The following is a 115343-nucleotide window of genomic DNA, read 5'->3' as shown; positions in this document are numbered from 1 at the left end:
TCCAACCCAAAAGAGATGATCATTACCATGAAACTCAACAAACTTTGCCCCCTTTATTCGCTCAGCGATAAAATGCCCCTCCTCAATTTTCACATCCACATCGTGGGTGCGCTGCATGAGTAAGGTGGGTACTTTTATGGAGCTTAATATATCAATGATATCCACCTGGGTGTTCATCTTGGTAAGCACCATGGCTGCACTTGGACTGGCTCCCGACCGAAAATAATTAGCCAGCCAGTCCATAAATATCTTGTCATTGGCCTTGGATGGAGCGAGTGACTCCAGACCCATCTCCCCGCTGCCCCAGCTATTTTCGATCATGTCGTAGACTGCCTGCCGTTCTTCGTCGGTAGGTGCCCATGGGTAATCCGGAGCGTATCTCCGCTTGGCAAATACCCCAAATGTGATCAAGGAAATGGTCCGGTTTGGATAGGTGGCAGCGAATAGGGCCGAAACTGACCCCCCTTCGGAATGTCCGAACAATATGGCTTTTTCCGAACCTACCGCATCCATTACAGCTCGAATGTCATCCATTCTTTCCTCCAGTGTAGAAAGCTCTACCACACGGTCGGAAAGTCCTGTTCCACGCTTGTCAAACAGAATTACCCTCGATATTTTGCCCAACTCCTGTAAGAAATCTACCAATTCGGGGCATGCCCACATCCAGTCGATATTAGAAACCCACCCGGGAATGTACACCAGATCCACCGGACCCGAACCAAAAACCTGGTATGCTATGTTGATACGACCGCTTTTTGTGTATTGAGTGAAAGGCTTCATAAAATGATAAAAGTCTGCTGTGTTGATAGTTGAATCGAACGATCAAAGTTGAATTAATTATTTCATTTTATCTTCAAACTTGTGGTCAATATATGTATTGTGTATGGCTAGATATTTTTTTGAATAAAAGAAAAAGCATGAGCAGAATCTTGTATCTCTCCATATCGATTTTGCAATACTCGAGCTTGCATCCTTCCGGACCGTTTCGAAAGACTACACACGCTAAGAGGCAATACTAATCCCCTTTTGGCACTACTTAAGTTACCGCATTATTCCGGTATTTGAGCGCTGATCAACACCCTTTAAAAAAAATTTGGCATCATTTTTACTTAGGATGGTTTACAAATCAAATGTTGCTATCTATGAAAAGTCTAAAATCACTTCTATTGGTCATTGGAATTATTTTTACCAGCTGCATAGGTCCTCAGGGCCTTGAAGGCCTGCCCGGAAGAGATGGGCTCGATGGAATAGATGGTACCAATGGTGAAGAGTCATTTGTATTTGAATATGAATTTAGCTTCACTGCTACCGATTACAGCGTGCTTTTGAATTTGCCTACCGACTTTACCATGCTGGATTCTGATGTGATATTGGTTTATCTCTTATGGGAGATCAAGGATGACATTGAAATTTGGAGAGCCCTACCGCAAACACTTTATTTTGAAGATGGCCTTCTTCATTATAACTACGATTTTACAAAATTTGACGCCAATATATTCCTGGATGGTACCGTAAATCTAGATGGACTTGGTGCAGCCTACACAGACAACTGGGTGGCCCGTATTGTAGTGGTTCCTGGTCAGTTTGCTAGCGGAAGGACAGCCATCGATTTGTTAGATTACAATCAGGTCAGGGAATATTACGACCTTTCTCCTTCAAAATTGGCTACTGCGGAGTACGCAACCAGGCCAAATTAAGGTTTCTTAGAAACACGTGATTATTCAAAGGATGAACAGCTAGCTGTCCAAAGTCCGCTTGGACGTAACTTCCCGTATCAGAAAAGTACCAATCTGGAAGTGTTTGACGCTATAGACATAGGCATCGCGTTCAGAACCGAATGAGTCAGCTACCTGCTCGTCATGTATCACAATAAACTGCCCTTCATACTTTTCCAGGAGCATCTCCTCATTGTGGAGGAAATATTTATTTTGTTTGTCGAGCAGTTCACCCATGATGGTTGATTAGCATTTTATCTTTATTTATTATACGTTGAAACTTCTTAATCAGCCGGATTCGTACCGTGAAACCAAGGTAACCTAATTAAAATTTATCCAAATTCTCGGCATTTGTGTCAAACTCATTGTCGCCTCTGACGGAACTGGCATGGTATGGACGGTTTCAGCCTTTCACTAGGTTCATCCAGATGAGTATCCGGTTCTTTTTAATAAACGAGGCCGATGTCATCTAATACTTTACCCAATCCTCTCCTTTCGAATCCTGAGCATTAGGGGTTCGTACGTATGGAACTCTTTCTCTATCACACGCTCCGAATCCCATGTAATTGACTTGTCCTTCTGCCAAACTCACATTGTTTGCACCAGTCTCTTTTACACGATCTCTCTGATAGGGATCGTCTTCCCAAAAGCAGATGGAGCAAATTTCATATACTCGTGCTTCCGATAAGGTCTTATATCCACAACAAGGACAGGTGATTTTTCCTCTTAAACCCATTGTATCAGAAAATTTTCTTGCGAGACTTTTACCAGCATCTAAGTTAACCAAAACAACCCGGAGTATTCAGAACTATTGTGGCTGTCGCTCCTGCGCCGCAGCGATGATAAACTTAATCAGAAAGTAAAATTGGTCGAGATATCCTTGAGACTAACAGGCCGTGTGATACTAATTCACATGATAGGCAAGATCTGAACAACGATCTTGTAATAAAATCGGACCCAGAGCCCTTACGCAGCGTACCACTTTCATTTGATACCGTGCATTTTTTTTGACAAACCCTTTTTATTCCTGCGGCTCATATCTCACAAATTGTTGGCTCATTGTTTGTAAACAATTGATTAACAATAAGTTATTTATGAATTAAAGGTGTCAAATTATAAACTAAGGTAAAGGAGCACGGCGTATTTCTCCCGTTTTATAAAGTGAAGCGATTCTGAACGGCGGGGTCTCTACTTTGTGCAGATGTTTTGAGCAATTAATCCAGAGGTGGAAAACTAGCTCAAGTATATCAACGATCAAAAACAAACTACATGAAAACAATCTACCTAACGGCATGCCTCATGGCAAGCATTTATTTGCTTCCAATGGCAGCGCATGCCCAGCAAGACTTTCGGGAAGAAAGCATCTATTTTTTATTGACCACTCGTTTTTTTGATGGTGACCCATCTAATAATGTTCCCAACGAGTGGAGTTCGTATCACCCTGACCCAAATGTAAATCCTAATATCACGGACCCCAATGATGTGACCTGGAGAGGAGATTTCAAGGGGCTGATTCAAAAACTGGACTACATTCAGGATCTCGGCTTTACCGCAATATGGATAACGCCAATTGTCCAAAACTGGAGCCCTCTGGATTATCACGGCTATCATGCCTATGATTTCACGAAAGTGGATCCCAGGCTGGAATCTCCGGGAGCCACTTTTCAGGATCTGATCGATGCAGTACATGCCCGAGGCATGAAAATAGTCCTAGACATAGTCACCAACCATTCAGGAAGATTTGGAGTGAAGGGATTGGCAGAGATCAAATACAACACGGACCCTTCCCAACCCTGGGGACAAGACAGCAATGGGAATCCATTGCAACCCAACCCTGACTGGGAATATGACGGCCTGACACCGAATCCGGACGATGGTAAAATATGGAGTAGAGCCAATCTTCCGAATTTGCCTCCACCCTATAGCAATGACTTGTCCGCATACAACTGGCCATCGACGCAGTCTTACGTTGACAACACTTCCATCGATTGGTATCACCATTCGGGCAACGGATTTGCTCAAGGATGGGATGACACTGAAAACCTGTACAACCGTGCCCTGGCTGGCGATACGCCTGATTTTAACACGGGAAGCCAAGTGCTGCGTGACTATCTCGTAGCCGCTTATACCACTTTCATTAATATGGGTGTGGATGCCTTCAGATGGGACACCATGAAACACATGAGTAAGGAAGATGTGCTCTATTTCAAAGACGCTTTTCACGCAGTCAATCCTGATCTTTTCATATTTGGTGAGGTGGCCCAATTGAGGCATGAATTGCACAATGTAGAAGAAATAAATCCGCACTGGTATACCTGGAGAGGGGAAGTGAATAATTCGGAAGACTCCGAGATTGCCATACTGGATTTCTACGCAGAAGCCACTTTTCACAATATTTTTGAAGAAGGGCAAGGTTTTTCCGGGGTGACTGCTGCCGCCAGATATGATCATTTGTACGCTGACCCTTCTACCAACCTGCTCTGGTTGGACAATCACGATTTTGGTCCAAACAATGATTGGAATCGAAGATACGGCGGCTCCGAAGAGAACCTGGCGGCATGCATGAATTTCATGTTCACCTGGCGTGGAATACCGGTGGTATATTACGGCACTGAAATCCAGTTCATGAAAGGTGAGTATGCGGATATTCATGATGCATCGGGCATCGAAAAATCAATTAATTTGACCGGCAGGGCCTATTATGGAGATCAATTTGCCGATGCTCCAAATCACACCCTCTATCAGCATCTCAAAAAACTGAATGCCATGAGACGTGAGATACCAGCACTACAAAAAGGATCCTGGAGGTGGGACGGCAATCACGGAGGAAATGCTATCGGATATGTAAGAAAACACAACGATAGCGAAGTGGCCGTAGGCCTATCTAAGGATGGTGGATCTAATTTCACATTCAACGGAATGACTAACGGCATATACAGAGATGCGGTAACCGGGGCAGAAATTAGTGTAAACAATGGATCGATCAGCTTTTTCGTTGAGTCTGGCTCAGCAGGATTGTATGTATTGAATGGTCCTGGTATGATCGGTGGCAATGGATCCGGTTTTTTCCAACCCGGTGTAGGAGGAGGTAATCCGGTGGTAACAATAAGTCCGGATGCCGGTGTGTATTCGAACCCGGTAAGTGTGGCACTATCTGCCAGTTCGCAAAACGACCCTACCACCATCTACTTTACCACCGATGGCAGCAATCCTAATACCGGTAGTACGAGTTACGCAGATCCCATTACCATTTCCACATCTTCTACGCTAAAGGCCCTGGCGGTAGATGCACAAGGCAATCATTCCAATATAGTTTCAGCCGCTTATACAATCGGTGATGTGGGTGGTTTTTCTGTCTACTACAAACAAACCAGTGGTGCCAATTCTACCAACATACACCATTGGAATTCTCAACCTGCCGGTTCGCTTGCTGAAAGTAGCTGGCCTGGCCCATTTATGGTAGCCGAAGGCGACGATTGGTATCGTTTTGATTTTGTAGGTGTCGCGAGCAGCAACTTGCTGTTCAATGATAATGGTGGTTCTAAAACTGCCGATCTCTTCAGAGACAAAGACGGATGGTTTGAAAATGGTAGTTGGTCTGACACAGATCCAAGAATCACGGTTAACCAACCTCCTGCATTAAGTATGAGCCCAGGCGGTGGTAGTTTCATTATTGGCGATGTAGTCAGCGTAGAAGTCATCGCTTCAGATGATACGGACCCAAATCCCGCCATTTATTATACCTTGGATGGAAGCATGCCTTCGGCTGGCTCAGCCGTCTATTCAGATCCCATTACGATTTCGCATGATGCTACGCTAAAGGTAATTGCCATCGATAATCAAAATGCGGCATCGGAAATACAAACAGGCGTATTCAATTTCAACCCTGCTCCCTCCGGCCTTACCGTACATTTCAAACCAGAAGGTTATTCAAACCCTTCCATGTACTATTGGAATGTGACTCCTTCCGGACAAACCATCGGATGGCCAGGTATAACTATGACCGATGAGGGTGATGGCTGGTATGCGCATACACTATTGGGTGCGGACTGTTCAAATATCATTTTCAGCAACAATGGTAGTTCGCAAACTGCCGATTTGAACCGATGTGGTGAAGGATGGTATGAAGGCGGAATTTGGTATGACGAAAAACCCCAACCGTCCGCCGGTCTGACCATTCATTTCAAAAAACCAACCAGTTGGAACGGAGCTAACATGCACTACTGGAATGTCACGCCTTCCGGTGCCGGTAGTTCGAACTGGCCGGGACCAGTCATGATTGACGATGGTGGTGGATGGTATAGCTATACTTTGCCGGAAGCCACTTGTACCAATCTTGTATTTAACGATAGTGGGAGTAGTCAGACTGCTGACTTATACAGATGCGGAGAAGGATGGTATGACAATGACTGGTCGAATGCATCGTCCAGAAACTTGCGTAAAGAAGATGTGCTGAACTCCATTTCAGAAGATGGTTCGCACACAGCATGGAGCGTGTATCCAAACCCCTCTAACGGAGCCGATGTGAAGGTACAATTCTATTTAAAACAACGGGAAAGTGTATCGTTCAAACTCATTGACCTAAGTGGAATGATCGTAGATCAATATAAATTGGGCATACCCGCAGAAGGACATCATCAGTTTTCAATAGATACAGAAAAAATAAATACCGGTATCTATATTTTGCAATGGTCGAGCGAAAACCTGATGTTGAGAAAACGAATCATCATAAACAAAAGATAAAATCCAATTTTCAGTCAATAGCTACCTGTTTCTCTGCAGGTGGCTATTTTTCTCCTCATTGAAAGTCAACTGAGGATAAATACAGGGATTCTAAAGCTTGTATGCTGGATATTATGAAATTTCATAGGCTTTCAGCTTTACCCGCGAACCGAACTTATCTCTAGCGATTCTGAGAAGTGCTGACAACATATGCTTTCTTGATTTTGATTCTATGATATGATCTACAAAAAATGCGAAAAACTTATTGTTTCTAATCCTATAGGCCACTTTAATTTCAGGCCCCTCTGCTTTCTTTATTTCCATACTTATTTCTATTATAGTATGGATATAACGTTGTGAGATCAAGAATGTTGGAAGTCTAGGGATGTAAAAGTTACAGTAAATATGGATTGCCGGGTTCAGGTGGACTATCCTGAAAGTCATTTATTCGTTTCTCTCAATGCTTTTCTTGAGGCTCGATCAACCCGTGCAAATAACTTGTCAATATCTCCTTTTTGGCTGGATGACAGGTGCCCCTTTACTTTTATCAATTGACAATCCATTCGGTCCATTATTTTAAATAACTCACGATACAGCTCATGATTGTTGAGGAGCTCATTTCTTCTGGAATGGTAATCATTTTTTTCGAGTTGATCGCGTCTAGCGGGCAATCCAATGATGTTTTGAGAATCAGTATATACAATTACCTTTTTGCCAGCTGGTCGAATTTCGGTTAAGGCCCAAATTAATGTTTGAAGTTCCAATTTCGTTGAAGACGTGTCTTCAAATCTTTTCACTTTTACCTGAACTCCCTTTGGATCAATTGGCAGTTCATCTTCGTCTACAAACATGTAAGCCCCATATCCTATTTTAAGTAGTGCATCCACACTTCCATCGGTGAACAGCATTTTTGGATTGGTCATATTATCAAATTCTAATGACCTTCTTTACCAGAAATATCTCAAAAATTAGCAATCCCAATATAGGAATAGCCCACAAGACAAGTGAGTAATTAATTTGACTTGAAATTTCCTGACTCTTAGTTGGGTGAAAGATGGAGCTTACGGCCAGAACGGAAAAGGATACAGATGCAAAATACACCAATGAAATTATGATCAATATATTGGTTACGACAATTGGCCAAAGAGTTTGTTTTGATTTGAATCCCTTAAAAAATCCATTGATTAAGAAATACAAAAATGACAAATAAATCCAGAACACTATTCCTAGTACTATCGGACTTACGACAATATAAGCGTCATGAACGCTAACTTGAAAACCTTGTGTATATTCAAAATTGATCAACATTCCTATTGCAATCATTGTGGCAATCAACAAGGCTATCGCTTTCAGCAGTATGCTCTTCATTTTATCTAATTTGTGAGACTTCTATTTATTTATTCGCTTAGCTATCGGATGATCAGCATTTAGCTCCAACAAATCCCATAGATTTCCATACAAATCTTTGAACACAGCAACTATTCCATAATCGGCTTCTTTGGGCTCTCTTACGAACTCAATTCCTTTCGAAACCATGTTATTATAATCTCTCCAAAAATCATCTGTATTTAGGAAGAGAAACACTCGGCCACCGGCTTGATTCCCAACAAACTCTTCTTGTAAGGGCTTAGATGCTCGTGCAAGCAATATGGTAGTTCCTACCGATCCAGGTGGTGATACCACCACCCATCGTTTGTCTTGCTCAGGTTGATAAGTATCTTCTATCAATTCAAAATTCAATTTTTTGGTGTAAAATGCGATGGCTTCATCGTAGTCTTTGACCACCAATGCGATGTGAACTATGGATTGTTTCATTGTTTATTATTTTCTTTGATTAAGACAGTCAAACGTCATTTCGAAAAGACATAACCATCGTAAAACCCTGAATCCAATTCAAAGGTGGAATGTTTTACCAATTTCATTTCCCATTTTATATCTATCAGCTCGTTAGGCATCAAACAAAACTCTTTTTTGAATTTCCCTGCTTCCACTTGTTTCCAATTGTGTGTGCATATCAACAATACCCCACCTTCATTTAAAAGCTTGGGCAGCATTAATAAAATCTCTTGTGAAGGCTTGTACATATTGATAATTATGTTGTCACAAGGGCCGAGATTTTCCAGCTTGAGTTCATTGGTCAAATCAACTTCCAGAGTTCTGATTACAACATGACTTTCTTTGGCTGAAACTTTCAGCCGGAGCAGCCCTATATCAGAAATATCTGCACCAGTCACCTCAAATCCCATTTTCGCCAACCATATAGAATTGCGACCGGTACCACATGCAAAATCCAATACACTTCCTTCTTTTAGAAGCGCAACTTGATCCACAAGAAATTGGTCGGGCTCTGTCGAAAAAGAAGATTTAGAGCTGTATTTGGTATTCCATTTTTCTTTTGAATCTGGCATATAAAGTTCATTATATCAAAATCACCGTACTTTCGAAGAAGGCATGTTGAAGATAACTTTTATCTGCCTTTAGCCAAGCTACAAACAACAGATTTTTTCGGCGATTCCGCATGTTCAGGAGCCATATTTTTATTTTTTAGCAGCGGTTTTACTTAGGATAGCTCAACCATCAAAAGAGACCACTTATGAAAATCTTAAAATCACTCCCGTTTATTGTTGGAGTATTCTAGCTAGTTGTCTGGATCCTGAAGGTATACCCGGAAGTGATGGAACAAATGGTGAAGAGTCTTTTGTATTCGGATGTGATGATGGTGTACTTTTTATGGGAGATTAAGGATGACGTAGAAATTTGGAGAGCGCTACCTCAAACGCTCAATTTTGATGATGGCATCTTGCACTACAACTATGATTTTATAAAATTCGATGCAAATGTCTTTCTGGACGGTACGGCGATGCTCGATGGACTAGGAGCGGCCTACGCGGATAACTGGGTGACTCGTATTGTAGTAGTTCCCGGTCAATTTACGAATGCAAGAACAGTGATCGACCTTTCGGATTACAATCAAGTAAAAGAATACTACAATCTCTCCCCTTCTAAATTGGCAACTGAAACTTATCCTTCCCGACCAGAATAATAGCTGCTATTCTGGTATCAACTGGTTTTGTTAAGCTTTTGTTAAGCTAGAAGAAAGAGAATCATCCGGGGTTTGAATGGCTTAAATTGCCAAAATAATTTACCCCATGAAAGCATATATATTAACCCTTCTATTGTCTGTCAATTCTCTTCATCTCCTTTGGTCACAGCCGTTTCTTGGTCAAACCAAAAATATTCAATCTGAATCGCTGGCAAGTGATCAACAAATTCAAGTCTACCTACCCGACAATTATGAAAAAGGAGATAAAAAGTATCCGGTGCTTTACATCCTTGATGGTCAGTGGTTTTATCTTAATGGGATAGCCATTCAGAAAACCTTAAGAGGGGAAAATGTACTTCCAGAGATGATTATAGTGGGTGTAGATATGAAAAGCCGTCAGGTTCATGACAGCATTCTCAATAATAAGTGGGATGAATATGCCTCTTTTATCAAGAAAGAACTGGTGAGCTATGTTGATCAGACCTATAGAACTAATCAGGATAGGGTACTATTTGGCTGGGAAAATAGCGCATTTTTAGCTTCGGAGTTGATCATTCGCGAATCATCACCATTTACCGGCGCTATAGTCTCCAATGGAGGATCAATGGACGAAAAAATGGTTGAATCGTTTAATAAATATTCGAACGATCAAAAACCCAAATATCTATTTATGGCCAATTCAGATAAGGACATTTATACCGTTCGATATTCAAACAATTTTGCTAAAGATCTCACTGAGCAAAATTTTGCAAATCTCACATGGGAGTATAGAAAGTTCAATGAAGAAACCCATGAGTCCCTGCCTTATTTGTCGATGTATCATGGACTAAGGTTCTACTATCACAATTATGGTTCTATAGTCTATGCCAGTATCGATGATTTTCACCAAAAAGGTGGAATCCCTTATCTCAGGGAATATTTCCGACAAAGAGGTGAACGGTTCGATCAGGACACTGAAATTGACAATTCCACCAAAAACACCCTCATCTGGATGGCCTGGAAGGAAGATAACTTCTCTTCCTTCGATCTTTTCATGAAAGAATTTGCTGATGTGCTGGACACCAAACGCTATGCCTCTGCCTATTGGCAAAATCGATTGGCTCAGTTCTATCTGAAATATGGTGATGTGGTAAATGCTATTACGTATTTTAATAGAGGTATCCAGAAGTATCCCGATCCAAAATATTTGGCAAAAATGCACGCCGGACTGGGTGAGGCGTATCGCAGTAAAGGTGACCGAAAACTAGCAGTGAAAAATTTTAAAATGGCTGTATCATACGCTACCCAAAACAACGATCCAAAACTCGCCGATTATGAGTCTCTATTGAGTAAAAAGTAGCGACAATTCATAGTTGCCCTTTTGGCTCAATCTTGCGAATAAATTCATTCGTTTTGTGAGACTAAGTGGCCTGTTACGATGTAAGTTTTGAATGAAACAACGATTCCCGAAAGTTCAGTAGCGAAATAACTAACTTGAACATCGGATGCATTTACCATTGATACCAGATATCGTAATCATTTTAGGGTCTTCAGTTCTGATTATCCTGTTGTTTCAAAAGGTCAAATTACCTCCTATCATTGGTTTTCTGGTCACAGGTGTGGTGGTCGGCCCCTATGGTCTGAGCCTGATCGAAGCCAGACGTGAAGTTGAGCTTTTATCTGAAATTGGAGTGATATTCCTTTTGTTTGTCATTGGTATTGAGTTTTCCCTCAAAAGACTCGCAACTATTAAAAAAGCCGTCTTACTGGGAGGTGTCATTCAGGTCGGATTGACCACATTAGTTACAGCGCTGGCCTCTCATTTTATTGGACTAAGCTGGCCACAAGCTGTCTTTATTGGTTTTCTTTTTTCTTTGAGCAGTACGGCCATTGTATTAAATCTCTTACAGGCCAATGGAGAAATTACAGCTCCTCACGGATTGCTTTCCGTCGCGATACTAATCTTCCAGGACATTATTGTGGTACCCATGATGTTGTTCGTTCCTATATTGGCTGGCCAGTCGGATAACACATTAATGACTCTGGCACTCTTACTGGTTAAAGTGGTTGGGCTGGTGCTATTAATCATTGTATTGGCGAATTATGTGGTTCCATTTATTTTCAGACAGGTGGTACAAACCAGGAGTCGTGAATTATTCATTCTTACCACTATCGTTATTTGTTTTGCAACAGCCTGGCTAACCTCTTCAATCGGTCTTTCTCTGGCCTTAGGAGCTTTTTTTGCTGGCATGATTATTTCCGAATCGGATTACAGCCATCAGGCTACCGCCAATATTCTTCCTTTCCGCGAGATTTTCATCAGCTTCTTCTTTGTTTCCATTGGGATGCTGCTTGATATCCAATTCCTTTTAAATAATTTTCTCCAGGTGCTTCTTATGACCTTTGCTGTTATAGTAACTAAATCTGGTGTGATTGGAATTGCAGTGATTGCACTACGATATCCTTTGCGTACAGTTATTCTTACGGCGCTAAGTATTTTCCAGATTGGTGAGTTTGCTTTTATATTGGCTAATACCGGCATGCAATACAGCTTGTTGCCAGAGACTATTTATCAATATTTTCTTGCGACCTCAATCATGTCGATGGCCTTGACCCCTGTACTTTTCAAGTTTGCACATCAGCTGACTGATTTGCTGGTAAAGGTACCCGGAGCTAAGCACCTGGAGCCAAAAACCATGGCTCACAACCAGGGTACATCACCGTCGAAAGAGTTAAGTGACCATCTCGTCATAATTGGATATGGCATCAATGGGAAAAACCTGGCTCGAGCTGCTGACAATACTGACATCCCGCACGTCATAGTAGAGCTCAATGCCGAAACGGTAAGAAAGGCTAAGGCGGACGGCGAACACATTTATTTTGGTGATGCTACGGAAGAAACTATTCTCACGCACCTGTTTGTACATAAAGCACGTGTGGTTGTAATTGCTATATCTGATCCCAGGGCGACAAAAAAGATTGTTTCCCAAATTCGAACGCTCTCTAAAACGGTTTATATTATTGTAAGGACACGATTTGTAACAGAGATCGAAGAAAATTTACAAGTAGGAGCAGATGAAGTGATACCTGAGGAGTTTGAAACCTCTGTAGAAATATTTTCCAAGGTGCTTCTGAAGTATCTCATTCCTATCCAGCAAATTCAGGAGTTCACAGACCTCATAAGGTCTCAGAACTACGATATGTTCCGAAATGCCGGACATCTGGCTGCTCGTCAAAAGGGAGTACATTTGGATATTCCTGATGCGACCTTCGTGAGTCTGCCGGTTATTCAAAGTGCCAACAAAATAGTGGGAAAGACCTTGCGCAAGTCCAATTTGAGAGAAAATTTTGATATCAATGTGATTGCCATTAAGAGAGAAGATAAATTCATTTCCAAAATCAAGCCAGATGAGGTGATTTCTCAAGGGGACATTCTCTATGTATTTGGTACGAATGAAGCAGTTAGCGCATTGAGCGAGCATCTATGCCTATAGCTGAAAAGGTCGTCTTTTTGTACTGGTGACAGATGTCCTTTCACTTTATCAATTCGCAATCCAGTTGATCTAGTATTTTATAAAACTCGCGACACAGCTCATGATGAGTGAGGAGCTTATTTTTCGCGAAACGGTAATTATTTTATTCCAAGTGATTCTCCTTCCATATCCTTTCCCAAAAATACTAATTGCATTATGCAACTAGTTTAAATCAAATTCGTACTGGTTGCATATTACAATCAGTTCTTGAAAACTCAGAACTGAATCTGATTATTTAACCTTTTAATTAAACAAAATGAAGAATCGATTACTTGAAAACAAAACAGCTGTAGTATTTGGTGCTGCTGGCAATTTAGGAAAACAAGTCGCCTTGTCTTTTATTGACCACGGTGCCAAAACGTATTTATCTGATGTGAATATTTCCAAAATTTCGGATATAGCCGATGCCGCAAGCATTGAAAAAGTAGATGCTCTGGATGAAGGTGCCATTGCTTCCTACATGCAATCAATAGCTGAAAAGGAGCAAACCATTGACATTGTGATCAACTTGAGTGGCTCTAATCCTGCCGCATACAATCACGGTAAACCAGCCGTCGATGTATCTATGGAGCAATTGCTTATTCCTATGAAAACAGCCACGGCCACACAATTTATCACTGCTAAGGCTGCCTACAGGTTTATGTCTGCACAGAAAAGCGGTGTCATTTTATTCATCACATCTACGCTGTCGAAGATAGCCCCTGCCTGGACAACGGCTTTGACGGCCTCTCATGCGGCTACCGAAGCATTGACTATGACGCTGGCCAATGAATGGAGCCCGGAAGGCATACGGGTTGTCTGTATCCGATCCGAAGCCATGACCGAATCGCCTACTATCGATTACACGTTTGGAACGATGGGAGCGAACATAGGCCTTTCCCGGCAGGAAATGCAAGCCACAGTGGAGGAGAAAGTTCCGCTTCGCAGGTTAACTCAAGGTTCCGAAACCGCGAAGGTGGCGGTAATGGCGGCGTCTGACCTCGCTGAATTCATGACCGGTACTGTTTTGAATCATTCAGGTGGGCATGTTTTACAGTAATCTATAACTGGATGATATCGCAAGTATCATTGGCGCTTGCGATATCATTTGACCAATAAGGACATCCACTCTTTTTACTTGCCTGGTCATTAACTGACTTTTGGGAAAAGTTGGGTATCGAAAAAGAAACACTGACGTTTTATTTTGCGTTGAGCGATATCAAACAAGGAATACTGGCTTTTACCTGCAATACTACCTCCTATCGTGACACAGGTGTAACAGCATTTTCCACTCCAATGAGGTCAATTGAATGGACCTGAAATTCCACTCCCATTTTCATTAGTTCGGCAATTCTCCCACTGTCATTTGGGGATTGCTTCAGGTTCTTTGATGGTTTTCCTTTTAGAAAGTCCAATATATTGGACACAGGTGTGCTGTTGGAAAATTTTACATTTTCATTTTCAATTGATAATCAAATAGTTAAGGAGTATTAGTAGAAAATCAGGCAGGAAGAAGCACTGTACTATTTCCTGCCTGAGATGTGGGTTTACATATTGTGCAGGGCCATTCTGTTGCCTTCTGAGTCTTTGAAGATGGCCATGTCGCCTCCAGGCGAGGCTGTTTTGGGCATAAGAATTTCACCGCCGGCCGGAACAACTTTGTCAAGAATGACTTGCAGATCATCGCCTCCGTTTAGGTAAACCATGAGTCCGTTGTCTGATGGTTGGATATCAGGGTTGGAGCTGATGTGGCCCCCGACTCCTTCGCCTTGTGAGAAATTGGGTAACATGCCCATCAGCATTTCACCACCCATATCAGTTACCTGCACTTCTCCATCCAAAATTTGACTGTAAAACTTACAAGCCCTATCGAAATTTTTTGATGGTATCTCAAACCAGTTGATTGAATTTGCCATAGTATTATTTTTTTGAACAACTAAAATTATTTGATACAAACATATCCTTCTGATAGAATTTAATAAAGTCAATAATTTCAATTTATTAATATTCAAATTTTTATATAAAGTGATTTAAAACTTAATCAGCAGATATAAATCTAATTTTGTATTAGATTTTATTAAATTTCATCATGCAAAAGAAAGCCAACTTATTCAAGTTGATTAAGTCACTCAGTCAAACCGAAAAACGATACTTCAAGTTGTTTTGTGGACTCCAAAAAGGGAATTCCAACTACCTGAAGTTATTTGAGATTATTGAAAATCTGGAGGAATATAGCGAAGCCAAAGTGTTGGAACCGACCCAGGGCGAGACTTTTCATTCCCATTTGGCTGTCACTAAGAGTTATCTACAGCAACTCATACTCAAAAGCCTGAGAAATTATCACGAAAAGATTTCCAAGGACGCAGAAATTGGAAACCTATTGCTCAATGCAGAGATTCTTTTCAGCAAGGAGCTGTTTGATCATTGCCTGAATCATTTGGCTAAGGCCGAGGTGTTAGCAAAAAAGACGGAAAATTTCACAGCTTTGGTCAGTATATATGAATGGCAGCGTCGCGTTTTTACCACAAGGTTCGGCCCAAACCATGACCAGTTTAAAGAAACGGTACAAAAACAAGGGACAACGATCAATGAAGTGCAAAAGATCAACAACTACTGGGATTTGCTAGCAGACGTCTCTAGTTTTCGGTTTCAGCCAGACAACGAGAAGGATTTGATGAATCATGCGTTGATCATTGAAAATAATCCGGAAACGCTGACAGCTAAAATTTTACATAACCATGTGCTGTACGGCTACTTTTTAATCAATTCGCAACCAGATGACGCCGAGGAACGCATCAGTGACATTATCTCATTATTGGAAACTCATCCGGATAAAATCATAGAAGAGCCAGGCGTTTATGCTACCTCTTTGGGTAATAAAGCTTCTCTATTGCTTTTCCAGAAAAGATGGCAGGAGGCCATTAAGTTGTTGGCTCAAATCAGAAATATTCCGGTCACCTATAAGCTTAAAAGAAACAACAAGTTCTCCGTCCGAACGGTATGCAGATCTTACAACCTGGAGCTCGAGGTATACCGGGATAAAAAAGAAGCCAAATTAGGCTGTGAGCTGATCAAGGAAGTTCAGGTCTATATGGACCAAAATCAGTCCGCCATCCCGGAAGATTACAGGGTTCTTTTTTGGTACCAGTTCGCCAATATTTATTTCTTAAATGCAGAATATTCCCAAGCGCTTCAATGGGTCAATCAGTTGATGGATTACAAGAAGGAATCCTGGTCGGCCCTGGCCTCTTATGCCAGGATACTCCACCTGATGATTCACTTCGAGCTGGGCAATCTTGTATTCATTAAATATGCACTAGAAAGTCATAAGAGATACTTCAAAAAGAATAAGCGCTATACCTCTTTTGAGAAAATATGCCTGAATTTTTTCCACAGCATCTCTGACACTCCTGAATCCGAACAAAAACAAGCATTCCAAAGACTACTCAATCAACTGTTTGTTGAAAACAAAGAAACGATCAGCAACAGTGCCTTAGATGCCATTGATATCAGGTTTTGGATTGAGCAAAAGCTGGAGGTGGTTTGATCCGTCAACTTTTTTCAGGACGCCACAAAAAACGCGTTTGTGTCATGGGAAAATGCATTTGTGTCACTAGAAAGTGTGATTGTATCGCTTGGAAACGTGATTGTACCGCTAAGAAATGTATTTGTACCACGAGAAAATGCGATAGTACTATAGAAAAATGCATGGGGACCATTACAGTCTAAACGGACTGAGAGGATAGAGGAGCAGGAAGAGGCAAATTCAAAGATTTTTGAGAATTAACTAGTGAAGAAACAATGACTGCTCAAATGCCATGCTTCTTCCGCGCTTGTGAGTGAAAACACTAACAAGCACTCGGTCCCAACCGGCGCAAGTTTGCAACTTGTGCCAGTTTTTCTTATTTTATTCTTGGTCCAGTTGGGCTCAAACGGAGGACCAGCGGGATTCTAAGCCTAGTGGGTTTGACAAATTTTTAAAGCTTCTTCTAACTCTTTGATTCTATCTGAATACTCGTAATTTTTTACCTCTAATTTCTGATAAATTTCTAATTCTTTATCACGCCTTTTTCTTCGTTCATCCAATTTAGACTTCACATCTTCAAGTTCTCTTGATTGATCTCTCTGTTTAACCCAAAACAATATTGATAAAAAAATTAGAATAGAAAATAAAGCTAAAAATGCTTTCATACATTGTTTTTTCATAAGACTAATTTTTAGTTAATACAATTTTATTTTTTATTCAGGTAAAATCAAGTAAGTACTATCATCAAAAGGCTCTTCTGATTTAGACTTACCATCCATTAATAAGTTTGATCTTATGTCTGTTTCAACCTTCCTATTACCATAAGAACGCCCCTCTAGGTGTAGTTGCAAGCTAGGCCTCAATATCAATCAGCCAGGCCAAAATAAAAAGGTGTAGATACAATATACACCTAGTAACAGGAATTTATTTTATTCTACGCCTAGAGGGGGATGAAGTATTTCACCACCTTAGCACACATTGCACGTGTTACGCCGAAAAAGCTAAATGTGAGCCAGCTGGTTTCTGTATTAAAAATCCCATTTACCACAAACGCGTTGCAAACGCGCCCGATCGGTTTCTATGGGCACAAGTTGCAAACTTGCGCCAGATGTGGGGAGGGGTACCTCCGAGGTACCCCTCTAGTTGCAGTATTGTAGGGTAAAATATTTCATCACCTTAGCACACATTGCACGCGTTACGCCGAAAGGCTAAACGCGTGCGGAGACCGAGCGGAGGCTCCAATCACACCTGATATTGTTCTCGCCAAAGAAAAAGGCACAAGTAAACACTTGCGCCAGTTTTCTTATTTTATTCTTGGACCAGTTGGGGGGCCAGCCTCCATCTCAATTACAGCATGTAAAGAACTATTTATTATTCAAGCCCATCTTTACTTCTCGGCACACCTTGGACCAGATGGGTATTTACTGCACCCTATACTTCTTCCACTCAGCAAGCCTCTTATTAGATATTCTTACATAATCTTCTTTAGATGTCTTGGCATCCAGTAATTTCAGCTCATCCTTTATGTATTCCTCTGTATTTACTTGTGGGTTTATTGACATCTTGAGATTTTCATTGGAAAGATCATATCTAAAGATTATCTCATTATCCATATTAGTAATTTCTACTTTCGAATTGGAAATCCAGCGCAGTTTTCTAGCAATAACACCGAAATCATATTCCAAAATCGATAACTTGAACAATTCAATTATCTGTTTGTTATTAATTTCCAGCGAAACTACATTTTCAAGCTCTCCAAACTCAAGTGTCACAAAAGCTAAATCCTTTTTATTTGGAGATGATTGTTCTCTAATTAAAATAAGCTTTTTTGTATAATTTGACTTAATCAGTGATGATTTTGATTCCTTTAAAGCGTCTGTTGATTTCCAATTAAGCTCTTTAGCCGCATAAAGAAGTGCCTCCATTAACCTTTCCAATAAGAAAGAATATTTCTCCTTCTTCTCGTCAAGCAGTTGGTATTTCTTTATGTCAACAAACCACCTTACCTGACAAATATTTACAAATTTGTTTGGCGGTATGATATTCACATCAATAGAGCTATCAAGCAATTCTACAGTTATCCTATCTAACTTAGGAAGCCTTGAGCCATCCAGATTTTCGCTAAACAGGGTTGAAACAAAGTTTGCTTCATAATTTGCTTCTTCGTTCTCAAACTTTGTTGTTCCAATATTTTTAAAAGCTAGTGTTATTGGCAATTTTTTCATTTTGGTAATTTCTGTAGTGGTAAACTTGTTGGTCCATACACCCTTCTATGCAATCGCACGAGCGTCTTTTCAAGTTCTAGTGCTTCTTCTCTAGTAGAAGTTCTGTAAAGAATATTGTACCCATATAACTCCGTTCCACTTCCATAGGTAAACTCAAAAGCATTCAAACCTACAACCTGATATTCAGGCCGAGGATTACCGTTTCTTCTTATGAAATCACGCCTGCTAGATACTCCGTATTTCTTTGTCTGAAACTCACCTGAAAGAACATTGAAAGACCAAATTTCATATACAATATTTGGTTTCTTGCTCTGTTTGTTATTTCCGTGAAGAATGGTTGCAGCTACACCTGTAATTATTCCGAGTTCGACCAATCCTTCGATAGCTATAGGTAAAAGGCGTAAAACCCCAACAGCACTATTAGCTTCAATTACATCACCTCCTCCATTTGAGTTATTAATAGCATCAAAAACTTTGTAACTGTTTAGATAAGTTCTTTCTCCATTAATCACACCATTCACTCTAGTGTAACTGTGTGCAAGGGTGTTATTACTTATTCCTCCATCTGCATCTACAAAAGCATTAATTCCAAATATCTGACTTATTGTAAATGCATTTTCTGCTGTCCATTTGCGTTCGCCATGCCTTCTTCCATATTCTTGGGTTGCTGCCGCATTTCCATTTTTAGCATCCCTGCGAATATCTTCCTCACTAGATGCAGAATAATCACCAGTTACAGAAGCTAAATCCCTTTTTGCTGCAGCTTCCTGTGCATCTAAGAATGGGTCACCAATGATCTTGTAATTCCGGTTAGGACCGCTACCACCGCCACCAAATCTTCCGCTTGGCGCCCATTCATAAGTTGGTGCCGCCTTGTCCCCCAATGGATCATTAAATGTAATTGGATTGCTATAACCATAATGATACGGAGTCCAGGAAACAAACTGACTCGCCAATGGATCAATTGCATTAAACCTGCCTAGGACAGGATCATAATGGCGATAGAAAGTCTCGTAATTGCCTGAAGTCTCATTAAGCTCCGCCCCAGCGTTGTAGAGGAACTTATTAGGGATGTTAGAGGTCCTTGAGAAAGATTCGGCGTTCAGGCCAAAGGGATAGAAGTCATTAGACTGTACCACCTTGCTCTCGGTATGCGTCACTTTGAAATCATCAAAATACACCTCCGCATTGTTGGTGCTCTCGTTCGAGACATAGAGATAGATATACCCTTCTTCGGTGATGGGCAGATCAAAACTTAGCTTTTCATGGCTGTGAGCAGTCGGATTGGTACCCGGAATCTCTGCTGCATCACTCACCTGTTGAAAACCAAAATCCACCATCTCAAAGTTCTTGTCCATCAGGATGTAATTGAGGTAGGCTCGAGGCACGGTTTCATCTACATCATTCCAGGCAGCCAGACCTAAAAAGCCCGCCTCTTCCATAAAACTAAATACCTGGGTGGTCTCTCCATTGATGGTCGGCAAGCCAAACGCACTCGTCATAAAACCTGCCATCTGACCAATAGCCGCATCGTTGGTGGAAGAGAAGTTTGCATACTTGGCAAACACTTCCGCTTTGATCGTGTCACCCGGGAATACCTGCAGCGGGATGGCTGCACCAATCACCTTTTGTGGGTTGTCCACTGCATTGTTGATACGGATCGCACGATTCGGCGAGGATACTATCGTAGTGTCTGTATGATTGACATAGTTGGCAACTACGACCCCAGTCACATCAATATTAGAAAAATAGCTCTCTTCTTCGGTAGACCGGGCAGTTTCCATCGTGGCCAGATACTCGAAGGTATTGGGCTCGGTGGTGAAGGTGAGCCGGATGTTGCCCTGGTGGTCTTTGATGTGGTATTGGTGCTCGTAGCCGAACCCACCCCCAGCCCCTCCAGGGAGGGGAGTTGCGATGATACGGCCGTCGGCATGTTGGATGCTTTGTAAGACACTGTCTTTGTAGAGGAATGCGCCCAGGTAATCGGTGCGATCCAGCAACACATCAGTTTTACTATACGAAGCTACAGCCAGCTTGGTACCCGAAGCGGTATAGGTATAACTTTGATACGTACTGTCTGCTTTGGTTACTTTCACGGGCAGGTTGAGATGATTATAAGCAATGCTGTCCAGCCCCTTGTTCTTGTCTTCTGTCAAGTTGCCGTTTGCGTCATAAAGATAATCATCCCCGGTAGTATTCCCATCTTTAAAGCCCAAATCTACGGCTGCATCGGCTACGGTGAGTAGCTGGTTGCCGTTGTAGCTATAAGTAAGACTGTCCAGCGTAGTACCATCCCAGTGGTTTCGCTCCAGTGCCTCAATATTGCCGTTGTGATCATAGCTGATGGCCTCTACTGAGAAGGCATCATCGCTAGCCCAACTGCTGGCTTTATTGTAGTACTGTGCAGCGGTGAAGCGATTCATTTTATCGTATTCATAGGCATATCCCTTCTCATCGGTTTCACCCATTCCTTGCGCACTGCTCCATTTCACACCGCTGATGTTGCCGTTGTAGGCTTTGGTGGTGGTCATTCCGGTCATGGCTTGCTCATAGCCCAGCTCCATGCCCCAGAGATCTTTACCACTATCGGTTTCTACATCGGTCAGGGCCGCATCATTCAAGGCAGTGAGCCACCCACGGATGTTGTAGGTGAAGTCGAGGCTCTGCTCGAAGGTGGTGCCGTTGTCGGTAGAGTGTATTTTCTTGTCTATAAGTTGACCCAGGTCATTGTAGCTGTAAGAGGACAGTAGGATCTCGGCTTCGCTGTCCAGTTGCTGGTATTGCTCCAGGATACGCCCCGCATGGTCATAGTCAAATCGATTGGTGATCAGTATGGTGTCGGTAGCGGTATGATGGCGCTGCCAGGATTTGAGGGCTCTTCCTGCAAAGTCGTATTGGGTAGTGGCCCTATCGGTGCCCCCAAAGTGGTTCTGGCCTTGTGCCTGGATGGCACGCCCATATTTATCATAAAAAACCACACTGGCCAGCCAGTCAGTGGCGCCCAGAATCCTGACCTTGCCACCAGTGCTTAGCCCACGGGTACGGCTAAAGGGTGTGGGTTCGCCGGTGTAGTTTTCGGCCACATAGCTGTAGTCCGCTGTGCCATTGTTGTCAAAATCATAGTCATCAAAGTAAGAGACCGTCAGTACTTCTATACCTGTGGTAGGAAAGGCCAGATTGGTATAACCATGATTCGTGGTAGCGTCCGCCTCGTGATATGCAGTTTCCGCATCCAATAGTGCCTGTATACCGGCAGCCGTAGTTGTCGTCGTGTTGGTATACAACCCGGTCATCACCACTCGGTTGAACTGATCGTATTTCACATACGTCCATTGATCGTCGGCCCTCAGATTACCGTCCTGGGTTAGCACGATCCGATCCAGGTTGTCATAGATAAAATACTGCACCTCGGCGCCCGGTACTTTCTTTTCTGTGACCCGGCCTAAATCGTCATAGGCATAGGTAAACACCCAGTCGTCGATAAAGGCGGCACTGAGACTCACCGACCCTGTTGGGGCCAGGGCTTCCATGCCTTCGGGTGAGATGGTATATTTCATCCGACCCAGCAGGTCGTAAACCGGCGTAGTGACGGCCCAATCATTGGTGCCCAACTCACGACGCTGCATTACAGTTCTTCCGGATTTATCGCTAAAAGATTGAGTTTTATGACCATTTTCGTCGGTAACCTCTGAGACCCAGAGTACGTCTGCAGGGTAAAACCCTGCAGACGTACCATCTGATTTCCACTGGCGCACTTCATTGGCCACATTGGTTCGGTAGGCATACTTTACTGTATGCCCGCTACCGATCTTCCAACTGTCGCCCGGCGCAGCTGCTTCGGTGATGCGTTGCAAAGGAGAGTCCTCGAATATCACCTCAGAAAAAGGCACATTACTATCGGCTATATCATCATTGACATTGTTGTAAAAAGCAGCCTGCTCGGTCAGTAGCTTAGAGATATTGAACTGATGCGTAGCCATGGTACTGGTCGCATATGGCATATACTGCTTTTGCTGACGACCATACTGGTCATAGACATTGATCTGTGTCAGGTCGTTTTGGGTAGGACTGGCACTTTTGGTGACCGTCTGCAAAGTCCGGCCCAGTCCATCGAAATAGGCTTGGCTGACCAGCGTCGTGTCAGTGCCTAGTGGGATCTGAGCTTCCACAGTGATGGGTTCCAGTACAGCGGTTCGTTTCACCTGGTCGTAATTGGTTTTTGGTGTAGCTACTTCATTTACAGTAACGGTGACTGTATCAGAGTAGTAAGTACCCAAATCGGTCACGTCCAGCAGTGCTCTGAACTTAGTGTCTTCCAGCAAGGTGAAGGGATAAGTCTCATCGACATCGGGAGTATCATAGTTTGGGTCTAGTACTTCAAAGTTGGTACCGCCATCGAAAGATACTTCCCAGTCGATGATCTTTCCGTCCAGATTGTCAATATCTATCAGAATGTCTTCACCATAGGCCACGCTCGACTGTGCCGTTGTGATGGTACCGCGACTCCACACATCGATATGAATGGGATTAGAAACATCCCAGGGGCAATAGTAATTGGTAGCCTTGAGTCGGTAGCTAATGCTATCTGTTATATTAAAAGATAAAGTATCATTTGTTCTGTTGGCCATGTCGATCCAGGAACTACCATCATAAAACTGCCACTGCTTGTCACCAACGGCAGTGCCTGCCACCTCCAGGGTATCGATACCCTGATCCAGGTAGATAGGGGTTGTGCCGTTAGTCAGTCGGATGGTATCTGCCTCAGAGTCGGGCCTTGATTCGATCTGCACCGCATTGGTATAGACCACAGGGCAATCATCGAGTTGCACTTCTGCGCGGTAATATTTTCGTTCGTTGTAGACACTGTAATCCACCGAGTCTTCACCAAAATCATTGCCCGAATGAGGCAGTACCAGTTCTCCACCCCAGGTGGCCCAGTTGACTGAATCGGTTGAAGTTTCAAACTTATTGATGTTACGATTAGCCCCTGTAACCCTGAGCAGCCCCGAAGCGAGGCTCCCGCACTTTTCATAGGAGTTGCCTACAACATTATCGATAGCTAGTGTGCCAGGCACCGAGGATTTAATATCAACGGTAACTGTGGCTTCTGCAGGCAAGCATACGCCATTCTGTACGGTTGCTTTGTACTGGGTGTTGGTTGTTAGATTATTATAGTCCAGGATTGGTGACGCCGAGTTTGCGATATTGGTCCAATTCGAACCTCCATCTTCGCTATAAGACCACCAAACTACGGACCCGGTATGGCCAGAAAGGGTAAGCGTGCCGTTGGCACCAGTACAGAAGGTGCCACCTCCTGAGATGGTCCCTGCTACCGCTGGGTTGTCTACATTGACTGTAGCGGTTGCAGAATAATTGGGGCAGTTGCCGTTTTCAACATAAGCCCTAAGCTGCACGTCATTAAAGGCAGAAAAGGAATAAGTAGTGGTGGTATTGGCAATGGTCGTCCAGTTGTTGCCCCCATCGCCACTGCTTTCCCAATGTAGCACATTTCCTACTTGGTCAGTGATAGAGGCAATCACATTAGTAGTTTTACAGACAGAAATACTGGTTTCGTCGCCACTGCCTGGTGTGATTTCCTGTGTTACTCTCGTGATGCCGGCTACGGTCTCGGCGTTGACAGTCACTACTTGTGTAGTGGAATAATCCGAAGTACAATTGGAATTTTGCACTTCGGCCCGATAGGTATAAGTACCCACACTGTTGTTGCTGTAGTCGTAGGTGGTCATGCCAGCTGTATTTGCAATATCGGTCCAGCTTCCACCATACGTATGAAATTGCCATTTTTGTACCGCACCTGTATGGCCTGAAAGTGTGAGTGTGCCACTGGCACTGCCACAGGCAGTAGTCCCACCACTGACCGATCCACCATCAGAGGGTGTATACACCGGGATGATCCCTGCTGAAGGATATGCATAGCTGCAATACCCATTTTTTACTATAGCTCGGTATTCGGTAGCCACCGATACCGGAGACACGGTAATGGTAGCAGAAGTGCTGCCTACAGCGGTCCAGCTTGAGCCGCCGTTTGTCGATTTGTCCCAGCCAATAATGGAGCCGGTGTGCCCGGAAAGGGTCAACCAGGTATCCCCACTGTTGCAGACCGAGATATTGCCTGATATCGAGCCCGCTACAGTAGGTGCATCTACGTTGACCATGACCGTGTTGGAGTAGACCGCACCGCAAACACCGTTTTTCACATAGGCGCGATAGTAAGTGTCAGTGGTCACATTGCTATAGCTTTGGGTGGTAGAAGTATTGGTGATATTGGTCCAGCTGCCTCCAGAACCTACTTTTTTCTCCCATTTCTGCACATTGCCTCTTTTGCCTGATAGGGTGAGCGTGCCACTGCCGCTCTGGCAATGGTTGCCCGCACCAGAGATCGTTCCTCCTATGGAAGTCTGGTTTACATAGACTGTTTTGGTTGAGGAGTATTTAGAACTACATAATCCGCTTTTTACCTGGGCCCTGTACATGGTGGCCTGTGTGACTCCAGACACATTGTAGGTAGTAGAAGTATTGGTAATGTTAGTCCACGAGATACCTTCATTGGTAGTTTTTTGCCATTTCAGTACACTTCCGGTATGCCCACTCAAAGTCAGGGTTGTCGAGATGCTGCCACATCCGGTGTCGCTACCAGAGTTACTGATACTACCACCTACTGTAGTAGGATTGACGGTCACCGTGGTGTAGCTTGAAAAAATATTACAATTGCCATATTCTGCTCTGAAGCGAGTGGTTTGCTGGATATTGCTGAAACTGTAAGTGTTGCTGGTTCCGGAGAGATCGCCCCAGGAAGACCAGGAGCTGCCATTCCAGGTTTGTTTCTGCCAGTTGGAAGGGCCTGTAATGGCGCCACTTATCGATACCGAACCGCTGCTGCCCTGGCATTTGGTCTGGTTGCCGCTGATATTGCCTGCTGCAAGCAGGTAAATGGTCTGGGTGAGTGTAACCCAGCCCTGGCCTTGCTTAAAGTATTTGAATTTAATTTGCTTGCTGCCACCGGCCGTACTCCAGTTGACGCTTACACTTGGGCTCGTGGAAGATCCATTGATGGTACCACCAGTAGCAGTCCATTTGTATCCAAATCCACCCACTATTTCAACAAAGTAGTAGTAAGGCGTATTTGGGCAAACATTAAAATATCCATCAATGCTTTGCGCATTGGAAGTAAAAGCTACACTTACTAAGAGTAGAACTGTGACGAGTATGTTTTTGTTTATGCTTTTCATGGCTCAGTGATTAGTAAGTGATTTCGTTTGGACAAGTAGAGAAACTCTCATAGATCACCACCGTTTTGGTATTGGAAGTAATCGTTTCAGGCGAGGCACAACTGGTAGTGACCTTGCAGCGTACCTGGTAGGTGCTCAGGTAGCCCAGTGATACTGAGGTAGAAGTAGAAGTTCCTACATCGCTCCACGTACTGCCACTGTCCTGGCTGACTTCCCAGTCGTAACTCAGGTTGGTACAGTCGTAGCAGTTTTCGATTTCCCCGATGGTGAAAATGGTCTCGGCCAGCTGCGTGCCGGTCGGGCTGTAGCAGCCATCATCGAAAACCTGGTGTACAGCGCCCGTGCAGGCATCGATCCTTTGGGGGCCTGCCGCACAGATGCTTACCGATTTTACACCGGGATCCCATTCCAGGGTCTGGTATGAGTCAGCAGATTTTCCATTGTTGGTAGCGCGCAACCGGACCGTATAGGTATCGTTGGCGCTGTAGTCGTGGGTAATGGTGGTGCCTCCTGAGGTGTCTGTGACCGGAACCAGGTTAGGAGCCTCACCAAAATACCATTGATAAGTATAGCCCGTGGGGTCAGGTTCGTCGTATTCGAAAACCGCATCGCCGTTGCAGTCGCTTCCTTTGTAATGGAAGTAAGGGTTGACTGGTTTGGCGACCTGGCGATCGGTGTACTCGTTCACGCTCACGATGTTTTTGTCATCATCGCGTACGAGGGTGTTTCTCAGCAGGCCATCGTATTCCAGATATTGGGTGATACCCAGGGGTGAGGTGGCTGAGAGCACTTCAGATTTGCTGCCCAAGCTGCTGTAGCTGACCCTGGCGTTTTCAGGATATAACAGGATGTCATCGAGGGTCATGGTCTGGTCTGTGACCAGTTCCACTGTAAATTCATTAAGACTGGTGTCACTCACATTGATTGCCGCCTCGTAGTAGATCCATGAGGCATCACTGGTGAAACTGATAGTGGCCGTGTCATAATTGGTCGTCAGTCCCAAATTTTTCAATGTGGCCGTCAATGTACCGGCAGCGGCTGGATCGCTGATCCATAACGACAATAGATAAGTATCGGTATTGCCTTTCTGAAGTGTTACAGACAACTTTTTTGCAGATCCGGTAGCAAAAGACAAGGCCTGGAGCCCGGTACGCCCAGCGGTGTAAGGGTCAGGTGGATATTGCGTCACGTCAAAGTTCATCTCATGACCAGTTGTGGTTTCAAAACCGGTGTAGCTCACTTCTTCTGCTTTGGCGTTGGCCATTGTAGCATGAGGGTAGGTCTTGTCGTAGCCCCAGTGTACCCCGCTGTAAACTTGATTTCTCCCTACAGTGGTAGTCGGGTTGTCATTGGCATCATAGCCTTCAATTGTACTGATCAACTCATAATTGGCATCGAAACTAAATACAGCGGAGTCTCCACTGTTGTCCACACTCGATGTCACCAGGGTGTTTTGCGGGGTTTTGAGTACGTATTGCTTGCGGGGCAGAACTTTTCCAACCGAGAAGTCACTGAATAGGGTTAGTGATCCGGAGGTTATTTTTTCTGATTCTCCTACTTCCTGGGCAGTTGTATATTGCTCTATAGGTAGGGCCAGAATGTTTCTGGCAATCATACTATCGAGTACTGCTACCTGGTCATCTTTAGCTGGCTTGGTGATGCTATAGTCCTGAGGATAGATGAGGTGTTGCTTTTGGACGGTGCCGTCGCTATTGGTGGTTGAGATTTTATTCACCTTCTTGTGAGTGGAGCTGTAAGTGTAGTCGGTGACGGTCTCGATCATCTTATTAATGCCTGCCGGATCATAGATGCGATCTATTTTTTTATCCAGCACATTGGCCAGATTGGCAAACAGCTTGTATTTACCAAAGACATAAAAGTAATCCGGAGTTTGATTAGCTGCTGGCGTGCTGTCGGCCAGGTGTGTTGGCAGTTTGTCATAGTCCAGGCCGTAAACAAAATCAGCGCCTGAGCCGGTATAGATGCGGGTGTATTCATAGAGGGAAGCAGAGATCAGGCTGTCCTGCTCATCGTAAACCTCGGTTTTTTCCAACAGGCCTCTTTCAAAGTCATAGTTGGGATTGTAGCTCAAAGGAAAGACGTTAAATCCGCTCTGGGTAAGACCGCTTACATGACCAGCAGTATCACGTGCGATCTGGATGGTAGTCGGGCTCCATTCTCCTGCGTTGGCGGTGATATCACCAATCATGGCAGGCAGGCTGTAGTCGTAGCTCACTTTACCATTGCCGGTCTGACTGACTTCTACATGTGCATAGCGAACACCGCTGTTGGCTCCGCCATTGAGATCGAAGTTGGTGAAGATGGTATAGTAGGATGGATTCGCTAAGCCTGCAGAATCTGTATAGGCCTGTACCCAAGTAACAGTCTGTTGATTAGAATTGATATTAACATCATGTCTGTAAGGGGTGCCAAAGGCAAACTTGGGTCTTTCAACAATCAGTCCTGAGGTGATGGTGTCATTGTCAGCCTTGTGATAATTGTAGCTAGTGGTGATGTTGTTTTTGTGACTCACTCCGTCGTGAGTGACTGTCTTGTAGACTCTTAAGCCACTGCCCAGATAAGTAGAATCTTCATCCATGTATTCATTGGGCTCATAATACAACCGGGTGTTGCCACCGGTGGGATAGGTGACTTTGCGCAGGCTGCCGTAATGGATGGTCTTGGGATTGACTGTGCCGTCTTTTCCCGGGACTACTTTTTCGGCACTTTTGGCATCGTGTTCAGAATGCAGGGGCTCCATGCGGTAGCGGCTGTCCTTAGCGAGTACAGCAGCAGTAGTATCATAAACGTAGCACTTCATGGCCCCCTCAGATTCCTTTCCATTGTAATACCCCCAGAAGTCTGTGGCCGTTGATGAGGATTCGGGCAACAGGGTGAAAATGTCGTCTACGCCATAGTAATTAAAACTATAGCCCGGCAGCACATCACTGCCACTACGCTGGTGGATAGAGGTTAAAAATTTTCTGCCCAGAAGTTCCAGGTCAGCATTTGTAGGATCTTCAATACTGATCTCGGTGGGTATGGCTCTGGTGTAAAACAAGTCATATACTTTGACGAGCTGATCATTTCTTCTGTAGAGCTGGATACCGGTCAGCTTGTTGTCCGTGATAGAATCGTTTCGTGAGGCAATTTCAAATGTAGCCCGGTCACCTGACGGTGCCAGGATTTCTTTGAGTATATAGTTGGAAGAGAGAATGTACTTTTTACCAAAAGCACCGCTGGCACTACCTGTAAATTCGTAAGTCTTGGCCGCCCCTGTAAACCATGATTTTTTAGCTTCAAAATTGTTACCTGATAGTGTTTGGTAGTTGAGCTTGATCGAACTGCCATTGGGTAGTACAATGGAGGTCAAATGCCAGTTGGTGCGGTAAGAGACCGCTGTGCCATATTGCTCCTGCGTTCTTTTGAAATAGACTTCGGCCGGATCAAAGTCAACTGCCTCACTCATCGTATCAGAGAGATCGAATATATATTGGATCCCACCTGCATCGGTGATGGTAAACCAGGTAATATCACTTGTTGATGTCGAATCATAGGCTATCCTGATATCCTGGTGGCCTTGTAGCTTGATTTTTCCGTTGTGGTCAAAAAAGAACTGACCAGACACAAAAGGAGTGTTGATATAGAAGACGTCTGGATCAGTATCGTGGCTTGCATCCAAAGCTTCCAGATTCTGGAACAGGATGTTTTCAGCGTTGGTAGTGACGAAGTTTTTTATGGTAGTCCCTACACCATTATGCAGCCAACCAGTGGTGGCTTTGTCATCGGGCAGGCCTCTGACTTCCCTTGAGATGCTGCCTCCTGCGCTAAGATACCAGTTCATGCCTACCACACCCGATACGTCTGTGACCCTAACGCCACTGGCGCTATAGCCTAATGAGATTGGCACACTAAAGCCACCTTCCTGGATAATGTGGATCGGGATAGAGACGGAGCCGGTGCCGGTATGGGTGTCTACATTTACATTGGGCTGGGCCGTAGCCTGATGCATTAGCATCAAACTCATCAGGGCCATACAAGCGGCGATTGATTTCATTGTTCTATTCATGAGTACTTCCTTTTTTATGGGTAGGGAATATTTTTTCTAGATTTTGGATCTCAAATCCCAGGCGTAAAACCCAGGGACTGGAGTAGATTTGACTGGTGTCATCATAGGTAAAGTTGTATTGCAACAATAGATTACCACGCAGGTTGCCGGTCAGGCTAAAAGTCTTACCCACCCCGGCCATCAGGCCCCAGGTGGTCTGGCTGCTGCTCTGAACAAGCTCGCTTTTTTTGGACACCATCGTTTCGGACTCTGCATGGGCATAAAAGCTTTTGAACAGTCCGTATTCGGTAAAAAGCCTGCCCCCGTAGGTCTTTGAATCCAGGGAATTGTACCATTCCTTGCCATTGCCAAACTCAGCGCGATAGGCAAAGCCCAGGCCTGTGGACAGGCGCCGGGTCCATCGGTAGGCAATCGATGGGGAAAAATCAATGTTGAGGTATTGGTCATGGGTCAGTTGCAGGCTGCCACCCACCTTCAGTCTTCTTTTCAGAGGAAGTGAGGCCATCGAGTTGCGGGTTTTTACTTTACCGATATCTTCAATGGATACCAGGGACTCGTATTTCTTTTTGTAGTTTTTGATGGTGTTCTCCACGCCGTTCAAAGAAGTATTCTGTGCAACGGTCTGTACTTTGGTCAGCTTGAGAATGCTGTTTCTGCCCATGGCCGGTTTGGAGGTGACCAGCGAGGCACTTGCTTCTTCCATTTGCTCTTGTCCGGAGGCCATTTGTGTCTGGTAGCCATCTATTTGGGCCTGTTGCCCGGTGATGAGATCGCGCTGGGTGTTGAAGGTTTCCAATTCCCGAATTTGTGAGGAGAACAAGTCACTGTTTTCAATTGACTCCAATGAAAGCTTGGGTAAACCTTGATTGGGATATGGAGCAAGGCTATCTGCACTCCACTGGGAACCTGTGTCTTTGTTTAGATATAAGGCCTCGTAGTAGGCATACTCATCCTGGAGGGGGGATCGGTAGCTAAGTGTGCTATCAAAACCATAGGTCGGCTCTTTATAGCGATGGGCGAGGTGACTGGCTAAAAATAGGGAATCGGTCTTTTTTTCATAGTAGCGGTCTAGCCGCCTCATGTTTTTCAGACTGTCTCGGATGGCTTTTTTCTTTGACTGATAGGATGCTCCAGTCTGTGAAATATTATTGAACCACCGGTTGTTGGAGGTTACAGTAGTTTTGATCTGCGCCCATCCACAAACGGGTGCCGCGGTTAAAAGAAGTAAGATCAGTATGGTTTTATAATCCAACCTCAAGACTTAAAATAGGTAGGTATGATTTGTGCAGATACGCTGTGCGCAAAAAAGCATAGGCATGATTATAGGCATGATTAAATAAGTTAGGTTCATCTGAATGGAGTCGGTTCTTTGATTCTATATGTTTTTAATAATTGTGACCATTAATACCCAGAAGGAAAAAAAGTCAACAAAATAGTTTTTCAACAAGCCTTTTCTTTTGACTCGTATACTACTTGGTACCACATTTCTGATTTGGTAATCATCTTTTTGAAAAAAAGATTTTTTTAGAATTCTGAGTACAAAATCAAATGGCAAACGGGACTTGCAGAAATAGGAAAATGGTATTATTGTCCTGAACAAATGGAGGACGCTTGAAGGGGTATGAACTGTTTGAGACGCATAGGGACTTTCCTTTTAAGTATCCTAATCCATACAGTTCATGTAGCTAAGGCAGTAATGGTAATGTGAAATGATATTTCAGACGACTGCCTTAGACCTCTTTCTTCTAAAATAGAAAAAAGCAGTGGTTGCCAATAATAATAGAATCACAGCATAGATTGTGAGATTGTCATCGGAGTCCAGGTCCAATTCATTGGTATCACCAAGCAAGACAAATGAACCCCAGTAAAATGGGCTGGCACTTAGCTTATCAGCCAACTTCAAATGATTGAGCTTGGCCTGGCGAAGGGCCTCATCTTTGTTGAGCCCATCCTTCAGTCCTTGATAAAAGGAGGCCATGATGTGCGGTGTGGTGGCATCCGGAACTTCCCATTGGGTGAGCACCAAACTTTTGCAACCTGCATAGGTAAATGCCCGGCCCAAGCTCATGATCCCCTCTCCTCTTACTAATTTCCCTGAGCCGGTATTGCAGGCACTGAGTACGGCCATTTCGCTGTTAAGCGACATGTTATACAATTCATAAGAATACAGATAGCCATCTTCGGTAGAGTCATTGTTTTGGGTAAAAAAGAGCTTTGAATTGTTGGGATTGACGTCATCAATTTCTCCATGCAAAGCCAGGTGTAAAACCGAAAAATCCTGCACATTAGTCTTGAAATTAGATTCGCTGGCTAAATCCCCATAATAATATTGGCCATCAAAAATATTGGCAATGGCTCTTACCTCTTCTCTACTACCTGGTAGATCTTCGGCGGCTGAGCTCCTTATTGTTTCCATAGACACCTTATCCCCTTGTGATTGACTTTCCTCGGAACTAAATGAAAAGGCCAGTAGCGGTTGTTTATTGCTCTTCATTTTTTGGTTTGCTGATTTCTGAACTAACATATTGGCCGTATGAGCATAACTCACCGCATATTGATTGAGCAGATAGTCCAGTACTTTGTAATTTTCTGATTGAGAAGAGGTCAATAAAAGATCAAAGTTGACATGCCATAGTGCTCCGTCAGGTACTATGATCAGTCGATCTCCGACGATGCGATTCTTTACCGGTTCAATTAGCTTTTGGTACAGCGAACTGGCATAACTTCTATAGGTTTCAATATTTCTGTCGGTGATAGAGTTCTGGAAAAAACGAACCGTGCTATCCAGATCTATAGGTTTCTTTTGCTGGTGTACAAACAAGTCGTTCGCTGTGACTACAAATGCGAATAGCGTACTATCACTAATAAAATATTCGAGCAGGCTCGCTCGCTCAGGTAGCGCTCGTTGAATGTCTTCGATAGGTATTTGAGCCGTTTTATATTTGAGATTGTAGTAGTTGGGATAATCGGATTCGAACTGTTCTATCAGCGCTTCCCACTTTCTCTGACTTGTAAATAGGTTATTCTCAAGCGTTTGTAGCCTGATAGTATCCTGCCTCTCTTTTTTTAGTTTTTCTCTTATGATTTGGCTCTTATAAAAAGAGATGTCCGCTTTCAATTTAGTTTCAAAAATGAGTAAGGTATCAGGTAGATTCGAGAACTGCTTGGCTTCAACTTCAGACGTGGCTTCATTCAGAATGATATTTTTGCTTTTTCCTGAAAAGTAGAAGGCCTCCCTGAAATGGAATTGATCATTATCCTCTTCATAGAGCTGAAAGTGTAATTCAACGATTTCCTGATAAACGTCTTTTGCGGTACTGCTCAACAGAATTTTATCTTCAGTCACTTTCCGAGATTGTCGGATTTTGGTAATTAGAGAGTCTATTGACAAATTAATGTTGAGAGATGTCTGAAGATCAAGTACGTCATTGCTTGTGGCATATTTACGCCTGAGCATTTTTGCCTTCTTGTAAAGGGCTGAGTACAAGATTTCATGATCCTGATAATCTTTCAATAGGGCCGGTTGGTAAATATCGTTGCTGCTAAACCCTAATAAATTTGCGCCAATACTTTGCTGATAAAAAAACAAAGCCGAGTCTATGGCATTTTGGTCCCGGAATAGATCACCTAGATTGATGTAGAATTTAGCCAATTTCACACTCTTCTCCCCACTCACTTTTCTTTCTACATCCACAGCCTTTTGCATATAGAATCTCGCTGAATCCAAGCGCCCCAACTGCTGATAGTTGCGTCCAATACTATTGTATGACTCTCCAATGTAGGGATGAAATTCTCCATAAGTCATTTTTCTTAATACCAGTGCCTGACGATTATACTTGAGAGAAGTGCTATACTCTTTCAGATCGTAATACACACCGGCTATGTTATTGAATGTGCCAGAAATAGTTCTATGCTTTTTTGGTAGATATTTTTCGAGAATTGGCAGTGCCTTCAAATAGCTTTCCAATGCCAGATCCAATTGGCTCAATCGACGATATACCAGTCCAAGATTCATATAACTATACGCTACAGCGACATGCGATGCACCAAGTTCTTTTTTTCGTATGAGCATCGCTCTTTTATAGTATTCCAGACAAAGCTCGAATTGACCCTGATACTTATAAACATTGCCCATATCATTAAAACTTGAGGCTGTTTTTATATGCTGATCGCCATACACAAGAATCATATTATCCAGGCTTTTTTTAATCATTTCTTCAGCCTGATCATAATAACCCAATCGCACAAGCAATCTTCCTTTTAGATTAAGAGTTTTACTCAATTCATGCTGATTTGGGTCTTTTAGAGCTTCAAACAATTCAAGTGCTTTATCTATATAATCTAATGCCAGCCTGTAATCTGCCTTGGCTTCAGAAATATCAGATAGCTTAAAATAAAATCGTTGTAACCAAAACGGATGTTTATCCAAAGTTGGGTCTAACATTTCCAATGCTCTTGCACAAAGGATCCTCGCAGATTCATAGTCTCCCATGTTATGATAAACTCCTGCCAATTTATCGTAAGACCAGATGATATCGAGGGTATCCTTCGGCTCTGCTTTCATCCGAATTTGATGTGCCTTTTCCAGATTTATTTTTGCTCCTTCTAAATCTTGTAACTTTTCAAGAGAATCTGCAATGGCCGTATATTCACCCGCTGACAATGAAGCCGCTTCCTCCTGGGAGTAGCCAGTTTGTGCTGTAAGTCCAAGGAAAAGTATTAGTGTCAATTTCTTCATTGCTGCAGGTTAAAATCTAAAATGAAAGTGTGAAATTACTTATTTTAGCCAAATAACTATTTCAACAATAAAAACACATCTCAACCAAAAAAACTAACCCTGCCATTGAACCTGGAAAGCCACCGAATGAACTCAAAGCTCATAATTTCAAATAATGGTTACTTTTTTCTTTTTTGGGCACTAATTAATGACTGCAGTCTATAGCGATCAGGAACTCACCAGCTGGATTTTATCAGGTACTCAGGAGGCGCATGATCGTGCGCTCAAGCATCTGTATAAGACCTATTATCCCTCTATTCAAACCCTAATATTAAAAAATAAAGGTGATGACACAGATGCTGAGGATGTTTTCCAGGAAGCCTTAGTCGTACTCTATCATCACATCAAAGAAAAGCGGTTTAGAGGAGATGCCGCCATAAAGACCTATTTGTATGCAATAGCAAGAAATATATGGCTAAAAGAACTAAGAAAACGTTCTCATCAATTGTCAATAGAAATTGATACTGAGACCTACACCGAATTGGAGGATGGGGTTGAAATGGAGAATGAAAAGAAAAGCCATTTACTCAAAACGCTCATTAACAAATTGGGCCAGGGCTGCCAGGAAATATTAATTGATTACTACTATGCTAAATGCTCCATGAAGGAAATCATGGTTAAATTAGGGTTAGGGAGTGAACAAGCAGCAAAAAACAAAAAATACCGATGTATGCAGCAATTAATAGTGTTGTGTCAACAAAACGGCTTGAGTAAAAATTGAAAGACAGTCTAAACGATATCGCCCGAATAGAGAGATACCTGGAGGGAAAACTGGATTCTGGAGAACATCAGGCATTTGAGAAGGAGCTGGAAACCAATACTGAACTGGCTGAGCTTGTGGTTCTTCAAAAAGACATAGTTGATGGTGTAGTAAGCGAGGGGTTAAAAAGACAGTTAAAGCAATATCATACCGAGCTTTTCGAAAGACCGAATAAAAAAAGTAGGTGGTATTATATTGGGGCTGCGGCTTCATTAGCATTACTCGTCACCTCAATCTACCTTTTCTTCGATAGATCAACTTCCAATGAAGAGCTTTTTGTGGCTTACTTTGATCCCTATCCCAATCTGGTGACCACTCGCGGAAACATCACCAACAATTTTAAAAAGGGGATGGAAAACTATTCTAATCGCAACTACAATGAGGCTATCCTGGATTTTGAGGAAATCGACAAAAACGAACCAGAATATACAGAAATGATTTTCTACAAAGGAGTTAGCCATTTAGCCTTGAACCAACCAACCAAAGCGGTTGAGTTGTTCGAACAATTTCGTGATTTTGGCGAATATAATGAGCAAGCCATCTGGTACTTAGGTATGGGATACCTTAAACTGGGCAATATAGAAAATGTGCAAAAACAACTCCTGCAACTCAAATTCGGTGACTTCAAATACCGTGAAGCTCAAGAATTGCTCGAGCAATTGGGAGACTAAGAAGTAATATTAGTACTCAATTGGGTTCTTAGAATATACCATTGGAGGTTAAAGACACCATCCTCTTTCATCTTATTACTCCCCACACATAATTTTTTTAGCTAAAAACGCGTTCTTCTATTAGAAATAATTGGACGAGAAGAGGACTGATTAGTACAATTCACAGTACATCAGAGAATAATCCCTTTTTTGCTTTTTCACCTAAAAAATCTTTTTGAATTTACGTAAGGTTTATTCCCCAACAATCCTAATGAAAAAACTGTCAGCTTATATCCTGATTGCATTATTATGCTGTGGATATAGCTATGCCCAGCCTAAAGATTCCCTTAAATCATATTTGGAAGAGACTAAAACAGACTCAGCGCGCGTAGCGCTATTAGCCAAATTGGGGTTTGAATACGCCTTCATCGACCTTGATTCCTCCAGACAATTTTCCTCGCAAGCGATTCAATTAGCGGATGACATTAATTATACTCACGGTAAGGCGGATGCATTGAATAGTCTGGCCATATCGTATGATATAGAGGGCAATCATGAAATAGCGATTACATATTGGCTTGAAGCGCTTGATTTATATAGCTCAATTCAGGCAAAAGAAGGTCTGGCCAGAATCTACAACAATTGCGGTATGGTCTATCAAAGCTTGGGCGACACCACAAAATCTCTGGAGTTTCACAGCAAATCTCTGCAGATTGAAAAAGAGCTCGGAGATTCACTCGGTATCGCTTACTCCATGACGCAAGTTGCCGCCCTGCATCTACAAATGGCTGATTATGACCAGGCACTTTATTTCTATTCGACTGCACAGGAGCTGCTGGAAATACTCAATGATAACCAAGGTCTTGCCTACGTACACTGGGGACTAGGAGAAATGTACCTGTATATGAAGGAGGCTGACAAGGCTCTGTCACATTCACAATTTGCCTTTGACTATTTCGAATCTGAGGAAAATACAAAAGGGATGTCTGAGACTTCTCTGATTATGGGAAAGACCTATTTACTACAACAAAACACAGCGAAGGCAGAGGAAAAACTACTTCTGGCCCTGGAAATCAGTGAGCACCTGGATGCGAAAAATGTAATTCTGGAGTCCCTGATTAACCTGTCCTCACTTTACAAAACCACCGCGGCGTATGCTAAAGCGCTCGACTATCACGAAAGATTTACGGCCTTACAAGACACCGTACTAAAAAATGAGATGACTAGCAACATCAAAGAGATAGAAGCAAAATACAACTACGAAAAGCAGCAACAGCAAATTGAGTTGTTGAGTCAGGAGAATGAATTTCAAACCACGCTGAGAAATGTTTCAATTGGGGTAACCCTAGCGATTACAGTTTTTCTTATCCTCCTGTATTGGGCCTATCTTTCCAAGGCACGAACAATGGATGTACTCAGAAACAAAAACGAGGAAATTGAAAAGAAGAACGCAATTATTGAGATAGAAAAAAAGAACGCCTTGGCGGCCGCCCAGGCCAAATCGGATTTCCTCTCACTGATGAGTCATGAGATCAGGACGCCTATGAATGTGGTCATTGGCTCTATCTATCTTTTGATGGAGGATGACCCGAGTCCGGAACAGGCAGAGAATTTGAATATGCTGAAGTTTTCGGCAGAGAACTTACTTACCCTGCTGAATGACATCCTCGACCTGAACAAGCTTGAATCCGGGAAATTAGAATTGGAGTCAATTCCATTCGATATGAATCTCCTTATCAAAGGAATAAGTGATGGATACGGCGTTCAAGCTCGCAGCAAAGGAATAGATTTCTCGCTGGACGTTGATGACGACATTCCAAAACAACTGATTGGCGACCCGGGAAGGCTTTCTCAGATATTGAATAACCTAATAAGCAATGGAATCAAATTTACCGAAGAGGGTGACGTAAAATTAAGAATTAGAATGCTGAAAAAGGGGCATAAAAAGGTTAAGCTAAAATTCATTATTGAGGATACAGGCATTGGCATACCACCGGATAAGCAGGAGGCTATCTTCGAGAATTTTACCCAGGCCAATTCTAATACGACTCGTAAGTACGGTGGTTCCGGTCTGGGGCTTGCCATCACTAAGCATGTACTCAATCTATTTGGTAGCGACATCTCTCTTGAAAGCGAATTAGGTAAGGGCTCTAAGTTCTCTTTCAAACTAAGCTTCAAAACGAATCACATTCTTGAAACCAGCGATATGTCTTAAAACCAGAAACGGTAAAAAATGAAGCGCACCTACCCTTCCCATCAGAAGTGCACCTCATATTTGACAGACTAGTTGTTTTGCCGATCTATTTTTTCCTTTTTCCAGGTAAATGAAACTAAAATGGCAGTAATTACACAAGAGGCCACGCATGAACCATACATGGCTCCCCAACCAAAATGCTTGGTAATGTAGGCCAATCCTACTCCTGAAAGCGCCGCTCCTATATAGCTAAAGAGGCCTCCAAAACCACACGCAGTACCCATGGCTTCATTGACTGTAACACGAGAGGCCTGAACCCCGCTGACCAAATTCTGGGGGCCATCTACAAAAAAGCCCATGGCCAAAAGAAAGACTCCGGTAAGAATATAATGATCCGGTCCGGCATAAAAATAGAAGCCAGTAATGCTCAACGCCAAAAGTGTCAGATAAATTAGATTGATTGGCGTGCACCTTCCCTGATAAAATCGATCGGCTATGTATCCCGCAATGATGCCACCCGGCATTCCCGCTAATGGCATCAACGTCCAAAAAATAGCTACGCTAATTTCATCCATGCCTTTGACATCGTACATAAACTTAGTGCCCCAATCGAGGGTACCAAATCGAATAACATAAATAAAAGTACTTGCAATGGATAGAAGCCACAGGTAGGGATTCGTAAAGATGTGTTTCTTAAGAATTTGCCAGTGAGACATCGTCTTTTCAATGATTTTGACGGGAAGCACATCGTTATTGTATTTTTCTATTTCGGGGAGGCCAAGGGATACAGGCCTATCCAGTAGATTGAAAAGCAGGAATACAGAACAGACCATTCCTAAAATACCCGGTATATAAAAGATCGATTGCCAGTTCACCCATCCTTGATGATACAGGGTTAGCAATCCTGCTACGATCACTCCTATCAAAAAGGTGCCCGCAGTATGTGAAGACGACATTATCGTCCACTTGGTCGCTCGCTCTCTGGGCGAAAACCAGTGCACCATGCCTTTGGCAATGGGAGGAAATCCCATAGATTGAAAAGCGGCGTTTAGACCCCAAAAGAAAATCAGAAGGTAAAGGCTATTTAAAAAACCAAAAAATAAATGAATGAAAGAAGCACAAAACAGGCCTAAAGCCATAAAGGTTCTGATATTGGCCCTATCGGCTAATAATCCGCTAATGAATTTTCCTATTCCATATACCACGTAGAATACGGTACTCAATATGCCCAATTCAACAATATCAACCTCCAACTTATCGCTAAGCAATGGTAAAGCCGGGGTCATATTCTTTCTGGTAAAGTAAAATACGGTATAGCCCAGATACATGCTGATAAACATCTTGCGTCTACCACGTGTATACATTTTAGAAATCTCGGTCTTATCAGTGATCTTATCTTTTGCAGGTGGGATTTGTTTCAACCCCAATTCTTTATAAATCATATGTTTTGTTCAGTTTTTTTGAAAAGGCGCTATTTGGACAATAGAGTCTTGTTTGCTCGGTGTACCGAGCGGATGATTTAGTAGGCTTTTAAAGCGAGCCTTCTCTCTTTACAATGACTAAGGATTTGAAATTACGGGTTCGGATCAGCTCATAGGACTCCTAAAGTCTTCAGTTCTTGTTTGAGTTGTGCACTATGGTCAAACCATATCCCTTTCATTCCCAAGAGATTGGCCGTATCAATATTGTCTCGATTGTCATCTATAAAGATGGATGATTCAGGAGTGACCTTGAATGTTCTGAAGGCATGTTGAAATATATCTTTTGCCGGCTTGGTCATTTTTACCTCACCAGAAACAATAATACCTTCAAACCAGCTTAAAAACTCATACTTCCTTTGGGCAATCGGAAAGGTCTCAGCACTCCAATTGGTAATCGCATACAATCTATATCGTTGTGATGCACTGAGCGATTCTAAAATATCCACCGTTCCTTGGATCGCACCAGACAGCATATCTTCCCACTGATCATAATACATTCTGATTAGGTCTTCATATTCAGGGAATTCATTGATTTTCAGCTCTGTTGCATCCGCTAAACTTCGTCCAGCATCTTGCTCTATATTCCAGGAGGTGGTACAAATGTGCTTCAAAAACCAATTGGCCTTTTCAATATCTCCATTAAATGCTTTTGAATATACATTTAAGGGATTCCAATCGATTAATACGCCACCAAAATCAAAGATGATATTTTTTATCTCAGCCATTTTTAGTTTACAATGAGAAAACAAGCGGTTAGCGCTCACGCACTCACCACTTGTTTTTGCTAAAATCTATTGATTACCATCCCTCGTTTTGTACCAGGGTACCATTGCTTATTTCAACTTCGTTGAAAGGCACTGGCCAAACATCGTGTATGTTGGGATCAAAATTAGTTCTGGCTGCACCAGTTCTTGGGGGAACAATTAAGGTGTAAGCTGCTCGATCAAAACCTGGGTCGGTGGGATCGGTAATAGCATACGATCGGCCGTGTAAATCCTGATGATAAACCGCCTGAGCATCATTCCATCTGATTAAATCAAAATGGCGATCACTCAGCTCCCCTGCTAGCTCAACCCGGCGTTCGTTTTTCAATTGTGCCAACGATGCGTTGGCCAATGAACTAAGTCCCGCCCGATTTCGGATCATATTAATCTCTACGTCTGCATTTTGCCCTTGCATAATCAAAGCCTCGGCCTTCATCAAAATCACATCAGCCAAACGTATAATAGGCACATTTAAAGTAGTACTTGGATTAGAATCTCCATTCGGGTGCAGCTGGCTATCATCTGCATATCCACACCAGGGATCCATATACTTATTGAATTGCAATCCTGTAGTACTTGATGTAGAGGCATAGGTCATTGTGTTTCCCAAGAAGGTAAATACATCTCCATATTCCTGAAGGGTAACTTTTAGTCTTTCATCTCCTGATTCAAAGGCCTGATACAGTTCTTCAGTTGGGTGAAAATAGCCCCATCCCGCTACTCCATTTTGATACCCGCCGTTTTCAAGCATTTGACCAGGTATAGGAGTACCTGAGCCATTGACAGAACCTGTGGCCGACCAGATATATTCAGACCCATAATTGTTTACTACTTTAAATACATCCGCATAACTTGCTTCCAAAGCCCTGCCCTCTTGTCCTATGATCTTATTGGCTGTAGTAACCACACTAGCCCATTTTGTATCATCGTATTCTGCCCAATACAAATAGGTTTTAGTCAAAAAAGCGTAAGCAGCCAAGCGATGCGGCGCACCTTCTTCTGCCGTAGATAAAGTAGGCAATAAGTCAGCCGCTCTTTCCAGGTCGGCAGCTATAAAGTCATAGTTATCTTTCACATGGGATGCTCTTTCTACAAAAAAGTCCAATGTGTTGCTTTCATCTTTTATTGGAACACCCATTTTTTGATTTCCATATCGATAGGCCACATTGAAATGTGCCATGCCTCTATAAAAATAGGCAACACCAAGCGCAGCATTTACTTCGTCCTGACTTAGGCCCGGAACTTCGGGAGCATTGATTATTACATCATTGGCACGTTTAATGATCAGGTAATTTCGAATCCACAGCACGTCTATGTCCTTTTCCGGACCAGCTATTTCAAAATTATGAATCCGCTGTGCCGAACTTTTTGATTTCCCTACTACCATATCATCTCCTGCAGCTATTGGCCACATAGAAGGTCGGCCATAGTATAAATTTCTGGTGTCCAAAGACCCATCATACATCACATTGTTGATAGCCGCCAATGCAGCATCCACATCATCCTCAGACTCCCAAAACTTAGCTATTGAAGGCGAACCGGTTGGTTCTTTCTCCAAAAAATCATCACACGAAGGAAAGATTGCAAGTCCTATTAATAATATTATAAAATTTTTCATCTTAATCTCTTTTAAAACCCAACATTTAAACCAAAAACAACAGACCTGGACGCTGGATATCTTCCGTTATCCACACCCAGACCACCGACCTCAGGGTCGAGGCCATCGTATCCTGTCAGGGTGAGTAAATTCTGACCTGTGACGTATAGTCTTAAATTAGAAATATTCGCCTTTTCCAATATCTCTGCTGGAAGCCTATATCCCAATGTGATATTTTTCAATCGCAGATAGGAAGCATCTTGTAAATACCAATCCGATACCGTATCAAAATTTGTACTGCCATTTTGCTTGGTCAATCTAGGAATATCGCTGTCGGTATTAGTAGGTGACCAAGCGTCTAAGATTCGGCTATCCCGGTTAAAAAGGTTTTGACCGGCGTTGAAGCTCACGTTCTTATAGCTAGAATATACATTGGCACCACTTACACCTTGGAAAAACACCGATAGATCAAAATTCTTATAATTGAAATTAGCGTTGACTCCGTATGAAAAGTCGGGGAATGCATTTCCTTTATACACCCTGTCTTGATCATTGATAGTCCCATCTCCATTCGCATCTATAAATTTCAGGTCACCAGCAACTGCATTGGGTTGGACTCTGGTACCGTCAGCATGTGTATAGTTTGCAGCCTCATCGTCGGATTGAAAAATTCCATCTGATTCAATGACGTAAAAGGAGTACAGTGGCTGTCCTACTTCTGACTTCAATGGGAAAAATGAATTTCTGAATACAGCATCAGGCCCAGTATGCAAAATCTCCGTCACTCCTTGTCCAAGTGCTGTAACTTCATTCTTGATTCTGGAAACATTTGCGTTGATATTGTAGGTGAATTCACCCTCAACCTTGCGATAACCGAGCGCTAATTCTACTCCTTTATTTTCTATTTCACCGGCATTTACAAAAGGTGCCTCGGTAACACCAGCCAAAGCACTCAATGGCAATTGAAGTAAAACGTCTTTGGTGGTTTTCACAAAATAGTCCGCACTAAGGCTTATTTTGTTGTCTAGAAAATAAGAATCAAATCCGAGGTTTAACTGTTGGGTTTTTTCCCAAACCAAATCAGGATTAGAAATCCCATCTATTGCTTGAGCTGAAACTGACTCATCTCCATTGAATGATATGGTACTTACATTGGCCAAAGGAACATCTGTAGGATAGAAACTCAGTGCCTCTATGTTGCCAATTTCACCCCAACCGCCTCTGAACCTCAGGTCGCTAACAAAACTGACGTTTTGCATAAAACCTTCCTCAATGATATTCCAGGCTACTCCGACAGAAGGAAACACGCCTACTCTGTTGTCTTTAGTCAATCTTGAAGTGGCATCTCTTCTCAAACTTGCTGTAAGACTATACTTGCCCTTATAGGCATAATTTACTCTTCCAAGCCATGATACTAAGGACTTTTCACCAATATCGCTCCCTGATCTGGCCAAATCCAATGCCCTGGCGTTTCCAAGGAACCGTACATTGTCATCCTCGCTTCCAAAATCACTACCAGTCACGCCAAAGCTCTCAAATGAAAAATCCTGTAAGGTATACCCGGCTAATAGGGTAATGTCATGATCTTCATTGAAAGTTTTGGTAAACGTAAGTGTGTTTTCTGATATCCAATCCACTTGAGATGCTTGCGATTGGAACAAACTATTTGCCGGACTATTGGGTGTGCTGGGTCGAAATTCCTTATAGGTATTCTGAACCAGATTTACTCCAAAAGTCGATTTGAACTTCAAGTTCTCATTGAATTCATACGCAAGGAAAAAATTACCGGTTAGGTTAAGTATTGGATTCGAAATATCACTATTGGTCAAATCCTGTACAGGGTTTCTGGCTTCAAAAGCGCTCGCATAATTACTAGAAAGGGGTGCCGGTCCGGAGAAGGAGCCATCTGCTTCGCGTACCGAAGCATTAGGGTTGGCATATATAGCCAAAAGAATATTATTCTCGTAGACGTCGCCTTCATTGGTTGGGTCTAAGCCCCTGCCGTTAGTATGAGACATCCAAATACTCTCTCCCACGGTTAACTTGTCGGATAATTTAAAATCCGAATTGATCCTAAAATTAACTCTTCTCTTTTCTGTATTTAACAAGGTTCCTGTTCTCTTGTAGTATCCAAAAGAAGTAGCGAAAGTGGCATTTTCTCCCCCTCCTCTTACAGAAAGGTCATGATTCTGAACAATGCCTGTTTGGAATATTTCATCTACCCAATTGGTTCTTTGAATTCGGCCATCCGGATTATCTGTTGCACTAAAAGCAGCCAATGGTGTGTTTCCATCATTTATTTGCGCCTGGTTTTCCATTTCGGCATATTCGGTAGCTGTTAAAGCCGTAGGTTTTTTCCAGGCATTTGTGAAACCATAGTACGTGTTGTAATTGACAGACAACTCTCCACTTTTTCCTCTTTTTGTAGTCACCAGGATTACTCCATTGGCTGCTCTTACTCCATAAATAGCTGAAGCTGAGGCATCCTTTAATACAGTCATAGATGCTATGTCTGCTGGGTTCATTGTCGAAATAATTGCTGGGTCTTGCTGTGGCACACCATCTATCACCCAAAGCGGGTTTGAGTTCGAAGTGGTCCCTATTCCTCTAATCGTTACTTTTGGAGTAGCGGTTGGGTCTCCACCATCATTGACCACTGTCACACCAGCAACGCTGCCTTGAATTGCTTGTTCGGCATTGTTCAATGGCCTGTCAGTTATATTTTTAACCGCCTCTACAGTTGATATCGAACCCGTGATGTCACTTCTCTTTTGTGTACCATAGCCAACTACGACAATGTCTTCAAGTTGTGTAATATCCGGCACGAGTGAAATATCGATTGCTGTTTGATTTCCAACTAAAATCTCCTGCGATGAGTATCCAATGTAACTCACCTGAAGCACTGCATCAGCTGGTGCCGATATTGAATAATATCCATCTAAATCAGTGACTGTACCTTTTGTAGTTCCTTTGATCAAAACACTTACGCCGGGAAGGCCCTCACCATTTTCGTCTGTAATTTTCCCTTTCAATTCGATATCTTCAGGTAAATTGTTAGTATCGAATTTAGGCCGGGTGCTTTTTTTGATCACAATCGTCTTATCCACAATGATATGCTCTAAAGATTCAGGAAGGATCCGATTTAAAAACTCACCCACAGTTATTTGGTTAAACTCAGCATCAACTTTGGGCTGATCAACTAGAAGTTCCGAATCATAAAGAAACTCATACTCTGTTTGATTTCTGATTTCAGAAAACACTTGCTCCAGCGTGACATCCTCCATGTGAATTTGCAATTCCTGCCCCTGAGAATAAACATTCCCTGAAACCTGAACGACACACCAACACATGAGAAATAAAGTAAGCTTTGTCACGATTAGTAGTTTTTTGCTCTTGGGAAAGAGCCCATGAGTACATTTTTTCATAAATTTGCTTTTTTAGTAAAACATTTAGTTAATTATTAGCTAGATGAACAAAGGGGATGTTGCCGCATTCCCTTTGTCATTTCTTTAGTTCATTTTAATATTACCGTTTTTCCTTTCACCATCATTTTTACAGTTTCTGTTGTCTCAATCAACATTTTTACTTTTTCAAAATCTTCATATCTCTGAAACCCTCCAGTGAGCTTGACGTTCTTGACAGCCTCGTTATCATAAAATACCTCGATATCGTACCACCTCTCCAAAATCTTCATAATCTCAACCATTGACTTGTTCTGAAAATAGAACTTACCCGACTTCCAAAGAACAAACTCCTGCCCCTCCACGACCCGTCGGCCAATTTCTCCGGAAATTCTATTCATACGACTTTGTTCGTTGGGGGCAAGGACGCTTTCATTATTAGACCCGGAAACTGAGACACTCCCTTCCAGCAAGGTAGTTATTATGTCTTCGTCGTTGGGATATGAGGATACATTGAATGAAGTCCCAAGCACCCGTATGGTTTGGTCATCGGACTTGACGTAAAAGGGTTTGTTTTTGTCATGAGCTACTTCGAAATAAGCTTCACCAACCAACTCAACCGTTCTGTTATCACCAATAAATTGTACCGGATATTTCAGCGTTGTTTCTGCATTCAGCCACACCTTTGTCCCATCTGAGAGTTGAAGAAAGTATTCCCCTCCCTTAGGAATGTCCAAAAGATTATATTTCAATTCAGCCAAGGCCTTGGCCTGATTAGCATAGGAAATCGATTTCCCATCACTCAGGATCTTGGTTCCATCAATTTCGGTTTCCAGTGACTGCTCTTCATTCAGGCTTTGTCTGGTCCCGTCACTCAGAGTCAATATGGCCTTGGCTTTCCCCGGAACTATTTCCTGCTGTTGGTCTACTACCTCAGTATGATTCTGATCTGGATTGTAAACTACACGATAGGAAATAAGAAGTAAGGCAACCGCCGCGGCTGTGGCCATAACAAAACCACTAACCTTTTTCCAATAGACTGATTTTGTAGTTAGGTGTGTACTTACATTCGACCAGGCTTTCTCATTATCTATGGAGTTCTGATCAAAATGAGATCCGTCTTGATAGTATTTCTGAGCATTTTCAAAATAGGTCAAGTTGGCTTGATCATCTTCCAGCCAATTTTTGAAAATCAAATCCTCCTCAACAGAGATGGTGTTGTTGATCTTCTTTTGAAGAATTTCAAAATCTATGATTTGCTTAATTTTTGTCATCAAATATTCAGTAATCTGTTTAATTACTCTTATGACAACTAAGGATTAAAAATGGGTGACAAACATTAGGGAATTCTACTTTTAGTCAGAATATGGATGTCGGAGGATGCTATAACCCGAGAATGAGTAGCAAACAAGTAAGTGTCCTGCCCATAATCTTTCTTAGGCCCGCTTTTGCCCTTGACAATTGGGTCTTGACTGTATTTACCGAGATGTTGAGCACATCGGCTACTTCTGCATACTTTTTACCTTCAAGGTATTTGAGTCTTGCGATCTGCTGTTGTTGATCCGGCAATTGCTTAAGCGCCGCTTGTATCGCTTGATGAGTTTTTTCATCTTCTACGTATTCCAATTCGCCGCTATTCAATATACCCTCTCTATAAAGAATTTTGTTTTTGTCATACACATGGATTGATTTGAGCCGATTGAGGCATCGGTTTCTTGTCGCTTGATAGAGATAGGCTTTTAATGAAGTGTTGATTTCAAGTTTGCGAACATTTTCCCAGACATAGACAAATAGCTGCTGTACTTCGTCTTCAGCCATAAATGGATCGAAGAGTATGCCCTCTGAAAAGCGCACAAGACCCGAATAGTAGGTTTTGAATAGATGTTCAAAAACCACCTGGTTTCCCTTTTTCAACTCCTGTATGATTATCCTTTCCTCAGGCTTCATAAATTATTCTTCAGCTCATAATTAATAAATTTTTTCTAAACGGGTTGGTCGAATCTGTTGATATACTCAATTATTGAATAGTTTATTTATAACAAAAAAGACCATTTCAAAGCATAGAAATGGTCTTTTTTGCCATGTTTTCAATTAATAATATCTAATCTTTTTAAGTTCGTTATTTCGGTTATCAGCCCGCATACAAATAACTGGCCTGTAAGCCTAAAGGAATCCCCAGGACCCAAAACAGCACCAAGAACAGCGTCCACAAAACCAATAATCCAATGGAATAGGGAATCATGATGGAGACCAACGTACCAATACCCGTACCTTTCACATATTTTTGACAAAAGACCACTACAAGTGGAAAGTAGGGCATTAGAGGCGTAATAATGTTTGTAGATGAATCCCCAACCCGATAGGCGGCCTGGGTCAGCTCCGGTGAATATCCTAATTGCATCAGCATAGGTACAAATATAGGTGCCAGCATGGCCCATTTAGCCGAAGCAGACCCGACAAATAGATTGACAAACCCGGCAAGAAAAATAATCCCCGTGATAGTTACTGATCCGGATAGGTTAAGTGCTTTGAGGAAATTGGCACCTTTAATTGCTAAAAGTGCTCCCAGATTGGAGGTTCCGAAGGCATAAATGAATAGTGAACAGAAAAACGCCATGACGACATAGTAAGCCATTCCTTTCATGGACTCGGACATGACATCAATGACGTCCTTGCTGGATTTGAACTTGCCCGAAACGAAGCCATGAATAACTCCCGGTAAAAGAAAGAAAAGAAGGATGAGAGGAACGATTGATTGCATAATTGGCGCAGCAAATGAAGTCAACGAACCATTGGCATCTCTAAACGGAGAGTCCGAAGGCAACAGTGCTGCCACAAATAGAATAAACAAACCTATGGTCACCGATGTTGCAATCCAAAATCCCTTTCTCTCTTCATTGGTAAATTGACCCATATCAAGTGCGTCTTCACAATCGCTATCGACAGGATTGTTTTTATTCAATCGGGGTTCAATAATTTTATCTGTGACATACCATCCGAAAAGCGTAATCAAAAAACTCGAGGCTGCGGTAAAGTAATAGTTGCACAATGGATTAACCAGTACGGATTGATCTATGATTTGAGCAGCTGGTTGTGTAAATCCCTGAAGCAATGGATCGACAGCAGAAGGAAGTGGGTTTGCACTAAAACCTCCGGATACTCCGGCAAAGGCGGCTGCAATGCCAGCCAACGGATGTCTGCCGGCTGCGTGGAATATGATGCCACCCAATGGAATCACCAGAACATATCCCGCATCTATCGCTGAATGAGACACAAGACCAACAAACACGACCATAGGGGTCAGCAGCAGGTTTGAAGTTTTACTGAGCATCATCTTTATCGCCGTATGGATATAACCAGATCCGTCAGCCACACCTACTCCCAACATAGCGACGAGCACCACGCCGAGGGGAGCAAAACTGGTAAAGATGTTGACCATTTGGGAAAGAAAAGTGGTCAAAGCAGCTCCTGTCAGCATATTCTGAACTTGAATTTGCAACCCATCTCTTGGGTTGATTTCGGTAAATTCTACTGAGGACAGTAGCGCAGAGAGGACCCATACAATGATCATAGAGATGAGAAATAATACAGCCGGGTCAGGCAGTTTATTTCCTACGTTTTCAATTATACCTAGTAATCTGTTTATTAATCCTTTGTCATTGGATATCTCAGAGGCTGCCATTATGGTTCGATTTGGGGTTGTTTAAATGATTTAGATCGTATGCTAAAATTTCAATATTGAATATTTACACTTAAGTAAAACATTTGAAATTAAGGCAATAAAATCATATCTCATAATTACCCCTGGGTTTTATGAATCCTATGGAGTCAGCCGGATGCGTCACACCTCAACATTCTTAGAAGAAAGAAATGATATTACACTTACGAGATAGAATAACCTCTGAGGTTACTTTTTCTTACTCAACAACCAATCATAGAAAGTCTGATCAGAAAATATACCGGGCCATATTCCATGCCCCTTGCCTTCTAACGGAACAAGTTCGACTTGACTCGCACCGCAATCATTAAGTGCTTTCACCATTTTCTGGCTGTTTTTGTAACCATAATCGGCTGTGCCATGATATACTCGGATCGGTAGGTCTTTTGCGACACAGAGATTTGATGTATTTCCACCTGCCGGAGCCAGAGGAGCCGCAGCGGCGAGCAAATGATGGATCTTTTTCAGGTTGGCCCAGGTGCCAGCTCCTCCCATGCTGTAACCGGTCAAATACACCCGACTAGGATCAATTGACACGTCGGCAGATGCTTGTTTGAACAGTCCCTCCAGATCCACACTTGACCACGAACACCCACCTGTACAGGATGGGGCAATGACGATAAATGGGAAATCTATCTCTGCCCGTTTCGCATACTTACTCGGGTGGTGTTTGGTATTGGATCTGTCTCCTCCATGAAGGAATATTATGGTTGGATAAATTTGGTCTGCAGTATAATTCTCAGGCGTACTGAGTAAATATGGGATATCCTTGAATTTTTTTGCGACCGCCCGATCTATTTCCTGCGCCGAGCACGGGAAATACAGGCATCCAAGTAGCGTGGCAATGATTATTTTATTTTTCATAACATTTCTGGTAAGTTCATTCTAAATTTTCGACTTCCTTTCAGCTTGACATCTCCATCAAGCGTCACAAAAAAATCTCCATTGTAATAGGGTTCGATGTATCGAATGCTGTCCACATTGACCAACGACGATCTGTGAATTCTAATAAAGGCACCAGGATACCTTTCTTCAATCGATTGTAAGGACGCTTTGACGATATGCGTCTTATCCGAGAGGTGTATTTTTACATAGGAATCCATGGCTTCAATCCAACTAATCCGATCAGTTTTAATGAAATGAATTTTTCCTGATGCCTTGACAATCATTTGTGTCTTTCTCCTATTTTGGACCAAACTGTCGTCCTCATGCCTTTGCTGATAGTCTTCAATCAGGTTTTTAAGTTTTTTATCCTGGCCAGATTCTTCTTTGTTTTTAAAATGCATAATTGCCCGGTCGAGAGCTATTTTGAATCTGTCCTCAGCCAATGGTTTCAATAGATAATCCAGTGCCTGGACTTCAAATGCTTTTAATGCATATTTGTCATAAGCGGTGATAAATATAACGACCGGTAGATCTTCCTCAGCAATGCTTCCTAATACATCAAACCCGTTGATACCTGGCATCTGAACGTCAAGAAAAATCAGATCCGGCTTCAAGCTGTTGATTTTCTCAATGGCCTCCTCTCCATCTTTGGCTTCATCCAAAAGTTGAACTTCCGAAACCGAGCTTAGCAGTATCTTTACCCCTTCCCTGGCCTGTTTCTCATCATCTATGATCAGCGCTCTCATATCAGCTAACTTTGTGCTTTTTACTCGGCAAAGTCAATACGACTTCAACCCCATCGTTTATTTCTTTCATGTCCAATGATGCCTGGTCCTCAAATAGATTTTCCAATCTACCTCGTACATTGGACAAGCCTATCCCTCCATCTTCAGATTCTTTGGACTGCCATTCCCCGGTATTGAAAATCTTGATGGTAAGATGCCCATTATCCTGAATGGCAGAAATCTTAATCAATGAATCGTTCATATTTTTGCTTACACCATGTTTTATTCCATTTTCAATCAATGGCTGAAAACTGAATACCGGAACTTCAAGATCCAATACCTCTTCACTAATATCGTATTCAATAGTAAGACGATCTTCAAATCTCACTTTTTCTATGTCCAGATAATTCTTTACAAAAGCGATCTCTTCGCGTAATGGAATTAATTGATGATCAAAACTATTCAGTGAGACTCGCAACAGGTCGCTCAGCTTTAGTAACATATCGAGCGCTGGCTTTGTCTTTCCTGACCTTAGGAGCGTTGCTATGGCATTATGCGTATTGAATAAAAAATGAGGTTGAATTTGCATTTTCAGCGCGTTCAATTCGGCATTTTTTAGATCGGTTTGCAACCTGGTGATGGCTAGGAGCCTTTTTTGATAATCGGCATAGATATCAATAAAAAGGAATACAATTAGAAGTATCCAGGCTATAATGGTGGCTTCCATCACATAAAACTGCTTGGGAAAACCAAACTCAAAGGGCTGACTCGTCAGTAACTTTCCGAGGCCTGCACTAATTAGGACATTTAACCAGGCCTTTGTAAAACCTATTATGGGTCCTGACAACCCTATCAAGAGTAATCTTATGCCAATTTTTTGCTTCTTGAACCTCTTTGAAAGTCGATAGACCGGATCTGTCAGCAGCATCCACAAGATCAGACCTGGCAAATAGTAATACAGAAAAAACCCACTTCCAAAATTGAGGTTGGTCTTTTTCAGAAGATCAATGGCCATGAATAGCAACCAAAAAGGGATGGATATTATCAGTGGACTCTGTTTGATTCTGGATAAGGTCATTTATTTAATACTCCTGTTTGGGCGGCTTAGTTCAAATTTATTGAATGGCGGTGAAAATATGGCTACGCCTTATTCCCACACGCCACTCTTATGGTTAACAACCATAATCACTCTATAACCATCACTGTATGATGATTTCTTGAAATATTCTATCAATGAGGCAATGAGCTAATGTATCAATGAATCATTGGCTTAACGCCCTCTCCAGATTTTTTTCTGCCTGAGATCGCCAGTACCCAATAAAGTCCTTGTTCCAATAGGTAGTCATACCACGGTTTTCTGCCTGATTAAAAGTGCTCTCTGCAGCATCAAATAGAGCGAGCGATGCCAGGATATCATTATAGTCCTCACTTCGAGCCAGTGGTGTTGCAGCCAATACGTACATCAATGGATTTTTTGGATTGAGGCTTATAGCCTTCTTGTATTTGCTTATCTTCTTGACATCATATTGGCTTTTCTGTTCTTCGTTTTCTGCCAGACGATAAGAAAACCAACCATAGATAAAACCTTCCAAGGCCAGAAAATCAGATTCTTCTGCATCTGTTTTATTCTTCTTCAATTTGTAAGACTTTTTGTGCAAATCGAGGGATTCCCTGATCAATTGTTTTGAATCCAGATCTTTGGGGAAATCATCGACGATACCATCAAGCCTGGCAATTTGAGTATTCAAATAGGCCAGCCAGTAGAATCCAAGCCATTCATTAGGGTATTTATTGGTTAATTTTTGAAAGGCTTCTCGCGCTACCAGTTCACTAGATAAGGTAGATGCGGTATCATGGATATAGAGTGCTTCTTTAATATCCTTTTCAAACTTCTTTTGTGCCCAGATAGGCTGTGTAACTATAAGTAGTAGAATTACAAGTAATGACTTTCTCATTGTTGTAGGGTTTTAAAGTTATGTTTTGGCTTTAAAACCGCCTGAGAATAGTCAAGGTTGTAAGTTTTTGGCGAAGTGGATTAAATCGTTGGCCAAATGTTTTTTTTGGCTTATGATCTCAATGACGACTGACTGCAACTCGGTAGTATGGTTTCCATAAATAGCCGTCTAATCTCTGTTGCTATTAGTTTCAGTTCTTGGGGCTTAGTTTGCTTGTTGAACCATAAACTTTCAAAACATGAAAGCCTTTACAAAAAACCCTAGTTCCTCAAACAAACTCTGTATCAATTTATTCCTCGGTTTCATTTTGGTTTTCAGCAATTGCAACTCAGCACAAAAAGACGATCGACTTGTCTTTTATTTTAACGGAGAAGCAATAGAATTTTCACAGGGTATCAGCTACTCGGATTTGGCAAATAAAAAAGACAGCTCAATTCTGAGTTATACAATTAGGGAAGACCTCGCCGAAAAAATTGCAGCTCAAGGTACCGCAATGAGGATAAACCTGGTTCGGGATCGTCGGTCCCTGATAAAAATCATAGACAAAGGCCTTGCTCCTACCAAGATACTAGACCTGAATCAAGCATTCAGTTTGGCCCGACCAGGAGATGCTTTAGTTATAGAATTACTCGGTGGTCCGGAAGGGTTATTAAAAGTTGTAGCACTTAAATTTATTGAATAATCACTCCGACCTCAAGGCGTCAACTGGATTGGCTTTGGCCGTAGCGAAGGTTTGATAGCTAACTGTAAGAAGCGATATAGCTAAGAGGATAATGCCAGGGATTAGAAAGAACTCAATTGACAATTCTGTCCTAAAAGCATAATTATCCAACCAAGACGATCCGATATAATAAGTGATCGGAACACTTACTACATTCGCAATTAGCAAGAGTATCATGTATTCTTTGGAAAGAAGTCCCATTAGATGGCCAATACCTGCGCCCAATACCTTTCGGATTCCGATTTCTTTCATTCTTAGTGTAGCTGAAAAAGATACCAAAGCAAAAAGACCCAAGCAAGCGATAAATATTGCCAATCCTGAAAAGGCGGCAAAGAGATTTCCAAACCGGAGATCAGCTTGATATTGGCGGTTAAAAGACTCATCTAGGAAGAAGTAAGAATATGGGTTACCTGGAAATATTTGTCTATATACTTGCTCTACATGAGCCAGGGTTTTCTGAATATTGGCTGGATTTATTCGCAAAGAAAAATAAGTCATTGCACTACCATAAAGTCCAAGAATAAAAGGTTCATGCTTTTCTTTCAAAGATGCCCAAGGGTAGTTTTTGACTACTCCCAAGATTTTTAAGGTATCACCATTTAGCACCAGTTTTTCTTCTATCGCGTCATCTGCGGACTTGATATCATAAGCGTTGAGGGCTGCTTCATTTATCAAAACACCAGATCGAAACGACCCTTCTTCTAGAAAAGGTGAGCCTGCCAACAGTTCTAACTGATAAGTGTCTGTGAAATAATGATCCACAAACACGATACTAGTAGACTCTGCTTCCTCCTCACTTTGTCCCACTCTATGGATGCCTGTGCGCCAATCAAACCCCTTACCAGGGATACTTCCAGATCCCGTAGTTTTTAATATGGAATGGTGACTTTTCAGTTTGTTATAAAAAGTTTCGAGTTTTGGTTGCATCTGGTCCCAATCGATACCTACTCGTGGTCCTCTCACTACAAGTACCTGATCCATGTCCATATTATTCTCAGAATTTTTCATGTGTGAAACTTGGTTATAAATCAAGTAAGTACCTGCAATGAGCAAAATGGATGTAACGAATTGAAAAACAACCAAACCTTTCCTCAAACTGAATCCTTTCCGTTTGACAGGCCCTCGCATAAACATACCGACAGCATTGAATGAGGATAGAATGAAGGCGGGATAAGCTCCCGATAAAACCGTTCCAATAATTAATGTTAGGGCAACTATTATCCAAAATTGATATTGAGTAGCCACATCAAGAATCAAGGACAATCCCATCAACTCATTTAGAAATGGTAGTAGCATATAGGCAATCCCAAAGCCTAAAATCATAGATAGTCCATTAGTTAATGCGGCCTCTACTAAGAACTGACTGATCACTTGTCTTCTAAAAGCGCCAATAGATTTGCGAATACCAACTTCAGTAGCACGCTGCATGGATCGCGCTGAAGATAGGTTGATATAGTTGACCCAAGCAACTAGAAGAATGAAAATGGCAATAATTGAATAAGTTTTGATATTGTCCAGGTCACCAACATTTTTGGTGATCGGATCTCCAATTTCAGAAGAGCCCAAATGAATCTCATCCAAAGGTTGAAGACTAACCTCGACTTCATAATTTCCACTGATCAATGGTTCTGATCTCAATGTAGTGATTGACTGTGCTATTTTTTTTTCTACTGCTATTCGATCTGAGAAATCCGTCAATTTCACATAAGTCACAAAATTGGTCCAGTCCTCCCCTCCATCTCCAGTATATTGTTCGTCTTCAAGTAGTATGCTCATAGGCATCAGAACATCAAATTGCAGATGACTGTTACCTGGCAATTCTGCGAGTACTCCTGTAACAGAAAAATCAGCAATAGCCCACCCGCCATTCACATTCAAAACCTTACCAATCGGGTCTTCATTACCAAAGTGCTTAATAGCAGTTCGTTCAGATATGACTATGCTGTATTTATCTTTGAAAACAGAGCTTGGATTGCCTGATTTCAATGGAAAATTAAACATCTCCAAAAAGTTACTATCTGTATACAGTATTTCTTCTTCTTCAAATGGAACTCCAGTCTCCGTGTTGGCAATCACGGTTACCCCATATTGAGAATGTACCCTGACAAAATCAGCTATCTCAGGAATTTCATTTTTGGCCACAGGGCCTGTCAAGTAGGTTGTTTCTACATCACTTCCTTCGTCATTTCCATATTGAGTATAGGACTGAACAATTCTGTAAGTACCCTCACCATTCTCATGAAAGTCGTCAAAACTCAACTCAAAATGAATATATTGATAGATCAAGAGGCAAACACCCATACCTACCGCAAGTCCAAGGATATTGATAAAGGAGAATACTTTGTTTCGTGTGAGGTTGCGAAGGGCAACTTTGAAGTAGTGCTGAAGCATAATTAGGTCATTTATTGATTAGTAGTACGCAATCACTCCGACCGCAAGGCATCAACTGGATTGGCTTTGGCCGTAGCATACGTTTGATAACTCACCGTCAGGATAGATATTGCCAAAAGCAATAATCCAGGAATAAGAAACAGATCAACACCCAGATCGATCTTAAAAGCATAATTATCGAGCCAACTCCTCCCCAAATACCAGACTGCAGGAAGAGCCACCACGTTAGCCAAAAGTAATAACGCTAGATACTCTTTAGATAATAAACCCATTAAGTGGACGACTCTGGCTCCGAGTACCTTTCTGATTCCGATTTCTTTCATTCTTAAAGTTGCCGAAAATGATACCAAAGCAAAAAGACCTAAACAAGCGATGAATATCGCTAAACCAGAAAAGGCAGCAAAGAGGTTTCCAAACTGGAGGTCGGTTTGATACTGGCGGTTGAAAGATTCGTCGAGGAAATAGTAGGTGAAGGGATCATTTGGAAATGCCTGATAGAAAGCGGATTCGATATGTGCAATGCTTTCGCTAAAATCAGAAGTATTTAACTTGACTGAGAATACTGCATTATCAAACTGATGCAACGCAAAAACCATTGGATAATGATTATCCTTAAGAGATTGCCAATGAAAATCCTTTACCACAGCTAAGACTCGTAATGTATCTCCAATACTAACGATCAATTTTTCTCGCAATGCCTGATTTGGTGACTCTAATCCGAAGGCTCTTACTGCAGATTCATTGATAATCAATCCATCCTCGTATGATGTCATGCCCGCTGTATAGCCGGTACCAGAAACAAACTCCAAATCGTAGGTATCTGCAAAGTGAGCATCGGTGAATACCACATAACCATTGGTATATGCATCTCGTGGAGTTCCCAGTTTCCTCAACTCCCCAACCCAACTAAATCTCTGGCCAGGTGTATGACTAGAACCAGAAACATCAACAACCGAATGATGGGCGACAAGATTGTTCCGAAAGGTCTTAAAAAATGGAAGCTGGTCTTCTTGTTTTTTGTCAAGAATCACTCTGGGTCCATTGACGACAAGTATTTGTTCCATATTTACTCCAAGTTCTTGCTGCATCATGAATTGGGTTTGACGGTGCACCACGTAGGTGCCGGAGATCAGTAAAATGGAGATCAGAAACTGAAATGCAATGAGTCCCTTACGAAAATGCGTACTTCCTGCAGCAGTCATTTTTTTTGTCCCCAGCATGCCAATAGATTCAAAGCCAGATGCTACGAATGCAGGATAGGCCCCGGCGAGCATAGTACCAAATAAAATGATGAGCGAATAGGCACACCAAAACCAGATCGATGTTAGCAAGCTTAGCTCCAAATGATAGCCAATAAGATCATTGAGTACAGGAAGACATGAATAGGCAAAAAGGATGGCAAAGGCTGCTCCGATAACATTATGCATCAAACTTTCAACCATAAATTGCCATACAAGCTGCCTTTTGAATGCACCAATTGATTTCCTGACACCAATTTCTTTTATTCTGCGCAGCGACTGAGCGGTAGACAGGTTGATATAATTTACCCAAGCGATAATCAGGATAAAAACTGTAATCATTAAATAAAAATAGATCTGTCGCTCATTCCCCATATTTTCCGTCAATTCATCCGGAAAATCAGATTTGAGATGAATATCGGTAAGTGATTGAAGATGAATATTTACCGACTCCTCATTCGGTGCAAGTGCATCCCCAATGTGCTTTACAATTAGATCATCGAATTTCGTTTCTACATCTGGTAAGTTAGATGACTCCTCGAGTACTACATACGTGGCGAAATTGTACCAATCCCATCCATCCCCATCCCGATACATTCGCCAGTGCGTTGTTAAAAAATCCATCGGCATGAGAAAATCGAATTGAAAATGGCTGTTGGCAGGCAGCTGCTCTAAGACAGCACTTATACTGAAGGTCCCACTCAGCCTACCGCCATGCACCACGATTTCATTTCCTACAGGGTTTTGATCACCAAAATATCGCTCAGCTACTTCTGCTGTGATGATCATATGATGGGGTTCTGAAAGCGCTGTTTCCATATCTCCATACTTGACCGGATAAGCAAAAACATCCAGGAAATTAGAATCTACATACCAATACCTAGCCTCCTGGAAAACCTTGCTCTTGTCTACGGTAGTAAAAACCAATTCCTCAAACGAATCGTGCACCCTAACCATTTTCTTGATTTCAGGCATGCTTTCCAGTGCCACTGGCCCTAGAAGCTCGGAAACACTCACGCCTCGATCGATAATTTCGCCTCCCCTACGATCTTCTCGGGTGAGTCTATAGATATTCTCTGTATTCTGATGAAAGTCATCATAGCTCAACTCAAAATGAATATATTGATAGATCAACAGACAAACACCCATACCTACGGCTAGTCCAAGAATATTGATAATTGAGAATACTTTGTTACGGGAGAGGTTCCGAAGAGCTATTTTTAGATAATGTCGAAACATATGATTGGTTTTAGAACAATTCTAAATGTAGTTAAAAAAAAGAACCTATGCTGTCAACGTACAACATAGGTCTTCAATATCTAAAACGTAGGCTATCCTATTTTATTCCTTGATGAAGGTTTTACGCTCCAGCCGGTCTTCCTTTTTGAACATTTATCATATCCCCTCGATTCGAATTACCTCAATATCAACTAAGCACTTGTTATGTTAATTTGACCGCTTCATGAAAAATGCTATCTATAGAGACACAAGAAAGCAGTTGATTCTAACATAACAAAGTCGGGCTAGTTCCGTCCTGGTCACTTTCATGAATTGTCATCATCATCACCTTCCAATATCACTACTGGTCGGTTATTAAGATCCTGAATAGGCCTAAAATTATGATCGTAAATGACTGAAAAAGAACTGATCTGACTAGCAGACATTTCTATCGTACTAGTCAGCACATTCCAATTCACACCTTCTGAGCATGGAGGTGTGGTCAGCGATCCTGAATAGTTGTACACGGATTTATCTGTTGGTAAAAGGCTGAAAATATTAACGTCACTTACTTCTACTTCATCACCTTCATGGGCTGGAAAATTGTTCCAGAAGCCAGTAAAACTAGTGGCCGTACTTCCTTGTTCCACTAACAATCCAATGACCAATAAATCTGAATTATCCAATGGATTTGCATGTACAAAATGTAATTCCAATGGGAAAGATGTACCATCTACCGTATGCTCGCTTGACGCATGTCCGTGGAACTGGGCAAGATCGTAGCGGGTTCCACCCAAAGTGATATAATTCTGGTGTGGGGTTGAGCTAAAAACTATAGTGTGGCCATTGTTTTCAATGAGTAAAGGTCCTACTGAATAGTGATATTCAATTTGATCTCCGTCATCTTCATCCTCTGAGTTTGTCGAAAGGTCAATTGGCGATTGACGGTTTCCTTCGGAGCATAAAACAAAATCCGGAGAAAGAGTGGACCAAAAATCAGGGCCTGTTGCTCCATCATAGGACCAATGGACAGGTGGACTCGCTAACCTGGCATTTCTGGTTTCATAGCCATTTTCATCCTCATAACCCCATCGATCTGAGATTTGTAATTGTTCCTGATCAGAAACTTCACTGTTGTTTAGCTCTACATTCTGCTCATCGTTACATGTTTGAAAAGCAAATGCAAATAGCACAATCGAAGCAATTCTAATTGTCTTAAAATTCATACTAATTAAGTTTGGTTAAGTTGAAATTAATTTCAAAAAAGAGATACTACATCAAAAGGAGAATAGGAATGGCAGGTTCCAATAATTGGAGCCTGCCCATTTCTTATGCAGATACTTTTGATGTAGTCTCTTTCTTGTACATGAGAATTATTGTTTAATAATTTTCGAACGATAGGTCCTGTTTCCTTTCGTTATGACTAACAGATAAAAGCCTCTTTTAAATTCAGAATCAGCTACAGTTAACTTGTTTTCGCTTATCAATTCGGTTTGATAAATAACAGCTCCATTCAAACTTAGAACGCGTAAGTTGCCTCCAACCCAATCCGGCTCATAGTTGACTGTAAAGGCTCCATTGAAAGGGTTTGGATAAACAGAAACCGTATTATCATCATTAACATCAATTTTCTGTTCATTTTCAGGATTAGAACCTCTAAGACTGGCACTACCGGACTCAACTTCTGTTCTGACAAAAAAGTCATCTACAACAACACCATCAATATCCTTATAATAAAAGTGAGCTAAGGTTGCGTCACCGTTGTAGTTGAATTCACCAAACAAGGCAGCAAACTGTCCTCCATTGCCATCGTAATAAGTACTTGCCCACCATGGGTTGTTTTGTTTATTATTTGTGGCAACTCGAATACCCTGACCTCCCAGTCCGGAAACAAATGCAAAAGACCTGCCTTCATCCACACCTGTGGTTGCCGGATTATCTTTTTTAAGCGTTACCGTGTTAGATGTAGTCGATACTCCCTGATTCTGCATATCCGACATTTCATGAGATCGTGCATAAGAATGTTCATGACCCGTGGCTATCAAGGCACCACCTTTTCTAGACTCTTCATAAACAGGCCATCCTGCCTCATTTCCCTTACCTCCTAATTGCATGAGGGTTTGGTTTTTATGCCAATAAGCGATACTCCAGTCAGCGTTGTTCCCTGCAAGTGAATTTTTTATGTGGTTTCCGGCTGAAGTTTGCGTCTGACCCAATTCCTGAGGGGCTGCTGCCACAAAGAAAATACCCTGATAGGTAAATGTCGAAGCTACTCCTAAGTCACCAGTCCAGGGAATACCCAAACGATTCATTCTGGCTTCGCCTAGCTCCTGAAAATTTCCAGCACCTCTCCACACATGATCATCATGGTTTCCTGCTGACCAAAAGTATGGGAAGTTAGCTCCTAAAACCGCATTTATATTGGCTTCAAAAGCGCCAGGATTACTGCTATACGTCATGTCACCGGCATGAACTACAGCATCCGCTCCTTCAGCTGAAATCAGGTTGAGCACGGCATCCGCATTTGCGCTGGTACCTGCATCACCAATAAAGGCCACTTTGAAGTTGACCGGTGTGGTTGCGGGGTCGTTTGTTGTTACATTCAATGAAGAACTGTTGGCGGAAGCATTACCAGCAGCATCACTCGCATTTACGGCAAAACTATAGGTCGTTGAGGCTGTTAAACCCGTTACACTGAAACTAGGAGTAGCTGAGGTCCCAATACTCGTTCCACCCTGGAAAACCTCATAAGAAGTCACGCCTACATTGTCTGTAGAGGCTGTCCAGGAAAGTGTCGTTCCTGTATCAGAAGTGTTTGAGGCAGCCAAACCTGTAGGCACACTTGGCGCTTGTGTATCTACAATCAATGAAACAATTTGAAGATTATCTATGGCCATATCACTGGTAAAGTTGCTACCTGTAGTACCGCTGATTTGAAGGTTGATCACAGATCCGCTATAGGCCGATAAGCTCACACTTTGGGAAAGCCATTGGTTGCCCTGGTCGCCGGCCTGGCTCCAGATCGTTGTCCAGTTGGTCCCCCCGTCTGTTGAGGCTCTGATTTCCAAAGTACCCATTGCAGCTCCATACATGTGATAATCAAAATTAAGCTCAGCATTACCCAAACTGCTCAAGTCTACACATGGGCTGGTCAGTAAAGCTACTTTGTTGGGAAAACCTGTCCCATTACCGGTGGCTTCAGTAAACATATAGCTCGACCCATCAGTTGGCGCTGATGGCCCCGTATTGCTAGATGGTGTCGAATTGGTATCAAATGACCAATTGAGATCGTCACTGGTTTCCTGCGTCCAAAGACCTGTATTCCCATCAAAGCTCTCGCTGTAAGGGAAACTGCTGATACCAGAACAGGGCGGAACAGCTGTTGTGGTTACACTCAAAGCTGCACTGTTGGCAGAAGTGTTACCAGCAGCATCGCTTGCATTTACCGTAAAACTATAAGCAGTTTCTGCAGTGAGGCCAGTCACGTTAAAACTGGTCGTGGCCGAAGTGCCAATACTCGTTCCTCCCTGGAAAACCTTATAAGAGGTCACGCCAACATTGTCTGTAGAGGCTGTCCAGGAAAGTGTCGTTCCCGTATCAGAAGTGTTTGAGGCGGTTAAACCTGTAGGGACACTTGGCGCATCTGTGTCAACAATCAATGAAACAATTTGCAGGTTATCTACGGCCATGTCACTGGTAAAATCACTTCCCGTAGTACCGCTGATCTGTAGGTTGATGACTGAGCCGCTGTAGGCCGCCAGGCTAACACTTTGGGAAAACCATTGGTTGCCTTGATCTCCGGTTTGGCTCCAGATCGTTGTCCAATTCGCTCCTCCATCTGTAGAGGCTCTCATTTCCAAAGTACCCATTGCGGCTCCATACATGTGGTAATCAAAACTAAGTTCAGCATTGCCTAAACTGCTCAAGTCTACACATGGGCTGGTCAGTAAAGCTACTTTGTTGGGAAATCCGTTACCACTACCTGAAGCTTCGGTAAACATATAGCTCGACCCGTCAGTTGGCGCTGATGGCCCTGTATTGCTAGATGGTGTCGAATTGGTATCAAATGACCAATTGAGATCATCGCTGGTTTCCTGCGTCCAAAGACCTGTATTCCCATCAAAGCTCTCGCTGTAAGGGAAACTGCTGATACCAGAACAGGGCGGAACAGCTGTCGTGGTTACACTCAAAGCTGCACTGTTGGCAGAAGTATTGCCCGCAGCATCACTCGCATTTACTGCAAAACTATAAGCAGTTTCTGCAGTGAGGCCAGTCACGTTAAAACTGGTTGTGGCCGAAGTGCCAATACTCGTTCCACCCTGGAAAACCTCATAAGAAGTCACTTCTATATTGTCTGTAGAGGCTGTCCAGGAAAGTGTCGTTCCCGTATCAGAAGTGTTTGAGGCAGCCAAACCTGAAGGCACACTTGGCGCTTGCGTATCGACAATCAATGAAACAATTTGAAGATTATCTATGGCCATATCACTGGTAAAATTGCTGCCTGTCGTACCACTGATCTGAAGGTTGATCACAGATCCGCTATAGGCCGATAAGCTCACACTTTGGGAAAGCCATTGGTTGCCCTGGTCGCCGGTCTGGCTCCAGATCGTTGTCCAGTTGGTCCCCGCGTCTGTTGAGGCTCTGATTTCCAAAGTACCCATCGCAGCTCCATACATGTGATAGTCGAAGTTGAGTTCGGCATTGCCCAAACTGCTCAAGTCTACACATGGGCTGGTCAGTAAAGCTACTTTGTTGGGAAAACCTGTCCCATTACCGGTGGCTTCGGTAAACATATAGCTCGACCCGTCAGTTGGCGCTGATGGCCCCGTATTGCTAGATGGTGTCGAATTGGTATCAAATGACCAATTGAGATCATCGCTGGTTTCCTGCGTCCAAAGACCTGTATTCCCATCAAAGCTCTCGCTGTAAGGGAAACTGCTGATACCAGAACAGGGCGGAACAGCCAAAGTGGTAATGTTTATTACACTACTATTTCCTGACACATTTCCAGCTGTATCTTTGGCTTTCACAGTATAACTATGAGATGTATTGGCCAATAAACCGGTGACGGTAAAATTGGTAGAAGTCGAAGATCCCACAACAGTTGCCCCCTCTAAAACATCATATCCGGTGACCCCTACATTGTCCGTCGAGGCCGTCCATGATAAATCTACACTGGTCTGTGTAATATTGGAAGAACTTAACCCTGTGGGTATAGTTGGTGCCTGCGTGTCAGGTACAGGTGTTAGTGTAGTTACATTAACCGTATTGCTATCTCCCGAAGTATTACCTGCCGCATCTTTGGCATTCACCGTAAAACTGAAAGTTGTACTATGAGCGAGACCAGTTACGCTAAAGTTGGTAGTGGTAGACGTGCCTACGCTTGTGGAGCCTTCGAATATTTCATAACTCACGACACCTACATTATCAGTGGATGCTGTCCAGGACAAGTCTACACTGTTTTCAGTTACGTTAGACGAATTAAGTGCAGTGGGCGCTGTGGGGGCCTCACTGTCGAGGCTGACAACGACTCCATTAATGATCATTGAAAAGTCCTGTGAGCCGTTGGTCAGCGTTCCTTTATGAGTTACGCTGACTGTATATGTACCTGCGGCAAGCACGGCATCTATTTTTTCTACATTGTCTCTAAAGTTATCTCCCTTTTGCGCAGCATCAGTATAGTTATTGAAGCTGCCATTTGGTATCATGGCCCAGGGACTGTAGGTATTACTATTGCCGGTAACACGTACGTCCAAATCATTTACAAGGACCGGATTTGTGGATGAACTAATCGTACCAGCTGGATCCGTCCATGCTATGGACAATGATAATGGGGTTGAACCGTCACTAATTATGGTACTGGTATAGGTCCCGCCATTGTTCAGGGTCAATTCCTCAACAATAGAGTTAACTCCATTATTACTAATAACCTCGGCTGCTCTTTCCGCATTGACCAGACCCCAGCCACTAGCAAAATCCGGTCCCGGGTTTGCTCCTGCTTCGTCGGCCGTATTTATAAGAAGAGCTTTCACTGTGGCGGCTCTCATATAAACAGTATTCAAATTATGATAATGTTGTTGTAATAAGGCGACCGTTCCGATGGTAGCAGGTGTTGACATTGAAGTTCCACTTTTGGAAGTATAGGCCGTATTACTTCCCGAGTTAGACGAAGTCACCGAAGTTCCATTATTGGTAATGTCCGGCTTGATTCTCCAATCCGGGGTCGGCCCATAAGAACTGCTGGAGGACATAGTTACCGATGATGGCCCGGTATAATTTGTCACATCGTTGCAATTGCCTACAACTAGTAGGTTCTTTGACAATTGCGTAGTTTTCAAAACTGAACCATAGTTATTTCCGTCGTTGCCTGCGGACTTGCCATGGAAATAATATGGAGCATTGTATACTACATTATCCATATCACGCGCATTGGTATCATACGTACCGACACTACCGCCGGGTGTGTTGGAATTATTGGCTAGAATACCTCCCGCTGCAGCAAATGCTGCTGCTTCGGAGATCATATTGGTGGCCGTGTAGTTTTTGATCGTTGCGGCAGAGGCCATACCTCTTGCCGAAGGGTTTACCCCGGAAGCGATCAAGGTGCCTCCAGTATGTGTGCCGTGACTCGTATCTGAACCTCCGTCCCCACCGTTTGAGGCTCTTCCCGCAAACTCTTGATGGGTAGTCCGGGCATAGCCACTTTCCCAGACGCCAATTTCAATACCAGCTCCGGTAAGATCTAATCCGGAGCTTCCGCCGGTCCATATCCTGTCTGTTCGACCCGAAGCCGCTGCATCGACGTTGTCATCGAATGCATAAACCGGGTTGCCGTTTTCATCAAAATCATAAAAGACACCTAATTGTCCACGTGCATTAACAACTTGCATCTGAACACGTTGTCTGGATAATGTCTGCAAGTTATTTTGTTGTTTTTGAAGTCCTCTTGCACGGATTCCCATCAAGGCACCTTGATTCGTCTTTTGCATTATATATGCTCGATCTTGTGCATCCTGAGCCAATAAATCACTGGCTAGCAACAATGTAAGGCCAACTAGTAGCCCTTGTTTAAATAATATTTTGGTTAAAAAAAATCTCATAGTTCTTTTTGTTAGTATTGATCATTAATACAAATGGTTTGGTAATAACTTAAGTTGAAATCAAGTTTTGGCGATTTTTGTACGCCGGTTTTGAAGTGGCTCTACCATTGGCAAAGCAATAGCTAAATGATGCTCACGTGTGAATCACGCAGGCTTTTTGCAGTTCATAGGTAGTAGGGGTTTAGGGGTTAAAAAAATATTTATACTTGCTTTAAATTGTATTCACTCTTCTGACTTTAGATGTTTATTATTTGCTTTTTTTAGTATCGGATTCTACTTCCATTTCTTGGAAATAGTAAATAGGTTGACCGCCGTCCCTAATGGCATACAAGGAGCCTTTCAGGTTTCGGTTGTCGGTCACAGTTTCCGGGTATCTGGATTTCTTCACCTGCTTTTTCCTCAATTTGGCTGGTAATTGAAAAGACCTGCTTTCCATATTAATTGTAGCATCATCAAAATTGTAAGTAGGGCTGCCGTCAGGAAGTAATGAATGGAAGCTTCCTATTTGACCATTTTGATCAATGATAACCTCAGGAATTCCTCTTCTCCTTGCCTCTTTAAGATCAGCTTCATATTTTTCATTTTCGGTCTCAATAATTTTATTGAGTGCCTCTTGGTTGTTTTTTTCAATTATGCGTGCTCGATCAGCCTCACTTTGAGCAATGGCATCGAAGTTGAAAAAAGAGAAGAATAATATCAGGATAGTAAATAACGTGGATTGTGATTGTAAATGAATACCACCTATATGCTGGTTAATGAATAGCACATACCCGCTTAATATGTTAGATGTAAAAATTGGACTCATAGCTTAATAGTGAAAGGAATACAGACGGTGCCTTCTATCCCTCTTGTATTTGAAAAGGAAAGCCATGTACGCATTTCCCTATAAAAAGGGAAAAAAATGTTTTTGTGTATAAATCAACGATCCAGTGCAGTGCGACAACTGATGGATTAAATCAAAATAAAAGACCCTAGCTGTATGATTACAACTAGGGTCTCTGGGGTTTACTTTTGAGTCGCTATTCCGACATCACTCTTTAATAAAGGTTTTACGCTCCACCGCATGTTCATTTTGAATATTAATGAAGTAGGCTCCGGTTTGAAGCTTCTCAATATCAAACTGCGCACTTGTCATGCTGACCCGACTGTTTAGTCCCTGGACTATTTTGCCGCTGACATCGTAAATGGTGATAACTACGTTCGTTCCATCCATTATAGATAGGTTATTGAACTGCACATTTAGCGTACTGCTCGCCGGATTAGGATAGAGGGTAGTCAGGTTGTTTTGTGAGAAAGCGTTCCTTTCTGTATCACCGACCAAGTTTCTAGCAGATCCATTGTTAGTTATGTCGACCGTATAATCCTCCACTTCACCGTCACCTACGCTTCCACAAGCACTCGGTGCAGCATTGTATTTCATGGAAACCCTCATTCTGGTGGTTCCTGTCGGCACGGAAGTTGCCGGTGTGATCGTTCCATTTACAGGCGCACTGGAAGCCGAACCTGCATCAAAAACCAGCTCTCCGGCATCTTCGAAATCTCCGTCTTTGTTGTAGTCAATCCAAACTCTGAAATATTCGTCATAGGCTGTTCCTGAATAGCCTGGAGTCAAGGTAATGGCATGAGACACTCCACTTTGCAAACTGATCGTTTGACCAGTAAAGTCAGAATATAGTTGGCCCGTAGAAGTATGGCTAAAAGTGCCGACTTGTACTCCCGCAATCCATTCGTACTGTACTCTGCTACCTGCCGACTCACAATAATTCACCGGAGGTGTCGTAGTCCCTGTAATATTGGCTGTATAGTCTTCTACTTCTCCATCGCCTACACTTCCACACGAGCTTGGGCCTGCATTATATTTCATAGAAACCCGCATCCTGGTAGTTCCCAAAGCCACCGATGCAGCTGGTGTAATGGTCCCGGTTACAGCGGCATTGGAGGCAGAACCTGCATCAAATGCCAGTTCACCAGCATCTTCAAAATCACCGTCTTTGTTATAATCAATCCAGACTTTGAAATATTCATCATATGCCGAACCTGAATAACCCGGAGTCAGGGTCAGCACATTTCCCTCTCCTCGTTTAATTTCAACAGTTTGAGCCGTGAAGTCGGAATACAATTGTCCAGCGGAAGTATTATTGAAACTACCAACTTGCACGCCGGCTATCCACTCATATTGAACTCTTGTTCCCGCAGATTCACAATAAGTAGGGCCCGTTTGTGTAGTTACGGAAATGTATCCGGTTTTCGTTTCAGTATGACTTCCTCCGGCGTTCGTAGCCGTCAAACTTACTTCGTAAGTGCCTTCTGCACCGTAGAGAATCACGGGGTTCTGATCTGTAGAAGATGCAGGTGTGCCTCCGGTGAAAGTCCACGACCACGAAGTAGGGTTTCCTGTAGAGGTATCGGTAAAGGAAACAGATCCTCCCTCCTGCACCGCTGTCACGTTTGCCTGAAAATCAGCTACCGGAGGTTGCGCTCCGCTACTTACCAAGTTGATGGTATAATCCTCTGCATCTGCTTCTGCAATTTCACCACAAACAGGCCTGTCTTCACTATCAAATGAATAGTAACGAATCACTCTCATCACACTTGCTCCAGCAGAATAAATGGTAGGAACTGTGATATTACCACTGATCACCATCGTCTCGGGATCGTTTTCCAATGACCTTCTTTCATAGACTTTTTCATCAAGTGTAAATTCATTGTTTCTGTTCCAATCCATCCAGATAATTAGATTGGTTCCGGCATCGGTAGAGGTTATGTCTCTGTAGGTTGTAATTTCAAAGGGGTACGTTTGACCTTCCGTTAGTGTCGTGCTTTGGCTTTTAAAATCGGAATATCCTGTCGTACTTCCTGTCGCTGTGGTATTGTTGATATCTCCTAAAACGACTTTTGTAATGTCTCCTCTACTAGGGTAAGAACCTCTTCTGGAAACTTCACAATAGGCGGTTGGATGTGCCTCGACGATAAGGGTTTTAGTCAAAGTATTGCTGATTCCTCCTTTGGTCACGGTTAGAGTAACTTCGTACATGCCGGTATTTTCATAATAAATTCCCGGCGGCTGTTGTACACTAGAGGTTGCAGGCGAACCGCCTGGAAATTGCCAACTCCAGGTCTCCGGCTCTTTCAAAGATTTGTCAGTAATGGTAGCCAAACCTTTAGCAGAAATAGTAGAGGGCATTTCGAAATCAGCAACTGGGTGCAATGGATTGGTAGGAGAAATATTTATCGTATAATCCTCTACTTCTCCATGAAGGAAAAAATCGCATGGCGAAGGCTGAGCCTGATCTTGTTCGGTTTCATTCTTTACGGTTACCCTTAAGGTATAAGTACCATTGACGTTTGGTAAGGTCACTTCTCCCGAAACATTTGTACCATCATCGAATGGAGCCGACATATGAAGTTGCTCACCTGAATCTTCAAAATCATTGTCATTATTAAGATCGATCCACATGCCTAAAATGTTCTTACTTGAAGTCAAGCTTCCCCCCGCCTCTGCGGTAAACATGTTAACCCCGGGCCTTACCTTTATTTCTTTGCTGGTGAAGTCAGTATAGTTTTGAGGAAAGTCAGATTTTTGAGAAAAATGTTCGAATTTGAAATTCCCAATGGAGGTGGAATAATCATCGATCTTGTCAGTCAAAATACCGCCTGCATAGCATGGGGCATCTACAGTCTGCCCAACTGTAATAGCTGCATCTGGCTGTGTGTTATACGCAATAGCTAGCATTCTTGCTTCTGTTCCACTGGCATTCGCTTCCATTCTCACCCAGCCATAGTGCAATCTTCCAGCTCTGTCACGAAAACGCAGACCCGTATAGCCGTTTGTGCCATTCCATGGGACTCCGGGTCCTGCAAACAATGGTCCATTGTTGACACCCCATGCCGTAGAAACAAAGCTGCTAGAGGCACTTACCTGGCTCCCCGATTGTAGGTTTTCAGGATGGTGCGTAGTGGCATCCATGGTAAACCCTTTTCCCCTGGCATTTAACGTCACGTAATCATTGCCATCAGCATTAGATGTATAGTGAGAAATCGAATACCTGAAGTTGTCGCCAAAATCAAAATCAGTATCGATAAAAACCCATTGATTGTTGTTTTGGGCATTGATCCAGGGTAAAAGGCCTTGCGTGTCGATATAAGTGATTTTGTAAGGATCAAAGAACCGAACCTGTACATCAAACTCTTGTTTGTTTCCGGGCTCTACGGTGAAAGCAGCGTCCAAAAACTTAAGCTCAACCAGCGCTCCGTCTCCCCGTACATGGCTGGTTGCCGTTCCAGACAAAACCAATTTTGCCAATTGGCCATTTGTTTTTTGAATGGATGCCGTTAGCCCATCAGGCAGGTTGCCTACGGTAAAGTGGGTACCCTCTTGTAGATTTTGAGAAGTAAATGAAGCTGAGCCTTCCAAAATAACATCTATAGTTTCGGAAACCTGCCCATTGTTTGACTGGTCTTCGAAAAGCGTAGGTCGGGATAATGCCATGAGGGGCACATCGGACTCTCCTGCTTTTACTACAGCATCGGGGTCTTCGTGCGTGTAGTAATCGATAAACCGAAGTACTTTGCCATCTGTGGACACATCCACTCTTGCCCAACCATAATAGTATAATCCAGGTAATCCTTCTCTCTCAATGCGAAGTCCTATAAATCCCCTTTGTCCTTTCCATGTCTGGTAAGTATCATTGAGTAAAACCTGATCTCTGTCATCGTGATTCCAGTTTAAATTACTTCCGATGGTGGTACCTTCTGCCAACAAAGCTACTTCGCTATTGGCGGTCACTGCGATGTGCTTAACACCTGCGTCAAACCCCATCATTATTCTTTCATTGTCTATAGAAAACTCATATCTAGGTCGGGATTGACCGGGATTGACATCAAATGATTCAAAATTATCACCATCAATACCGACCTGTATGAGTCTGTCTGAAGTCAAATATTTACTGATATAGGGGTCTTTGAACTCAATTCTCAGATCCGGTCGACTACTACCCAAAATACTGGATGCATTGAAGCCGGTAAATGCAGCGTTGTTAAAGGTCAACTTCAGGTTTCTGATACTATTAGCACTTGCATGTGAAGTTGCAGCTCCGGTAAGACGAACGACTGCGGCCGTTGTCGTACTGCTTATTACCTCCATACTCAATCCGGCAGGTAGGTTTTCAACCGTATAGGAAGAGGTGGATAAGGTCCCGATAGTAGAAAATGTAGGTCCATTTTCCAATCTTATAGCCACATCTCTCTGAGTACCCATTGCGCCTTGATTTTCGAAGTTTTCAGTAAAAGTGGTGAAATCGTAAAATAGTTTAGGCCCGGATGGCGATTGTGCAAACACCTCAGCGTGATTGGCGGTTTGCCACAGCGGGTGTCTTGTTTCATGTTGTAAGGCGGCCTGCATTCTGGTCACCTGTCCGTGAGTAAACATCCTGTAACACTCAGTATAATCCATGAAGTTTTCTGAGTTGGGGATACCTGCTCCTGCGCATTTTTCTGTGGTTACGATACAACTACCTGCGTTAGAAGTTGTGGCGGGTGTATCGTCAACATTGTCTCCCGTTCCGGAGCAGCCTCCATCAAAGGTGTGAGCAAGGTTCAAATAATGTCCAAACTCATGAGTGAGTATTCTTCTGAAGTTTTCATCGCTATTGGTTCCCAAATATCTGCCGTTAAATACCACGCGAGCTACACCGTTATCCGAATCTGTTTTGCTGGGATACCAGGCTACCCCTGATCTGTTGAGTATGTCATTTTTCAGGTCTAGCAAAATGTAGACATTCATATACTTGTAGTTGTCCCAGGCAAACTCTCTGATCTCGTCATCCTTATCGTAGTCACGACCGAAACCGGTGCGCACGTTGTAATAGTTGATCCCGGTCGTCGGGTTTCCATTTGGGTCTACTTCCGCTAAGCGGAACTTAATGTCCAAGGTTGAGCGAAGAGATCTAAAGGGATTGGATACATCATTAAAGTCATTGTTGAGCCCATGGAAATCCTCATTGGTTTTTAGCAATGCATCTTTCACTAAAGCATCATCTACAGTCTTGCCTGCGAAGTCAGTACCAAAGACATGGAATACCACTGGCACAACGTACTGCGGGTTGTTGAAATCTGCTGCGATTCTTTGATTGCTGAGAGACTGTTTTCTCTTAATAAATTTTCGCGTCATCTCCTCCAGTTCATCAGCTTCCACCTGCGCATCGGGGTGACTTTCGTAGAATACTTCTCTCGAAGGAGTGGAACATTTGGCTGGCAATTCGTCTTGTGCCTTTGTAGATAATGACAGAATTCCCATCATTATTACAAGGCCAATCTTGTAAAGAACTTTCATTTTCTGTTAGGTTTTTGGTTGGAAATAAAAACCAATATATCAGAACAGAAAGATTCCGGAGCGTACAAGCCTGAAGTTGGATAAAATACTATTTGAACTTGATAATTTTAGAGCAAATCTATAATTATCAGCTGCCTATACAGGTAGCACACGATACCAATTACGATTATCATAGTCGCAGCAAAAACAACCTCCTCACAAATATTTTGATGCGGAACAAATTGAAAAGAAGGTAGAGGCATTGTCTACACAGCTTGAATTATTAATCACCTAAAAAACAGGCGTTCGGGAAAAGAATAATCACTGTGTACTTTCCTAACGGAACCCAAACATGTATCCTACAATAATTAGTACCCCGGGTTTTGAAAAGCATTTGGATTATTGTCTATTACCTCCTGCGGTATGGGAAGAAGAAGTCTGTGAGCTTCTATACTCAGGTCATTTTCGGCCAATTCGAAACGCTTCAATACAAAGAAATCCAAACCTTCAAATACCATCTCAGTCTGATAGAGTTCAATGATGAATTCAATTAACTCTTGGCTGGTAGCCGACATCACTTCACTGAGTTCATCTCTTAGTCTCAGATCATTAACTACATTCAATGCATCAATCAGACTACCTGTGTTGACCATGGCTTCAGCATTTAGCAATAGCGTTTCACTATATCTTGAAATTGGGACATAATCTCCTTTTGGGAATACACTCTCGAAGGATGTCCCACTCGATATATCAAATCCACCAATGATTTCTGCATCCGAAGCGGTAAAATTATCGCTGGAGTTGCTTAGTGTATAATTTGCACCTGAGATCAAACTTCCAGCGGTAGCCATTACATTGGCGTAGCTACCTGATTGAATCGAAAGTTGTAATTGATAGATTCTAGTTTTGAGTGCTTTAGCCAAATCTTGACTAAAATTACCTACATCTTCTCCTGTCCAACTGGCAGGCAAGAGTGTCTCTGCCTCATCCAAATAGGCTATGGCTAGATCCAAAATCTCTCCTCTGGTCACAAACTCTGGTTCCGATTCAGGAAATTCTTCTTCTACCGGTGCATTTTCAAACCATATAAAAATGATGTGATAAGCATAAGCCCTCATCACCAGAGCTTGCCCTTGCACTTCATTCAACTCGTCGCCTGACAGTAAATCCTGAGCTGAATTATAGACGTTATTGGCCAAAAATATGAGGTCATAAGCGTCTTCCCACAGCTTCAATACTTTATCATTAGTAGATGTCAAAGTATGTCCATGTACTGCATCCCAATCACCCGAAGGAGCGGAATTTGTATTGGCATAAACCGCATCAAATAGATAATGATATTCAACAAAATTCCTAAAGAGGGCGTAGCCTTCAACTAGTCCCTCTCTCACTTCTTCGGCCGATTCAAATGACTCAGACGTTGGGGTTGGTTGTTCACCTCCTCCTCCTTGCTCTGTCACATTTATGGTGATTGTAGCATTCGATGTGTCTGTTCCATCAGTGACTTGTACATTCAAACTATAGCTGGGCAAAATGGCGACGCTCAATTCACCCGCAACACTTACTGTCAATTCTCCTGACACAGGATCTAATACAAATACAGAGTTAGTGTTTCCCGACAGGATGGTAAAAATGAGCTCGTCTCCATCATCGTCCATTGCCATGATGGTTCCGACCAAGGCACCGGATTCACTTGTTTCAGCTATCGAGAAGGTCTGATCTTCAATATTTGGTGCTGAATTGTCTTCATCGAGGATACAGCTTGTAAGCAATAGTACGATTAAGAATTGGCTACAAAAAGAGCTGGCAAGTAGGTTTTTCATGTTGTAATACGTCCGGTTGAATATGACAAGATAATTAATTTAACTCAGGCAAGCTATGCTCAAGATTATCTTTAAATAGGTAATGTCAGCCATTGACTAATCGCTCTCCAGATAAGGATACCATGCATTTCTGCCTACCTAACTCGTACCTCGTACCCTTTTCGTTGATAAAATTACCTCATACGTTGATTTGATTTTCCAATCAGAAAAGGCTCCTCTAGGTTTGAATCTATAATAGTTTATGCTTTAACAAAAAATAAAAAATCATGAAGTACATCGGTATAATACTAATTACGATTGCCACAGCCTCCATAGGTTGTTCGCAGTCCCAGCAAAGACAACGTCCGCACAAATTTCCAGATGCAGCACAAATTGAAAAGATGGTAGAGGAATTGTCTCTACAGCTTGAATTGACGGATGAGCAGAAGAAAAATGTTTCTTCTTTATTCAGCACCCACTTTGAAGAGGCGAAAGCAACCAAGCAAAAAACCAGAGAGACCATGGAAGGACTTAGAAAAGAGTTTATCGAACAAGTCACTGCAGAGATCGGTGAGGATAAAGAAGACGAATTTAAAACCTTTATGAAAAGTAAAAGGCCTAAAGGAAAGGGTGGAGAAAGACCGCCAAACAAAGACAAGTAGTTCAATTATCCAGTTTAATGTAAACCTCGGTTTTCCAACCGAGGTTTTTTTATATGCGCTGCGCTAATGTCTGTTAGACCCAATCTCACCATTCGTTGATGAAATCTCCCGATTCGTAGATCGCTTTTTTAATAGCTACGCTCCTTCACTAACCTTGTTTCATCATGCTATTGACACAACCGACATATCACAGAGCCCACCTGGAAGAGGAGACTCCAATCACGGATTTCAGAAAAATAAATCTGGACCAACTCAATCAAGTAGCTCTGATGAATCGGGTGGACACCAAATATCTCCTATCTACAAGTCAGTTGACCAGGCTAACGGACTACTTACGTCCCTTTTACATGGCGCTGGAGATAAATGGCAACAGTCGAATAACATATAACAACATTTACTTTGATACACCAGATGATATCATGTACCTGGCGCATCACAACGGTCAATTGAATCGGCTAAAAATTCGCAAAAGATCTTATCACACAGGACAATCTTTCTTAGAGATCAAAACAAAAAACAACAAGGGCAGAACCCATAAAATAAGAGTGGCTACCACGGAAGACTCTCAATTTTCAAGACTTGAAAATGCGTACATCAAAACGCACACAAAATTTAATCCAACGTCACTTGTACAGAAGCTCACTAATCAATTCAAAAGGATCACACTGGTCAACATTGAATGGAACGAACGATGCACGATAGACACCGACATCGCTTATCAATATCAATCCAGGTCTCATCGGCTTGACCAGGTAGCTATCATTGAAATCAAAAACAGCAGGTGCAATAAAAACTCACAGATGAGATTAGCTCTTGCTCGCCTTGGAATTAAACCTGTTGCTTTCAGCAAGTACTGCATGGGAAGAATCGCACTGAACCCCGACCTGAAGGCCAACAGATTCAAGAAAAGACTGAGATCTATCAAAAAACTGAACACCCAATCCCATTGTAACAAAAAACCATGAACAAAAACACAGATTTCTCATTTGATGCTTGGCAAGGCCTAATCGGACAGCTGCAAAACACCACTACCATGGATTATGACTTTGAGTTGTTGATTGTTCGATTGCTAATCAATCTAGGCGCGTTGGTTCTGCTCATATGGCTCATTCACAAGAGAAACAAAAACAGCACCGATTTTTATTTCAGCTATTTCGCCATTGGTATGACCGTTTTCCTGCTCTGCTTTTTACTTTCCAATGTAAAATTGGAGTTAGGGTTTGCGTTAGGATTGTTCGCCATATTCGGTATTATCAGATACCGAACAGACGCTATTCCGATCAAAGAAATGTCCTTTCTCTTTGTGGTCATCGGTATGTCCGTGGTCAACGCATTGGTCAATGCCAACATTGGCATCATGGGATTATCCTTCATCAACACAATAATTGTCCTTAGCCTTTGGGGCATTGATAAGGCACTAATCATCAACAATCAGCAGTCGCTCCCAGTCCTTTATGAAAACATCGCAAATATCCACTCGGACAATGAAGCATTGTTATTAAAAGATCTAAGAGACAGAACAGGTCTTTCGATCAATTCTTATGACATCCTGGAAATCGACTTCCTCCGCGATGTGGCGCAATTGACTGTCTACTACGACCGGGAAACAACTCCTAAAACCAAATAATCATGAAGCCTACAAGACACAATCTAAGAATCCGTATGCTGGTCATGGCTCTTTTTGTTGCCATCGCATCCCAGGCTCAGGATACCGGGAATACAGAAAACGAATTTGCCTCCTGGTATTCTTTCAAACTGCAAAAGAAATTGGGTGCAGGTTGGCATCTTTTTATCAATCCTGAAATCAGGCTCAACTCACTGGAAGTAGATAAATACCTAATGGAAACAGGTGTAAAATATAAAATCAACAAGTACCTCAACACCACTGCCACTTACCGATTTACAGCGGACCAGAAAAGTGACCACATAGAATATTCGCACCGGATGGCTTTCGATGTGAAAGGCAAAACCAAATTTGGCAATTTCGAACCTGAACTGAGACTCCGGTATTCGACAATTACTGATTTCGACGAAGACCCCAATAATAAATACCTCAGATACAAAGCTTTAGTGGCCTATGATATCCCCAAAAACAGACTCACTCCCTATGTTGCAGCTGAGGCCTTTCAAGAACTATCCGATGATGGATTTACTAAAATGAGGTATAGCCTGGGGGCAGACTACAAGCTAAAAAAGAACAACTATATAGGTCTCAGCTACAAGCTGGACTACTATCTGCATCAGTACAAAAACAAACACATCATAGGTATCAATTACAAACTAAAATTTTAAGCGCATGGAAACCTTTAAGTATATCCTATTGATCTTTCTACTCTCAGGTGCAAGCTCTTGCAGAGACAGCGAGCTAGAGGATGATGTATCGAGCGATTACGACAGTTCAGATATTAACTTTGGCGATATCAACATTGAAACACCTGACTGGACAGAAAGTACCCACGGCAAAGATGCCTCTCTCGACTACGAAGTGGTATTTCCAGACAATGAAGTATTACGAATAGACATTACCATTGACGAAGTAAACTGGGCACTCATGCAAAATGACCTGGATGAAAACCTCGGTTCTTCAGGAGGCCCGGGTGGTGGCGGTGCAGATATAGATTTTACCCCTGTCTGGGTACCTGGTCAAATAGAATTTGATGACCGGGAATGGTACAAAGTAGGCATTAGGTACAAAGGCAACTCTACCCTGCAGAATGCCTATCGGTCCGGCACAGACAAATATCCATTCAAACTAGACTTTGACGAATTCGAAGAAGTCTATCCCGCCATTGAAAACCAGCGATTTTATGGATTCAAGCAGCTCAATTTGGGAAGCAACTATGATGACAATTCATTCATGAGAGAAAAGGTGGCTGCAGATATATTCAGATCATTCGGAGTCCCTGCTGCACACACCGCTTTTTGTGCGGTCTACCTCGATCGTGGAAACGGTTCTGAATATATAGGGCTTTATACGCTCGTGGAAGAGGTAGACGACACACTTCCGGAAACTCAGTTTGCAGATGGTGATGGCAACCTATATAAACCTGATGGTACGGGTGCCTCATTCGCTTTCGGAACTTACAACGATGCTGAGATGGACCTTAAAACCAACGAAGACGAATCCGACTATTCTGATGTAGAAGGGCTGTACAATGTCCTGCATAGCGATGTTCGAACCTCCGACGCTGAGCAGTGGAAGAGCGATTTGGAAGGCATTCTCAATATTGATCAGTATCTCAAATATCTGGCAGCTAACAACGTGATCCAAAACTGGGACACGTATGGCAATATGACGCACAATTACTTCTTATACAATGAAGGAGGTAAACTCATCTGGATCCCCTGGGACAACAATGAAAGCATGCAAGAGGGAAAAATGGGTGGTGCGTTGAGCTTGTCCATGAGTGAAGTGACGAATAGTTGGCCCATCATAAGATACACCATGGATGTCGAAGAATATGAAAGTCAATACAAGGCCTACTTAAGCGAATTTGTCAACGGAGCCTTCGAACCTACAAAGATACAAGCCTTGTATAGCGCTTATGAATCGCTAATTACAAGCTATGCTTCACAAGAATCCTCAAGCTTCTCCAGCGGAGTCAGCAGCTTAAAGTCTCATGTCGAACAGCGGTATGAGGCGGTGATTAACTATTTAGAATAGGTTGAGGTTGGGGGCAGGTACTTCTATATGGAGTACCTGCTATTTATCCCGGTTGCCAATCAATCCTGTTATGACATTAACCTTATTTTATTACATAAATCATTATCGACACATTCTGATATGACTTATGTTTGAATAACACTCCTACTTAAATGACCAAACGAAAAAGAAAAAACCCGGAAGTAAGAAGAATGCAAAGAATGGAAACATTCATTCTTCTGGGAGTTTGCACTTTTGTGCTTATTAGCCCCTTGATTCTACGGCCTGAAGGTGACCTTGAATGGGACAAGACCATTGACCGATGGAAGGACATGATGCCCTTTCTGTTCTTATTGTTACTCAATCATTTCGTACTGATTCCAACCCTCTTCTTCAAGAAAAAGAGAGTTCAATTTATTCTGGCCAGTCTCCTCTTGATTTGTTCAATTGGACTACTAAAAATCATATATCCCGGACAAAAAAAAGGTCACTTGGTGCCACCTCCTGGCCTCCTTGAATCCAGACCTCCACATGAGATGCACGACAGACCACCTTTGCCAGAATCTTTTGATCGGACTCGTCCGCCCGGACCCAAGGGTAATAAAGGAAGGCGGAGTCCTTTTCCACCTGTCACGAATGCCATTGTGATTTCTATTTTGATTCTTCTGATCGATACCGGTTATCGCTCCTCTTTCCGACTGGTGAAAACCGAATACGATCACAATCAGTTGGAAAAAGAGAATATCAAAAACAGACTTTCTATTCTCAAGAATCAGGTCAGTCCTCATTTTTTCATGAATACGCTGAACAATGTACATGCGCTGATTGAAGTCAATCCAAAAGAAGCACAAGAAGCCATTATCAAGTTGTCTAAGCTCATGAGAGCCATGCTCCTGGAACCGGATTCGGGTAAAATTCAGCTTAGGGATGAGATAATTTTTCAAAAGAACTATGTGGAGCTCATGGGCATTAGGTACAATGACAAACTGGAATTGAAGGCGGATTATCCATCTGACATTCCTGACATCCAAATACCTCCTCTTCTATTTACTTCATTAATAGAAAATGCCTTCAAATATGGTGTGAGCTACAAATCCGCTTCATTCATTCATATTTCAATGAAATTGGAAGGCGAAAATCTGAAGTTTGAGATTATGAACAGCAATCATAAAAAAGGAACTGAGGCAAGCCATGGCATCGGCTTGAAAAACATACATGACCGCCTCAATCTACTTTATCAGTCCAATTATGAATTGGCAATTGACGAAAGTGAAGATAAATTTAAGGTAAAGATGAGCATACCCGTATGATCCAATGTATCGCCATAGAAGATGAACCGTTGGCTTTGAGTCAAATAGAATCTTACATCAAAAAAACGCCGTTTTTGGAATTGGTTGATTCATTTGACAATGCTCTGGAAGCACTTGAATTTCTGGATAGCCAACCGATCGATTTGATCTTTACCGACATCAATATGCCCGATCTCAATGGGATGGAGTTTGTGAAATCGCTACGAAACCCACCAAAAGTAATTTTCACTACCGCATACGAAGAGTATGCCATTGAGGGATTCAAGGTAGATGCACTGGACTACCTGCTAAAACCTATCGGCTACCCTGATTTTTTGAAATCCGCCAATAAGGCCAAAACTTGGTTTGACAGTCAGCAAGTTAAACCCATCGAAACTACAAGCAATGATGACTTCCTTTTTATCAAGTCAGAATACAAAGTCATTCGGGTCAATTTTGCAGACATCAAATACATAGAAGGCATGCGCGAATATGTGCGCATTCATCTGACTCATGGAAAACCACTTATGTCTCTGATGAGCATGAAGAAGATCGAAGAGCATCTACCCAAGGATCAATTCATGCGCGTGCATCGCTCTTTTATAGTGAATCTTTCTAAAATTACTACGGTCGAAAAGTCAAGAATTATCTTCGACGAAAATATCTATATCCCAATCAGCGATCAATACAAAGATGCCTTTCAGGCATATTTGGACAAGTTCTTCTTGTAAACCTCCGCTTACAGCCACTCCATTTGATAAAATTTCTGCTGTTAAACAGAAATAGTATTCACCATTTATATCGTCCAATGATCGGTTATATTTGAGTACTTTTTTATATAAAAATAAACACATGAAAAAACTATCACTGACTGGCCTGGTTCTTTTGCTCAGCATATCTGTTTACTCCCAATGGCAAGACAACGGAACAAATTCAACCACGACCGACAATATTGGAATAGGAGGAACACCAGCCTCCAGACTTGATGTAGGTAATTTTGTGAATGGCTCTATTTCAAATGAAGTAGTCCTAAGACTGAGAAATACCGTAGCACAAAATCAGGGAGCCAACTGGGGGTCGGCTATAGAATTCTACAATATGAGTAACAACATAACCAATGCCAATCTGAAAGGAGCCAAGATCATCTCAGAGGCCTCTCAATATGGATGGTCTCATAATTTGAAATTCAGAGTCTTCCAAAACAATGGATTCCAAAATCAAATTGCCACCGATGCATTGATTATTAAAGAAAACGGAAACGTTGGAATATCGGGAAGTTTAGATGTAGGAACTCTAGTGACATCCAAACTTGACATAGGGAATTATCAAAATGGATCAGTGTCTACTCAAGTAGTATTGCGACTAAGAAATACTGTAGCTGAAAATCAGGCGGCCAACTGGGGATCAGCTATTGAATTTTATAACATGAGCAACAATATCACGGTTAATAATCTAGAGGGAGCCAAAATTATTTCAGAGGCCTCTCAATATGGCTGGTCGCACAACTTGAAATTTCGTGTTTTTCAAAACAATGCCTTCCAGAACCAAATTGGTATTGATGCAATGACTATCAATACAAATGGCGACATAGGAATAGGAACATCAACTCCAGATTCCAAATTGACGGTCGCTGGCGATGTGCACTCCAGGGAAGTGAAGGTCACCGTGAATGCAGGTGCTGATTTTGTTTTTGAAGATTCTTATGACCTAAGGTCATTAGAACAGACCGAAAGCTTTATTAAGGAAAACAAACATCTTCCCGAAATCGCTTCTGCAAATGATATGGTTAAAGGTGGCCTTGAACTCGGCGAGATGAACATCAAACTGCTTCAAAAAATCGAAGAAATTACGCTCTACCTTATTGATCAGAACAAGAAACTAGAAGCTCAACAAGCAAAAATTGAAGAGCTTGAAAAGAAGATAACCAACTAAAAAAAATAAGATGAAAAAAATCCATTTGGCCCTGGCAATTACTATGTTAATTGGCAATCTAAAAGCGCAGGTGCATGAAACTAATGATGAAGTGGGAATCGGTATTTCAAACCCCGCCTCCAAATTACATGTAGAAGGAGAAGGTTCTTACAAAAGTAACGCATGGTTTGGAAAGAGCTTCGTAAGTAATCCAGTTTATCATTTTGACCGGGCAAGAGTAGGAATCAGTGGCACCTCTGACAATGGACAATTTGGAGCAGGCATCCACTTTCAAGTCCGTAACAATTCAAACACAAATTACCTTCATGCCATCGTCGGACAAAATCGCGACGGCAGAATGATATTTGAAACTGGTGGAGCTGGAATTAATGCTCCAACCGAGAAAGTGACAATACTTACTGATGGCAGCGTAGGAATAGGCACATCGAGCCCAACTATGAAAACACACATAAAAACGGCTGTCAATGAAATCGATGGACTAAGATTGACTGTAGATGGCACTAACGACGATGGTGGTGTGGGATTGTTTCTATGGAATGCGTCGGGAGGAACTGGAGGAATCATAGCCCTCGATGAGAAAGATCACAATGGTCTGGCCCCAAATGCACTCAATATGTACAGCAATTGGTCTCCGTTAACATTTAGCACTAGCCCCAATAGCTCCGAGAACTATGAGAGGATGAGAATTCTTACAAATGGCAACGTGGGCATCGGCACCACCGATCCCCAATCCAAATTAGCGGTAGAGGGCCAGATTCGCGCAACAGAAGTTAGGGTGCTAGCAGATATCAGTGTGCCGGATTATGTCTTTGAAGAAGATTACAGACTCCGAACCCTACAGGAAACCAAAGCCTTCATTTCCGCCAATAAACATCTACCTGAGATTCCCTCGGCAGCCGAGATTAGTGAAAACGGTATTGATCTCGGTGACATGAATATGAGGCTTTTGAAAAAGATTGAAGAATTGACGCTCCATCAAATAGAGCTACTCGAGCGTATTGAAAAGCTAGAGAATAGTAAGAACTAAAATATCATAAGGCTTGACTTCAGCCTGTGATATAAAAAGCCCAAATTTAACAATTCGGGCTTTTTATCTTCATTTTAAGCTATCTATTCATACCTCAATGCATCCACAGGATTGACTTGAGCAAAGTTTAGGGTTCTTAAACTGGCAATTGTGAGTGACACCAAAACAATAGTAACCACCGGAATACCAAATGTGATCACATCCATAGCTTTGTAATGCGTGAAAATCGAAGCGATCATGGCGTCTATCATAAAGTATCCTGCAGTAACGCCTAAACATGAGGAAATCAAGAGCAACAGAAAGTAATCCTTATTGATCAAGTAAATAATATTTCCGAGGCTGCTACCTAACACTTTTCGTACGCCAATTTCCTTAATTCTTCTAATTAAATTAATTGAAACCAGTGTAAACAACCCTAAAGAGGAAAGCACAAATGCAACAATACCTAAAAACCCAAAGATGGTAATGATATTATCATTTACTTCTTTGGCCTGTCTCAATAGATCGTCCTGAAAGAAACCATTGAAGACCTTGGTTGGCACTTTGCCGTTCCAATCTGCTTCTAGATAATCATAGACTTCTCTGGCTTTATCGATTTGGGTTCTAGCCACCACAAAACTATTGGTGCCGTCATCTTCAAATCTCAAGCTTTTCAAAGTAATTCCCACTTCATCGATAGGTGCCCAAAATCCATACATATAAAAGTTTTTGACTACACCAATCACTGTGAGAGTAGTTGAATCGTTAAGCGCTATTCTTTTTCCCAATGGATCGGTCCAGCCAAACGACTCCACCATTTTTTCATTGATTACAATGGACCCTTCGCTATCTGAGGCTTCAAGTTCTTTTGAAAAAGATCTACCCTGGATAATATCCAGCCCCATAGCTTCCAAATACCCGATTCCGACATCAAGCATATCGGCATCCAATTCAATGCCTTCACTTTCCAGATTTAAGCCATAATCGCCTCTACCAATATGATTTTTAGCACTGGCTACCGCCTCAATATTTGGATTGGCCAACATAGCGCTTAAGGCCTTTTGATACTCATTGTCATTCAAAACACTCACGACGATGATCTGTTCACGATCAAAGCCCATGTCCAGAGTGTCTTGATACTGTGCATTCTGAACAAAGGCCACACTTGCAAAAATCGCAATCACAGTAAATGTGTATTGCAGAGCCAACAAAAACTTAGTGAGTTTACCTGATCCTCCTATACTCAAACTTCCTCGGAGAATACTAACCGGTTCATATTTACTTACATATAAAGATGGGTAGAAGCCAGCCAGAATGGTTGTGAATATCAAAAGGCCAACCAGAAACAGATAAAGCTCTATGTTTTCGGCAAAATTCAACTCAAGTTCCATGCCCTGCCACATGGCACTATATGCCGGCACCAAAAAGTAGGCTATACCTATTGACATGAGAACGGCAAGAAAGCAAATAGTCAAATTTTCGGCCAGGAACTGCAAAATAAGTTGCCTTCTGCTTCCACCAAGTACTTTTCTTACGCCAATTTCTTTTAATCTCCGATTTGACGTGGCGATGGCAGTATTAGTAAAATTGAAACAGGCAACTAACAGGATCAGTAGTGCCATGAGCTGTGGGGTAAGCGTCGCTGCCGTAGGCATGGCATTACGAAGATTATCCCACCGGATTTCCTGCGAAATATGAGCGTGATTATTCATAGGACTCAATACATATTTCGTGACGACGAAGTCCGGGCGAGCCTCATTTTGTATAGACACGTACTTGGACAGTTTTGGCTCGAATGTTTTGGCCTGTTCGGGATCGTTAAAATAGACAAAGGTGGCCTGAGCAAATGAGCCCCAGTTACCTTTTACCTCATCATCGTACATTCTGAATCTATTCTCCATATTCAGTAATATTTCAAAATGCACAGAAGAATTCTGTGGAGCCTTTTGTGTCACACCAGCAATAGTGAAATTAAAGCTCATACCCGTATCATCGAATACGGTCAATACCTTTCCTATGGGGTCTTCATCTCCGTAAAATTTGCTCGCATATTCCTGGGTGACTATGGCATTTTCTAAGGTGTGATATGCATTCTGATCGCCCTTAAGTAGGGGAAAAGTAAAAGATTCCAGAAAGCCTGGATCAGCATAGCACACTCTTGTGTTGAATACCTTGTCCTGTTTTACATCCCGTACGGTAAACGTATGCCCTTCATATCTGAAAACCCGATCCACACCTACAAGATCATTTTTGATCACATCCGCCATCGGCATGGGCACCCTACCATATTCTCTTAGATCCCCCTTATTATCCCTGATATTATGAATCTTATAGATATTATCGATATTGGCGTGATTCTTATCGAAATCTGAATTGTTTTTTGAATTGATATAGGCCACAATACAACAGGCAAGCGCAAGGCCCAAACCAACGATATTGATGGAAACAAAGACTTTGTTTTTGAGTAGGTTACGGAGCGTAACCTTTAGATAGTTTTTGAACATGACAATGGTTTTTTTGAGTTTTTGAAAAAATGGTTACCCTAAGGATGCATCTCAACCTAAATAAGTTGTAGTTATTTACAATTTATTTAATTATTCTCCCTTAAAAACCTCTGTTTGCGTTTGTCACGGCCAATGGTTGCTGGATTTCTATATAAAAATCAGCATTCAGCCTGGTTCACGTTCAATATTTAAAAAAGGGATCAACCAGCCAGCAACAGCAGCACAGCTGCTATCACCATCAACCAAAATTTGTATGCTGCAAGAAAAGGAATAATGATAAAGTTGAGTTGCATAGCCACCATCAACAACACGATAACAATGGCGATTAATTTTAGTGTAGACTTGGTACTTGAGCTCATTCTGATTGAAATTTAAAATTGTGTGTCAATGTTAAGCACTTTTTCAGAATAATAAAATCCGATATCATGGATTGGCAAAAAAAGACCCCGAATCCATTTGACCCGGGGCAACAATCTAATAGTCAAATATCAAACTTAATCAACCGTATATCTTACAATAACTTCATTGTCCAACACCACATTGGTACTCCATATAAATTGAGCGTCACTTGTTGCATGGTCAAAGACATCTGTGAATTTTGTATAAGACTCTTTATTATTCACTCCTATTTCATCATTAGAATAGGTAGTAGCTGCTGGCCACCCAGAGTCATCAAAGCTCTCATTCATCCAATCAGAGGGCAAGTCCCAATGTATGCCATAAAAGCCGGACCCATCGGTAGCATCTGCCGAACTGCAACTTCCAGATAACCTGCTGGTACCGTCTTCTGTCAAGCAAGTCAAATCCTGGATGGGTGCCGTGTAATACGTTTGTGCAGTCCAGGAAGCATCTGTAATCGCAATCGTCGCTGCCTGCGCATCTTGAAACATGGCAACCATGCCGCCGTCTCCCGGATGATATGGAGTGGCCTGATCCTCTGAGCCCAATCCTAAGTTCTCTTCCCAATCCACCAATTTCATAGCAATTGTAAATGGCCGCTCCACCCTGAATCGCACAACATGAGAATTAAAATCAGTGAACGGAACAGCATCCTTGCCCACAGGTGTTCCATTTACAAACAACTCAAAATAATTGTCGGCAAAAATAAATCCTGTGATTACCTCTCCGTTGGCGTCGATTTCTATGATATCAGAACCGTCCAAGGCTGCCAAGGCTTCGGAAGTCGAGTTGTATTTGGTACCATAGCTATTGTAAAGATCCGAGGCAAATGGAAATGAATTGTCTGTAAAATTTACATCTGCAGGCACCGTCCATTCTGTATCGTCTGTAGAAGTGATTGTACCTAATCCGGCTACACGCTGACCATCTGAAAACAAATTTGTAACAGTGGTTGTTGCTGCGCCTTGGGTGACACTTCCTGTCCCTGAATAAGAAGAAGTGTCTGTTCCTCCGTTATCAGTCATTGCTGTATCATCTTCGGAGCAGCTCGTACCAGCAAGCACGAGGCCTAAAACGAGAACAAGCACACTAAAATTTTTACTTATATCCATATCTGTATTATTCAGTAACATCATTGAATGTCAGTGACCCTGAAGATACCAAAGTAACTGATTCGATAGCGGCTTTTAGCGTTTCATAGTCTACTTCCAGAGTATTTTCAGTAGGCAGGGAAGCCGGTGTCTCCGACAAAGCATATACCGTAATAGTATACTCATGTGAGCCCGCACTAGGTGAACAAGGAGACGTGTAAGAGATGGCTGTTCCATCCTTATTGCTTCCTATATACCAGTTGCCATCATCTGCTCCGCCATGCGCAATTGAGGTTACGGACGGGTCAATACCCCAGAGGAGTAAATAGGAGTTGGCATTGGTCTGATCATCCGCGTTAGGAAAGTGATACATCATGATCGCAAGGCTACCAGCTGTTTCCGGAACACCGGACCAGGAGATAGGTATTGAGGCCTCGATGTCATTGTCTTTAGATTCGCACTTGTAATCATCAAGTAATTCACCGCTAGCTACAGCATCACTGGTTACCACTATTTCTCCGTTAGTACCGGTATTATCATCTATTGTTACTTCGTCGTCAGAACAGCTCACTAGTGCCAACCAGACCAAAGCATATATTATCTTTCTCATCATTTTTCGTTTTGTATGAATCTATTATCGTTGAAAGGTTTCTGTGGTAGTAGTACCATCAATGTCATTGAAAATGAAGGTATACAGATCATTTGCATCCCAGCTGTATTCCACTGACCCTTGCTTTCCCTGACTGGTATACTCAAGGGTATAGCCGTTGCCTGTAGCATTCTCGGTCAAGGCAGTGATGACCAGATCATCACTATTGATGCCATGAGGATCTCCTCTGAATGCCTGGCCTATGGCCTGCGGAGTAATCTGGGTCTGTGGTGAAGTTCCCTCTAACGTTACCTCTCCTCTAAGTGAGGCTACCATGTATGGATAGTCAGAAGTACCGTGATAGTGAAATGAGCCGTCACTCCATTCGTGTCCGTGAAAAGTATCGTCCAGGGTTTCCATGGCAGAACCGTCCGGTTCTTTCGACCCATAAACGGGATACCCGTCAAAAGCATAGGCTATTGGCAATATGCCAGAAGTACTTTCCAAATGAATAGGCGCCGTATGATAATGATAATCGTCTCCACGGCCTGAATGACCACCAAAAGCATCAAGTTCCCCGATGTCGTTGGAGACCAGCCCTGAGGCATTGATCGGATTAAAAATGGGGATACCATTGGCTGCAATACCCAAAGCTCCTCTTTGCAGTTCACCCTCTATGCTTACCGGGTTTTCAGCATATTTGGTATTCAAAGGAATTGACCAGGCATTGTCACCGGTATATGGATGGGGTACAGGAAATTGGGCAATCCAGGCTGTGATTCCCACCATCATTTCATGATCCGGAATACCGTCTGATTCTACATAGAAGTATTCATCGTCGAACCTGGTACTCACATTAGTATACGGCGCAAAGGCCAAAGCCAATTCATCAGTACTAGACACAGCGCTCACGAGATCATCAACGGAAGTTACTTCATCCGCTTCATCCGAACACGCTACGACAAATACTGTGGCAACACAGACTACTGCAAATCCAAGAAGCTTCTTTTTCTTTTTCAACTTCTTGACAAGCTCGTTGCCAAATAAGAGCCAAATGATCAGTGCCCCCATCAAGGCATAAAGTACAACCAAATAGTAGCCTGACGAGGATTCTGCTTTCTGAGCCGGAATCTTGACCGATTCAACTTCCATTTCGTTTAATTTGGCAATTCGCTCAATCCTACGCAAGACGTACTTTTGATCTACCCAGCTTAGGTTTTTTAATGGATATGAAACTACTTCTCCTGTTTTCCTTTCCAAATAAACCGATTGATCCTTAGCCAACAGGAAATGACCCTCGTCCAACACTTTATTTTCCACCGATTTCCAAACTCTCGGTTCCTGCCTGGTCTGTGCATGTCCTCCAGCATGAGAATAACCCATATGTGCAAAAAACAGCAGGCCTATAATTAATAGTACATTTTTCATCTTGATAATTTTTCGATTGTTTGATAGTGAGACGAACTGCCCATTCATCTGCCCCACCCCCTCAAGAAAAAAATTACCAGGAAATGCTTACCTGCAGATTCGGTGATATGCCAACCCCTTGCCTGAGTGGTGTATCAGGGTCTACATTCGTTTGGAAAATATTGATCAGATTGCCCTTATTATATAGATTTAGGACAGATAGCCCGATAACTCCTCGCCATTTAGACGCAGGCTTAGAAAACAAATAGGTGGCAGACAGATCAAGTTGATGCTGAACAGGAAATCTTCCTTCATAAGGTATATCTAGTGTGCCTGATGGCTGATTGGGGTTTGTGTCGTCAGGGATTCGGACGGGCATGCCAGACATTAAGCCCCAAGCCAAGGAAAAATCCCATCGCTCTCTAGGAATCAAGAACATGAGGTTGAGCACATGGGTTTGATCAAAGTAGGCGTACTCTTTTTCAGTAAAATCAGTCTGAGAGTTGCTCAGGGTATAACTACACCACAGATCAACCGAAGAAAACCGTTTCTTGACTAATAAGTCAGCCCCGAAGGTTTCTAACGTTCCAGTTTCAATAGCATTTGCGTCTCCTTGTCTGGATATATTTTCAATGTTTTTTTTGTACAGTTCTACATCAACCAGCCAACCTGATTTGTCTAACATGCCTCCAATCATATATTGACTACCCGATTGGACGGGAAGATTTTTGTTAGCCAAGAACCAAAATTGATTGGAAACACGAAAATCATCAAAATCACTTGAAAACTGCCTCTGAAGATATTGGTGCGAAATACCCGCTGAGGTCTTCAGATAAAAGTCTTTCGACAAAAAGTAAGAAAGCATAGCCCTGGGATCAGCATACCATCGTTGTGTAATCGAATAATGATCCATGTGAATACCGCCATCCAACAAAAGCTGTGAGTTGAGCCATTTTTTAACACTTACATATCCCGATTGAATATGAGCCAAACTGTTAGTCTGTTTGTAAACTGGATTGCCACCCCTATCTGTTCCGGACTCCTCAAAATCGACCTGTTGACTCGTAAGTTCATAGCCTGCCCGGAATATTGTAGTTTCGTTTGATTCATACACAATAGAGGCCCTAAACCTAATGTCCTCAATCGTATTAAGTGAATTCACAACTTCTTCCTCAACACCTGAACGTGTAGCAATCCTTTCCTCAGTCAGATCAAAGACTGATACAGTGGCTCCTAGGGCGGATCTCCACTTATCAGACCACTTCCCGGTCCATTTGGTAGTCATACCCCAGTTGTTCAATCCCGATTTTTCCGTTTCCACTAAATCCTGATTATCAGAGGAAAACAGGAAACCAAAATCGTTATAAATGCGCATGGCACTATAGGTAAATTCATGTTTATCGCCAGGTTTAAAAATTAACTTTGCATTTAGATCATTAAATTTTACATCAAACTCATCCAGGCTACTATTTCCTCCTACTATATTTTCGTCCACTTTGCTTCCTTGCATATTTAGAGTAGTGAATGAATCCATTTTTTCAGAAGAGTAATTGGGGTAATTCACGCGTCCTGAAATTGAAAATGCAGCTTTGTCCTTTATCAATGGTACAGTTGCATGAGCGCCAGAGTAAATCGTATTCGCTAAAACTCCACCCGTGACCTGTTTCGGAATTTTCGGATTGGTTCGAATGTTAATCAACCCCCCTACTCTGCCTCCCCACTCAAGAGGGAGACTTCCTCTATACACTTCTATTTCATCTATAATGGCTTGATTGTACGGGGAAATGGTTCCAAAATAGTGCCCAGTATGGTACAAGGGTATATCATCGAAATACATCAAATTTTGGTCATATGTACTACCACGCATCATGAGTGCTCCTGCTTTTCCAGTCGGTGATTTTATTCCTGGTATGGTCTTCAGCACTTGCAGCACATCCCCGTCGGTCTCACCGGCAATCAGGCCCAGATCTGCGGTATTGATGGTTACACTCTGGCTCTCGATGTTAGCATCTATTCCTGAAATGATATAGGATTTTACCATAACGTCCTCTAAATAAAGCGTGTCCTGATCTAACCAAATCAGAGGTTCTGAATCCAGTTGTTGTACAGAGAAATTAAAAGGTTGATAAAACCTTGATGAGATTCGAACAGAGTCGGTTGGGAAAACACTGGAAATCACGAAGCTGTCGGGGCTGGGATAAAGGTAATGCGCCTGTTTATCAGCTAGCTGCACAAGAAGTACCGGGATATTTTCACCGGTTTGCCGGTCCTTTACATCCAATGTCAAGTTGGATCTAATAGGAATTACTGTGTAGTACTTATCCCCAATTATCTCAAACCGGATAGGCAGGGAAGATGACAATTCCTCCAGCGCTTCCGATAACTCTTCTGTTGACGAAGGAACGTCTGCATTCAGGTTTTCCAGTAGCAGGTTATTATAGGAAAACGTTACCTGATGTGCTTTGCTCAATTGGCCAAGAATCTCAATGATTGGTTTTTTAGTATCAGGCTGAGCATTTAGACTAAAGCAAGCACCCACGAAAATCTGTGTGCCAACGATAAACCTAAGCAGAACTGTTCGAATAGACATTAGACTTTAAAATAGGACTTTTTAGTCAAAAATCATTTCATTCTCTGTCGTGAGTGTAAATGATATTTCCAGTGGGTCAAAGATAGACCGAAGTGCCAATTTTAAATCGTTGTGTGGAAATCTTCCGCTAAACTGATGGTTAATATATTTATCCGGAAGGTGAATCTCAATCTCATAATATTTTTTCAGTTCGGTGAGCACGTCAGACAGTGGTGCATTTTCAAACTGGCTAAACCCCTTCAACCAATGTGGTTGCGTGTTTTGAAAGGTGAATCGAACCAACACGCCTTCCTCTAGGTTTATTGCTTCTCCAACTGTTAATATTTCACTTTGGTCTCCTGCCAGTACCTGCACACGTCCTTCGAAGCAGCTAACCTCAAATCGTTCCTCAATAGCTGCAACTTCAAACTCAGTCCCAAGGACTTGTACCTCTCCCAGACTAGTCTTGACTGTAAAAACATGTCCCTTTGATACATCAAAAAATGCTCGACCAGTAAGCTTCAGTTTTCGCTCGTTGTCCCAATCTGATGCGTAGGATATAGAAGATAAAGCATCAATTTTCACCAATGAACCGTCTGGCAATTCATGATCTATTTGCTCGCCCAATGCCGTTTCAATTGTTCGATCACCTGTCAACCACTCCGACCCAAAGTAAAATCCAATGAGCAAGAGAAAGGAGGCTGCTATACTCATCCAGACTCTTAAAGAAACCACTCTGGTTTCCCTTTTTTGGAGGTGTTCGCGTTTCAGTGTAGACAATTTCTGTTCTATGTCAATTTCAGGCAAGGACCAGGTAGCAATATCCTCTATCACTATCTTGAGGTCATCCAGATTGCCTGATTGCTCCAGGCGCAACTGTTCCTCCTCTGAGAGGTCCTCCTTGAGCCACTTGGCCAATAGATCGCTATATTCCTGATCGTCTTTCATCATATCCAAAACGGTTCAATGGGCGTGTTACCCAACCTTGGATTTATATATTTTTTAATTCTTCAATCTTCCCCTTAAGCTTGAGCAAAGCCTTGCCAATTCTTTTTTCAACCGCAGTTTCACTGATATCCAGTAACACTGCAATTTCTTTATAGGTGTATTTGTCAATTCTATTGAGCAAAAAGGCCTCTCGCTGCCCTTCCGGCAAATCAGATATGGCCTTTTCTATTTTAGCTCTGAATTCCTTTGTTCTCAATTCAAAATGTGGGTCTTGATGGTTCACAGCAGATACTTGCTGTTTTTCAAAATTTAGATTTACCTGATCTTTTCGGTACTGATCGATGAGCAATCTTTGAGAGACCGTATACAAGTATGATTTGGCCTTTTCGAAAATCACCTCCTTACACTTATTCCAAAGCCGAACGAAAGACTCCTGAGATATATCCTCCGCTTTGGCCAAATCCCCACATTTATAATAAATGAAATTTCTGATTACAGAGATGTGTTCGCGATATAGGTAATCAAATGACTTTTCTTCGCAAACTGATTTGACCATGATACTTTAAATCTAATTTTTTTGATCTTTTAAGGTTATTGAAAAAGTTCATAACCAATAACCCTATTTTTCAAATAGAGAATTCAATGTTAAGTACTTTTTCAGAAGAATAAAATCCCGTCCATCATTTAGGATTCCTACATCTCTCCTTTTTTATCCAAAATACATTAAATTCGAAGTTGCATTTCGAGGAGAATTTAAGGTTGGCATGAAAAGGTCTCTGATTTTGGTATCGTGGGTAAGCATGTTGTGCGTTTATGCAAATGTACTGCTGGCGGAGACTGCACAATCCAAACGAAGCATAGACAGCCTAAAAGACTCCCTGGGAATTTCTTCTGGTATACATCGCGCTGAGATATTGGTTCAACTCAGTTGGCAGTATAGAAACATTGACTCTGATTCTGCCCTCCACTTTGGCGAAAAGGCATACGAGCTTTCTAAAGAACTCAATTACGAAAGTGGGATCATCAAAAGTCTGAATTTTCAGGGCATCGCTTACCGCAACAAAAGCGATTATTCAAATGCATTTAAGTTCTTTGTAGAGGCTCTTAAGTCGGCCGAAGAAGCTCAAAATCTTGAGCAAATCGGTTACTCAAATATCAACATTGGCAATGTCTACATCTATCAGACCAACTATAACGGCGCACTTGAATATTTTGAAAAAGCACTCGTTCCTGCCAAGCAGCTCAACGATCAGAGCATGCTTGCTTATATCCATCTCAATCTTGGGAGAACCTATTCCAGAATGGATGCTTACGATGAAGCTGAAACAAATTACCTCAAAACAAGAGCATTAAGGCGAACCCTGGAAGACATTGAGGGACTAGTAACCATTGCCGTGGATTTGGCAGAACTATCTATGAGAAAAGGAGATCTGGACCGATCACTGAATTACTTCCATGAGTCGATCGGCGAGATTAAAAAAATAAAGAATAAAGGTGCACTTGCCTTCAGTCTTCACAACATAGCTGTTATCCACCGACAAAAAGAGAACTTGGATTCTGCCGAGTATTATGCAATCAAAAGCCTTGAAGTAGCAAAAGCTAATGACCTGAAAAATGATGTTCGGAAAATTCATGAAAACCTGTCTGTAATAGCCGAAAAACGCGGAGACTATGAAAAAGCTCTTTTCTTTTTTAAACTTAATCAGGAAAATGAAGATTCAATCTTTAATGAACGAACCACAAGAACAATTGAGGGATTGAAATCTCAATATGAAGCGGAGAAAAAAGAAGTAGAGACCTTATTTCTAAGAGAAATTGTTGAACGTCAACAAATTATCATTATCCTGGCCGCCGCTGCCTCCATATTGCTATTTATTATTGCCATTATTATTTATACCAGAGCCGTGGAAAGAAGAAGACTGAATCTTCAAATTTCGGCTCAGGCACAGAAGTTGGAAGAACTTGATTTTGCAAAGTCTCGATTTTTTGCCAACATATCTCATGATTTGCGGAGTCCACTAAGTTTAATTTTAGGCAACTATGAGCAGATCAAACACGACGACGAGTCGTACCTAACCAATGAAGCCAAACAAAGCCTGGATATCGCTAACAAAAATGCACAAAGGTTATTATTTCTCACCGACGAAATCAATGAGCTAACCAAACTAGAAGAAGGGGAGATCAAGTTAAAACTTCAAGATGTCCCTGTGAATACCTATTTGACTTCTTTGGTCTCTATGTTTGCCTCGGCCGCCGAATACAAATCCATTAATCTTGACTTCGAATCCTCTCTGGATGACAATCATGCGATATCTATAGACCCTAACCAATTTGAAAAGATCATTTTCAATCTGATCACGAATGCCCTTAAACATACACATCAAGGAGATTCCATATTAGTCAAAGCAGCTACTCAAGGACAAAATCTTCATATTTCAATAACAGACACTGGCGAAGGAATTCCTGAAAGCAGTCTTCCTTACCTTTTCGATAGATATTATCAATCTCCAAAAAACAAATACCATGTATACGAAGGCTTGGGCATAGGGCTGTCGCTGGTCAAGGAGCTTGTAGATGTCCATGGCGGAGATATTCAGGTACATTCAAAAGTTGACGAAGGATCGACCTTTACTTTGACTCTTCCATATATGGTATTAGAACATGGTTCAGAAATTATACCTGAGCAATCGGAGTATATTGTTTCGAAAAATGAACTATGGAGTGAACTTTGGGAAAAAACATACAAGACAAATCCCCTTGCACCGCTTTCGACCAACGGGCAAGATCCTAAAAATCCTAAAATACTCTTGGTGGATGACCATCCTGAAGTGAGAGAGTTCATCGCCAAATTGATCGGACAGGACTATGACGTAACAGAAGCAGAAAATGGTCTGGTAGCACTCAAAATTTTAGAGAAGCAAAAGATTGACCTGGTGATCACAGATTTGATGATGCCGTGGATGGATGGGTTCGAATTGCTCGAAAAAATCCAGGAAAATGAGGATTGGAAGACGATGCCTGTTTTGGTTGTCTCCGCAAGAAACACAACTGATGATCAGTTGCAAGTATTAACCAGAGGTATCAACAACATTCTACAGAAGCCATTCGGAAAAGAAGAAATTTTGCTCAGGATAAAAAATCTGCTTTCTCAGAAAGACAGATGGGCCAAAAACAAAAACAATACCCTGCTAGTCAATAACAAGCCGCTTATCAACGACATCGAGAAAGAGCTGCTTGAAAAAGTTAAAAAATTGATTACCGAACAAATAGACAATCCGGACTTGACCGTGCTAGTACTCGCTGATGCCATGGCCGCCAGCGAAAGGAAGGTTTATCGAATGATTAAAAAATTGACTGAGCTTACACCACATGAGTACATCAAGGAAATTAGATGGCATTATTTGGAAAAATTGATCAAGAGTAAGAGTCTTAAAAATCCTACCGAGGCTGCCAGATCGATTGGAATGAAAAATGTAACCAATTTCAAAAAACAATTTCATAGTAGATTTAACCGCAGTATCGAAGAAATGATGGCCAAGAACGCTTGATTTTTTCTTATCTTCAGGCCATGATTCTAAACGACAAAAAAACAATCAATGCCTGGTGTTCATACGACTGGGCCAACTCGGTATATAATTTGATTGTAACCACAGCTATTTTCCCAATCTACTATAACAATGCCACTGAGGCTGCCTTTGGTGGTGATCTGGTCACCTTTTTCGGAATCTCTGTCAACAGTTCAGTACTCTATTCCTATGCGATCTCATTTTCATTTCTGATAGCCGTTATACTTTACCCTATCTTGTCAGGAGTAGCTGATTATCGTGGATCCAAGAAGGCATTTATGCGCTTTTTCACTTACCTGGGATCGCTTGCATGCATTGGACTATACTTTTTTGAAGGTAGTAACATTGAGTATGGAATCATTCTGGCAATTATAGCCAGTTTGGGATATGCCTCATCTGTTGTCTTTTACAACGCCTTCTTGCCTGAGATAGCCTCTGAGGATCAAATGGATCGTGTAAGTGCCAAAGGGTTTTCAATGGGGTATATTGGAAGTGTATTGCTGCTGATAGTCAGTCTGGTACTTGTTTCCATTCCCGAAACCTTTGGTTTTGAGGGTGCGGGAAGTGCCACAAGATTTGTCTTTCTTTTGGTTGGCGCTTGGTGGTTTGGGTTTGCTCATATTGCTTTTACAGCCCTAAAAGATAACCGTACGCCAGGCAAGATTACCCAAGAGGTCTTGAAATCAGGATTCAATGAATTAAAGAAAGTATTTGGAAGTCTAAAAGAGAATGTAAACTCAATCCGGTTTCTCTATTCCTTCTTTTTCTACAGCATGGGTGTGCAAACGGTAATGCTTCTTGCACCACTGTTTGCAGCAGAAGAGATTGGCATGGAGTCGAGTGAAATGATCATCGTGATTCTCATCATTCAATTGGTCGCTGTAGGAGGTGCCTATTTGTTTGCTGCCATTTCAAACAAGAAGGGCAACAAAATGTCGATTTCTATTGCCATAGTTATTTGGTTTGGGATTTGTGTTTTCGCCTACTTCATCGCAGACAAAGTTGTTTTTTATGGATTGGCTGGACTATTGGGACTGGTCATGGGCGGTATTCAGTCCATTTCAAGATCGACGTATTCCAAACTTATCCCGGAAGGCACAAAGGACACGGCGTCTTATTTCAGCTTCTATGATGTAACCGAAAAATTCGCTATCGTACTTGGTACTGTAGGTTTTGGCTTTATTCTGCAGGTCACCGGCACTATGCGCAACTCTATGCTGTTCATGGGTTTGTTTTTTGTCATAGGTATCATTATACTTTCCCGGGCAAAACTTAATAAAGGCACAGGTTGATTTACGGGTTTCTCAAAATAGTAGTTAAAGTAGCGTTACGTATATTTTTCCGTAAGGTAACCGTACATAAGGCTATCGAATTGCCTACTAAAGGCCCTTTGATTATCGTAGGTAACCACCCCAATACATTCATGGACCCACTGATATTGGCGACACTTTTTAAGCAACGTGTGGGTTTTCTGGGCAATGCTTCAATATTCGTTCACCCTTTAGTCAATGCTATATTTAGATTCTTCAGGGTAATACCTGTTTATCGGGACAAAGATGTAGCGCCAGGTGCACGGATTGACAATGAGAAGACCTTTCGTGCGTGTTATGAATTTCTTGAAGGGAAAAACTCTTTAATGCTATTTCCTGAAGGTACTAGTCATCATGAATTGAAACTGCGCAAAATCAAAACGGGTGGCTCTCGTATTGCACTGAGCGTGGAAAAAAGGAACAATTTTGAATTAGGTGTTCAGATTATTCCAATTGGCCTTTACTACAGCAACCCTTCAAAGTTTAGAAGTAAAATTTACGTCAACGTTGGAGAATTGATCACCGTGAAAGACTTTGAAGAAAGCTATATGAACGATGAAATAGCTGGAGTCCAAAGGCTAACCAAAACTATTAAACAGTCTCTCGAAAAACTAACGATCACCACTCAGGATAAAGAGCAAGAGGACTTTTTCATCAAGGTGAAGAGAATTTATAAGGAGCAGTTGCTCAAAAAATTTGGCGGGAGAAAAGAGGAAGAATTCGAACTTACGCGTGAAATTGCTAATGCCATACAGTATTTTAAACTCACACTGCCAAGCAAGTACAAGAATATAAAATCCAAGATTGACCGATGCAATCAGCTTCTAGACGAGTTTCAAACTTCTGCGAAGCACACAGCACCTATTCAGAATAAGCTGAAGGAATATGGCATATTGCTATCAGGCACACTCTATCTAATCGCCGGCTTTCCGCTTTATATATATGGACTTTTACAAAACCTACTTCCATTTCGGCTACCCTATTGGATTGCTAAAAAGTTTACCAAAGAGCCTGAATACTACGCTCCAATAATGATGAGTTTGGGGATTTTTATTTTTCCATTATACTACTTGATATCTTACCTGGTCCTCGGCGTACGTGTAGGACCAGACCCTTTACTTTTAAGCCTATATTTAGCCTCATTACCTCTCTCAGGTTATTTTGTATTACACTATTACAGATTCTTTCAGGCAGGTATTACTTTTTTAAAAATCCACAACATCATTAATCCTAAAAAGGACTTGATGAAGGAACTTGAACAGTTGAAAATTTCTATTTTTGAGGAACTGGATGAAGCCAGAACGATTTATTTAAAAAGACTTTAATTATTTATAATGACAAAAATCTATCACAATCCAAGATGCAGTAAAAGCCGACAAACACTGGCATTGTTAGAAGAAAAAGGCGAACAAATAGAAGTGATAGAATATCTGAAGTCATCACCCACCCAATCAGAGCTCGCCGAACTGGTGGCCATGTTGGGCATTCACCCGTTGGAGTTGGTCAGAAAAGGAGAGGCCATCTTTAAGGAACAATATAAAGGCAAGGAATTGAGTGAGACACAATGGATTGAAGCCATGGTTACGCATCCTATTTTGATAGAACGACCTGTGGTTGTGAAAAATGGAAAAGCCGCCATAGGCCGTCCTATAGAAAAAGTAATAGATATTCTCTAAATCACCGTTTCTCACTATCAGGTCGAGCCAACTGGGTGGTTTTTAAAAATAACCAAAATTTCTTGGGCTTTTTTCAAACAGCCGTTGGAGTTCTGAAATATGTTATGCTATATTTGCATCTCGTTTTTGAGGAGCACCAAAAAAACGAGAAGAAAAACGTTCTCAAGAGGTGAGATTTAGGTCCACTTCTACTAGTTTGGTATCCACTGGAGAGGTGGGTGAGTGGCTGAAACCACATGTTTGCTAAACATGCGTGCGAGAAATCGTACCGGGGGTTCGAATCCCCCTCTCTCCGCTAATAAGAGGCAGAAAGGACTAACAATCTGGATGCTTGAATATAAAAGAAAAATCTTTTATACAATAATTATGGTCTGCTAGCTCAACTGGATAGAGCAACTGCCTTCTAAGCAGTAGGTTTCAGGTTCGAGTCCTGAGCGGATCACTACCGGAGTTAAAAGCTTAAGGTAAAAAAGTTTAAAGTGATACATTCGCTTTTTTAACTTTTAACTTCATGCTTTAAACTTTCATTGATCGGGATGTAGCGCAGTCCGGTAGCGCACCTGGTTTGGGACCAGGGGGTCCCAGGTTCGAATCCTGGTATCCCGACTTCGAAAAAGCTCAGCAATTTGCTGGGCTTTTTTTGTTTAAACCATTCTCTATAAAAAGTCTTCTAAACAGATAGGTTTCAGCGGTTCGACGATTCAACGGTTCGACGCTGCGATCGGTAGCGAGTGCTTTCTAGTCCTGAACAGATCACAATATTACCGGTGACAATATACAGTTCAGGACGTAGCGAACATCGTCCGACATTTCGTCCTTGACACAATTGAGCAGCAAGGTATTGACCGTGTAACTGGCGTTTCACCAAAAAAAGCCACCCAAAAGAGTGACTTATATTTGCATATTTAATTTTGGTTTCTTTCGCTAGTCTATCCTTACCAAATAAACAGCTGCATCGTCATCCAATGGTCTGCCATCTTCATAGGCCACAAGTACATCATCTTCGAAAACCCAATATTCGTCGTCTCCCATTTGAAAAGAGTCTGAGTCATCAATATACAGCTCTCCCCTGCTATTGATATGCCACTCCGTATACTCTACCTCTTCAACGCCAAAGGCGGAAACATATATTTTACATTCATGATTCTCTCGAAAGATGATTTCAATGTCTATATCATCCAATATACCTTCTACCAGGTTACCAGTAGCTCGAAGTATGAGCCTGGCAAAGGCATTATCTTCCTCCCGAATCTCTTCTTCAAATACATCATCGCTTAATGATATTTTCATTTTCCAGACACCTTCAAGGTCACGTTCCTTAACTCTCCAGCTTTGTGCATTGACCGACTGTACTCCAATCAGCAGGCCAACTAGTATAATAAGTTTATTCATGAGTTTTTGATTTAAGTTTCACTATTGTGTTATACAAGGTACAATCTTTTATATAATACTGACCCAACATACAAAAAGTTACATTTTCTCAAAAAATCCGTATCTCACCATTAGCAAGCAACATTCAACAATTCTCTTTCTATCATTGCAATGGAATTATTAGCTTTGCAAAATATTTACAAGGAATCCATGAGACAATTATGCCAAAAGTGCCATTTTATGCACCAGGTGTAACGTTTGATATGGCTTCTAAAACAGACCCTATATAATACGAATCAAGAATTATGTTTGATAATCTTAGTGTAAAGCTCGATCAGGCCTTTAAAAACCTAAAGGGACAGGGAAGAATCACAGAAATAAATGTCGCCACCACCGTTAAGGAAATCCGCCGGGCGCTGATAGATGCCGATGTAAACTTTAAAGTGGCCAAGGAAGTCACCGATTCTATTAAAGAAAAAGCCTTAGGACAAGATGTATTGATTGCTGTTTCGCCTGGTCAACTTTTGACTAAGATCGTATCGGAAGAGTTGACTGAATTGATGGGTGGTCGAAGTGAAGAAATCAATCTCAAGGGTGATCCAAATGTGATATTGATCTCCGGGCTTCAGGGTTCTGGTAAGACTACCTTTTCCGGGAAGCTGGCAAGTCACCTCAAAACACAAAACAGAAATGTGTTGCTTGTGGCCTGTGACATCTACAGACCTGCCGCAATAGACCAATTAAAGGTCTTAGGTGAGCAGATAGACGTTGATGTCTATGCCGAGCCAGACAATAAGGATGCTTTAAAAATCGCTAAAAACGCGCTTAAATACGCAAAAGACAATAACAAGAAGACTATCATCGTGGATACCGCCGGTCGATTGGCTGTGGACGAACAGATGATGAATGAAATTGAGGGTCTCAAAAAAGGCCTCAACCCGGCAGAGACACTGTTTGTAGTGGATTCCATGACTGGTCAGGATGCAGTGAATACAGCCAAGACTTTCAACGACCGATTGGATTTTAACGGAGTGGTATTGACCAAACTTGACGGTGATACCAGAGGTGGAGCTGCCTTGACCATTCGTAAGGTAGTTGACAAGCCTATCAAATTTATCAGCTCCGGCGAGAAAATGGACGCACTCGATGTCTTCCACCCAGATCGGATGGCCAACAGGATTCTTGGTATGGGAGATGTGGTGTCTTTGGTTGAAAAAGCACAAAACACCTTTGACGAAGAAGAAGCGAAAAGAATTCAAAAGAAAATCCGAAAGAATCAATTCGGGTTCGATGACTTCTTGTCCCAACTTGAGCAAATCAAGAAGATGGGTAATCTAAAGGACCTTATGGGAATGATTCCTGGTGTAGGCAAAGCCATCAAAGACATAGATATTGACGATGATTCTTTAAAGCCAATCGAAGCAATCATCAAATCAATGACTATGAAGGAAAGAGAAGAGCCAGATATTCTAAACGGTAGCCGAAAGCAAAGAATTGCTACTGGAAGTGGTACCTCTATTCAGGAGGTCAATCAATTACTTAAGCAGTTTGATCAGATGCGCAAGATGATGAAAACCATGAACAAAATGGGAGGTGCCAAACGTGCACTGTCTGGCATGAACATGTTTAAATAAGTCGTGAAAGACGTATACGGTGAAGCAATCTTTGATTTCTATAAAGGAGATCATTCTGTCGTTCTGACAACTCATAATACCTACGGCGAACCAGAAGAAATGCCTGTTGAAGTCTTTTTTCGCGACCATCAGGACTTTACAGAGCTCGAAAACCTCGCTATTACCAGCTGTGAAGGTAAAATATTAGATGTTGGTGCAGGAGCCGGTGCACATGCACTATTTATGCAGGCCTTTGAAATGGATGTGACTGCATTGGAAAACTCTCCTGGCTGCATAGAAACACTAAAACACTCGGGTATGGAAAAAATGGTAAATCAGGACTTCTATGCCTATGAAAGTAAATATGACACCCTGCTTTTTATGATGAATGGACTTGGAATAGCAGGAAAGCTCGCAAGCCTACCCTTCTTCTTCAGTCATTGCAAAAAACTATTAAATCCTGGTGGACAAATTATATTAGATTCTTCTGATATCTCATACCTGTACGAAGAAGGTGTAGCCAAGCCAAATCACTATTTCGGAGAAATCCAATACCAATATGAGTACAAAGGCAAAAAGGGCGAATGGTTTGACTGGCTTTATGTCGATTCAAAATCACTCGTGCAAGAAACAAAGGAGTTGGACCTTCACACAGAAATTCTGATGACAGATGAGTATGACCAATACCTTGCCCGTGTTACCGGTTTTTGACAATAAAGTACTTAGAAAGCAAATGAAACCGAATAAGATGGAGAATAGCAGCTATCGTCAGTCCTATCAGTAGTGCTATCCATATACCAATTGCCCCCCAATCCAGGTAAATGCCAAAAAGATAAGCCAAAGGTATGGCCATAAGCCAATAAGCGAACAAAGTCACAAGCGTAGGAACTTTCACATCTGCTATTCCGCGAAGCACGCCGAGTCCAACGGCCTGTACACCATCTGATATTTGAAAAAAAGCCGCAATTATCAGTAAGCTTCCCGCCATTTGAATTACGACCGGATCCTTAATGTACCAGGTTGGCAGATAGGTATTGCCCATAATAAAAACGGCTCCGAAAAAGGCCATCATAATAGCAACCATAGCAAAACAAGTCAGTCCCGCCCGACGAAGAGTTGTATAATCCTTTCTACCCAACTGATTACCAGTACGAATAGCTCCTGCCGCTGATATACCTGTAGCTATCATATAGGTAATAGCTGAAAGGTTGAGTGCGATCTGATGCGCAGCCAGTGCCTCTGCTCCTATCCAGCCAACCATGACAGCCGCCATGCTGAATGCACCAATTTCAAAAATGTACTGCATTCCTGAGGGTATGCCGATATGGAGTATTTTCTTCATTACTGCTGCATGAAGCTTAATTTTAGTCCAAAGGATAACATAGCGACGGAGCTTTCCATAACTCAAAACGAAAATTACCATGGCTATTGCCATGATGATTCTTGATATCAAGCTGGCCCAGCCTGCACCCACCATTCCAAGCTCTGGCATACCCATCTCACCATAGATGAGACCATAGTTAAAGAAAACGTTAAGTACATTACCAGAAATCGATATATACATAGCCTGGCGGGTCATTGACAGTCCTTCCGTAAACTGGCGAAAGGCCTGAAAAACCATCAACGGTAAAAGGCTAAATACCAAGGTATAGAAATATGGAAGTGCACCTGCCAATACCTGAGGATCCTGATCTAGAAACACAAGACCTTTTCCGATCAGCAGTCCCATCAACACCAACATAATTCCCAATACGGTATTGAGAAACACTCCGTGCTTAAATATCTTAGCGCCAGATCGTTTATCATTTGCTCCATCTGCAGCAGCAACTAGTGGGGTCATACCATATGATACTCCAATACCAAAAAGCATGATGATGGAGAAAACGCTATTCGCTAATGATACAGAAGCTAATGGAACAGTTCCAAGTCTGCCTACCATCATACTGTCGGCTACTGCAACCAGTATATGTCCCATTTGACTGAGCATTACTGGATAAGCAAGGGTAATATTCTTCCGGAAATGTTCTTTAAGGGTCAATTGATTAATTGGTTTAATTGTTGTTTAACTACAAGCCGGTTTTACTGCACTTTATCAAACAGGGTCAGGTTACCTTCATCCAGCAGTATTTTTACTTTTAACAAGCCTGCAATGCTTAAACTATCGGTAATTTCATTGTTCATGACCATCTGAATAGCCTCATCCAGCTTCATTTTTTTTATTTGGATGTCTTCTGTTTCTTCAAATTCCGTCTCTCCTTGGGTTAGTCCAGTAGCCACAAATACAAAACCTTCTTCATCTGTGGCAGAATTAGAAGTATGAATTCTAAGAACGTTTATCCAGTTTGATGCTTCAAGGCCAGTTTCTTCCTTAAGTTCACGTTTAGCAGATTCTAGGAAATCAACTTCAATAGCTCCCCCTCCCATAGGGATTTCCCAGGAATATTCGTCGAGGGTATACCTATATTGGCCTACGAGCCAAGTGTTCATATCTGAATCTAAGGGTATTACACCTAGTGCCTTATTCTTAAAATGTACTTTCCCATATATCCCTTCATTTCCTGATGGGTTCAACACTTTATGCTCCTCCACACTGATCCAGGCATTTTCATAAACCCTTTCGCCTGAAAGTTTTTCCCATGGGTTTTTAGCTTGTTTTTGTTGCATAGTCATAAAAAAAGGCACCCTTTTGAGGTGCCTTCAATTTCTTAATTTAGAAAATATCAAACTTCCTCTTTATGTTCATCCTCTTTTTCATCGTGTCCACCGTGTCCGGTTAATCCGTGAGGATAAGAATGGATAATCTTTTCAGTATACCCTAACAGTAAGGCAGAAAAGATGAAGACCATATGAATAACAATTTCAATTATGATTCCTTCAGACCCTGCTTTTTCTGCAGCTTCCCTATAGTTTACAAATGTTTTCAATAGCTGTACCCCGGAAATAGAGGCTAATGACGTTGCTAACTTAATTTTCAACATACCAGCATCCAGTCCCTCAAGCCACAACGGCTTATCATCGTGCATATCCACATCGATTTTACTGGTAAATATGGAGTAACCACCAATGGTCACCATGACTACTAGGTTCATTACCATGGAAATATCTACCAAGCTAAGTAAAGTAAGCATCACCTTGGACTCAATATCTCCTCCAACAACTTGGTGATACATATGCGCTAGTTCCTGAAAGAATTTTGCCATATACAAGAATGCTCCAATGATGAGCCCTCCGTACATAGGTGCCTGCACCCATCTACTCCAAAAGATAAAACCTTCAAAAAAATTCTCGAATCTGTCAAAAATACTTTTCATACCTGATTAGTGCTAATGCGAATTGGTTTTAATACCTATTATAACAAGTCCTAAAATTAAAATTAATTTCCATACCGCATAAGGAATAGCGGACATTTTTTGTTCGAGCATTGTTAATTATGAGTTTTACCTAACTTATGCGTGAATTTACCACATCTACCACGTAGGTTTTGGCTATCACATCATGCAATCCTCTTCTATCACGTCTAACGTAGATCATCAAAAATCCCATGAAAAATAGCAATAAAGACAGATATTTTGTAATGATTCTTAGTAACGCTCTATAGAAGGTTGGACGATTTCCCTGCCCGTCTGTTACCTTGAGTTTAGCATACTTTTTACCCAAAGTAGCTTGCCAGGATGAGCTTTCCATAACCGCATGATATATGCAGATGACAGAAAAGAAAAGAGCGAGAAATATCACATCATTTTCTACAAAAATAAATAGTGGAACTACAGTAAACAGAAAGACAGTCATATCAATATTGAATGCCAGCAAACGCTGAGGAAAGGTGGCATATTTGACAGCACTGGAATCAGTCATTGTTCGTTTCTTGATAGTCGCTAAAAATCTCGATTAACGGTTTTGAATAGAAATTGCATTTTTTTATCTTGTCGGGACAAAACTAACACACCAAACAATGAAAATTCTAAAAAAGGTTCTTTTAGTGCTGGTTATCCTAATCGCATTAATTGCAGTAATTGCACTCATTCTTCCAAGTGAGGTGGCCGTAGAACGCAGCATCACAATCAATGCCAGTCCGGCATCCATTTATGAAGAAGTCGCCAATCTAAGAAAGACTGGCAAATGGTCTCCCTGGGATCTTAAAGATCCAAACATTACGTACGTTTTTTCTGGACCGGAATCAGGAGTTGGAGCAAAAAAGAAGTGGTCCAGCGAGCATGAAGAGGTTGGCAACGGCACTCAAGAGGTAATTGAAGCCATACCAAATCAAAAGGTTCGTACCGAATTGTATTTTGGAGGATTCGACGAGCCTAGTTATGCAAATTTTACTCTTGAAGAAAACGGTGATGCAACCGAGGTTACCTGGACATTGGAAGGAGACATGGGTAGCAACCCTATTTTTAAGATTATGGGCTTATTTATGGATTCCATGGTCGGACCCGCCTATGAAGAAGGACTTGCGAACTTAAAATCCAGAGTTGAGTCAAAACCTATATTTACAGCAGATATTTCCGTAACTACCGCCGAACCTATTAACTATCTGGCAATTCGGGAAACATTTGATGTCACGAACCCTGAGACGATTGGACCTCGAATGGGTGAAATATATGGTCAGTTGCTTGGCTACATCAACAAAAATGGCGTAATGGGTGCCGGTCAGCCTATGTCTGTGTACATAAACCTCAATGAAACTGGCTGGGAGGCCGATGTGGCCATTCCAGTGGCAGATCCCGGAGAAGTATCCGATGAAAGTATTTCTGTAGGACAAACTCCTGGTGGTAAAGTTGTGAAAGCTATTCACATGGGTGACTACAACAAATTGGATGATACACACAAGCAGCTACAGGCTTATATGCAGTTCAATGAGCTGGAAGCGAATGGACAGGGTTATGAAATCTATGTATCAGACCCCACAGAATCAGACACTTCGCAGTGGAGAACTGATGTCTATTATCCTATAAAATAAACATTAGAAAACGGTTTCAAAAGCTTACCGGATTCGTCACTTCGACCAATAGGAGAAGTCTCCTTCGGACTGCACTACCGATGAAGATATCTCGCTTCGCATCGATATGACGCTCGACTAACTTTTGAAACCGTTTTTTATTATCAGTAGTGAGCAAATTTCATTTGTCATACATGGCACCATTAACCAGAACACTCAAAAATGGCAGTAAGAGGTAATTTTTCAAGTAAACTAGGGTTTATCGCTGCTGCCGCGGGTTCGGCAGTTGGACTAGGCAATATCTGGGGATTTCCCTATGAGGCGGGCGCCGGCGGTGGAGCCATTTTCGTTCTTGTCTATTTGTTTTTTTGCTTTGCGTTATGTTTTCCAGTTATGCTTACTGAGCTGGCCATTGGAAGAAAATCGGGTCGAAATGCGGTTGGCGCATTCAATGCCCTCGGGCATCGAAAGTGGAACTTTATTGGAAAATTAGGGGTATTAAGCGGCGTTCTTATTTTATCATTTTATAATGTAATCGCCGGTTGGGCATTTGGCTATACCTTCGAAATGGCTGCAGGAAATTTTGCCATTACTGAAAGTTTTAGAGCATACACCACCGACATATTCGCTGTTGGAGGCTATGGATTGATGTTCATGATCTGCACGGCATTCATCGTATCAAAAGGTGTGTCAGCTGGAATCGAAAAAGCGGCCAAAATACTAATGCCCTTATTAATTGTGATGATGTTGTCCCTAATCATCTATGCGCTGTTCTTGCCCAACGCCATGGCTGGCATCAAATTCTTCCTACTTCCGGACTTTACGAAACTCAACCTTTCCGTTGTTTTCAATGCTATGGGGCAGGCTTTCTTTTCGCTTTCTTTAGGCATGGGCACTTTCATCACCTATGGTAGCTACATCAACAAAAAGGATAATCTGGTTACTTCAGCCGCTTTAATTACATTGACCGATGTGGGGATCGCTATTATAGCCGGATTAATGATTTTTCCCCTTATTGGATTTGTAAGTGGAGGAACTTTGTCAGGAGTCGGTCGGGGACCAGAGCTTATCTTTGTAACCCTACCCTATATCTTTGGAGAAATTGGAGGCTCTGCCGGTTCGATAGTGGGTATGGCCTTTTTCTCTCTACTTTGTTTTGCCGCTCTGACATCCACGGTATCTCTTCTGGAGGTTCCAGTGGCCTACGTGGTGGACGAGTTCAAAATGTCGAGAAAAAAAGCAGCTTGGCTCATGTCAGGAATAGTTTATCTCATTGGCATTCCTTCCCTCCTCGGCAACGGTTATTCAGCCTACTTTTCTGAATTTATCACCTATGTAAATGCGACTACATCAACAGATTTTCTAAATTTCATTGTAAACGTGGCCAATGATTCTTTCCTTCCATTGGGTGGCTCTCTCATGGTATTTTTTGCAGCGCACATTTGGAAAAAACAAAATCTGGACGCAGAAATTGCCATTGGATTCGAAGGGTATCAGGATTCATTCATTAGAAAATACCTGCAATTCGTCATTCCTTTTTTACTTCCAGCCACGCTCTTCATCATCTTCGCAATGATCGTGCTGGTCACATTTTTTGGGTTTTAACTGCAAGGTAATAGCCTATCGGGTTTAATTCCCCGATCCTTGGATCGAAGGTACTAGCCAATTCGAAAATTAATACCCCGTCAGCTTGCTGCAGGAATTATTTATTCTAGTACGACATTTCATCTACCGACTGCAGTAGCATTTTGATATCGTCGGCTTTTTTGTATTCGCCTAATTTTTCAAATGAAGAAATCAGATTGCGTAAAGCCCGCGCCACAATATCTACATGGCTACAAGGCTGGTAGTAAATATCATTCTTGGCCAACTTTAGCTGGTCGATATAATTGTTGATGTCATCCGTAGTAAAGATGATACCATTATTGAATACATTGATGTAGAACTGTGTCTGCTCTGTCTTATAGGTTACAATAAATAAGTTGGGAAGATTAACCCCATAGATTGGCATCTTAAGACGCTGAGCTAGAAGCATGTAAACCACACATAGACTCAGTGGATTTCCTCTTTTAGATTCCAACACCACATTGATCATGCCGTTGGCAGGTGAATGAAAATTCTTAGCGTTTGGCCTGAACTTCATCTTGTTGAAAAAGACATCATTGAGCACCTTTATCTGTTCCATTGGTGAAAGTTCCTCAGAGAATTCACGCCAAGCGTTGTGATAGTACTGCTCAAATTTGCGAGTAAGAAATTTCAGATTAAGGTCAGGGTATTGGTAATTGGCCACGAGCATCATACCCTCAAGTAGGTCCTCTGCCCCTGCCTCCTTCCAAGCCACTAGTTTTTCACTCAAAAGGTCATACTGCAAAGTATGAATAATGTCTTCAATTTTTTCTCTCACACGAGGAATCAAACTATTGTTCATCCATTCTTTCTCCAGGAATGGAATCACCTCGGTCCCTAAAGATGCGAGTTTTTCCTCCACATGTACGAGAATCTCATGATCGTCGTCCTCCAAAAGTGAAACCAATGCGCTAAGCTCTTTTTCGTTTATTTTTTTCAAAATAGTAGATTCCGAAATTGATATTTAAAATAACCAGTTGCTAAATTAAGATACAAAAAAAGACAATGAATTCATACTGACGTCAGGAGATTATTTGGTTTATGTCTGAATTACGCCCACGTTGAAGGGTTTCTCAATGGGCGCATGATCTGCGGCTTCAATACCCGTAGAAATGATCTTACGCGTCTCAAGAGGGTCTATTACACCGTCTACCCAAAGCCGTGAGGCCGCATAAAAAGGGCTCAGCTCTTCGTTGTACTTGTCTGTAATTTCTGCTAAAAATTTCTTCTGATCCTCTGCGGATACCTCCTGTCCCTTGGCCTTCATGGCAGAGACTTTTATTTGTAGTAATGTCTTGGAAGCAGATGCTCCACTCATTACGGCCAGCTGTGCAGTAGGCCATGCATAGATGAGTCTGGGATCATAAGCTTTACCACACATGGCGTAGTTCCCAGCACCATAGGAATTTCCCAGAATGAAGGTGAATTTGGGCACTACCGAATTGGCCATGGCATTCACCATTTTGGCGCCGTCTTTTATTATTCCTCCGTGTTCGGCTTTGCTTCCTACCATAAAACCACTCACATCATGCAAAAATACCAAGGGTATCTTGCGCTGATTGCAGTTCATAATAAATCGGGCTGACTTGTCGGCTGAATCCGAGTAGATCACACCACCCATTTGCATTTCGCCTTTTTTAGTCTTTACTACAGTACGCTGATTAGCCACAATACCTACCGCCCAACCATCTACACGGCCATATCCACATACGATTGACTGGCCATAGTCTGCTTTGTATTCATCAAATTCAGAATCGTCAGTCATTCGCTTGATGATCTCCCGCATTTCATAGGGCTTCACCCTATCTACTGGCAAGAGCCCGTAGATTTCTTTTTCGTCAAGTTTCGGTTTTTTAGGTTCTTCTCTATTAAAACCGGCCTTATCATAATCTCCTATCTTATCAAAGATTTTTTTTATGGCATCCAAACAATCCTGATCAGAATCGAATTTGTTGTCAGTTACACCGGAAATCTCGCAATGTGTAGTTGCACCTCCCAATGTCTCATTGTCAATTGTTTCACCAATAGCTGCTTTCACTAAGTAGCTCCCTGCAAGAAATATCGAACCGGTCTTATCAACGATCATAGCCTCGTCGGACATGATTGGCAAATAGGCCCCTCCGGCCACACAGCTCCCCATGATAGCTGCCACCTGTACGATACCCATGGAAGACATCATGGCATTGTTTCTGAATTGACGGCCAAAATGTTCTTTATCGGGAAAAATTTCGTTTTGCATAGGTAAGAACACCCCAGCGCTATCTACCAAGTAGATAATAGGCAGTCTGTTTTCCATCGCAATCTCCTGTGCACGTAGGTTTTTCTTTGCTGTGATAGGAAACCAAGCTCCGGCCTTTACTGTAGCATCGTTGGCGACTAGTACGCATTGCCTGCCTTTTACGTGGCCTATGCCAGTAACGACACCTCCTGAAGGACACCCTCCTTGTTCTGCATACATCCCGTCACCTACAAATGCTCCTACTTCAACAAAGTCCTTAGGGTCATCGATGAGGTAGTCGATGCGCTCACGGGCGGTCAACTTGCCTTTGGCATGCTGAGCCTCTATCTTCTTTTCGCCTCCTCCAAGCTTTACTTTCTTCGTTTTGTTTTTGAGTTGCGAAATCAGCTGTTTGTAGGCATCCTCGTTTTTGTTGAATTCTAGGTTCATGGGGTATGATGTTTGAAACAAAAATAGAAAAACCAGAGATTTAGCAGGGACTTAGGCTAACATTTAAATGTCTGATTTTCACTTATTAAAAAAATCTCTCCGCATATTCGACCGAAGTTTATGTTCCCAAAACATACTTCTCTCCAAATAATATTCTTTTGAAGATTTATCCAGCCATTTAATTTGCTCTACTTGATCCGATAATCTGGAATAAGATTTTTGTGCAGATCCATGCAATAAGACAATCATTTTTTGATATCGGATGTCGTCATCCGGATGGTTCTTGTATGATTTGCCAGGTTCGGATGTTGATTTGTTCTTAAAATGCAAAGCACTTATCATCAACACATGGTTCCATTTCTGTTCTCCTCTCCATATCATAGATAACGCGGCAAATTCATCGGCCATTATTTCGGATTGAAGCTCATTTGCTTCTCCAATTAAACCCAATTGATCTATCAACGCATGACCCATCTCGTGCCAGAAGGTGAACATGGTATTTTGAAAGACTCGGTTGGCGAAGGCCCTTTTTGATGTGGCTGCTTGTGGGTAATCATAGATCTTGTTATACAAAGACTCATAACATATGACCACAACCTGATCCCCAACCTGATAGCGGGAGTTGACAAAGCCGCATGATGCCACAACCACCTGAATAGGGTTCGGCCAATCATAGAGTTGTCTCAAAGAGCGAACCGACTCACCTAACATCCGGCGATGATTGGATTTTAAGGTTTTGTAAATAGGCTCATACTTGGCAGAAACGGGTTTCTCATATCGAACGGAAATTTTAGAAGCCTGTACGGAAACTGTCAGGCATCCAATGACAAGCATCAAAAGACCCATTTTTTTCAATCGAATTACTCCCAAATTGTTCATCTTTGTATAAGAAAAATGCAATATATTTCTGATTTATAGAATTAAAAATGACAAAGTTGTAAATGTTTGAAGCTCAAACCAGGACCCGAGTACGGTACTCAGAGACCGATCAGATGGGTTATGTGTATTATGGCAATTATGCTGCATATTATGAAATCGGTCGGGTGGAAACACTAAGACAATTGGGCTTTTCCTACAATGAAATGGAAAAAACCGGAGTGATGATGCCCGTCATCAACATGCAAACCAATTATCTACTTCCGGGAAAATATGATGAATTACTCACTATAAAGGTAAAAATCCCAATCTTTCCAAAAGCCAGGATTATATTTGAGTACGAAATCTTCAACGAAGAAGAAAAATTAATTAATACCGGTGAGACCACATTGGTCTTTATAAATATGGAAACCAACAGACCTTGCAGGGTTCCTGATGAATTGGTCAGATTTCTGGAACCTTATTTCTCATGAAAAGGAAAAACCTCCATAAGCACCTTCTCTATTACGATTGGTATTTAAAATTCATTCGCAGATTACAGCTGATCAAGCTCAACAAGCGTCAGACCACACTGTACAATACACTAGATCTATTTTTAGAAAATACGGCGAAGCATGGACTAATTACCAAAGCCAATGGCGTGGCCTTTAGCTTTACGCTTGCAATTTTTCCTTCTATTATTTTCATTTTTACATTGATCCCATACATTCATTCTGTTATTCCCCATATAGATACGGAGAGCATCATGAGTTTCCTGGCCAGTGTTATGCCTTCAGCCATGTATGAAGCTGCAGATGGCACGATCCATGACATTATTAGCAACAAGCGTCAGGGTTTACTCTCCTTTGGTGCACTCTTGGCACTTATTCTGGCTACTAATGGCATGCACAGTCTCATGAGTACCTTCAACAGAATCTACAGAACGAATGATAAGCGAGGCTTCTTTCGTACGAGGCTCATCGCAACGGGCCTAACCTTGGTGCTTTCCTCTGTTTTGTTTTTTTCAATCATTTTGATGGTTATTGGTAAGCTCGTGCTCAACTATCTATCAACCGAGGGACTTATTACGCAAGACTACATAATTTATCTATTGACTGCCTTAAAATATGGCGTGATTGTGATTGCTTTCTTTATAGCTATTTCTACCATTTATTACTTCGCTCCTGCTATTCATGACAGGTGGACTTTCTTTTCTTTTGGTGCCGTTTTTTCTGCTGTTGCCTGCGTAGCCACGTCCTATGCATTTTCGTTTTACATCAACAATTTTGCAAATTATAATAAGTTCTATGGCTCTCTCGGTATGTTGATCGCTTTGATGGTATGGTTGTACTTGCTCTCGCTTATTTTACTGGTAGGATTTGAGTACAATGCCAGTGTAGACCGAGCGGTACTTTCGGATAAAATCGAGACCACTACATCAATTTTTGACTAACTGAAAATATTTCCTAGCTGTCCCTTGTCAAAAAAAATTATTATTCTACATTTGCACTCCCATTCAACGGAATGGTGAAATAATCGACCCAGAGAAGTGGCAGAGTGGTCGAATGCACTGGTCTTGAAAACCAGCGTGCCGCAAGGTACCGGGGGTTCGAATCCCTCCTTCTCTGCAAAAAAAAAGCCAGACAGTTGTCTGGCTTTTTTCGTTTGAGCTGTCGGGATCCCCTGCAGGTCAGCCCGTCGCTAGATAATCCTGCCAGAACTATCCTAAACTCTGTCCTTCTCTGCAATGCAAAAAGGGTCTGATCAGACTTTTTGCATCTAATTGGTATGCTTAACGGAACCTATTCTTCTGTTCTTTTAATAAAAATAAAATCGCCTCCTTCGTCCCCAGCATTCTGTACTATACCGTATTGTGGAGTGGTATCACTATTATTCATGACGGCTATCTTAAAACTCGAAAACAGCTGACCGGCAGAAACGTACGTTTCTTCATTTTTTTCCAGTCGGTCAATCAGAAATTTCATAAAGACACTTTTGTCAGGTACTGCTGTGAGTGTACCGCTAGTCATGGCCTTTCTACTTGGCAATTTGTGCATTTTATTAGTTGCAGCGTCTGCACCAATTAAAACTGATCTGGACTTGAAAATAGATCCGCTGAAACAAGCATCTGCAATCAATAAGGTATGCCTTGAGTTGATCTCCTTTATATAATCTCGGAGTGCGCTATTTCTAAACCAATCTGCCTTTTTTCCCTCCTCAGCGTTGCTGGGCAACCAATAACCTATTTCAGCTTTTTCATCCCAAATACCATGACCTGCATAAAAAATAAGAACATTGTCCACAGGAGTTACCACACTGGTCAGATCATCCAGAGCGTTAATGATACTTTCTCTGGTGGCATCTAATACAAGAGTCACTCTTTCTGTATTGAATGCATATTGATCCACAAGGACCTCATACAATTTTTGAGCATCATCAATCGGGTAATCCAAATCAATAAAGGAAGAGTCCTTGTAATTTTCGATCCCTATAAGTAAAGCGTAATATTTGCCTCCATCGGGTGTCGCAACTTCATTTTGATATCTCACTAATTGAAACGAGGTGTCAGTTTTATTATCTTCTTTGTCAAGAACGGAAAAAACCAAATCATTTTCTCCTACACTTAAAGCCATATTGGTGATGAAATACCCGTCGGAACCGACATCAATCAATTCCTCATTCAGAGCAAGTTGTTTGACTCCCTCTGCGTCTTTTACAATTCCTTCAATTTCAACGAATTTCTTATCTACCCGCTTTAGTCCTCTGGATTTGGCGGTGAGGTCTTTGGGACTGACAATGGTGATTTCTGACGGACTATCAAATCCAAAATCTACGTACAGACCTTTGATGTTAGTCGTAACTTCCTGGGCTAAAGAGCCTCCCCAAATGAAGGCAAAAATGAGTACTAGATTCTTTTTCATATGGTTACTTACTAAATAATAATCTTTTGTTCATTAACTGGATCCCACTATCAGTGAGCAAAGTCACTTGTATCAGGTAAGTGCCTGCTTTGATATTAGTATTTACACCTTCTGTCAGATCAATGTTAAACTCATGGTAGCCTGTTGAATTTCGATTTATGATAGATTGGTAGACTTCTTTCCCAAGGATATTGTAAACATTAATCTGAACCATAGCATTGGCTCCAGTTATTGAAACAGGTATGGTCAAGATGTTGCTAAACGGATTGGGGAATGGATCGCCAACAAAATTTGATTCCAGATTCATATATTCGGTCATATTACTTTTAGAAGCGTAGAATAGTTTGAAAGGACGGCTAGTTTCTTCAAATTTAAACTGGTAGAAATTTCGTTTGCCCATATCGACTACCCTCTGGTCTTTCACATCCAGCAGCATCAAAGCGTAGTCCGAGCTTTCAAGGCCATAGTTGTCCCAACTCAAGGCGGTGAGTTCTCCGATTAGGTTGCTATTGACACTAAAATCCCAGGTAAACTGATCTGCGATGGGCACCACACTTTTGGTTATTTCATTTCCAAAGGAAATATCAAGATAGCTTGAAAGTCGCGGTAACATTTTCCAATCGTATGAATCTATTCCTGTTTCAGCTCCATCCTTCATAGAGATACTCGACACTTGATATACCATAGACTCATTTTTCAAACCGAGACCCAAGACCCAAGGCCCGAGACCAAAATTTTGAAGGTTATTTCTATTCTGAGTTTGTCGAATCCTTCCTGTCGAACTACTCCTGGCCGACACAGGAATTTGGATTTCCATGTCGGTCGATGAGTGTAACAGTGCCCCACCGTATTTGTTCAAGGTGGTCTGATCTGAATTGTACTGCCTATTTGTGTAGGTGACCAATTTCTCTACGGTCCGGCCATTGTTTGCATTGTAATCTATCACGGCTTGCCAATCGATAGCAAACGGATATGGATTACCGATCATATTCCAGTCGTTGGCTCGCAATTGTATGGTAAATGGTTCA

General features: G+C 42.0%; 82 protein-coding genes and 4 tRNA genes (1 of these 86 running past the window's edge). 34 read left to right on the top strand and 52 right to left on the bottom strand.

What is annotated here, in order from left to right; translation table 11 throughout:
* Positions 1-780, bottom strand: partial view of an alpha/beta fold hydrolase gene (locus ABJD64_RS00430; RefSeq protein ID WP_348182069.1) — the beginning only. Its footprint begins 891 nt before the window's first position; only the first 780 of its 1671 coding nucleotides appear in the window; its start codon is at positions 778-780; its stop codon lies off the left edge, out of view.
* 362 nt (positions 781-1142) lie between these two features.
* Here ABJD64_RS00430 and ABJD64_RS00425 point away from each other — a divergent pair, with 362 nt between their 5' ends.
* Positions 1143-1697 carry a hypothetical protein gene (locus ABJD64_RS00425; protein WP_348182068.1) on the top strand — a complete coding sequence of 185 codons (555 nt, stop codon included), beginning with the start codon at positions 1143-1145 and terminating at the stop codon, positions 1695-1697.
* 39 nt (positions 1698-1736) lie between these two features.
* On the opposite strand, the gene ABJD64_RS00420 is transcribed toward ABJD64_RS00425, so the two are convergent.
* Positions 1737-1952: a hypothetical protein gene (locus tag ABJD64_RS00420; RefSeq protein WP_348182066.1), complete on the bottom strand. Its 216-nt coding sequence runs from the start codon at positions 1950-1952 to the stop codon at positions 1737-1739.
* 232 nt (positions 1953-2184) lie between these two features.
* Positions 2185-2451, bottom strand: coding sequence for a CPCC family cysteine-rich protein (locus ABJD64_RS00415; RefSeq protein WP_348182065.1), 267 nt, complete (start codon positions 2449-2451; stop codon positions 2185-2187).
* A gap of 533 nt (positions 2452-2984) precedes the next feature.
* On the opposite strand from ABJD64_RS00415, the gene ABJD64_RS00410 reads away from it, so the two are divergent.
* Positions 2985-6458, top strand: coding sequence for a starch-binding protein (locus ABJD64_RS00410; RefSeq protein ID WP_348182064.1), 3474 nt, complete (start codon positions 2985-2987; stop codon positions 6456-6458).
* 111 nt (positions 6459-6569) lie between these two features.
* Here ABJD64_RS00410 and ABJD64_RS00405 read toward each other — a convergent pair whose 3' ends face one another.
* The 5 genes from ABJD64_RS00405 to ABJD64_RS00385 form a co-directional block, all read right to left on the bottom strand.
* Entirely contained in the window at positions 6570-6761 is a 192-nt protein-coding gene (locus ABJD64_RS00405; protein WP_348182063.1) for a hypothetical protein, read from the bottom strand.
* Positions 6762-6877: 116 nt separating this feature from the next.
* A complete protein-coding gene (locus tag ABJD64_RS00400; RefSeq protein ID WP_348182062.1) occupies positions 6878-7360 on the bottom strand; it encodes an RNase H family protein in 483 nt (160 codons plus the stop codon).
* A 4-nt stretch (positions 7361-7364) separates the two neighbouring features.
* Positions 7365-7805, bottom strand: coding sequence for a hypothetical protein (locus ABJD64_RS00395; protein WP_348182061.1), 441 nt, complete (start codon positions 7803-7805; stop codon positions 7365-7367).
* Positions 7806-7826: 21 nt separating this feature from the next.
* On the bottom strand, positions 7827-8252 hold the full coding sequence (locus ABJD64_RS00390; protein WP_348182060.1) for a VOC family protein: 426 nt from the start codon (positions 8250-8252) through the stop codon (positions 7827-7829).
* Between the two features lie 35 nt (positions 8253-8287).
* Positions 8288-8845 (bottom strand): class I SAM-dependent methyltransferase, encoded by a 558-nt coding sequence (locus ABJD64_RS00385; protein WP_348182059.1) that lies wholly within the window; start codon positions 8843-8845, stop codon positions 8288-8290.
* A 266-nt stretch (positions 8846-9111) separates the two neighbouring features.
* Here ABJD64_RS00385 and ABJD64_RS00380 point away from each other — a divergent pair, with 266 nt between their 5' ends.
* From ABJD64_RS00380 to ABJD64_RS00365, 4 genes are all read left to right on the top strand, one after another.
* Complete coding sequence (locus ABJD64_RS00380; RefSeq protein WP_348182058.1) at positions 9112-9480, top strand: hypothetical protein; 369 nt, start codon at positions 9112-9114, stop codon at positions 9478-9480.
* Between the two features lie 106 nt (positions 9481-9586).
* Positions 9587-10819 carry an alpha/beta hydrolase-fold protein gene (locus tag ABJD64_RS00375; RefSeq protein ID WP_348182057.1) on the top strand — a complete coding sequence of 411 codons (1233 nt, stop codon included), beginning with the start codon at positions 9587-9589 and terminating at the stop codon, positions 10817-10819.
* A gap of 145 nt (positions 10820-10964) precedes the next feature.
* Complete coding sequence (locus ABJD64_RS00370) at positions 10965-12953, top strand: cation:proton antiporter (RefSeq protein ID WP_348182056.1); 1989 nt, start codon at positions 10965-10967, stop codon at positions 12951-12953.
* A gap of 295 nt (positions 12954-13248) precedes the next feature.
* Positions 13249-14031, top strand: coding sequence for an SDR family oxidoreductase (locus tag ABJD64_RS00365; RefSeq protein ID WP_348182055.1), 783 nt, complete (start codon positions 13249-13251; stop codon positions 14029-14031).
* A gap of 199 nt (positions 14032-14230) precedes the next feature.
* Here the strand turns inward: ABJD64_RS00365 and ABJD64_RS00360 are convergent, their stop codons facing one another.
* Both ABJD64_RS00360 and ABJD64_RS00355 read right to left on the bottom strand, forming a co-directional pair.
* Complete coding sequence (locus ABJD64_RS00360) at positions 14231-14398, bottom strand: hypothetical protein (protein WP_348182054.1); 168 nt, start codon at positions 14396-14398, stop codon at positions 14231-14233.
* Positions 14399-14518: 120 nt separating this feature from the next.
* On the bottom strand, positions 14519-14887 hold the full coding sequence (locus ABJD64_RS00355) for a VOC family protein (RefSeq protein ID WP_348182053.1): 369 nt from the start codon (positions 14885-14887) through the stop codon (positions 14519-14521).
* A 173-nt stretch (positions 14888-15060) separates the two neighbouring features.
* Between ABJD64_RS00355 and ABJD64_RS00350 the strand changes: the two genes are divergently transcribed.
* Positions 15061-16518 carry a hypothetical protein gene (locus ABJD64_RS00350; protein ID WP_348182052.1) on the top strand — a complete coding sequence of 486 codons (1458 nt, stop codon included), beginning with the start codon at positions 15061-15063 and terminating at the stop codon, positions 16516-16518.
* Between the two features lie 410 nt (positions 16519-16928).
* Here ABJD64_RS00350 and ABJD64_RS00345 read toward each other — a convergent pair whose 3' ends face one another.
* The 6 genes from ABJD64_RS00345 to ABJD64_RS00320 all read right to left on the bottom strand — a co-directional run bounded on the left by ABJD64_RS00345 (position 16929) and on the right by ABJD64_RS00320 (position 34779).
* The gene (locus ABJD64_RS00345) at positions 16929-17162 is read right to left on the bottom strand and encodes a hypothetical protein (RefSeq protein WP_348182051.1); all 234 of its coding nucleotides are present in this window, start codon (positions 17160-17162) and stop codon (positions 16929-16931) included.
* Between the two features lie 756 nt (positions 17163-17918).
* Positions 17919-18722, bottom strand: a complete 804-nt coding sequence (locus ABJD64_RS00340; protein ID WP_348182050.1) for a hypothetical protein — start codon at positions 18720-18722, stop codon at positions 17919-17921.
* On the bottom strand, positions 18719-25972 hold the full coding sequence (locus ABJD64_RS00335; protein ID WP_348182049.1) for a DUF6443 domain-containing protein: 7254 nt from the start codon (positions 25970-25972) through the stop codon (positions 18719-18721). The genes ABJD64_RS00340 and ABJD64_RS00335 overlap by 4 nt, the downstream gene beginning before the upstream one ends.
* Positions 25973-25982: 10 nt before the next feature.
* Positions 25983-30041, bottom strand: coding sequence for a PKD domain-containing protein (locus tag ABJD64_RS00330; protein ID WP_348182048.1), 4059 nt, complete (start codon positions 30039-30041; stop codon positions 25983-25985).
* Positions 30034-31293, bottom strand: a complete 1260-nt coding sequence (locus ABJD64_RS00325) for a hypothetical protein (protein ID WP_348182047.1) — start codon at positions 31291-31293, stop codon at positions 30034-30036. Before ABJD64_RS00325 ends, ABJD64_RS00330 begins: the two co-directional genes overlap by 8 nt.
* A 465-nt stretch (positions 31294-31758) precedes the next feature.
* Positions 31759-34779, bottom strand: coding sequence for a CHAT domain-containing tetratricopeptide repeat protein (locus ABJD64_RS00320; RefSeq protein ID WP_348182046.1), 3021 nt, complete (start codon positions 34777-34779; stop codon positions 31759-31761).
* Positions 34780-34966: 187 nt separating this feature from the next.
* Here ABJD64_RS00320 and ABJD64_RS00315 point away from each other — a divergent pair, with 187 nt between their 5' ends.
* The 3 genes from ABJD64_RS00315 (at position 34967) to ABJD64_RS00305 (ending at position 38443) form a co-directional block, all read left to right on the top strand.
* Positions 34967-35539 carry a sigma-70 family RNA polymerase sigma factor gene (locus ABJD64_RS00315; protein ID WP_348182045.1) on the top strand — a complete coding sequence of 191 codons (573 nt, stop codon included), beginning with the start codon at positions 34967-34969 and terminating at the stop codon, positions 35537-35539.
* Positions 35536-36249 (top strand): hypothetical protein, encoded by a 714-nt coding sequence (locus ABJD64_RS00310; RefSeq protein ID WP_348182044.1) that lies wholly within the window; start codon positions 35536-35538, stop codon positions 36247-36249. Before ABJD64_RS00315 ends, ABJD64_RS00310 begins: the two co-directional genes overlap by 4 nt.
* Before the next feature lie 250 nt (positions 36250-36499).
* The gene (locus ABJD64_RS00305) at positions 36500-38443 is read left to right on the top strand and encodes an ATP-binding protein (protein ID WP_348182043.1); all 1944 of its coding nucleotides are present in this window, start codon (positions 36500-36502) and stop codon (positions 38441-38443) included.
* Positions 38444-38511: 68 nt separating this feature from the next.
* Here ABJD64_RS00305 and ABJD64_RS00300 read toward each other — a convergent pair whose 3' ends face one another.
* The 11 genes from ABJD64_RS00300 to ABJD64_RS00250 all read right to left on the bottom strand — a co-directional run bounded on the left by ABJD64_RS00300 (position 38512) and on the right by ABJD64_RS00250 (position 52948).
* A complete protein-coding gene (locus ABJD64_RS00300; protein ID WP_348182042.1) occupies positions 38512-39864 on the bottom strand; it encodes an MFS transporter in 1353 nt (450 codons plus the stop codon).
* Positions 39865-40013: 149 nt separating this feature from the next.
* On the bottom strand, positions 40014-40628 hold the full coding sequence (locus ABJD64_RS00295; protein ID WP_348182041.1) for an HAD family phosphatase: 615 nt from the start codon (positions 40626-40628) through the stop codon (positions 40014-40016).
* Between the two features lie 73 nt (positions 40629-40701).
* On the bottom strand, positions 40702-42285 hold the full coding sequence (locus ABJD64_RS00290; protein WP_348182040.1) for a RagB/SusD family nutrient uptake outer membrane protein: 1584 nt from the start codon (positions 42283-42285) through the stop codon (positions 40702-40704).
* A gap of 11 nt (positions 42286-42296) precedes the next feature.
* Positions 42297-45689, bottom strand: a complete 3393-nt coding sequence (locus ABJD64_RS00285; protein ID WP_348182039.1) for a TonB-dependent receptor — start codon at positions 45687-45689, stop codon at positions 42297-42299.
* An 89-nt stretch (positions 45690-45778) separates the two neighbouring features.
* Positions 45779-46939, bottom strand: coding sequence for a FecR domain-containing protein (locus tag ABJD64_RS00280; protein ID WP_348182038.1), 1161 nt, complete (start codon positions 46937-46939; stop codon positions 45779-45781).
* A 109-nt stretch (positions 46940-47048) separates the two neighbouring features.
* Positions 47049-47612 carry an RNA polymerase sigma-70 factor gene (locus ABJD64_RS00275; RefSeq protein WP_348182037.1) on the bottom strand — a complete coding sequence of 188 codons (564 nt, stop codon included), beginning with the start codon at positions 47610-47612 and terminating at the stop codon, positions 47049-47051.
* Between the two features lie 184 nt (positions 47613-47796).
* A complete protein-coding gene (locus ABJD64_RS00270; protein ID WP_348182036.1) occupies positions 47797-49347 on the bottom strand; it encodes an AbgT family transporter in 1551 nt (516 codons plus the stop codon).
* Positions 49348-49572: 225 nt separating this feature from the next.
* On the bottom strand, positions 49573-50247 hold the full coding sequence (locus tag ABJD64_RS00265) for a hypothetical protein (protein ID WP_348182035.1): 675 nt from the start codon (positions 50245-50247) through the stop codon (positions 49573-49575).
* The gene (locus ABJD64_RS00260; RefSeq protein WP_348182034.1) at positions 50244-51014 is read right to left on the bottom strand and encodes a LytTR family DNA-binding domain-containing protein; all 771 of its coding nucleotides are present in this window, start codon (positions 51012-51014) and stop codon (positions 50244-50246) included. Before ABJD64_RS00260 ends, ABJD64_RS00265 begins: the two co-directional genes overlap by 4 nt.
* Position 51015: 1 nt before the next feature.
* The gene (locus ABJD64_RS00255) at positions 51016-52071 is read right to left on the bottom strand and encodes a histidine kinase (protein ID WP_348182033.1); all 1056 of its coding nucleotides are present in this window, start codon (positions 52069-52071) and stop codon (positions 51016-51018) included.
* A 184-nt stretch (positions 52072-52255) separates the two neighbouring features.
* Positions 52256-52948, bottom strand: a complete 693-nt coding sequence (locus ABJD64_RS00250; protein ID WP_348182032.1) for a hypothetical protein — start codon at positions 52946-52948, stop codon at positions 52256-52258.
* 238 nt (positions 52949-53186) lie between these two features.
* Here ABJD64_RS00250 and ABJD64_RS00245 point away from each other — a divergent pair, with 238 nt between their 5' ends.
* Positions 53187-53630, top strand: a complete 444-nt coding sequence (locus tag ABJD64_RS00245; RefSeq protein ID WP_348182031.1) for a hypothetical protein — start codon at positions 53187-53189, stop codon at positions 53628-53630.
* On the opposite strand, the gene ABJD64_RS00240 is transcribed toward ABJD64_RS00245, so the two are convergent.
* The 7 genes from ABJD64_RS00240 to ABJD64_RS00210 form a co-directional block, all read right to left on the bottom strand.
* Positions 53631-56060 (bottom strand): ABC transporter permease, encoded by a 2430-nt coding sequence (locus ABJD64_RS00240; protein ID WP_348182030.1) that lies wholly within the window; start codon positions 56058-56060, stop codon positions 53631-53633.
* A gap of 32 nt (positions 56061-56092) precedes the next feature.
* Positions 56093-58537 carry an FtsX-like permease family protein gene (locus ABJD64_RS00235; RefSeq protein ID WP_348182029.1) on the bottom strand — a complete coding sequence of 815 codons (2445 nt, stop codon included), beginning with the start codon at positions 58535-58537 and terminating at the stop codon, positions 56093-56095.
* A 305-nt stretch (positions 58538-58842) separates the two neighbouring features.
* Positions 58843-59742: a carbonic anhydrase family protein gene (locus tag ABJD64_RS00230; protein ID WP_348182028.1), complete on the bottom strand. Its 900-nt coding sequence runs from the start codon at positions 59740-59742 to the stop codon at positions 58843-58845.
* A gap of 147 nt (positions 59743-59889) precedes the next feature.
* Positions 59890-65616 (bottom strand): fibronectin type III domain-containing protein, encoded by a 5727-nt coding sequence (locus tag ABJD64_RS00225; RefSeq protein WP_348182027.1) that lies wholly within the window; start codon positions 65614-65616, stop codon positions 59890-59892.
* Between the two features lie 247 nt (positions 65617-65863).
* Positions 65864-66421 carry a hypothetical protein gene (locus ABJD64_RS00220; protein ID WP_348182026.1) on the bottom strand — a complete coding sequence of 186 codons (558 nt, stop codon included), beginning with the start codon at positions 66419-66421 and terminating at the stop codon, positions 65864-65866.
* Between the two features lie 225 nt (positions 66422-66646).
* Complete coding sequence (locus tag ABJD64_RS00215) at positions 66647-71947, bottom strand: GEVED domain-containing protein (protein ID WP_348182025.1); 5301 nt, start codon at positions 71945-71947, stop codon at positions 66647-66649.
* Positions 71948-72294: 347 nt separating this feature from the next.
* Entirely contained in the window at positions 72295-73749 is a 1455-nt protein-coding gene (locus ABJD64_RS00210) for a RagB/SusD family nutrient uptake outer membrane protein (RefSeq protein ID WP_348182024.1), read from the bottom strand.
* A 266-nt stretch (positions 73750-74015) separates the two neighbouring features.
* On the opposite strand from ABJD64_RS00210, the gene ABJD64_RS00205 reads away from it, so the two are divergent.
* The 9 genes from ABJD64_RS00205 (at position 74016) to ABJD64_RS00165 (ending at position 82281) form a co-directional block, all read left to right on the top strand.
* The gene (locus tag ABJD64_RS00205) at positions 74016-74390 is read left to right on the top strand and encodes a hypothetical protein (RefSeq protein ID WP_348182023.1); all 375 of its coding nucleotides are present in this window, start codon (positions 74016-74018) and stop codon (positions 74388-74390) included.
* Between the two features lie 164 nt (positions 74391-74554).
* Positions 74555-75355, top strand: coding sequence for a polyphosphate polymerase domain-containing protein (locus ABJD64_RS00200; protein ID WP_348182022.1), 801 nt, complete (start codon positions 74555-74557; stop codon positions 75353-75355).
* A complete protein-coding gene (locus tag ABJD64_RS00195; protein WP_348182021.1) occupies positions 75352-76017 on the top strand; it encodes a DUF4956 domain-containing protein in 666 nt (221 codons plus the stop codon). Before ABJD64_RS00200 ends, ABJD64_RS00195 begins: the two co-directional genes overlap by 4 nt.
* A gap of 2 nt (positions 76018-76019) precedes the next feature.
* Positions 76020-76682, top strand: coding sequence for a DUF2490 domain-containing protein (locus ABJD64_RS00190; RefSeq protein WP_348182020.1), 663 nt, complete (start codon positions 76020-76022; stop codon positions 76680-76682).
* 4 nt (positions 76683-76686) lie between these two features.
* A complete protein-coding gene (locus ABJD64_RS00185) occupies positions 76687-78054 on the top strand; it encodes a CotH kinase family protein (RefSeq protein WP_348182019.1) in 1368 nt (455 codons plus the stop codon).
* Positions 78055-78206: 152 nt separating this feature from the next.
* Positions 78207-79343 (top strand): histidine kinase, encoded by a 1137-nt coding sequence (locus ABJD64_RS00180; protein WP_348182018.1) that lies wholly within the window; start codon positions 78207-78209, stop codon positions 79341-79343.
* Positions 79340-80053 (top strand): LytTR family DNA-binding domain-containing protein, encoded by a 714-nt coding sequence (locus tag ABJD64_RS00175; RefSeq protein WP_348182017.1) that lies wholly within the window; start codon positions 79340-79342, stop codon positions 80051-80053. The genes ABJD64_RS00180 and ABJD64_RS00175 overlap by 4 nt, the downstream gene beginning before the upstream one ends.
* 121 nt (positions 80054-80174) lie before the next feature.
* Positions 80175-81254, top strand: a complete 1080-nt coding sequence (locus ABJD64_RS00170) for a hypothetical protein (protein ID WP_348182016.1) — start codon at positions 80175-80177, stop codon at positions 81252-81254.
* A gap of 10 nt (positions 81255-81264) precedes the next feature.
* Complete coding sequence (locus tag ABJD64_RS00165; protein WP_348182015.1) at positions 81265-82281, top strand: hypothetical protein; 1017 nt, start codon at positions 81265-81267, stop codon at positions 82279-82281.
* An 83-nt stretch (positions 82282-82364) separates the two neighbouring features.
* On the opposite strand, the gene ABJD64_RS00160 is transcribed toward ABJD64_RS00165, so the two are convergent.
* The 8 genes from ABJD64_RS00160 to ABJD64_RS00125 form a co-directional block, all read right to left on the bottom strand.
* Positions 82365-84764: an FtsX-like permease family protein gene (locus ABJD64_RS00160; RefSeq protein WP_348182014.1), complete on the bottom strand. Its 2400-nt coding sequence runs from the start codon at positions 84762-84764 to the stop codon at positions 82365-82367.
* 200 nt (positions 84765-84964) lie between these two features.
* Entirely contained in the window at positions 84965-85123 is a 159-nt protein-coding gene (locus tag ABJD64_RS00155; RefSeq protein ID WP_348182013.1) for a hypothetical protein, read from the bottom strand.
* Positions 85124-85258: 135 nt separating this feature from the next.
* Positions 85259-86275: a hypothetical protein gene (locus tag ABJD64_RS00150; protein ID WP_348182012.1), complete on the bottom strand. Its 1017-nt coding sequence runs from the start codon at positions 86273-86275 to the stop codon at positions 85259-85261.
* Positions 86276-86282: 7 nt separating this feature from the next.
* Positions 86283-86867: a hypothetical protein gene (locus ABJD64_RS00145; RefSeq protein ID WP_348182011.1), complete on the bottom strand. Its 585-nt coding sequence runs from the start codon at positions 86865-86867 to the stop codon at positions 86283-86285.
* 21 nt (positions 86868-86888) lie between these two features.
* The gene (locus ABJD64_RS00140; RefSeq protein ID WP_348182010.1) at positions 86889-88271 is read right to left on the bottom strand and encodes a YHYH protein; all 1383 of its coding nucleotides are present in this window, start codon (positions 88269-88271) and stop codon (positions 86889-86891) included.
* 73 nt (positions 88272-88344) lie between these two features.
* Positions 88345-90840 (bottom strand): TonB-dependent receptor plug domain-containing protein, encoded by a 2496-nt coding sequence (locus tag ABJD64_RS00135; protein WP_348182009.1) that lies wholly within the window; start codon positions 90838-90840, stop codon positions 88345-88347.
* A gap of 21 nt (positions 90841-90861) precedes the next feature.
* Positions 90862-91770, bottom strand: coding sequence for a FecR domain-containing protein (locus ABJD64_RS00130; RefSeq protein WP_348182008.1), 909 nt, complete (start codon positions 91768-91770; stop codon positions 90862-90864).
* A gap of 40 nt (positions 91771-91810) precedes the next feature.
* Positions 91811-92323 carry an RNA polymerase sigma factor gene (locus tag ABJD64_RS00125; protein ID WP_348182007.1) on the bottom strand — a complete coding sequence of 171 codons (513 nt, stop codon included), beginning with the start codon at positions 92321-92323 and terminating at the stop codon, positions 91811-91813.
* Positions 92324-92531: 208 nt separating this feature from the next.
* Here ABJD64_RS00125 and ABJD64_RS00120 point away from each other — a divergent pair, with 208 nt between their 5' ends.
* From ABJD64_RS00120 to ABJD64_RS00090, 7 genes are all read left to right on the top strand, one after another.
* Entirely contained in the window at positions 92532-95315 is a 2784-nt protein-coding gene (locus ABJD64_RS00120; protein WP_348182006.1) for a response regulator, read from the top strand.
* Between the two features lie 20 nt (positions 95316-95335).
* Positions 95336-96625 carry an MFS transporter gene (locus tag ABJD64_RS00115; protein WP_348182005.1) on the top strand — a complete coding sequence of 430 codons (1290 nt, stop codon included), beginning with the start codon at positions 95336-95338 and terminating at the stop codon, positions 96623-96625.
* Positions 96622-97968, top strand: coding sequence for a 1-acyl-sn-glycerol-3-phosphate acyltransferase (locus ABJD64_RS00110; RefSeq protein WP_348182004.1), 1347 nt, complete (start codon positions 96622-96624; stop codon positions 97966-97968). The genes ABJD64_RS00115 and ABJD64_RS00110 overlap by 4 nt, the downstream gene beginning before the upstream one ends.
* 9 nt (positions 97969-97977) lie before the next feature.
* Positions 97978-98319, top strand: coding sequence for an arsenate reductase (glutaredoxin) (arsC, locus tag ABJD64_RS00105; RefSeq protein WP_348182003.1), 342 nt, complete (start codon positions 97978-97980; stop codon positions 98317-98319).
* A 208-nt stretch (positions 98320-98527) separates the two neighbouring features.
* A tRNA-Ser gene (locus ABJD64_RS00100) sits at positions 98528-98614 on the top strand.
* A gap of 73 nt (positions 98615-98687) precedes the next feature.
* Positions 98688-98761 (top strand) — tRNA-Arg (locus tag ABJD64_RS00095).
* Positions 98762-98851: 90 nt separating this feature from the next.
* Positions 98852-98925 (top strand) — tRNA-Pro (locus ABJD64_RS00090).
* 318 nt (positions 98926-99243) lie between these two features.
* Here ABJD64_RS00090 and ABJD64_RS00085 read toward each other — a convergent pair.
* Entirely contained in the window at positions 99244-99711 is a 468-nt protein-coding gene (locus ABJD64_RS00085) for a hypothetical protein (protein WP_348182002.1), read from the bottom strand.
* 284 nt (positions 99712-99995) lie between these two features.
* Here ABJD64_RS00085 and ffh point away from each other — a divergent pair, with 284 nt between their 5' ends.
* Together ffh and ABJD64_RS00075 are read left to right on the top strand one after the other, a co-directional pair.
* The gene (gene ffh / locus ABJD64_RS00080; protein ID WP_348182001.1) at positions 99996-101324 is read left to right on the top strand and encodes a signal recognition particle protein; all 1329 of its coding nucleotides are present in this window, start codon (positions 99996-99998) and stop codon (positions 101322-101324) included.
* Positions 101325-101327: 3 nt separating this feature from the next.
* Complete coding sequence (locus tag ABJD64_RS00075) at positions 101328-102014, top strand: class I SAM-dependent methyltransferase (protein ID WP_348182000.1); 687 nt, start codon at positions 101328-101330, stop codon at positions 102012-102014.
* Here ABJD64_RS00075 and ABJD64_RS00070 read toward each other — a convergent pair.
* The 4 genes from ABJD64_RS00070 to ABJD64_RS00055 all read right to left on the bottom strand — a co-directional run bounded on the left by ABJD64_RS00070 (position 102001) and on the right by ABJD64_RS00055 (position 105158).
* Entirely contained in the window at positions 102001-103341 is a 1341-nt protein-coding gene (locus ABJD64_RS00070; RefSeq protein WP_348181999.1) for an MATE family efflux transporter, read from the bottom strand. The two genes, ABJD64_RS00075 and ABJD64_RS00070, sit on opposite strands and share 14 nt — an antisense overlap.
* Before the next feature lie 41 nt (positions 103342-103382).
* Complete coding sequence (locus tag ABJD64_RS00065) at positions 103383-103967, bottom strand: NUDIX hydrolase (RefSeq protein ID WP_348181998.1); 585 nt, start codon at positions 103965-103967, stop codon at positions 103383-103385.
* A gap of 56 nt (positions 103968-104023) precedes the next feature.
* Entirely contained in the window at positions 104024-104614 is a 591-nt protein-coding gene (locus ABJD64_RS00060) for a TIGR00645 family protein (RefSeq protein ID WP_348181997.1), read from the bottom strand.
* Positions 104615-104744: 130 nt separating this feature from the next.
* Positions 104745-105158, bottom strand: coding sequence for an RDD family protein (locus ABJD64_RS00055; RefSeq protein ID WP_348181996.1), 414 nt, complete (start codon positions 105156-105158; stop codon positions 104745-104747).
* A gap of 97 nt (positions 105159-105255) precedes the next feature.
* Here ABJD64_RS00055 and ABJD64_RS00050 point away from each other — a divergent pair, with 97 nt between their 5' ends.
* Together ABJD64_RS00050 and ABJD64_RS00045 are read left to right on the top strand one after the other, a co-directional pair.
* Positions 105256-106266 (top strand): SRPBCC family protein, encoded by a 1011-nt coding sequence (locus ABJD64_RS00050; RefSeq protein WP_348181995.1) that lies wholly within the window; start codon positions 105256-105258, stop codon positions 106264-106266.
* A 201-nt stretch (positions 106267-106467) separates the two neighbouring features.
* Entirely contained in the window at positions 106468-107850 is a 1383-nt protein-coding gene (locus ABJD64_RS00045) for a sodium-dependent transporter (protein WP_348181994.1), read from the top strand.
* 106 nt (positions 107851-107956) lie between these two features.
* Here ABJD64_RS00045 and ABJD64_RS00040 read toward each other — a convergent pair whose 3' ends face one another.
* The 3 genes from ABJD64_RS00040 to ABJD64_RS00030 form a co-directional block, all read right to left on the bottom strand.
* Complete coding sequence (locus ABJD64_RS00040; protein ID WP_348181993.1) at positions 107957-108811, bottom strand: transglutaminase-like domain-containing protein; 855 nt, start codon at positions 108809-108811, stop codon at positions 107957-107959.
* A gap of 99 nt (positions 108812-108910) precedes the next feature.
* Positions 108911-110539, bottom strand: a complete 1629-nt coding sequence (locus ABJD64_RS00035) for an acyl-CoA carboxylase subunit beta (RefSeq protein ID WP_348181992.1) — start codon at positions 110537-110539, stop codon at positions 108911-108913.
* 78 nt (positions 110540-110617) lie between these two features.
* Positions 110618-111418 carry a DUF4344 domain-containing metallopeptidase gene (locus ABJD64_RS00030; RefSeq protein WP_348181991.1) on the bottom strand — a complete coding sequence of 267 codons (801 nt, stop codon included), beginning with the start codon at positions 111416-111418 and terminating at the stop codon, positions 110618-110620.
* 62 nt (positions 111419-111480) lie between these two features.
* Here ABJD64_RS00030 and ABJD64_RS00025 point away from each other — a divergent pair, with 62 nt between their 5' ends.
* From ABJD64_RS00025 to ABJD64_RS00015, 3 genes are all read left to right on the top strand, one after another.
* Positions 111481-111888 carry a thioesterase family protein gene (locus tag ABJD64_RS00025; RefSeq protein ID WP_348181990.1) on the top strand — a complete coding sequence of 136 codons (408 nt, stop codon included), beginning with the start codon at positions 111481-111483 and terminating at the stop codon, positions 111886-111888.
* Positions 111885-112847, top strand: coding sequence for a YihY/virulence factor BrkB family protein (locus ABJD64_RS00020; RefSeq protein ID WP_348181989.1), 963 nt, complete (start codon positions 111885-111887; stop codon positions 112845-112847). Before ABJD64_RS00025 ends, ABJD64_RS00020 begins: the two co-directional genes overlap by 4 nt.
* Before the next feature lie 90 nt (positions 112848-112937).
* A tRNA-Ser gene (locus ABJD64_RS00015) sits at positions 112938-113022 on the top strand.
* A gap of 174 nt (positions 113023-113196) precedes the next feature.
* On the opposite strand, the gene ABJD64_RS00010 is transcribed toward ABJD64_RS00015, so the two are convergent.
* Positions 113197-114315, bottom strand: a complete 1119-nt coding sequence (locus ABJD64_RS00010) for a caspase family protein (RefSeq protein ID WP_348181988.1) — start codon at positions 114313-114315, stop codon at positions 113197-113199.
* Between the two features lie 4 nt (positions 114316-114319).
* Positions 114320-115343, bottom strand: a 1024-nt coding sequence (locus ABJD64_RS00005; protein ID WP_348181987.1) for a T9SS type A sorting domain-containing protein, incomplete at its 5' end; no start/stop codon positions are given.

This window comes from Reichenbachiella sp., assembly GCF_039944555.1.
Classification (GTDB): domain Bacteria; phylum Bacteroidota; class Bacteroidia; order Cytophagales; family Cyclobacteriaceae; genus Reichenbachiella.
This window is presented reverse-complemented; position numbering and strand designations above follow the sequence as displayed.

What these genes read in the sequence shown, in the direction of transcription:
- ABJD64_RS00335 (WP_348182049.1), bottom strand. Translation starts at nt 25,972, where the DNA reads ATGAAAAGCATAAACAAAAACATACTCGTCACAGTTCTACTCTTAGTA.
- ABJD64_RS00270 (WP_348182036.1), bottom strand. Translation starts at nt 49,347, where the DNA reads ATGGCAGCCTCTGAGATATCCAATGACAAAGGATTAATAAACAGATTA.
- ABJD64_RS00305 (WP_348182043.1), top strand. Translation starts at nt 36,500, where the DNA reads ATGAAAAAACTGTCAGCTTATATCCTGATTGCATTATTATGCTGTGGA.
- ABJD64_RS00120 (WP_348182006.1), top strand. Translation starts at nt 92,532, where the DNA reads ATGAAAAGGTCTCTGATTTTGGTATCGTGGGTAAGCATGTTGTGCGTT.
- ABJD64_RS00195 (WP_348182021.1), top strand. Translation starts at nt 75,352, where the DNA reads ATGAACAAAAACACAGATTTCTCATTTGATGCTTGGCAAGGCCTAATC.
- ABJD64_RS00050 (WP_348181995.1), top strand. Translation starts at nt 105,256, where the DNA reads ATGAAAATTCTAAAAAAGGTTCTTTTAGTGCTGGTTATCCTAATCGCA.
- ABJD64_RS00205 (WP_348182023.1), top strand. Translation starts at nt 74,016, where the DNA reads ATGAAGTACATCGGTATAATACTAATTACGATTGCCACAGCCTCCATA.
- ABJD64_RS00425 (WP_348182068.1), top strand. Translation starts at nt 1,143, where the DNA reads ATGAAAAGTCTAAAATCACTTCTATTGGTCATTGGAATTATTTTTACC.
- ABJD64_RS00235 (WP_348182029.1), bottom strand. Translation starts at nt 58,537, where the DNA reads ATGTTTCGACATTATCTAAAAATAGCTCTTCGGAACCTCTCCCGTAAC.
- ABJD64_RS00135 (WP_348182009.1), bottom strand. Translation starts at nt 90,840, where the DNA reads ATGTCTATTCGAACAGTTCTGCTTAGGTTTATCGTTGGCACACAGATT.
- ABJD64_RS00180 (WP_348182018.1), top strand. Translation starts at nt 78,207, where the DNA reads ATGACCAAACGAAAAAGAAAAAACCCGGAAGTAAGAAGAATGCAAAGA.
- ABJD64_RS00260 (WP_348182034.1), bottom strand. Translation starts at nt 51,014, where the DNA reads ATGAGAGCGCTGATCATAGATGATGAGAAACAGGCCAGGGAAGGGGTA.
- ABJD64_RS00085 (WP_348182002.1), bottom strand. Translation starts at nt 99,711, where the DNA reads ATGAATAAACTTATTATACTAGTTGGCCTGCTGATTGGAGTACAGTCG.
- ABJD64_RS00385 (WP_348182059.1), bottom strand. Translation starts at nt 8,845, where the DNA reads ATGCCAGATTCAAAAGAAAAATGGAATACCAAATACAGCTCTAAATCT.
- ABJD64_RS00010 (WP_348181988.1), bottom strand. Translation starts at nt 114,315, where the DNA reads ATGAAAAAGAATCTAGTACTCATTTTTGCCTTCATTTGGGGAGGCTCT.
- ABJD64_RS00230 (WP_348182028.1), bottom strand. Translation starts at nt 59,742, where the DNA reads ATGAATTTTAAGACAATTAGAATTGCTTCGATTGTGCTATTTGCATTT.
- ABJD64_RS00350 (WP_348182052.1), top strand. Translation starts at nt 15,061, where the DNA reads ATGCAAAAGAAAGCCAACTTATTCAAGTTGATTAAGTCACTCAGTCAA.
- ABJD64_RS00035 (WP_348181992.1), bottom strand. Translation starts at nt 110,539, where the DNA reads ATGAACCTAGAATTCAACAAAAACGAGGATGCCTACAAACAGCTGATT.
- ABJD64_RS00150 (WP_348182012.1), bottom strand. Translation starts at nt 86,275, where the DNA reads ATGGATATAAGTAAAAATTTTAGTGTGCTTGTTCTCGTTTTAGGCCTC.
- ABJD64_RS00030 (WP_348181991.1), bottom strand. Translation starts at nt 111,418, where the DNA reads ATGAACAATTTGGGAGTAATTCGATTGAAAAAAATGGGTCTTTTGATG.
- ABJD64_RS00020 (WP_348181989.1), top strand. Translation starts at nt 111,885, where the DNA reads ATGAAAAGGAAAAACCTCCATAAGCACCTTCTCTATTACGATTGGTAT.
- ABJD64_RS00320 (WP_348182046.1), bottom strand. Translation starts at nt 34,779, where the DNA reads ATGAAGAAATTGACACTAATACTTTTCCTTGGACTTACAGCACAAACT.
- ABJD64_RS00045 (WP_348181994.1), top strand. Translation starts at nt 106,468, where the DNA reads ATGGCAGTAAGAGGTAATTTTTCAAGTAAACTAGGGTTTATCGCTGCT.
- ABJD64_RS00185 (WP_348182019.1), top strand. Translation starts at nt 76,687, where the DNA reads ATGGAAACCTTTAAGTATATCCTATTGATCTTTCTACTCTCAGGTGCA.
- ABJD64_RS00295 (WP_348182041.1), bottom strand. Translation starts at nt 40,628, where the DNA reads ATGGCTGAGATAAAAAATATCATCTTTGATTTTGGTGGCGTATTAATC.
- ABJD64_RS00265 (WP_348182035.1), bottom strand. Translation starts at nt 50,247, where the DNA reads ATGAAAAATAAAATAATCATTGCCACGCTACTTGGATGCCTGTATTTC.
- ABJD64_RS00380 (WP_348182058.1), top strand. Translation starts at nt 9,112, where the DNA reads ATGGAACAAATGGTGAAGAGTCTTTTGTATTCGGATGTGATGATGGTG.
- ABJD64_RS00400 (WP_348182062.1), bottom strand. Translation starts at nt 7,360, where the DNA reads ATGACCAATCCAAAAATGCTGTTCACCGATGGAAGTGTGGATGCACTA.
- ABJD64_RS00275 (WP_348182037.1), bottom strand. Translation starts at nt 47,612, where the DNA reads ATGAAGCCTGAGGAAAGGATAATCATACAGGAGTTGAAAAAGGGAAAC.
- ABJD64_RS00055 (WP_348181996.1), bottom strand. Translation starts at nt 105,158, where the DNA reads ATGACTGATTCCAGTGCTGTCAAATATGCCACCTTTCCTCAGCGTTTG.
- ABJD64_RS00170 (WP_348182016.1), top strand. Translation starts at nt 80,175, where the DNA reads ATGAAAAAACTATCACTGACTGGCCTGGTTCTTTTGCTCAGCATATCT.
- ABJD64_RS00130 (WP_348182008.1), bottom strand. Translation starts at nt 91,770, where the DNA reads ATGATGAAAGACGATCAGGAATATAGCGATCTATTGGCCAAGTGGCTC.
- ABJD64_RS00355 (WP_348182053.1), bottom strand. Translation starts at nt 14,887, where the DNA reads ATGGCAAATTCAATCAACTGGTTTGAGATACCATCAAAAAATTTCGAT.
- ABJD64_RS00175 (WP_348182017.1), top strand. Translation starts at nt 79,340, where the DNA reads ATGATCCAATGTATCGCCATAGAAGATGAACCGTTGGCTTTGAGTCAA.
- ABJD64_RS00060 (WP_348181997.1), bottom strand. Translation starts at nt 104,614, where the DNA reads ATGAAAAGTATTTTTGACAGATTCGAGAATTTTTTTGAAGGTTTTATC.
- ABJD64_RS00210 (WP_348182024.1), bottom strand. Translation starts at nt 73,749, where the DNA reads ATGAAAAACCTACTTGCCAGCTCTTTTTGTAGCCAATTCTTAATCGTA.
- ABJD64_RS00390 (WP_348182060.1), bottom strand. Translation starts at nt 8,252, where the DNA reads ATGAAACAATCCATAGTTCACATCGCATTGGTGGTCAAAGACTACGAT.
- ABJD64_RS00280 (WP_348182038.1), bottom strand. Translation starts at nt 46,939, where the DNA reads ATGACAAAAATTAAGCAAATCATAGATTTTGAAATTCTTCAAAAGAAG.
- ABJD64_RS00370 (WP_348182056.1), top strand. Translation starts at nt 10,965, where the DNA reads ATGCATTTACCATTGATACCAGATATCGTAATCATTTTAGGGTCTTCA.
- ABJD64_RS00340 (WP_348182050.1), bottom strand. Translation starts at nt 18,722, where the DNA reads ATGAAAAAATTGCCAATAACACTAGCTTTTAAAAATATTGGAACAACA.
- ABJD64_RS00115 (WP_348182005.1), top strand. Translation starts at nt 95,336, where the DNA reads ATGATTCTAAACGACAAAAAAACAATCAATGCCTGGTGTTCATACGAC.
- ABJD64_RS00240 (WP_348182030.1), bottom strand. Translation starts at nt 56,060, where the DNA reads ATGCTTCAGCACTACTTCAAAGTTGCCCTTCGCAACCTCACACGAAAC.
- ABJD64_RS00405 (WP_348182063.1), bottom strand. Translation starts at nt 6,761, where the DNA reads ATGGAAATAAAGAAAGCAGAGGGGCCTGAAATTAAAGTGGCCTATAGG.
- ABJD64_RS00395 (WP_348182061.1), bottom strand. Translation starts at nt 7,805, where the DNA reads ATGAAGAGCATACTGCTGAAAGCGATAGCCTTGTTGATTGCCACAATG.
- ABJD64_RS00290 (WP_348182040.1), bottom strand. Translation starts at nt 42,285, where the DNA reads ATGAAAAATTTTATAATATTATTAATAGGACTTGCAATCTTTCCTTCG.
- ABJD64_RS00410 (WP_348182064.1), top strand. Translation starts at nt 2,985, where the DNA reads ATGAAAACAATCTACCTAACGGCATGCCTCATGGCAAGCATTTATTTG.
- ABJD64_RS00125 (WP_348182007.1), bottom strand. Translation starts at nt 92,323, where the DNA reads ATGGTCAAATCAGTTTGCGAAGAAAAGTCATTTGATTACCTATATCGC.
- ABJD64_RS00255 (WP_348182033.1), bottom strand. Translation starts at nt 52,071, where the DNA reads ATGACCTTATCCAGAATCAAACAGAGTCCACTGATAATATCCATCCCT.
- ABJD64_RS00420 (WP_348182066.1), bottom strand. Translation starts at nt 1,952, where the DNA reads ATGGGTGAACTGCTCGACAAACAAAATAAATATTTCCTCCACAATGAG.
- ABJD64_RS00315 (WP_348182045.1), top strand. Translation starts at nt 34,967, where the DNA reads ATGACTGCAGTCTATAGCGATCAGGAACTCACCAGCTGGATTTTATCA.
- ABJD64_RS00160 (WP_348182014.1), bottom strand. Translation starts at nt 84,764, where the DNA reads ATGTTCAAAAACTATCTAAAGGTTACGCTCCGTAACCTACTCAAAAAC.
- ABJD64_RS00025 (WP_348181990.1), top strand. Translation starts at nt 111,481, where the DNA reads ATGTTTGAAGCTCAAACCAGGACCCGAGTACGGTACTCAGAGACCGAT.
- ABJD64_RS00190 (WP_348182020.1), top strand. Translation starts at nt 76,020, where the DNA reads ATGAAGCCTACAAGACACAATCTAAGAATCCGTATGCTGGTCATGGCT.
- ABJD64_RS00250 (WP_348182032.1), bottom strand. Translation starts at nt 52,948, where the DNA reads ATGAGAAAGTCATTACTTGTAATTCTACTACTTATAGTTACACAGCCT.
- ABJD64_RS00145 (WP_348182011.1), bottom strand. Translation starts at nt 86,867, where the DNA reads ATGATGAGAAAGATAATATATGCTTTGGTCTGGTTGGCACTAGTGAGC.
- ABJD64_RS00345 (WP_348182051.1), bottom strand. Translation starts at nt 17,162, where the DNA reads ATGAAAGCATTTTTAGCTTTATTTTCTATTCTAATTTTTTTATCAATA.
- ABJD64_RS00065 (WP_348181998.1), bottom strand. Translation starts at nt 103,967, where the DNA reads ATGCAACAAAAACAAGCTAAAAACCCATGGGAAAAACTTTCAGGCGAA.
- ABJD64_RS00200 (WP_348182022.1), top strand. Translation starts at nt 74,555, where the DNA reads ATGCTATTGACACAACCGACATATCACAGAGCCCACCTGGAAGAGGAG.
- ABJD64_RS00245 (WP_348182031.1), top strand. Translation starts at nt 53,187, where the DNA reads ATGAAAGCCTTTACAAAAAACCCTAGTTCCTCAAACAAACTCTGTATC.
- ABJD64_RS00375 (WP_348182057.1), top strand. Translation starts at nt 9,587, where the DNA reads ATGAAAGCATATATATTAACCCTTCTATTGTCTGTCAATTCTCTTCAT.
- ABJD64_RS00285 (WP_348182039.1), bottom strand. Translation starts at nt 45,689, where the DNA reads ATGAAAAAATGTACTCATGGGCTCTTTCCCAAGAGCAAAAAACTACTA.
- ABJD64_RS00165 (WP_348182015.1), top strand. Translation starts at nt 81,265, where the DNA reads ATGAAAAAAATCCATTTGGCCCTGGCAATTACTATGTTAATTGGCAAT.
- arsC (WP_348182003.1), top strand. Translation starts at nt 97,978, where the DNA reads ATGACAAAAATCTATCACAATCCAAGATGCAGTAAAAGCCGACAAACA.
- ABJD64_RS00330 (WP_348182048.1), bottom strand. Translation starts at nt 30,041, where the DNA reads ATGAATAGAACAATGAAATCAATCGCCGCTTGTATGGCCCTGATGAGT.
- ffh (WP_348182001.1), top strand. Translation starts at nt 99,996, where the DNA reads ATGTTTGATAATCTTAGTGTAAAGCTCGATCAGGCCTTTAAAAACCTA.
- ABJD64_RS00365 (WP_348182055.1), top strand. Translation starts at nt 13,249, where the DNA reads ATGAAGAATCGATTACTTGAAAACAAAACAGCTGTAGTATTTGGTGCT.
- ABJD64_RS00415 (WP_348182065.1), bottom strand. Translation starts at nt 2,451, where the DNA reads ATGGGTTTAAGAGGAAAAATCACCTGTCCTTGTTGTGGATATAAGACC.
- ABJD64_RS00220 (WP_348182026.1), bottom strand. Translation starts at nt 66,421, where the DNA reads ATGAGTCCAATTTTTACATCTAACATATTAAGCGGGTATGTGCTATTC.
- ABJD64_RS00155 (WP_348182013.1), bottom strand. Translation starts at nt 85,123, where the DNA reads ATGAGCTCAAGTACCAAGTCTACACTAAAATTAATCGCCATTGTTATC.
- ABJD64_RS00300 (WP_348182042.1), bottom strand. Translation starts at nt 39,864, where the DNA reads ATGATTTATAAAGAATTGGGGTTGAAACAAATCCCACCTGCAAAAGAT.
- ABJD64_RS00225 (WP_348182027.1), bottom strand. Translation starts at nt 65,616, where the DNA reads ATGAGATTTTTTTTAACCAAAATATTATTTAAACAAGGGCTACTAGTT.
- ABJD64_RS00140 (WP_348182010.1), bottom strand. Translation starts at nt 88,271, where the DNA reads ATGAAAAATGTACTATTAATTATAGGCCTGCTGTTTTTTGCACATATG.
- ABJD64_RS00215 (WP_348182025.1), bottom strand. Translation starts at nt 71,947, where the DNA reads ATGAAAGTTCTTTACAAGATTGGCCTTGTAATAATGATGGGAATTCTG.